The sequence below is a fragment of the Subtercola boreus genome (assembly GCF_003399645.1).
GTDB classification, from domain to species: Bacteria; Actinomycetota; Actinomycetes; order Actinomycetales; family Microbacteriaceae; genus Subtercola; species Subtercola boreus_A.
The window spans coordinates 338,844-422,745 of the sequence record NZ_NBXD01000002.1 but is presented as its reverse complement, the minus strand read 5'-3'; the positions used below and the strand labels follow the sequence as shown (position 1 = coordinate 422,745).

Sequence of the window (83,902 nt, the reverse complement as noted above, 5' to 3'; positions counted from 1 at the left end):
GACGGGTAATCGGTCAACCGTTCGAGCACCATCCGAGTCGAACGCTCCCGAACCTCCGCAGGGTATTTGTTTGACATAACCGAATCCTTTCAAAAAAAGAAAACGGCACGAAACCCGGGACGGTTCAATCTCCTTCCAATGGCGATTTGCATCTTCGTCCGACTCGTCCAAGATCAACCAGAGATGTTTGTTTCGAGCAAGCGCGAATCCTGCTTCGAAGAGAACGTTACTATTCAAATCGCTGATCTCGGCGATGACTAAATCCGCCGCGTCGATTGCCTCGCAAATCGTATCGACCAGAACACGACCCTCGATGGCCAAGTCTTCCCAGGTCTGGGCACTGTCACCGACCTTGCTAAGGCGCCGAGCCGTGTCCCGCATTGTTTCGGCTCGAAGCTTCGGGTTTCCGGGATAGGCAAAAAAGATCGTCGATTTCTCTGCGCGTAGTACGGTCATGGATCGACCCTAGTGAACGCGCACCAATGGCGTCGCTGTCTTGCCACGACGATGAGGGGACGTAGTGAGCATCAGCTGAAACTAAACGGACTTTAGCTCTAATAGTCGCCGTTGCGTCTCATGCACAGCTTGGCTGCATCCCTAGGGTCTAGCAAGATCGAAGCATGTCACCAGATCCCCTCGCTCTGCCCGCCTTCATCATCTCGATCATTGGCCTCGTGATCGCTGTGATTGGCGCCGCTACGGGCGTGGTGGCGCTCGTCTGGCAGATTGTCACGCGGACCCGTGGAGCCCATCGTGTCGTGGTGTCGGTGAACTCTGACATGCAGATGGTTGGGGCCGGAACCGGGAATACCAAGTGCTTGGAGATTCTAGTTCGCAATCGAGGTGCGGCTTCCGTTCAGATTCAACCGTGGGGGATCAGGCTTTCGGATGGCAACAGCTTGGTTGTGATTCCAGGTGACTTTCCGCCCCCGCCCGTACTCCCATACACGCTCGATGCCGGGACGAGCGCATCGTTTTACGCGCGGGCAGAAGCAATTGCTGACGCGGCCGGAGTCAGGAACCTGGCGACAGCTCGGGCTGTCGTCCATCTAGCGACTGGTCAGAAAATCATTGGCAGAAAGGGCGAAATCCGCGTCGGTTGATCACGAGGACACCAATTCGCGGCCAGGGAACCAAGATACATTCGCGAGAGACGAAATCCATCTCAAGACCCACCTAGTGTCTACGAACACGAGCTTGTGTTCTACTACCCGCGGGTCACGTTGGCTCTGTATTGGACTTGTTCTACGCACGGGCTTTCCACGGGGCATCTCGCGAGGAGACATGCGCGAGTTCGGTTGGCCTTGCGGTCGGGGAGGTGTCGGCGCTGCCGGCTCCCGTTATATTTGCGGTCATTGCCAGGCGTATGAGCCATTCCCGGGCAAGGCCAGAACACGTTTGCAAGCGATGTAGAGCTCGGGCGATGTGGGTGCACTTCCATAGATTGGATGCGGCGGCGGGGGCGGCAATGTGAAGACCGGCAGGGTCGACGGCACAAAGCGTCGACACACCGAGAAGACGATAACTGAGCTCTGACCTCGACGAGCGGAGGCCAACCCAGTTGGAGCCTGTCTCCGGCGTTCGGCGCCCACTCCGGCGGTTCGCGCCGAACGGTTCGGCGCCGGCTCGCCGGTGAGTGAAGGCAGCGGCGATCCGATTCCCGCGGGCGCGGCAGCGCCAACGCAGAACTTGCCGAAGAAAGATGATGGACGATAACGCCCAGCGTTACCCTATTTGTGGGCGTCGCCCGATTCACGCGACTCTCGGGTGAGATCTTCGCGCACCTCGTGCTCCACGAGAACGGGGATGTAGTCGCGCAGAGGCGCTTCGGCCAAGGCCTCGTACTCGCTCTGCACAACGTCATCGATGTGTTCTGGGGAGACGTCGGGGAACTTCTCTGCTAGGCGCTCCGCGACTTTGCCGACCGCTTCTTTTTCCTTTTCGGGTTCCATGTTCCCAGTATCGAGCCGTCACGCCTGTCAGCCAAGGGCGTCACGCCCTCCACGCACGCATTGTCCGAGCCGGTTGCGCGGACCTCAGGGGGTCTTGCGCTGCCGAGGCGCTGCCGAGCGGGGCGGGGTCGCGCGAAGGCGGTCGGCCGCCTGGCCGAGGATGCGCGCGAGCTCGCCGACGTCTCGGTCGGAGAGTGCGGCGAAGAGCAACTCGTGAACGGCTTCGATGTGGCCGGGGAAGACTGCGGCGAGCACTGCGCGACCGGCGTCAGCGAGGGCGACGACAGTGCTGCGTTCGTCGTCGGGTGAGGGCGCGCGGGTGACGAGCCCGCGCTGTTCGAGGAGTTGCGCCTGGTAGGTCAGGCCGCTGCGGCTGTAGACCACGCCGTCGGCGAGATCGGTCATGCGCAGCCGGCCGTCGGGAGCGTCGCCCAGGCGGGCAAGCAGCTGGAACTGCACGTAGCTCAGATCGCCGGCGCTGCGCAGCTGTTTCTCGACGGAGTGGCGCACCAGGCTACTCACCTCGGTGAAGGCGAAGTACGCCCCGAGCTGGGCGGGCGTCAGGGATGTGGGCGGCTCGGTCATGAATCCCATCTTACGTGTTGCTTCGAGTTCAAAGCAGTGCTACCTTCTAGCTATTGCTACGAACTCGAAGCATATGACGAAGGGATAGATCATGAAGGCAGTACGTTTCCACGAAGTGGGCGGCCCCGAGGTGCTGAAGTACGAGGAGATCGAGCAGCCGACACCGGCGGCCGGCGAGGTGCGGATCCGCGTTGCGGCGTCGGCGTTCAATGCGGCCGACAACGGGATGCGGGCCGGGTTCCTGCCGATCCCGGTGGTGCTGCCGCACGTGCCTGGCTACGACGTCTCGGGTACCATCGACGCGGTTGGCGAGGGAGTCGACGGGGTCGCGGTGGGCGACGACGTGATCGGCTTCCTGCCGATGGAGCGCGACGGCGGTGCGGCAGAGTACGTGGTCGCCCCGGCGGATTCGTTCGTGAAGGCCCCGACGAGCATCCCGCTCGCCGACGCCGCGGCATTGCCCTCAGTCGCGTTGACCGCGTGGCAGGCGCTCTTCGACGAGGGGCGGCTCGAGGCGGGGCAGCATGTGCTCATCGTGGGGGCGGGCGGCGTCGTGGGCAAGTACGCGATCCAGCTCGCCAAGCGTGCGGGCGTGCACGTCGTGGCGACGGCGAGCCCGCGCAGCATCGACGCGGTGCGCGAGGCGGGTGCCGATGAGATCGTCGACCACACCAGCACCGACCTGCGAAGTACCGTCGGCGAGCAGGTCGACGTTCTGCTCAACCTCGCCCCGATCGATCCGGAGCAGTTCGCCTCGTTCGTGGGGCTCGTTCGCGATGGGGGCGCTGTGGTCAGTACTACCGCGTTCATGGCGACTCCTGGCGACGAAAGCCGTGGTGTGCGCGCTGCGACCGTCTTTGTGCTGCCGAACCGTGAGCGCCTGGCCGAGCTGGTGTCGCTCGTCGACAGCGGTGAGCTCACCGTCGAGGTGACCCGTCGCATCCCGCTCACCGAGCTGCCCGCCCTGCACGCCGAGGCTGCCGCAGGCGGCGTCGCCGGGAAGGTCATCGTTCTGCCTGCCTGAACCCAGGGTGCGGGAGACAACCGGAAGGTCAGGCCCTAGCACCTTTCGAGCCGAGCGCAGGGTCCGACTCCGCCGAGGGCGCCTTGCTGGTCTGCCACGGCCACCGGCCCGTGATCTCCAGTTCGAGCGAGAAGCTCAGGAAGGTGCGGATGAGGATGATCGCCGCGAGCACCGCGACGCTGTCGAGTGTGGGCGTCACCGCCACCGTGCGGATGATGTCTGCCGCGACCAGAAACTCGAGCCCGAGCAGAATCGACCGGCCCAGATACTGCCGGTACGCGCGATACACCGGGCGTTGGCCCCGGATGATCCTGACGAGAACCAGCACGGTCGAGATCGCCGCGCCGCCCACGATGATCGGAGAGAGATTAATGCTTTGAAGGAATTCGAACATCGCCTTTCGCAGCGGCTCATTACGGTCGTGGACCACGAAGACCGACCGAGTATCAACTATTCGTTCGGTCATCATCACCCCTGGTTGATCTATATGTCTCGGTCAAACCACGGCCTGGCGTAGTCGGCTTTTACTGATAGGTGTCCGCAGCGGCGGCCGTGGCCTCGTTCTCAGTGAAGCCATCGAACACGAGCTGGCTTGACAGCCTGGATTGGGAGAAGGCTCCTTGTACGAGATACTCCTTGGCCTTCTTGACGGCCTGCTCCGTCCAATCCGCACGGATATTCGCCAGCGCGCGCTCTGACTCGGACTCGGAAAATCCCTCGGAGACAAGCTGGTTCAGCAGCCCTTCTCTCGAAAGGGCTATGTGCGCGAGGTATTGGCCGGCCTTTTTTGCGGCCTGTTCGTCCCACGCTGCGCCTGCGCTCGCTACGGCAAATTCCGCATCGTCCATTGAGAAGCCTTCCGAAGCCAGCTGATTTAGTAAGCCGCTCCTAGAGAAGGCGGTGTACCGCAGATACTCCCGTGCCTTTGCGAGTGCATTGCGTTGACCTGGTGAGACATCCGACATTGGGGGTGCAACGGTCTCGTCGGCGTCAACTGAGTTAGTCGGAGCGGCCGCGTACGACGCGCCCGCAAAAGCCGGAGGGTTTGGCGGGAGCTCCGGCAGGGGTCCAAGTGCATTTTTCATGAACTCCGGCTGCTTGGTGAGACTCCTAAGGAGGTCTGATAGCCCAGCTTCATCTATCGTCTCGATGCGGAAGCGCGGCACACCGTGCAGGCCAGAAGGAATGTCCTCACTGTTCGCCCCGGGTAGAAGTATGAGTCGCACCTTTTCGATGAAAACCTTCCGATCTGCGGCATAGATGCTGCGGAGCGAGTCAGCTTCAGCCGCGGCGCCAGCTCCTTTGCTGGAATCGCCGCCGCCTTCCCACGCCAGACGCCAGCTATTCGACACCACGATGAGCACGAACTCACACTCATCGACGCGACTCGGGCCCCAGCGAGTCCAATCGACAGGGTCAGTCAAGTAATAGAGATCTACGTCAGCATCGACGCCGTTGCCTCGAAGCGCGGTCGCAAAGTTGAAGACTAATTCCCTACGAGCATCGATCTCTCGCTGCGACCAATCAGGATCGACATGCGCCCAGGAGATGAACGCCGAGGGATGACGTTGTAAGGAGTCGGGCACACTTCATTCTGACTGGTCCGGCGTGAAATACCGAGGCTTCACCAAGAAGCATCGGCCGACGAGGATCCATTACCACCCTTTGCCATTCGGAAGAGAGACCTCCGGGCCCAGCAACCCCAGCTACCGTTTTAAGTCCGCATTCACGCAGGGTTTGAGGGCTACGCCTCGCCCTAGTTAGTCTCGCCCTGCGATGAGAGGGAAGCCATCCCCGCCGATGATTGCACGATAGTTCCGATCACAGCGCATCGACCGGCTGCCGACGACGAACTCAGCCAGAAAGGGGTAGAGCTCCGGATCGGTGGGAGTGTCCACGACCCGGAGGACCCGACAGTCGGTTGCTGTTTAACGCGTTGGCGATGGTCGCGGAGTTCGAGTCCGATCCGGGCGCGCATAAAAGGGGGCATGCGTGTCGCGAAAGAGGGCATGCGCGTCGCGAAAGCGAAGGGACGGCTGAAAGGGAAAAACCCAAGCCGTCTCGTGCGGTGGAGGGACACCTTGTGGCTGAGTACCATTCCGGGGATTACAAAGTCGCTGAACTGTCCGCACGGTTCAGTGTGGGCGCGGCGACGGTGTACCGGGCTGCACACTGGGCGGCGGCGAAGTCGGATGCGGTGACGTCCTGGTGCTTCCCCGCGTTGAGGGATGACCAGGCCCGGGTTGCGGTGGGCCTGGCTGTTGAGCCAATACGTCCACTTTGATAACTAGAGTTGTATCCGTGCAACCGTGGTTGCACTATCACAACTCGAATTGCATACTGGGACCATGGACCTTGAGTTGCCATTCCGTACAATCGCTCCCCCAGTGGAGGCCGAAGCGCTTCGTGTACTAGCCGGAGCGGACACCGAATTTAGCGCTGCGCAAGTCCATCGACTCATAGATTCTGGGTCGCCCTATGGTGTGCGGAAGGCCCTAGCGCGCCTCGCCGAGTCAGGACTTGTTCTGTCGACGATCCACGGCAACTCGACGTTCTGGCGCGGAAACCGCCATCACCTTCTCTGGCCCTCGATCGAGTTGGCTGTAAATGCTCGTCGGGAATTGCTCGACCGCCTTCGAGGCGAATTGGCGATGCACAACGAACTCGCGGCCTACCTCTATGGATCATTCGCGCGGAGATCAGCCGGCCCTGATTCTGACATTGATGTTCTCATCGTGCATCCGGACGACAGCTCGCACGACTCGATCGTGGATTTTGCCCACGACCTCAGCCAACAGATCATGGCATGGACAGGCAACGAGGGACACGTCTACAACGCGACGCGATCGTGGCTCCGTGACGCGATAGAAAAGAACGACCCAGTCGTGATGTCCATTCGACAAGACGCAGTGGCGTTGGTTGGCCCCGAGTTCGAAGAATTACTTCGTGAACTCGACACGGGGAAGTACGCGCGTGCCTAAGCAGCATAGAACGGTGAGTCTGGACAAAGCTGGTGCGCGTTCCCGTTTGAAAGAGGCCCGCCTCTACCTCGCCGCGGCAGAACTTCTCGATTTAGGAAGCGCAGCGGAGAACAAAGTGGCTGGATCGAACGCAATTCTGGCTGGTATCGCTGCGGCCGATGCGATATGCGGGCTTGTCCTGGGCCAGCGCAGTTCCGGCGATGACCACACCCAGGCCATCAGTCTTCTTGAGCAAGCCACGCACCCCTCGACCAAAACGACGACCAGTCTCAAACGACTCCTGACACAAAAAACACCGGTGCAATACGGTGCCGATGCGATCAGTGCTAGCGATGCAGTCGACCTGCTCAGGTGGGCTCGAGACATCGTGGAAGAGGCTGATGCAAAGGATCGATAGATCGCACACGCTTGTTGCGCGCGTTATCTAGGGCGGGAGCAGCTGACCAATTCTTCTGGACGCGCCCTCTCCCCAAGAGAGAAATTGCGCTGCCCTCACCGCACGCCGGGGCGGCCGCGGGCGGCGTCGCCGGGAAGGTCATCGTTCTGCCCGCCTGATGTCGCAACGGGGCCCGATAGTTGCAACGACCAAGCTCCATCGCGGACCACAGTCAGGCCGCAGCACCGCTCGAACCGAGCGCAGGGTCCGACTCCGCCGAGGGTGCCTTCCTGGTCTGCCACGGCCACCGGCCCGTGATCTCCAGTTCGAGCGAGAAGCTCAAGAAGGTGCGGATGAGGATGATCGCCGCGAGCACCGCGACGCTGGCGAGAGTGGGCGTCACCGCCACCGTGCGGATGATGTCTGCCGCGACCAGAAACTCGAGCCCGAGCAGAATCGACCGGCCGAGATACTGCCGGTACGCGCGATAGACAGGCCGTTGGCCCCGGATGATCCTGACGCGAACCAGCACCGTCGAGATCGCCGCGCCACCCACGATGATGAGTACTCCGGCGCCATCGATGAGTGTGCCGGCGAATTCGACGATGTTCTGAAAGTCCATGCCATAAGACAGACAGAACCCCGATCATCCTGCAACCCCTGTCGGAGCGCGCCGCGCGGGTTCACCATGAGACCGCAGCATACGCAACCGAATGAACGTCTCGAAAGGACACCACCATGGATCTCGGCCCCTACACCGGTTACCCCCTCCCCCTGGCGATCCGCGAGGCATACGGCGCCGACACCGCCGGCGAACTCGCCGACCGACTCGGCGTGACCACGCGACCCGGCTCGGACGTCGGACCGGCCGCCGACGCGGCGTACCAGTCACTCCGGCGCGGCGACCAGGCCCCCGCCCGCGCCCTGCTGATCGAAAAGCTCGGCCTCAGCGAGTCTGCCGCCGACGAGGCGTTGGCCAAGCTGCCGAAACTCTGACCCGTGCAGCACGCGGACCCGGTCGACGACGCGCTCTACCGGACGCGACGCGCTGAGCTCGAACGGCACGCTGGGATTCCCCTCATCATGGCCGCGCTGAGGATGCATAGCGGATCCGCCGCTGCCGTGTTGCGGATCCGCCGGGCCTCACTTGCGGATCCGCCGGGACGGATGCTGCGGGTCACTGGTGCTCGGGTAGCACCGGTGACGACCAGCCGGGGTCGCGGTTGAGGTGGGTGGCACGGGCGAGCGATGTCGCGCCGAAGCGATCGCGCACCGCGTCGAGCACCGTGTCGAGCCGCGCCTCGTCGTTCCAGTCGATCGGCAACTCGGGTTGCAGGCTGGCGGAGGGGGCCAGATGCGACAGCGAGATGCCGATCAGGGTGATGCCGCGCTCCGCGATCTCGGGCTGAGCCGCGGCGAGCAGATTGCGGGCGACGCCGAGCAGCACCGATGTGCGATCGGATGCCGATCCCAGGGTGCGCGACCGCGTCGCCTTCGCGAAATCACCGAAGCGAAGCCGCAGCACGACTGAGCGGCACACGCGGCCACCGTCGCGCAGGCGCCCGCCCAGCCGATCGATGAACTGCGTGAGGATGATGTCGAGCTCGTCGGGCGACCGTGGGCGGCTGCCGAGTGCGCGCTGGGAACCGATTGACGACCGGCGGCGCGTGCCGTCGACGGGCCGCGGATCCTGCAGCCGGGCCAGCGCGTGCAGGTGCGCCCCGTTCGCCCGCCCCAGCAGATTCTCGGCGGTGGCGGCTTCGAGCTCGGCGAGCTGTCCGACGGTTCTGATGCCGAGCCGGTGCAGCTTCTCGGCGGTTGCGGCGCCGACGCCCCACAACCGTTCCACCGGGAGCGGGAGGAGGAACGCCTGCTCCCGGTCGGGTTCGACGATGAGCAGCCCGTCGGGCTTGCTGACCGCGCTGGCCACCTTCGCGAGGAACTTGGTGCGAGCGACGCCGACCGAGATCGCGAGCCCGACCTCCCTGAGAACCCGCTCGCGCAGCTGCACCGCGACCTGTTCGGGCGAGCCCGCGATACGCCGCAGGCCGCCGACCTCGAGGAATGCCTCATCGATCGAGAGCCCCTCGACGAGCGGCGTGGTGTCACGGAAGATCGCGAAGACGTCACGACTGGCGGCGGAGTAGGCGTGCATCCGGGGCGGAACGACGACCGCATCAGGGCACAGGTCACGTGCCTGGCGCCCGCCCATCGCCGTGCGCACCCCGCGCGCCTTCGCCTCGTAGCTCGCCGCCAGCACCACTCCGCCGCCGACGATGACGGGTCTGCCGCGCAGTGCCGGCGCATCGCGCTGCTCGACCGAGGCGTAGAAAGCGTCGAGATCGGCATGCAGGATGGTCGCCTCGCCTCGCATCACACCCCCGATCATCCGCTGGGTGGATGATCGCATGCACCGGCGACAGTGGACTCCCGCCCATCACAACCCGGCCGGTCGACGGGCAGGCGGGGCCGCCGTCGTTGCCCGCACCACGAGGCGCGTCGGGAGCTGCAGGTGGATCGGGGCGGGGGTCTCTCCGGAGAGGAGCGCGACGAGCATGTGAGCGGCAGCTGCGCCGATCTTCTGAATCGGTTGACGGATGGTCGTGAGCGCGGGGCTGACCTGCGAGGCCTCGGGGATGTCGTCGAATCCGATCACCGAGAGCTCTTCAGGCACCCGGATGTCGAGTTCGGCGGCGACCTGCACGGTCGCGATGGCCGAGAGGTCGTTGGCCGCGAAGATCGCGGTGGGCCGGTCGGGCAGGGTGAGGAGGGCCATTGCGGGGTCGCGGGCCGTCTCGCGCTGGTACATTCCGACGCGCACGAGGGCCGGGTCGAAGGGGATGCCCGCCTCGGCGAGGGCGCGGCGGTAGCCGCCGTCGCGGAGGTTCGACGACTGGAGGTCGGGGCGGCCGGCGAGGAATCCGATACGGCGGTGGCCGAGTGAGATGAGGTAGCGGGTGGCGCGGAGGGCGCCACCGAAGCTGTCGGATTCGACGGTCGGAAGGTCGGCGTGCCCGGTGTGCGGGTCGATCGCGACCACGGGGATCTCGGTCGAGGTCGCGACGACGGTCGGTGTGACGATGATGGCGCCGTCGATGAGGGTACCGCTGAGCCGCGAGAGCGAGCGTCGCTCCCAGCCGTCTCTGGAGTTCTGCCGGGAACCGCTGTAGGCGAGCAGATCGAAGCCCGACTCGCGGAGCGCGGTACCGACACCCTTCAGGATCTCGGCGCTGAAGGGCTCGAAGTCGGCGACCAGGATGCCGATGACCCCCGTTCGCCGTGACCGCATGCTGCTCGCGACGAGGCTGGATTCGTACCCGAGTGTCTTGACGACATCGAGGATGCGGGCGGCTGTCTCTTCGGAGATGCCGTAGCGGCCGTTGACCGCCTTTGAGACGGTCGAGACCGACACGCCTGCTGCCCGGGCGACGTCGTGGATGGTGGCCCGCCGTGTCATGCAGGCAGCCTAGCGCCCATGGAAAAGGTTTTCGAAAACGTTTGACGATGAATTTGTTGCTTGCGACACTCAATTGCTGCCGGGCACACAGCACAGCGAGACACACAGCACAGCGAGACACACAGCACGACGAACTCCGGCCCGGCGGTCATCCGACTCAACGAAGAGAACAGGTATTCACATGAAGACGAAACGTATCGTCGCCGGCCTCTCGGTGCTCGCTCTCGGGGCCCTCGGCCTCAGCGCGTGCAGCGGCGACAGCGGCGGCTCGGGCTCCGACGGCGGCCCGGTGTCGATGACACTGTGGGAGAACTCGACCACCGGCCCCGGCCAGGAGTTCTGGGACAAGACAGCCGCTGACTTCACAGCGGCGAATCCCGGTGTCACGATCGATGTGCAGGCGATCCAGAACGAAGACCTCGACGGCAAGCTGCAGACAGCGTTGAATTCGGGCGATGCGCCCGACCTCTTCTTTCAGCGCGGCGGCGGCAAGATGGCCGCAATGGTGGCGGCTGGCCAGGTGAAAGACCTGACCGAGGGGCTCTCGGCCGACGCGAAGAAGGAGATTCCGGCGGCGACGTTCGGTGCGACATCCATCGACGACAAGGTCTACGCAATGCCGGTCTCCGTGCTGCCCGGCGGCGTCTTCTACAGCCAGGATCTGTTCACGGCCGCTGGGGTCACGTCGGCACCGACGACGATCGACGAGCTCGAGGCCGCCAATACGAAGTTGAAGGCGACGGGGGTGCAGGCCGTGGCGCTCGGCGGCAAGGACGCCTGGCCGGCCGCGCACTGGTACTTCTTCTTCGCCCTGCGCGAGTGCAGCCCGGAGGTTCTCTCGGGCGCCACGAGTTCGAAGGACTTCAGCGATGACTGCTGGATCCGCGCCGGGCAGGATCTCGAGGACTTCGCCTCGACGCAGCCGTTCAACGACGGATTCCTGTCGACCCCCGCGCAGCAGGGTGCCGGCAGCTCTGCAGGCCTCGTCGCCAACCACCAGGCCGGCATGGAACTGATGGGCGCATGGGATCCCGGGGTCATCGCCTCGCTGACGCCCGACGCCAAGCCGCTTGCCGACCTGTCGTGGTTCCCGTTCCCCGAGATCACCGGCGGCGACGGCGAGCCCGGCTCGATCCTCGGCGGGGTCGACAGCTATTCCTGTTCGGTCGATGCTCCGTCGGCCTGTGTCGATTTTCTGAACTACCTCGCCACCTCGGATGTGCAGAAGGCGTACTACGTGGCGTTCAACGCTCCCCCCGTGAACACCGAGGCGCAGAAGTCGGTGACAGAGCCGTACCTGCAGCAGATCATCTCGACCTACAACGCAGCGCCGTTCGTGTCGCAGTGGCTCGACACGCTCTACGGCCTGAACGTGGGCAACGCCCTGAACGTCGGAGTCGTCGACCTGCTCGCCGGCAAGAGTAGCCCGGAGCAGCTCGTGCAGACGGTCAACGACGCCGCGAAGAAGGCGTAGCGACGATGACGGTTCGAGAGGCCGTGCCGGTGGAGGCCGGCGCGGCCGCCGGGTCGGCGACGGCTGCGGCCGGCACGACTCCGGGCACCCCGCCGGGCAAGACCGGAAGGCCGACCGGCCGGGCGACGGGTGGCCCCAGGCGCCGCCCCTTCAACCGGGCGAGCCGCTGGGAGGTGGCCCTGCTGGTGGGGCCCGCCCTGCTCGTCTTTCTCGCCTTCGTGATGTTCCCCGTGGTGATCGCCGCCTACTACGGCTTCTTCAGCTGGCAGGGGTACGGAACACCGACCGACGTGGTGGGCCTGCGCAACTACCTCACGATCCTCCAGGACCCGACCTTCCAGCAGGCTCTTGCGCACAACGGGACGATTCTCGTTCTGTCTCTCGTCTTCCAGGGGCCGGCCGCGATCGGGCTGGCGCTGCTGCTGAACCGCAAGCTCCGCGGGCAGTCGCTGATCCGGGTGCTGATCTTCGTGCCGTACGTCATCTCCGAGGTGGTGGTCGGAACCGGGTGGAGCCTCATCCTGCAGACCAACGGTGCCTTCAACGGCCTGCTCGAGAACCTCGGGCTCGGGGCTGTTGCCGAGGACTGGCTGTCGAACCCGGATATCGCCATCTGGACGCTGATGGTCATCATCACGTGGAAGTACATCGGCTTCGCCGTCATCCTCTTTCTCGCTGGTCTCCAGGGCATCCCCGAGGAGCTGTCGGAGGCGGCGTCGATCGACGGGGCATCGTTCTGGCAGATCCAGCGCAACATCACGCTGCCGCTGCTCGGGCCGACGCTGCGTATCTGGGCGTTCCTGTCGATCATCGGCTCCCTGCAGCTGTTCGACCTCGTCTACATCATCTGGGGGCAGTACGTCAGCTCGACCGCCGGCACATCGACGATGGCGACCTACATGGTCGCGAACGGGCGGAACGCCGGCAACTACGGCTACGGCAACGCGGTCGCGGTCGTGCTCTTCGTCATCTCGCTGATCATCGCGCTGGTGTACCAGCGCTTCATCCTGCGGCGCGACACCCAGGGCGCCCTGACCGACAAGGGGAACACCGAATGAGTGCCATGAGCACGATCAGCGGGATGGCGCCCGTCACGGCCCCACGTTCATCCACTCGCCTGCGACCGGGCACGCCGATCGCCTACGCGGTCGCGGTGGTCGTGATCATCCTGATGCTCGCGCCTGTCGTGTTCATCATCATCGGCGGGTTCCGCACCAACTCCGAACTGTCGGTCGACCCGGCCGGACTGCCCGCCGTGTGGAACATCTCGAACTACGTCGACGTGCTCACCGGCGGGGTGTTCTGGGGCGAGGTGCTCAACTCCGTGATCGTGGCGCTCGCCACCACGCTGGGTGTCGTCGTGCTCGGGCTGATGGCCAGCTACGTGCTCGCGCGCTACAGCTTCCGCGGGCGAGGCGTGCTGTACGCGCTGTTCGCTGCCGGGCTGATGTTCCCGATGACGGTCGCCATCACGCCGCTCTACATCGTGGTGAAGAACCTCGGCCTGATGAATTCGCTCGGCGGGGTCATCCTGCCCCAGATCGCGTTCGCGCTGCCGACGACCATCATCATCCTGGTGCCCTTTCTGCGGGCGATCCCCGACGAGATCCAGGAGGCGGCATTCATCGACGGATGCAGCCGGCTGGGGTTCTTCTGGCGCATGGTCGTGCCGCTGGCCACGCCGGGAGTGATCACCACCGGCATCCTCGCTTTCATCGCCAGCTGGAACAGCTACCTGCTGCCGCTGTTCATTCTGAACAAGCCGGCCATCTTCACACTGCCGCTCGGGGTGCAGGCGTTCTCATCGCAGTACTCGGTCGACACCGCCAAGGTGCTGGCGTTCACAGCTCTGTCGATGATTCCGGCGCTGCTGTTCTTCGCGTTCTTCGAGCGCCGCATCGTCGGCGGGCTGTCGGGCGCGGTCAAGGGCTGAGCCCCGCGCCGCCCCCCCCACCGCCACCCGACCGACCCCTTCACAGAAATGACAACCATGACCAACCCTCCGCTGCCCCCTGTCTCCGACCGGGTGCGGGCACTGCATGCCGAGATGACCCTCGACGAGAAGATCGCCCAGCTCGTCGGGTACTGGGTCGATCAGGGCGGCGAGGTCGTGGCCCCGATGCAGGGCGAGATGGCGACTTCGAGCGGCTACGACGAGGCGACCGTGAACGGCATCGGCCACCTCACGCGCGTCTACGGCACGCGGCCGGTCGACCCGGTCGAGCGGGCCGCGTGGCTCTGGGCCGAACAGCGGAGGCTGCAGAGCGAGACCCGGCTGGGCATCCCGGCCCTCGTGCACGAGGAGTGCCTGACCGGGCTGGCCGCGTGGAAAGCCGCGACGTTCCCGACGCCGCTCGCCTGGGGCGCGGCGTTCGACCCGCAGCTGGTCGAGGAGATGGGACGGATGATCGGGGGGTCCATGCGCGACCTCGGCATCCACCAGGGGCTGGCACCGGTGCTCGACGTGATCCGCGACCCGCGCTGGGGGCGCGTCGACGAGTGCATCTCGGAGGACCCGTACGTCGTCGGAACCCTCGGCACGGCATACGTACGCGGGCTGCAGAGCGCGGGGGTGCATGCAACGCTCAAGCATTTCGTCGGGTACTCGGCCTCGCGGGCCGGGCGCAACCACGCGCCCGTTCATCTCGGACGACGCGAGCTGGAAGACGTGTTGCTGCCCCCGTTCGAGATGGCGGTGCTCGACGGCGGGGCGCGGTCGGTGATGAACTCCTACGCCGAGATCGACGGGGTGCCGGTGGGCTCGACGCCCGAATACCTCACCGGCATTCTGCGCGACCGGTGGGGGTTCGACGGAGCGGTCGTCTCCGACTACTTCTCGGTTGCGTTCCTGAACCTGATGCACGCGGTTGCTGCCGACCGGGCCGAGGCCGCCGCGCTCGCACTTGCGGCGGGGATCGATGTGGAGCTGCCGACGGGGGATGCGTACCTGGCACTCGGGGAGCGGATCCGGGCGGGCGATACCGGCGGAGAACTCGTGGATGCGGCCGTGCTGCGCGTGCTCTCCCAGAAGGAGGAGCTCGGCCTGCTGGATGCGGATTTCGGGAAGCCCCCGACATCCGTCGACCTCGACAGCCCCGCGCACCGCGGTGTGGCGCGGCGGCTGGCTGAGGAGTCGCTGGTGCTCCTGACGAACGACGGGTCACTGCCCCTGAGGGGCGGCAGCGCGCGCGTCGCGGTCATCGGCCCGAACGCGGACTCCGCCGAGGCGCTGATGGGCTGCTACTCGTTTGTCAATCACGTGCTGGCGCATCATCCCGACACCCCGACCGGGCTGGTGATACCGACGGTTCTGGATGCCGTGCTGAGCGAGTTCGACGGTGCCACCGTCACGTTCGAGCCGGGCTGCGGCGTCGAGGGCGACGACGTTTCGGGCTTCGAACCAGCAGCGCGAGCCGCTCGGCGGGCGGATGTCGCGATCGTCGTCGTCGGCGACCGGGCAGGCCTGTTCGGCCGAGGCACGGTCGGTGAGGGAAATGACGTCGAGAACCTGGAACTGCCCGGCAGGCAGCGACAACTCGTCGAGCGCATCGTCGCCACCGGCACGCCCGTGGTGCTCGTGCTCCTGACCGGTCGCCCGTATGCGATCGACTGGGCGGTGACCGGGCCGTCTGCACCTGCGGCGGTCGTGCAGGCGTTCTTTCCGGGCGAGGAAGGAGGCACGGCGGTGGCCGGACTGCTCTCGGGACGCGTCTCGCCGTCGGGGCACCTCCCGGTCTCGCTGCCGAGGTCGGCGGGGGCCCAACCGTTCAGCTACCTGCACCCGCTCCTCGGCGGGCCGTCGGAGGTGACCAGCGCCGACAGCACCCCGGTGCTGCCCTTCGGGCACGGCCTCTCGTACACGACTTTCGAACGGGATGAGCTCGCTGTCGAAACCCCGGAGGTCGTGGCCGGCGACATGTTCACCGTGACCGTGAGGGTAAAGAACACGGGCACGCGCGCCGGCACTGATCTCATACAGCTCTATGCGCACGATGTCATCGCCAGCGTGACCCGTCCGGTAGCGCAGCTGCTCGGCTACCATCGGGTGTCGCTCGAGGCAGGTGCAGAGGCGGTGGTGCGGTTCACCGTTCCCACGACGAGGCTCGCGTTCACTGACCGCGCCTACACGCGCATCGTCGAACCCGGAGTGGTCGACCTCTGGGTCGGGCCGTCGTGCGATGTGCGCGAGACCGAGACATCGCTCGCGATCACCGGGCCGGTGCATCGGGTGACGATCACCGACGAACGCGCCGTGCGAGCCGCCGTGGTCGTACCGGTGTTCGCGCACCATACCGTCGCGTGAGTGAAGTACCCGAATAACTGAGTTGCGACAACTCCAAATCTTCAGTTGTAGTTTCCAGGTTTCCGTGGTTCTGTTGGAGATAGTTGTAGCCACAACTAAACTGACGTGTCGATCCGGTGTGCGCCGCGAACCCTCACAGAGGAAGCGAAGCCATGAGCACAGCATCACAAGAATTCGATTACATCGTCGTCGGTGCAGGTGTCGCAGGATCCGTGCTCGCCTCGCTACTGAGCGAGTACCCGGATCGCAGCACGCTGCTGTTGGACGCGGGGCAGGAGAACCCGTTGGATATCGGTCGCAGCCAGGGCGCCTTCCTTCTCACCTGGGGCGACACGGAAAAGAACTGGGCCTACCAGACGGTTCCGCAGCCCGGTCTCGCCGGACGGGTGGTCGATGAGCCCCGCGGGCGTGCCGTCGGCGGCTCCAACGTGCTCAACATCGGCGCGTGGCTTCGCGGGCGCCCCGAGGACTACGACGCCTGGGAGCAGGCGGGAGCCACCGGATGGAACGCTGAGGCAGCGCGCAGAGCGTTCCTCGCGATCGAAGCGACAGACCGTGGGCCGGCTGACCTGCGCGGTAGCGACGGGCCGCTGCGACTGAACGACATCGCGACTCCCACCGCGCTCTCGGACACGCTCCTCGACGCGTACGTCGAATATGGTTTCGGGGCGCGCGGCGACTCCGACGGTGCGGTCGCAGACGTCGCCGACCGCTACCAGACGGTCTTCGTCGATGGCGTGCGGCACACCGTCGCCGACGCGTACCTCACCGAGGAGGTCCGCGCACGTGAGAGCCTCACGATCCGCGTCGGCGCCCACGTCAGCCGCGTGATCATCGAAGACGGTCGAGCTGTGGGCGCCGAAGTGCGTCCACGTTCCCCGGCGAGCAAAATGCCGACCAGCGCTCCGGCGTCACCGTGGGCTCCGTGCTCCTGCAGTCCCAAAGCACCGGTACCGTGCGCCTCGCCTCCGCCGACCCCTCCGACAGGCCCGTCATCGACCCCCGTTTCCTCAGCGCGGAAAGCGACCTCACCGGCCTCGTCGAAGCGGTACGCCTGACCCAGCAGTACCTGACCGCACCGCTCCTGCAGCCCTGGGTCGATCAGATGTACCCGACGCAGACGGCGACCGACGCTGAGATCGTCGAGCACATCCGCCAGGACGCGGGAACGACCTTCCACCCGGTCGGGACCGCGAAGATGGGCTCGGACACCGATCCGATGGCCGTGACCGACGCTGAGCTGCGCGTGCGTGGCGTGCTCGGCCTCCGCATCGCCGACGCCTCCGTCATGCCGCAGATCATCCGCGGCCACACCTTGGCGCCCGCGGCGTTCATCGGCCACCGCGCCGCGGACCTCATCGCGACAGGCGAAACGGAGTAAAAGCGACACGAGAGAGGGGCGGGTCGGTCTGTTTGCTTAATACAGCGAAGGCTGTATTAATGGGTTCATGCTCGCACTCAGCACACAGCTCGACGTCATGAACCGGATCGGTCGCGCGATGGCCGATCCGACCCGTTCCCGCATTCTCCTGATGCTGCTCGATCAGCCCGCCTACCCTGCCGGTATCGCCGATGCACTGGGCCTCACCCGGCAGAACGTCTCGAACCACCTGACGTGCCTGCGGGACTGCGGCATCGTTGTCGCCGAACCGGAAGGCCGACAGAACCGGTACGAGATAGCCGACGCGCACCTCGCGAAGGCGTTGAACGACCTCGTCGGAGTAGTGCTCGCTGTCGACGCCGACGCGCCGTGCAACAACCCGGCCTGCTCCGTGCCCGGCTGCTGCGAGGCCGGCCAGTGACCGCCACCGCGAACCCGCTCGTGCAGCGCAAAGCGGTGCTGCAGAGACGCATCCGACTGATCGTCGCGATAACGATCGGCTACAACCTCATCGAAGCCGTCGTAGCGATCGCAGCCGGTACCGCCGCATCATCCGGCGCCCTCATCGGATTCGGACTCGACTCCACGATCGAAGTTCTCTCCGCCGCGGCCGTGGCCTGGCAGTTCACCCGCAAAGACCCCGAGCGGTGGGAGAAGGGAACCCTCCGCGTCATCGCGGTCGCGTTCTTCCTGCTCGCGATCTACGTCAGCGCGAGCGCCGTGCTCACCCTCACCCGGGCGGCCGACGTGCAGCACAGCACCGTCGGCATCGTGCTCACCGCCCTCAGCGTCGTCATCATGCCGTTCCTCTCCCTCACCGAACGGCGCACAGGAGAGGAGCTCGGTTCGGCGACCGCGATCGCCGACTCGAAGCAGACCCTCATCTGCACCTACCTCTCGGCCGCCGTGCTCGTCGGGCTGCTTCTGAACACCCTCTTCGGCTGGTGGTGGGCCGACCCGATCGCCGCCCTCGTGATCGTCGTCTTCGCCGTTCGCGAGGGCATCGAAGCGTGGAAAGGCGACGCCTGCGCGACCTCGGTCGGCATGCTCCTCGACGACGACGATCCACACTGATCGCGGAATCGATCCTCACACGGCAGCAGCGGCGTCGATGCTCTCAGCGCTGGCGATCGCGGTCGTGAGGCGCTGGCGTTCTTTGCGAATCCAGCTGCCGCCGCTGTAGTTGTCCATGAAGGTGTCGGCGAAGTCAGCCGGGTCCGTGCCGATCACCTCGCGGAGAGGGGTGCCGGCCGCGGCGCTCTGCTCGAGCAGGTCAGCCAGGTCGTTCAGCATGGCGATGAGGCTGCTCCCGGTGTCGCTCGGGCCGAGGTTCAGAAGATAGCGCTCGAGCGCCCCCGCAGCCAGCCGGTACCCCTCGGGCAGTTTCTTCACGCGTGCCCTGTACTCGCGGTAGCGCTTCTTGTCGCCGAGATCTCCGGTGACCTTCTCGATCAGGTTGGCCATGACTACTCTCTTTGTTCGTGCGGGTGCTCGATGTGGTGGAGCTGTTCGATCCGTTCGGCGAGAAAGCTCCACGTCGTCCAGAACTCCCCGAGGTACTCGTGACCCGAGGCGTTCAGTGAGTAGACCTTTCGGGGCGGCCCCTTCTCGGAGGGAACCTTGGCGACATCGACGAATCCACGCTGCTCGATCCTGATCAGCAGCGCATAGACGGTTCCCTCGACGATGTCGGAGAATCCCAGGTCACGCAGGCGTGCCGTGATCTCGTATCCATAGGCCGGTTGCGCGGCCACGGTGGCCAGCACGACTCCCTCGAGCGTGCCCTTGAGCATCTCGGTCATCTGCTGCTTGCCCATTCGGACGCCTATCTACTCAATGTCACTGACTACCAGTAAATAGTAACGCCGACTACCGCCAGGTCGCAAGCCCTACTTCACCCCGCGGATCGGCAGCACCAGCACGGCGCCGATCACGGCGGCGATCGCTCCGGCGATGAACAGCGCGGAGTAGTTCGCGGTGAGCGCGGCAGTTGCACCGATGGCGAGGATCGCGGGGGCGATGGCCGGCACCAGAGACGAGGGCAGGGTGTTGGCCAACCCGATCACGCCCATGTCCTTCGCGGGATTGTCGGGGTCGGGCAGCACCTGCGTGACGAGCGCGAGGTCGACGGCGAAGTAGATGCCCTGGCCGACGCCCACGACTCCGATCGCGAGCAGGAAGCTCGGGAACGAGTTGGCATTGGCGGCGATCAGCAGGCCGATGGCGAAGAGCACTGACGAGGCCATGACGAAGGGCTTGCGGCGGCCGATCCGGTCGGAGACCCTGCCGGCGATGGCGGCGAAGATGAGTGCTGCGATGGTGAGCACGAGAGTCGAGAGGAACACGGCGCCCGCGACATCCTGCGGGCTGAAGTGCAACACGAAGATGAGGTAGAGGGCCTGGTAGGCCTGAACGGCGGCGACGCCGAAGAACAGCAGGAACCGGCTCCACCAGGCCCAGGCGAAGGCCGGGCTCTTCACGGGGTTGACCCAGAACGTGCTGAAGAACGAGACGACGGTGAACGGAGGGCGCTGCTTGCGGGAGAACTGCCGGTCTTTCAGAACGATGGCGAACAGCAGGATGCCGACCACGCCGACGGCCGCGGGAACCAGGATCATCAGCGAGAGGGTCGGCGAGAACAGCTGGGCGATGAACAGTCCGATGACCGCACCGACAGGCAGTGAGACGCCGACGATGGATGATGCGGGCCCGCGTTTCAGCGGCTCGAACTGGTCGGGAATGACCGAGGTGACCGCCACGGTGGCCGCCGCGAAGCCGACCTGCGTGAAGACACTTCCAACGGTCAGCACGGCCGTGGTGCTCGACGCGAAGGTCACAACGGCGCCGATCGCGATGAGCAGGGCACCGAGCACCAGCAGGGGACGGCGGCGACCGGTGCGTGACGTGATGCGGTCGCTGATGCGCCCGAACAGCGGCAGGGCCACCAGAGAGAAGAGCGCTCCGACCGCCACCGCGATGGAGACGATCGTGCCCGCATTGGCCGGATCGATGACGGTCGCCTTCAGGGAGATCGTCAGCACCGCGGGCACGAGCAGCGCCATCGCCGTTCCGACGGCGGCGAAGCCGAGAAAGAACAGGAACCCTCCGCGAGGGTTGGCAAAGCCGCCGGTCGGAACGCTCTGGGTGTACAGGCCGGGCGAGGCCGCGGCAGTGTCACGGGACACGGGATTGGTCATGGCGGGCACCTTTGCATCGCGACCGATCGGGTGTGATCGGTTCTGCCACAAGTAATATCACAAATAGTTATAACCGTTTATTCTTTTTATGGATGATGCGGATCGACCCGGCTGGGAGACAATGAAGCCATGGCCACCCGAACATCCCTCACGCGGGCAGAAGTGCTCGTCGAACAGGTCGAGGCCGACATCCGTGAGCGCGGGCTGAAACCCGACGACTGGATCACCAACAAAGAGGAGTTGCGCGTCGGGTCGGGCATGGCCCGGGCCACCGTCAACGAGGCCGTGCGTCTGCTGCAGGACCGAGGGATGGTCGTGCCGAAGCCGGGCCCGGGCGGCGGCCTGTTCGTGGCCTCGCAGCATCCGATCGTGCGCCTCGGCCGCACCCTGCTGAGGGTGGAGGATTCGCCCTCCTCGATTGCGGACGCCATCGAGATGCGCGAGGAGCTCGAGGGCCTGGTGATGGCGCAGGCCGCTGCGAGCCGCACCGATGCCGACGTGGACGACCTGCGGATGCTCGGGCAGTCGATCGTGGATTCGACGGGTGACGCCGAGCTGTTCATCCACCGCAACTGGGCCCTTCATCGCCGTATCGCCGCCATCGGCCGGAACCAGGTGCTGAAGAGCACCTACCTCGGCCTGCTCGAATATGTCGACTCCAGCTCGGTCGCGGCGAGCCGTGAAGACACCACCGACGACGAGTCGTACTTCGCGCACCGCATCGCGCTGCACCTCGATCTCATCGACGCGGTCGCGTCGGGCGACGAGGCCACGGCTCGTGAGGCGGCGGCGCGGCACTCGCATCGCCGCTGACGCACCGGGCGGCGGCGAACGCGCAACAGACCTCGGCAACGGGCGGCGCCCTCGGTTGACATCCGTCGCCAGTCCGCCTATCGTTCCAAATGGTTATACCTAATTCAGCCCATAGCGCGACCAGAGGCCGGCAGAGCAGCCGGAGATCGGATCCCCATGAGATTCATCAGCATCGATATCGGCGGCACCCCGTGGGTCGCCCGCCTCGACGACGATGGCCTACTGCCGATCGCGACCGTCACCGAGTTCTGGGGCGACGCAGCCGGCTGGATGAAGCGGGCCGAGACCGCGACCGGCGACGCCCTCTCTCACGGCGAGTGTCAGGAGATCCCGTTCGTCCCCGCGTCGGCACGGGTCTTCTGCATCGGGCTCAACTACCGGGCCCATGCCGCAGAGGGCGGCTTCACCCCACCCGAGTACCCCACGATCTTCGGCCGCTGGACCGCCTCGCTCTCGGTGAGCGGCGTCGCCGTTCCGCTGCCGCTCGGCGAAAAGGGCCTCGACTGGGAGGCCGAGGTCGCGGCCTACGTCGGCACGAACGTCTTCGACGCCGACGAGGCGGAGGCCGCGGCATCCGTCTTCGGCTATTCGACCTTCAACGACCTCACCGCCCGTCGCGCCCAGAAGCTCACCGCCCAGTGGACCCTCGGCAAGAACGCCGACAAGAGCGGACCCGCCGGCCCGCTGGTGACGGCCGACGAGGTGGGCAGCCTCGAAGACGGCCTGCAGGTGCGCACCCGTGTCAACGGAACAGAGGTTCAGAACGGCAACACGCGCGACCTGATCTTCTCCATTCCGAACATCATCTCCCTGATCAGCAGCACCCTCACCCTGCACCCGGGCGACGTCATCGTCAGCGGCACGCCCGAGGGCGTCGGCTACGTGCGCACCCCGCCGTGGTACCTCGGCGAGGGCGACACCGTCGAGGTGGAGATCGAGCGTCTCGGCACCCTGGTCACCCCGATCGGTGGGCCGTCAGCCCGCGAGGGCGCGTGATGAACACACCACTCCCGGAACCACCGGAGGAGCCGGCCGGACCGGCCGAGCTGGCCTCGCTCCCCGACCGCGTGCCCGTGCTGGTGGCCGGCGGCGGGCCGAGCGGACTGTTCCTGGCGCTCGAACTCGCGCACCGCGGCATCGGGTCGCTCGTCATCGAACCGCGAGTGGATGTCGACCCGCACCGGCCGCGGGCGAAGACGACGAACGCCCGTACGATGACCCACCTGCGCCGCCTCGGGCTCGCGGAGGACCTCCGGGCGGCGGCCGCGCTCGACGCCCGGTACTCGGAGGATGTGATCTTCTGTTCGAGCCTGACCGGGTTCGAGGTGAAGCGGTTCCGTCACGCCTTCCAGCTCCACCGTGACCGGTTCGAGCTGCAGCCGGAGGCCGGCCAACAGGTTCCGCAACCCGTCGTCGAGACGGTGCTGCGGGCGGCGGCCCGGCGCTCCGACCTCGTCACGCTCTGCACCGGCCTCAGCGTGACTTCGGTCGAAGGCCACACGGTGACCGTCTCCGACTCCGAGGGCGGCACCCGGCGGGTGCACGCCGATTTCGTTGTCGGAGCGGATGGCGGCGCCTCCGTCGTTCGCAAGAGCCTCGGTATCGCGATGCAGGGCGGCTCCGCGAACCGCTCCAACCTGAATGTGCTGTTCCGCTCGACGCAACTCGCCCAGGCGGTCACGCTCGATCCCGCCGTGCAGTACTGGGTGATGTCCCCGGATGCCTCGGGCATCATCGGTCGCGCAGATCTCGCCGACAGGTGGTGGGCGATCGTGCAGGGTGTCGACATCGAGCGGAACGACCTCGACCCGGCGGCACTCATTCGGGCGATGGCGGGAGCCGACATCGACGTCGAGGTCGTCGCGACCGACCCCTGGACCGCCCGTATGCTTCTCGCCGACAGCTACGGCCGCGACGGTGTCTACCTGATCGGCGACGCCGCACACCTGAACCCGCCGTGGGGTGGCCACGGCTTCAACACCTGCATCGGTGACGCCGCCAACCTGGGCTGGAAGCTGGCTGCGACCCTCGACGGTTGGGGCGGCGAAGCACTGCTCGACAGCTACGAGCTCGAACGCCGGCCGGTCGCCGAGCGCACGATCCGGGATGCCGCCACCAACGGCCGCGCTCTCGCCAACGACTTCGCTGACACCCTCCTCGGCAGCGACAGCACAGAGGGCGAGACGCTTCGCGCCCGGGCCTCCGACGCCCTGGAGGTCAAACGGAGCGAGTTCAGCTCGCTCGGGCTGGTGCTCGGGTATTCCTACGCCGAGTCGCCGCTCGTCGCGGCCGATGCCGAGCCGGAACCACCCCAGAGCCCGATCGTGTACGTGCCGTCGGCCCGGCCCGGGATGCTGCTCCCCCACGCCTGGCTCGCCGACGGCTCGTCTCTCTACGACCTGCTCGACGACCGAGGGTTCACGCTGCTCGTCGCCGCCGGGGCGGAGATCGGCAACGGCCTCGGGGGCAGCAACCGGCACGACATCCCCGTTCACACCGTCGCGCTCGACGAACCCACCCTCTTCGCCCGCTGGGGCGCCCCCGCCGTTCTCGTTCGGCCCGACCAGCACGTCGCCTGGCGCGGATCGAGCGCTTCGGATGCCGCCACCGCACTCGACCTCGCCGCAGGCTGGGCGCACTCACTCCAGGAGGCCACTCCGTGACCAGCTCGAACTTTCGCGACTATCTCTATTCCCCCGACGATGCGAGGGTCGCCTCCCTCCGCGGCCTGGATGCGCGCGCGTACGCCGAACAGGCGAAGACCGACAGCTTCGCCGGGCCCATGATCGAGGGCTGGGCGAAGCTCTACCCCGAGCCCTATGTCGGGCTCACCACCGACGGAGAGGTTCAGCCCGGGCTGTTCGACCTCCGCGAGGAGAGCGCACCCGTTCGCGAGATGACGGCCGCGGCATCCTCTCTGCTCGCTGCCCTGCCCGCCGAGCAGACGGCACGCCTCCGCTACCCGCTCGACGCGCACGAGTGGCGCACCTGGGCGAACCCGGAGTTCATGCAGCACGATACCGGGCTGCGGCTCGACGAGCTCGCCGACGAGACGGTCGACGCCATCCTCGCCATCGTCGAAGCGACCCTGAGCCCCGAGGGGTACCGGTTGGTGCGCGACCTGATGTACATCAACGGGTACCTCGGGGCGGCCGTGGAGCTGCCGGCGCTGATGAACGAGCGGAGCTACAACTTCGCGCTCTACGGCGAACCGAGCCGAACCGAACCGTGGGGCTGGCAGCTGTTCGGGCACCACGTCGCGCTGAACGCCGTCGTCATCGGCGGCCAGCTCGTGCTGTCACCCGTCTTTCTCGGGGCAGAGCCGAGTGTCGTCGACGATGGGCCGCGCGCCGGCCTCCGGGTGTTCGACGACCGCATCCACACGGCCCGCGAGCTGATGCGCACCCTCGAACCGTCAGTGCGGCAGCGTGTCATCAGCTACGCCCAGCTGGTGGATCCCGCGATGCCGCCCGGGCGCATCCATGCCGGCGACGAGCGTCACCTCGGCGGGTGCTTCCGCGACAACGCCGTTGTGCCGTACGAGGGCGTGCGGGTCACCGAGTTCGGCGAGCGCGGAAAACAGCTCGTGCTGGAGCTGGCACGACAGTTCTTCGCCTTTCTGCCGGCCGGGCCGGCCGCGGCGAAACTCGCGCACATCGAAGCCCACTTCGACGAGACCCGGTTCTCCTGGATCGGCGGACACGAGGGCGCAGAGCCGTTCTACTTCCGCATCCAGAGCCCCGTCACGATGCTCGAACTCGACCACCACACCGGCGTGTTCCTCTCGAATGACGAACCCGGCGACTTCCACATCCACACGGTCATCCGCACCCCGAATGCGAACGACTACGGTCGCGTTCTCGTCGAACGCGCGACCGGCCGAAAGCTGGTCGCATGAGCGTCGAGACCCTGCTCTCCGAGGCCGGTGCCGCACCCATCGGCCCGCTCGCCGGCCTGCTGGTCGTCGACCTGAGCCGCGCCCTCGCCGGCCCGCACGCCGCGATGATGCTCGGTGACCTCGGCGCCCGTGTGATCAAACTCGAGACGCCGGGCACCGGTGACGACACCCGCGGCTGGGGACCACCCTTCGTCGGGCCCGACGACGATCGCCAGGCCACCTACTTTCTCAGCTGCAACCGCAACAAAGAATCGGTCGCCGTCGACCTCAAAAGCGACGACGGCCGGATGCTGCTGACCGCCCTGATCGAACGCGCCGACGTCGTGGTCGAGAACTTCCGCACCGGCGTGATGGAACGGCTCGGCTTCTCGACGCACCGCCTCGCCGAGCTGAACCCGCGGCTCGTGCTGCTGTCGATCACCGGGTTCGGGCACGATGGGCCCGAGGGCTGCCGTGCGGGCTACGACCAGATCGTGCAGGGCGAGGCGGGCCTGATGTCGCTGACCGGGTCGTCGCCGGAGGACCCCCAGCGCGTGGGGGTTCCGATCGCCGACCTGCTGGCGGGCATCCACGGTGCCACCGGCGTGATCGCCGCACTCTACGAACGCGAGTCGACGGGCCGCGGGCAGGTCGTGCGCACCTCGCTGCTCGCCTCGATCGTCGGCGTGCACGCCTTCCAGGGCACGCGAACCACTGTCGCGGGCGAGGTGCCCGTGGCGCAGGGCAACCACCACCCCTCCATAGCACCCTACGGACTCTTCCGGTGCGAAGGTGGCGCCGTGCAGATCAGCGTCGGAAGCGAGAGCCTCTGGCAGAAGTTCTGCACCCGGTTCGGCCTCGATCCGGCGGCCCCGGGCTTCGGCACCAACGCCGAACGGGTCGCGAACCGCGCCGCGACGATCGAGCTGGTCGAGCGCGTCTTCGCCGCGTACGCTCCGGATGATCTCCTCGCCCTGCTCGCCGAGGCCGGTATCCCCGCGGGAACCGTGCGCACGCTCGACGAGGTGTACGCCTGGCCGCAGGTGCGCACCCAGAACCTCATCGCGACCGTCTCGCATCCTGTGCTGGGCCGCATCGACCTGCCCGGTTCGCCGCTGCGCTTCTTCGACGCGAGCGGCGAGCGCGAGGTCGAGACCACCCGGATGTCGCACAGCACCCCCCCGACGCTCGACCAGCACGCCGTCTCCGTGCGCGCCTGGCTCGGCGAAACCGTGGGCGACGTGGTGCCGACCCCATGACCACCGCAGCCAACACCGCCACCCACCTGGGTGCCCGGGCGCTCATCGACCTGATCACCGACGACGGTACCTTCGCCTCGTGGGACGAGCCCGTCGTCGACGTGCATCCGGATGCCGCATATGCCGACGCGCTCTCGCGCGCCGCTGCCCGGAGCGGAGCCGACGAGTCGGTTCTCACCGGCGAGGGCCTGATCCGGGGCCGACGGGTGGCCGTGATCGTCTGCGAGTTCTCTTTTTTGGCCGGATCGATCGGGGTCGCTGCAGCCGAGCGGCTCGTCGAGGCGATCGAGCGCGCCACGCGGGAGCGCATCCCGATCCTCGCCGGGCCCGCCTCGGGTGGAACACGCATGCAGGAGGGAACGGTCGCGTTTCTCTCGATGGTGAAGATCTCGGCGGCGGTCGCAGCGCATCGCGCGGCCGGACTGCCCTACCTCGTGTACCTCCGGCATCCGACGACCGGTGGCGTGATGGCGTCATGGGCGTCGCTCGGGCACGTCACCGTGGCGGAGCCCGGTGCGCTCGTCGGCTTCCTCGGCCCGCGGGTGTACGAGGCACTCTACGGTGACGAGTTCCCGGAGGGAGTGCAGACGTCGGAGAACATGTTCCGCCACGGGCTCGTCGATGCCGTGGTGGCACCCGAGCGCCTGCCCGGCCTGATCGACCGGGCGCTGTCGGTGCTGCTCGGCGGGGCGGGTGGCGGCGGCGGCGCGGGTGGCGCAGCTGGCACGCCCGGGGCGGGTCGCACGCCGAGCGCGGGCGGCGCAGCCGGCGCTCCCGGCGCGGGCACGACCCCGCCCGCCGGGCCGCCCGCCGAGCTGGAGCGCTTCACCGGCACCCTCGTCTCGGCCTGGGATTCGATCACCCGCTCGCGCCGCGCCACGAGGCCCGGCCTGCGTGCCCTCCTTCGCACCGCCGCCTCCGACGTGCTCCCGCTGAACGGCACCGGGCAGGGCGAGAGCGACCCGGGCCTCCTCCTCGCCCTCGCCCGTTTCGGCAGCCAGCCCTGCATCGTGCTCGGCCACGACCGGCTCCCTCGCCGAAGCGGTGCACCCCTCGGCCCGGCAGCGCTTCGGGAGGCCCGCCGTGGCATCCGCCTCTCGCACGAGCTCGGCATCCCCCTCGTCACGGTCATCGACACCCCCGGTGCCGCCCTCTCGAAGGCCGCCGAGGAGGGCGGGCTCGCCGGCGAGATCGCCCGCTGCCTCGCCGAGCTCATCATGCTGCCGAGCCCCACCGTCTCGGTCATCCTCGGCGAGGGAACCGGCGGCGGCGCACTGGCGCTCCTGCCCGCAGACGTCACGCTCTCGGCCCAGCACGGCTGGCTCTCGCCACTGCCGCCCGAGGGTGCGAGCGCCATCCTGTTCCGCGACACCGAGCACGCTGCCGAACTCGCCGAAGCGCAGGGGGTGGCTTCGACCGCACTGCTGAACAACGGCATCGTCGATCACGTCGTGCCCGAGCATCCGGATGCCGCAGACGAGCCCGCCGCGTTCTGCCTGAGGATCGGCGCCGCGGTCGAACACGCCCTCGCCGAGCTCACAGCCGAACGCGCGGAAGACCGCCTGACGGCCAGACTGAAGCGCTACCGAACGATGGGACTGCAATGAAGACAGCGGAATTCGCGCCCGGGCTGAAGGCCGACATCTTCCTGCCCGCGGAGGCGGACGGCTTGCCCACGCCACTCCCCACCATCATCTGGTTGCACGGCGGAGCCTGGCGGGTGGGTGACCGCACCCTCGCCCCCGACCTGCAGCGGTACTTCGCCGATCGCGGCTTCGCCATGGTCAGCGTCGACTACCGGCTGAGCGGCGACGCCGTGTTCCCGGCGCAGCTCGACGACGTGCGCACGGCGATCCGCTGGGTGAAGGAGCACGCCGCCGAGTACGGCTTCGATCCCGACGCGATCGGACTCTGGGGCTCGTCGGCCGGCGGACACCTCGCGGCCCTCGCAGCGGTGACAGCAGACTCGGCGGATGTCGCCACCGCCGTGCACGCGGTCGTCGACGGGTACGGAGCCGCAGACCTACTCGCCCCCGACCAGGACGTTCCGCCGACCGTGGGCCTGCTCGGCGGCCCCGTGCAGGAGCGCCGCGACCTCGCCATCGCGGCGAGCCCGGCCCGGCACGTGACATCCTCGGCCCCGCCGTTCCTCATCCTGCACGGAGGCGCCGATCCGCTCGTCCCCGCCAGCCAGAGCGTGACCCTGTTCGAGGCGCTGGCCGACAAAGACGTGCCCGTCACGCTCTACGTGATCGACGGCTTCGGCCACGGCTTCTTCAACCCGGTCGGGGGCGAGGAGCTGGCCGGCCCGCCGATCGACGCGGGCCACCTCGAGGCCGACCCGCACGCGAGCGCGACAGTGCGGGTGCACCCCACTTCTGCCGGCGATACCGCCAAAACTCCGCCGTCGGCCGCGCCCGCCGCATCCTTCGACCTCATCGAATCCTTCTTCCGCACCCACCTCACCCGCCCCTGACACCCGCCCTGCCCCACCAGGCCCCACCACACCCCGACACCCCGCCAGGCCCCACCACACCCCGACACGAAAGCGACGCCGATGTCCGACACCCCACCCACCCCCGTGGTCGACCGCCTGCCCGGTGAGACCCTCCCCTACCTGATGACCGCCGGCGAGGGTGCGCGCTACGAGATCGACGGACGCCTCATCACCCTCATCGCCCGCCCCGAAGACACCGGGTCCCTGTTCGGCGCCCACTACGTCTCCGGCGGCCGCGGCGCCGAGGCCCCCTTCGCCGTGCACGCCGCCGAGCACCAGACCGTCGTCGTCTTCGACGGCCTCCTGCACTTCTGGCTCGGAGACCAGGCCCGCCTGCTCGCCCCCGGAGACACCGTCTCCATCCCGGCCGGCACCCCGTTCGCCTACCGTTTTCTCAGCAACTACACGCGCATCCTCTTCTACTCCGCGGGCGGAGCCTCGCTCGGGCTCGTGCCCCGCGTGGGCCTGCCGATCGATGCCCACGTGCATCCGGCCCGCCCCGAACATCTGGGGACCGTCGACGAACTGCGTGACGTCGGCGCCGCGTTCGGCATCAGCTACCCCGACCTGCAGAAATCGGATGCCGCCCTGCAGCACGACGAGACCCGCCCGGCCGGCGTCGTGCCCTACTTTCTGAGCTCGGGTGAGGGTGAGCGCACGCGCAACTTCAACCAGCTCAACACCTTCCTCTCGCGCGGCGAGAACACCGGTTCGGACTATTTCGCCATGCACACCACGGGAGCGAAGGCGGGCTACATCCCCCTGCACTTCCACCAGCGGCACACCGAGAACTTCCTCTGCCTCGAGGGCCGTATCCGGCTCCACGTCAACGGACGCGAGCTGCTGCTCACCAAGGGCGACTTCGTGCACGCGCCGGCGGGTACCATCCACTCCTTCTCTCTCGACTCGCACCACACGCAGATGGTCGGCTTTCTCGCGCCCTCCATCTTCGAGAAGTTCTTCGACTACATGAACGAACCGACGACGGATGCGGTCTACCCCGAAGGCGGCGAGTTCTTCTTCCCGGGCGAGGGTTTCGCCAGGGCCCAAGCCGAACTCGACCTCGTCGTCGTCGGTGCACCCCCGACGCGGTCGGCGGCCCTCGATGTCTGACACGCCCGCGACCCTGCCCACTCCGCCCGCCGCCTTCTCGCCAGGCTTCCTCTGGGGCGTCGCCACCGCCGGCCACCAGGTCGAGGGCGACAACACCGCCAGCGACACCTGGTTCCTCGAGCATGTCACGCCGACCATCTTCCGCGACCCGTCGGGCAGTGCCTGCAACAGCTGGGAACTCTGGCAGACCGACCTCGACCTCGCCGCCGACATGGGCCTGAATGCGTTCCGCTTCTCGGTCGAATGGGCCCGCATCGAGCCTGTCGCCGGCACCTTCTCTGAAAGCGCCCTCGCGCACTACGAAGCAGTCGTCGATGGATGTCTCGCCCGAGGCCTCGCGCCGGTCGTCACCTTCAGCCACTTCACCGCGCCCCACTGGTTCGCCTCCCGTGGCGGCTTTCTCGACGCGGAATCGGCCGACCTCTTCGCCCGCTTCTGCGGAGTCATCATGGACCGCTTCGGCGACCGGATCGCCCTCGCCGTGACCTTCAACGAACCCAACCTCTGCCAGATGCTGAGTTGGGCGAACCTGCCCCCGTTCATCGCCGACCTCGAACGGGCGACCCTCGAAGCTGCCGGCCGTGCGGCCGGCGTGCCGCGCTACCGCGTCGGCAATGTCATGCTGCCCGAAGACTTCGCCGACATGACCGAGGGCATGACGCGTGCGCACCTCGCCGCGAAAGCCGCCATTAAGGCCCGGCAGCCCTCCCTGCCGGTCGGACTCTCGATCGCCATCGTCGACGACGTCGCCCTCCCCGGCGGCGAGACCCTCCGCGACCGCAAGCGCGCCGAGGTCTACGACCACTGGCTCGACCTCGCCCAGAGCGACGACTTCATCGGAGTGCAGAACTACGAGCGCCTCACCTACGACGCCTCCGGCGAGGTCGAACTGCCGGCGGGCACTCCCGTCAATGAGCAGGGCACCGCTGTGGAGCCCGACTCCCTCCGCGGCGCCGTCGCGTACGCCTTCGCGAGGAGCGGCGTACCCGTCTTCGTCACGGAGCACCGCATCAGCACCTCCGACGACTCCCTCCGCGCCGGCTTCATCGAACCTTCGCTCGTCGGCCTGGCCACCGCCATGGCCGACGGAGTCCCCGTGCTCGGCTACTGCCACTGGTCGCTGATGGACAACTTCGAGTGGATCTTCGGCTACTCCCGCCACCTCGGCCTGCACTCCGTCGACTTCACCACCTTCGAGCGCACCCCCAAGCCGAGCGCCGCCGCCTACGCGTCGGCCGTCGCCGCCCGCGCTCTCGCTGCGGGAGGCCGTCCCGGCGCCTGACGCCGCGCAGCGCTGGCCGGCTCAAGAGACTCTCCGACGCCGCTTCGAGTCGGAGCTCAATTCCTGGGTGAAGGCGGCGCACCCCTGTCGCTCCCGCCGAGCTGAACCATCGCGTCGTAGAGCTGGGTGTCGGTCATCGGCGGCTCGGGTATCGGGTGCGCGGCTTCGGTGCGGTATGCATCGAGCATGAGGTGGAGCTGGCGGCGCCACGCCTCAGGGGCGGCGATCCTGGTGGCGTCGATCATGCGGCCGGTGGACCAGATGAGATTGACGATGTCGGCGAGGGTGATATCGGGGCGCACCCTGCCGGCTGCCTGGGGTTGGCGGGCACGACGAACCACGGCGCCGCTTCGGTCGACGTGCGTTCGAAGACGGTCTGGTAGGCGTCCTGGTACTGGTTCCAGAGCAGGCGGGAGTCGATGTCGCCGGGGTTGTACTTCCAGTACTTGTCGGCGCGCTCGAGGCGGGCGCCGAGACGGGCCTTCTGCTCGTCGGGGCTGATGTTCAGGAACACCTTCACGACCGTGGTGCCCTGCTCGACCAACTCGTGCTCGAAGTCGTTGATCGTGCCGTAGCGGCCGTCCACCTCTTCGAGGCTGGCGAGCCCCAGGACCTTCACCGCGAGCACGTCTTCGTAGTGCGAGCGGTCGAAGACGCCGATCTTGCCGGGCTCGGGAACCCGTTTGCGGATGCGCCAGAGAAAATCGTGGCTGAGCTCCAGTTTGGTGGGCCTTTTGAAGGAGGCGTGCGTGACGCCCTGCGGGTCGACCGATCCGACGACGTGGCGAACGATGCCGCCCTTGCCCGAGGAGTCCATGCCCTGCAGCACGAGCAGCAGGGAGCGGTGCTGGTCTCCGTCGCGGTCGAAGAGGCTGGAGGCGAAGAGCTTCTCCTGCAGGGTGTCGACCGCGCCGGCCGCGATTGCCAGCTCGCGTTCGCCGTCGGACTTCTTACCGTCGAACCCCGGCGTCTCGTCGGGGTCGGTCTCGCTGAGGCGGAATCCGGCGCCCACCCGCAGCAGCGGGGCGGGGTCTTCGCTCCAACCGCTGCCCGCCTCGCCCACTCTGCTCGACCCGTGCGACTTCTTCGTGGCCACGATGCCCACCTTCCTCTGCCTGGCTGACTACTCCTCCCCACCCTAGGCCGCACGCCTCGAATCGAGCGGTGCGGGGGCGGGCGGGTCAGCGCGGGAGGGGAACCTCGAGGAGTGCCGGTCCGGTGAGGGGGGCGGTCAGGGCCCGGTCGAGTTCGACGCGGGTGCTCACCCGGGAATAGGACCACCCGTACGCCTTGGCCAGGGCCTCGAGATCGACCGTCTGCGGCGTCAGCATGACGCGATCGAACGCGGCTCGGTCGGCGGTGGCGGCGACCTCGAGCGTGTCGAAGATAGTTCCACCGCCGTCGTTCGCCACGATGAGCTGGATGCGCGGCCGCACCTCCCCGGTTCCGAACAGCAGAGCGCCCGCGTCGTGCAGCAGCGTGAGGTCGCCGAGCAGAACGCGCGTGACGCCGTGTTGCGCCGCTGGCGTGGGGCTTTCGGATGATCGGGGGCGCGCATCCGCGAGGGAGGAAGTGGGGCGGGTCGGCCTGCTGCCGTCCGAGGCGCTGGGCCGACCGGACTGGCTGGCGAGGGCGATGCCGGTGGCCGTGGCGATGGTGCCGTCGATGCCGGCGAGGCCGCGGTTGGCGTGAACGCGGATCTTCTTCCCGGGCACCGCGCGGTCGAGGTCGCGGATGAGCCTCGATGCGCCGAGGATGAGCCGGTCGTGCGGCCAGGTGGCCTGCCAGACGGCGAGCGAGAGAGTGCGGCGGGTGATCGGCGCCTTCAGGGCCGCGGTCTCGGCGAGACGGTAGGCACGGCGTTCGGCAATCTCGGGCGAGTTCGCGAGCTCGATGTCGGGCGCTGCCACCGGGTCGTCGCCGGCCTGGGCGTCGGTGACGGCGCGGCTCGCTAGCGCCCAGTCGCGCAGCCAGCCGCGCTCACTCGCGCCGCCGTCGACAGACCCGGCCGCCGGCGGGGGCACGACCTCGGCGGCGGTCACAAACGTCTGAACCCGGTGCCCGGGGTTGAAGACGTCGGGCACTTCCACGCCGGGGGGCACGCTGGCGGCCGACGGTGACACCACGACGACCTCGACGTCGTCGCGCAGGGCGAGGGCCGTGACCTCGCGGGAGAGTGTCGGGTGACCGAACACGACGGCACGCTCGACTCTGCCCCCGAGGTCGGCGTCGGCGAGCAGCTCGCGGTAGGCGACAACCAGGTTGCGGCCGAAACGCGCACCGCTCGACGGTTCGGCGATCAGCGGCCAGCCGCCCCGGTGCGCGAGCTCCTCGGCCGCGGGCCCGGCATGGTTCCCTGCGATGACGACGGTACGCGGGCCGCGATCGAGGAGGAACGCCGGCTGCGCGGGCGGGGTGTCACGAACCGCGCTGACCCCGGGCATCCACTCGCCTGAGGCGAGCAGCGCCGCGACGTCCGGAACCGCACCGGAGAGGGGCTCTCGAAACTGCAGGTTGACGTGCACGGGTCCGGGGGTTCCGAGGTGCTCCCCGAGGGCCGCCGCGTAGGCGTCGCGCGCGACCTGCACGGCCAGCCCGGCCTCACCCGGCAGGCCTGCGGGGGCGGGGACGTCGATGGCCCGGCGTGTGAAGCGGCCGAAGATGCCCGGCTGGTGGGTGGTCTGGTTGCCGGCCGTTCCGCGCATGGCGGCGGGGCGGTCGGCCGTCACGATCAGCATCGGCACACGGCTGTGGTACGCCTCGAGCACGGCGGGAAGCAGGTTCGCGACCGCGGTTCCGGAGGTCGTGACGACGATGGCCGGGATTCCCGTCTCAGCGGCGATGCCGAGCGCCGTGAAGCCGGCGACACGTTCGTCGAGGCGAACCCGGAGATCGAGCACCCCGGCCCGGTCGAATTCAGCCAGGGTGAGCGCGAGGGCCTGCGAGCGCGAACCGGGCGTGAGCACGGCATCCGTCACACCGAGGCCGACGAAGGCGCGCAGGATGGCGAAGGAGAAATCGGCGGCCGGACCGGGGGCCGCGCTCACCGCTCGGTTCTGCCGTTGTCAGTTCGTTTGTTGTCAGGGTCCTCGTCGATCTCGGCGAGCTGGCGTTCGAGCTCACGCAGCTGCTCGTCGGAGATGGGGTCGGGCTTCAGATTGCCGAGGAACTCGGGGTCGTCGTCGGGGCCGATCGTGCGGTAGACCGTCTCGCGACCGGAGCGCTTGCGACCCCGCCCGATGAGGAACCACAGCACGCCGCCGAGCACCGGGAAGAGCAGCACGATGAAGACCCAGGCGAGCTTCGGCAGACCACGGACGCGCGCCCGTGAGAACAGCAGGCAGTCCACGAGTGCGTATACATAGAAAGCCGCCGCGAGTGCGGCCACACCAACCAGGAGACGTGCCATAGACAAACCATACGCCCTGAAAATGAGCGTTTCCCCTCTCTTGCCGAAGTGCTCTCGGAGGGGTTCGCAGGCAGCGGTCAGATCGCGTCGCCTAAACTGAAAGCGTGAAAACTGGACGTACGTGGGTGTTCTACACGCTGATCCGCCTCGGCATCTTCGCCGTGGCGCTGGCGGTGCTGCTGCTCACGCAGATGACCCCGTGGATCGCTGCCGTGCTCGCTGCCGTCATCTCGCTCTGCGCGTCGTACATCTTCTTGCGCGCACCGCGGGAAGAGCTGGCGACCGGGCTCTACCAGGCCCGTCACGGCGGGGGTACGGTCTCGAAGCGCGCGCCCGAGAGGGCCGGCTCTGACGAGGCGAACGAAGATGCCGTCGTCGATGGCGTGGTGCCCACCGACGGCGCTTCGTCAGACGCGATCGCAGAGAACCCGGCGCCGGCGCCCGGTGACGCGCCCGCCCGCTAGAACGCGAACGCGGCCGCCAGCCCCACTCCGAACAGCAGCCCCGTGAGGCTCGTGAGTTTCAACGCCAGAATCAGTTCCGGCGCCGTCTTCGCCGTCAGTACGATCAGCGACGCAGGCAGCGCCAGCAGCAGCGTGAAGAACACCAGCGGTGCGAGCGGGAACAGCAGCGCGAAGAAGAACAGCACCGCGTAGGCGAGCACCAGGAAGACGACGAACACGATACGTGAGGCCCGGTTGCCGAGCAGCACCGCCAGAGTGCGCTTCTTCGCGACCCTGTCCTGTTCGATGTCGCGGATGTTGTTGACCATGAGCACCGCACAGGCGATGAGGCCGGCGGCCACACTCGCCCAGACACTCTCGAAGTTGAACGACCCCGAGGCGATGTAGGTCGTGCCGACCGTCGCGACCACGCCGAAGAAGAGGAAGACGAACACCTCGCCCAGCCCGTAGTAGCCATAGGGCCGCTTACCGCCGGTGTAGAAGTAGGCGGCGGCGATGGCGAGGGCGCCCGGGATGAGCAGCCAGTAGTGCCCGGTCAGAATGACGATCGCGATGCCGGCGAGGGCGCCCAGACCGAAGAACGCGAGCGCCACGGCGAGCACCCGCTTCGGGTTGGCGACACCCGATCCGGTCAACCGGGGCGGCCCCACCCGGAACTCGTCGGTGCCGCGCACGCCGTCGGAGTAGTCGTTCGAATAGTTCACCCCGATCTGCAGGAACAGCGCAACCGCGAGGCTCAGCAGCACGAGGCCCCAGTCGAGCGAACCGGGCCCGCCCACGATCAGCGACGCTGCACCGGCGCCCAGGGCGACCGGCGCGATGGCGAGGGGCAGGGTGCGGATGCGTGCTCCCGCGATCCACATCGCCGGGATCGGCTTCACAAGCCGGTTGGGAGCCGAGTGCTGCTTCTTGCCGGCCGGGTGCCCGGACCTCTTACGTTTCGTTTGCGCCACCAGAAGATTCTAGTGATCGACCTGTCACCCGGCTGGAAGTTGCTGCGGTTCGCCGGATGGTTCTGCGGCGAGCGTTCGGGCAACGCTGAGCCGGTCGGGCTTGCCCGAGCTGAGCGTCGGGATGCGCCCGATCCGCACAATGCGCGACGGCGCTGCGGCGCGCCCGACGGCCTCGGTGACTGCGGACCGTAGCCGTTCGAGAGCACCGTCACCGAACGCCTCGGCGGTGACGACGACGGACGTCTGCCCCCACTGGGCGCTCGGCTGCGGCACGACGATGGACGACTGAAAGCCCGGCAGCGCCTGAACGGCCCGTTCGACACGATCGAGAGCGACTTTGATTCCGCCCGAGATGATGACGTTGTCCATCCGACCGGTCACCGTGACGGTCACGACGCCGTCGACCGTGCGCACGTCACCACTGTCGGCCGTGCGGTACCAGCGGTGACCTGCATCGGTGGCGAACTTGCGCTCGGTCAGCTCGGGGTCATCGAGGTACCCCTCGGCCAGCATCGGCCCCGAGAGCTCGATCTCTCCCCCGGTGACGCGGGCCTCGGCCCTGCCGATCGGATGCCCGTCGTACACACAACCGCCGGCCGTCTCGCTCGACCCGTAGGTTCGCATCACGTTCAGTCCGATGTCGGTGGCGCGGGTGAACAGCGCGGCCGGTACGGCCTGGCCACCGATCAGCAGGGCATCGAGTCGCCGCAGCGAGTCCCGCACGCCCTCGTCGCTCTCGGCGGCATCGACCAGCCTGGCGAGTTGCGCCGGCACGATCGACGAGAACTTCAGTGGCGCCTCGATGCTGTCGACGAGACCGGCGAAGGTTCGCGCGCTGAAGTGGCCGGGCGGCATCAGCACCGGCGACGTTCCGGCGGCGATCGAGCGCACCAGAACCTGCACGCCCGCGATGTAGTGGGCCGGCAGGGCGAGCAGCCACTGCCCGCTGCCGCCCAGGGCCGTTTCGGTGGCGGCGGCACTGGCCAGCAGCGCGTTCGCGCTGAGGGCGACGCGCTTCGGCACGCCCGAGCTGCCGGAGGTCTCGATGACGAGGGCGACGTTCTTCGCGACCTCGGCGGGCACCGGATGCTCGGCGGCGGCCAGGGCGGGGGCACCCGGTGCGCCGGCGACACCGGACGCATGCCGTGCTCGCACAACCGGTGGCTCCTCGAGCGGCAGGATGGCCGGCCCGACACCGTTCAGCGCCGCACGGAGCCGAGCGCTGACCCCGCCGACGTCTGCCGCGCCCAGCACCTCGAGTCGTCTCGTCATTCATCCACCCTAGAGGCCACCCCTGACCCAGCACATCCCCACGCAGCAGGCGGTTCGCGTTCGCCGCGCACCCGCCGCACGGGCCACAATGGGGCATGACCCAAATGCTCCGCCCTCTGCCGACGCTGACAGAACTGCTCGAGAACGCGAGCGTCGTCTCGCTGCCGCTCACCACACGGTTCCGCGGAGTGGATGTTCGGGAGGCCGTCATCATCCGCGGGCCCGAGGGGGCCACCGAGTTCTCGCCCTTCGTGGAGTACGGCGACGAGGAGGCCGCCGCCTGGCTCGCGGCAGCGATCGACTTCGGCTGGGCGCCAGCCCCCCCGCGGCTGCGCGACAGCATCCCGGTGAACGCTACCCTGCCGGCCGTGGGTGAGAGCGAGGTGGAGGCCGTGCTCGACCGCTACCAGGGCTGCCGCACGATCAAGATCAAGGTCGCCGAACGGGGCCAGACGCTCGACGACGACCTGGCACGCGTGCACCGGGCGAGGCAGCTGCTCGGATCGGAGGGCCGCATCCGACTCGATGCCAACGGCGGCTGGAACGTCGACGAGGCCGAGCACGCCATCCACGCCCTGGCCGAGTTCGACCTCGAATATGTCGAACAGCCGTGCGCGAGCGTCGACGACCTCTGGGAGATCAGGCAGCGCGTGAAGTACATGGGCATCCCTGTCGCGGCCGATGAGAGCGTACGCAAAGCGGATGATCCCCTCGACGTTGCTCGCCGCGGGGCCGCCGACGTGTTGGTCGTCAAGGCGCAACCTCTGGGGGGAATCCACTCGGCCCTCGACATCGTGAACCGGGCCGGTCTGCCGGTCGTGGTCTCGTCGGCCCTCGAGACATCGATCGGAATCGCGATGGGCGCCCACCTCGCCGCGTGCATTCCCGAACTGGAATACGACTGCGGCCTGGCGACGGCGGCTCTGCTCACCACCGATGTGACGGCCGACCCGCTGGTGCCCACAGGCGGCCGTATCCCCGTTCTCCGCCCCGAACTCGATGAGGCCCTCGTGCGGCAGAACGGTGCCGCCCCTGACCGCGACGAGTGGTGGCGCGAGCGTCTCGGCCGCGTCTATGCGGTGCTGGAAGGCTGGTCGCAGTCGACCGGCCGGCACGCGGCCCCCGCCGCCGCGGCCCCCGCCGCCGCCGAGTGAGTGGCGGAACGGACACGATTACGGCCATCCGCCGACCCATGCGGGGAGGACCGCCGGATACGTGTCCGTTCGACGAGCGCCACTCGCAGCGCAAGGCGCGAGCGCGGCGGCCTACAGGCCGGAGTAGGAGTGCAGGCCGTGGAAGAAGACATTCACGATGCCGAAGTTGAAGAGCACGGCGGCGAAGCCGATGATCGCCAGCACGGCCGAGCGCGATCCGCGCCAGCCGCGGGTGGCCCGGGCGTGGATGTAACCGGCGTAGATGACCCAGATGATGAAGGTCCAGACCTCTTTGGTGTCCCAGCCCCAGTAACGGCCCCAGGCGCGCTCGGCCCAGACCGCGCCGGCGATGAGCGTGAAGGTCCAGAAGACGAAGCCGACGATGTTGACGCGGTAGGCGAGGTTCTCGAGACGCTTCGAGTCGGGCAGTGACGCGAGGAACTTCAGCTTCAGGAACTTCGCACCGGTCGTGATCGACTCGCGCCGATACTGCAGCAGCTGGATACCCGACAGGGCGAAACCCAGGGCGAAGAAGGCCGTGCCGAGACTCGCGACGAAGACGTGGATGACCAGCCAGGCCGACTGCAGCGCCGGCGGCAACGGGGCGACGCCCACATAGTAGTTGACGGTCGAGATGCCGAGCAGAATCAGCACCAGCCCGGTGATGAACGTGCCGAGGAAGCGCAGATCGACCCGCGTGATGACGATCAGGAACACTCCCACGATGAGCACCGTGCCGGTCATCGAGAACTCGTACATGTTGGCCCACGGCACGCGTGAGGCGGCAATGCCGCGCAGCACGTCGGCGGTGAGCTCGAGCAGGAACCCGATCAGCGTGAACCCCACGCCCAACCGCAGGCTCAGCGAGCGCTTGGCGCCGGAGGTCGAGCCGGCCGAAGCCCCCGTGACGGCGTCGCCGTCGGTTGCGGATGTCGCGGCCACCCCGCCGCGCGAACCGGAGCCCGAGGCCACCGTCGTCGACCCACCGGCACGCGCCCCGACCGTCTCGAGCACGCGCTCCCGCGTCGTGACCGACCCGTCGACGGCGACCTGGTTGCCTGCGCCGACCTGGGCCGAACGGCGTGCGAGGTCGAGCGCGAAGGCGATGAAGGCAGCGGCGTACACCGCCATGGCCGCGTAGAGGAAGAAGACGGAGTACTCGTCGATGGTTAGGGGCACAGTGACAGCCTAAGCGTTAGATTCCGGGGTTGACCGGTCGCTGAGCAACTTCGCATGCCGGTCTGCGATCTCAGCCACCGCGGGCACCAGTCGGGGGTCTTCCCCGCGCGCCAGACCGGCGTATTCGAGGGTCACGGTACCGTCTGCCCGTTCGGTCGCCTTCACCCACACCCGCCGCCGCGGAATGAAGAGCGAGATCAGCAGTCCGAGCAGCGCGAGGCTCGCGAACAGCAGCACGAAGCCCTGCGTCGGGTCGTGGTGGATGTCGAGCGAGGCGTACCGCGCCACGTTGTCGAAACTGATGGTGCCGAGCCCGTTCGGCAGCTGTGCGGTGTCGCCCGGTTTCAACTCGATCGACTTCACCCCGGTCGTTCCGCCGGTGAGCTGGGTCAGGGTGTCGGTGTCGAGGGAGTAGACGGAGGTCGGTTTGCCGCCGTTCAGTCCGAGGTCGCCGTCGTAGACGTTCAGCGTCAGGACGGGGTAGTCGTCGTCGGGGTAGGTCGAGTAGAAGGCCCCGGTGGTCGAGACGGCCTGAGTCGGGTAGAAGAACCCGATCATGCCCAACTGGTCAGCGAGACCATCCGGAATCTTGACGACACCGACGCTCGTGAGCGAGGCATCCTGTGGCAGGAAGGGCACCGAGTCGGTGAAGACGACCGTGCCACTCGGGTCTTTCACCGTGATGGTGGGTGCGTACCCATTCCCCAGCAGGTACACGTCGGTACCACCGATGCGCAGCGGCGAGTTCACTTTGATGTCGGACTGCTGGTCACTCTGCCCACGCTCCTGGGTGGTGACCTGGGCGTCGTAGTCGAGGGGCTGGCCGAACGCTCCGTCGGCCTTGGTCTCGTACGTCGCAGTGAACTTATCGAGCTTCATCGAGTAGGGCGTGAGAGAACTCTCACTGAAGAAGCGTCCCGGGTTGAACGAGTCGAAGGCGCTGAGAGTGTTGACGAACGTCTGTCCGTTCTCGACGAGCACGCGCTGGCCGCTGAAGCCGTAGCCCCCGCCGACACCGACGGTGATCAGGATGCCCACCAGCGCTGCATGGAAGACGAGGTTGCCCGTCTCCCGTGCGTAGCCGCGTTCTGCCGAGACCGAGGTGACCTCACTGCCGTTGGCGCCGGGAGCCGTGAAGACGACCGCCCGATAGCCCTGCTTGCGGAGCAGCGCCCGGGCCGACTCGATGGCGGCGGCGCCGTTCGTGCCGGGCTCGGCCGTGCGCTTCTGGAACCCCGCCAGCCTCGACAGGCGTGCCGGCGTGCGCGGCGGCTTCGCCCGCAGGGCATCGAAGTGGTGCTTCGCCCGCGGGATGACGCAGCCCACCAGCGAGATGAAGAGAAGCAGGTAGATGCTCGAGAACCACACCGACGTGTAGACGTCGAAGGCCTGGATCTTGTCGAGCACGGGAGCGAGGTCGGGGTTGTCGACGAAGTACTGCGTGACGCCGTTGGGGTCGGCGGCGCGCTGCGGCACGAGCGAACCCGGCACGGCGGCGAGCGCGAGCAGCAGAAGGAGGAAGAGCGCGGTGCGCATGCTGGTGAGCTGGCGCCAGAACCAGCGCAGCCAGCCGACGACGCCGAGGCGCGGCTGGGCGATGTCGCCGCCGGATCCGTCGCCGGCGCCGTCGCCGGGCGCGACGCCCGCGCGTGAAGCTGCGGGGTCGGGTGAGTCGTAGTGGTCAGATGGCCGGGACAAAACCGGTGATCACCGCCTGCAATTGGTAGGTCCACGCGGTCCAGAGACCGCTGACCATGAGGATGCCGATGAGCACAAGACCTGCGCCCCCGAGAATGTTGATCAGGCGAATATGCCGCTTGAGGAATTTGATGGTGTGGGTCACCCAGTTGAGGCCGAGCGCCACCAGAAGGAACGGAACGCCGAGCCCGAAGCAGTAGAACAGCCCGAGCAGGGCGCCACTCCAGGCCGATCCGCCGGTGAGACTGAGTGCCTGGATGGCGCCGAGGGTCGGACCGATGCAGGGAGTCCAGCCGAGACCGAAGACGATGCCGAGAATGGGAGCGCCGGCGAGGCCTGTCGCGGGTCGCCACGATGTCTTGAGGGTGCGCTGCAGAAAGGAGAACTGGCCGATGAAGACCAGACCGAGCAGAATGACGACGACACCCAGCACCCGGGTGATGATCTCGCCCCAGACCAGCAGCCACACACCGAGCGCGCCGAAGAGAGTGGATGCCGCGACGAAGACGAGCGAGAAGCCCAGCACGAAGAGACTGATACCCAGCAACACGCGGCGGCGGTTGCTGCGGGCGCTCGGATCGCTCAGCCCACCGACGTACGCGAGGTACCCGGGAACGAGCGGGAGCACACAGGGTGACGCGAAGGAGACGAGACCGGCGAGCATGGCGATGGGGATCGCGACGATGAGCTGGCCGTTCAGCACCGCATCGGCGAACGGGTTGACCACGCGCTAGCCCGTCTCGGCGACAGTGCTGGAGATGAGGGTGTCGAGGATGCTCGGGGCCGTCGCCTGGCCCAGGATGCGCGCGGCGACCCTGCCCTGTTTGTCGATCACCAGCGTGGTCGGCACGGCATTGGGTGCGACGACTCCACTCATCGCCAGCTGCACGGCACCGTCGGTGTCGATGACCGAGGGATAGGTGATGCCGAAGGAGGTTCCGAAGGCGACAGCGGTGGCGGCCTGGTCACGCACGTTGACCCCGAGGAACGAGGCGCCGTTGCCGGTGTACTTCGCATTGAGGGTCTCGAGTGCCGGAGCCTCGGCGCGGCAGGGGGCACAGCCCGCGTACCAGAAGTTGAGCACGAGCACCTGGCCCAGGTACTGCGTCGAGTCGACGCTCGCACCCGTCTCGGTGGTGCCGGTGAAAGGTACCGCGGCAGTGCGATCGGCCAGCGGAATCTCGGTCACCGTACCGTCGCCCGCGATGTACTGCTTGCTGTCACCGCTTCGATACTGGGCCGCGAGCGGATCGCTCGTGCATCCGGCGAGCAGCCCGAGCGCCAGCACCGAAACAGCCACGAGCAGCCCGGCGCGACGCGGAGAGGAGATAGGCGGCACCGAGCTCACACCGCCCCGTCGTCGACGGCCGACGCGAGGAGTTCGCTCGCCGGGTCTTCGTAACCGACCTCGACGAAACGCGCGCCACGCCGTTCGAACGTCGTGATGCTCGAGAGGTTGCAGCGGCGCTTGCGGGGATCGTGCCAGAGGTGCTGCCCGGTGATCTCGAGATGGGTCGACCAGATCGGCAGCTGGTGGCTGACCATGATGACATCGCCATCATCGACCGAGTCGTATGCATCGTTCATGGCCGCGATCATCCGCGAGGTAATGCTGGTGTAGGCCTCACCCCAGCTCGGCTGGAAGGGGTTGCGCACCCACGGCCAGTTCTTCGGATTGCGAAGCGCCCTGTTGCGCATGGCCGGGCTCATGCCCTCGAACCTGTTCGTCGGCTCGATGATGCGTGGCTCGGTCTGGATGGGCAGAGCGAAGGCCGCCTCGATCGGTGCCGCCGACTCCTGGGCGCGCTGGAGGGGCGAGGCGAACAGCGCCGAAACGGGCCGGTCGCGTGCGACGAGCTCGTCGGCGGCGGACTGCGCGATGGCCCGCCCGAGCTCGGAGAGCCCGAAGCCGGGCAGGCGGCCGTACAGCACGTGCTCGGGGTTGAAGACCTCGCCGTGACGCACGAGATGAAGTTGGCTAGCTACCACGACAGACAGTTTACGGAGCGTAGAACTCGCAAAGCTGCCCGCCACCTGAACGCCCCTCCAAAGCAGTAGCGCGACTACAATGAAATCCAAGCTAAATGAGATTGTGCTGAACAGTTGTCGGTGGAAGCATTGACCTCAGAAAGGTTCACTCATGGCACTCATCATCGTTCTCTCCGTCTTCGCACTCCTCGCTCTCGCGGGCATCGTGGCCGCCATCCTGCAGACCGTCACCGATGGTTACGGCCAGGTCGCCACGCGCTCGTACTACCGCCGCCTCCCGTAGGCCCTCGTCAGCCTCGCTCCCTCCGAGGGTAGACGGGCGGAAGGCATAGGATTGGTGCCCGTGACTGAACGCGTACTCATCAAAGACCTTTCCGCCCTGGCCGACGGCCCCGTGAGCGTAGCCGGGTGGGTCGAAGTCGTGCGCGACCAGAAGAAGGTGCAGTTCGTCGTTCTGCGCGACGAGACCGGTGCCGTTCAGCTTGTCAACCCGCGCTCCTCCGACGCCGACGGCGTCGTGATCGCCGACGAGCCTGCCACCACGATCTCGGCACTCACCCAGGGTTCGTTCGTCACGGTGACGGGCGAGCTCAAGCACGACGAGCGCGTCAAGCTCGGCGGTATCGAGATCAAGCTCAGCTCGCTCACCGTGGCCTCCCTGGCCATTGCCGAGACGCCGATCGCTGCCGACAGTGGCCTCGACAAGCGGATGGACTGGCGCTTCCTCGACCTGCGGGTTCCGAAGAACGCGCTCATCTTCCGCATCCAGACGACGCTCGAACACGCTTTTCGCACGTACTGGATCGATCGCGACTATGTGGAGATCCACACTCCGAAGCTGATGGCGAGCCCGTCGGAGTCGAACGCAGAACTCTTCAAGCTCGACTACTTCGACACGACCGCATACCTCGCACAGAGCCCACAGTTCTTCAAGCAGATGGCGCAGTCTGCCGGGTTCGGCAAGATCTTCGACATCGGCCCGGTCTTTCGCGCCGACCCGTCGTTCACGTCGAGGCACGCCACGGAGTACACCGGCGTGGACGCGGAGATCAGCTGGATCGACGGCCATGAAGATGTCATGGCGATGCAGGAGGAGCTGCTCGTGGCGGGCTTCTCCGCCGTGGCCGAGAAGCACGGCGCAGAGATCAAGGAGCTGTTCGGCGTCGACATCGTCGTACCGAGCACCCCGTTCCCCCGCATTCCCCTGCTCGACGCGAAGGAGATCGTCGCCTCGAGAGGTCACGTCGTCGATCGCAACGACGACGACATGGATCCGGAGGGCGAGCGCCAGATCGCGGCCTACGTCGAGGAGACGTTCGGGCACCAGTTCGTCTTCCTGACCGACTACCCCACGAGCATCCGGCCTTTCTACCACATGCACTCCGACGAGAACCCGGCCCTCACGAAGAGCTACGACCTCATCTTTCGTGGTACCGAGATCACCACAGGCGCCCAGCGTGAGCACCGGGTCGATATTCTCGAGGCGCAGGCGGTGGAGAAGGGTCTCGACCCGCGGGAGCTCGATTATTATCTCGACTTCTTCCGTTACGGAGTGCCGCCACACGGTGGATTCGGGATGGGGCTCGCTCGCGTTCTGATGCTGATGCTGCACCAGGGCAACCTGCGGGAGGTCACCTATCTCTTCCGCGGCCCCACCCGCCTCACGCCCTAGGTTCACCGCCCGCCCGCTAGCCCGCCCGTCAGTCAACCGGCCAGCGCGGCCCGGAGCCTCACTCTGCAGCGCCGCGCGCGGGGTCAGTCGAGGGGCGACCACCCGTCGGCGGTGACGCGAACACTCGAGAGGTAGCGGAGCCCCACGGTCGAGGCGGCCAGCTTCAGCACGTCGCGTACCGCGCGCAGCTGCGTCTCGTCGACCACGGACCCCTCGCTCTGTGCGCCGGGCACGGCGCCCTTCGCGCCCGCGTCGAGATCGAGCGCGCCGGAGGAGACGTCATCGGGCCCCCGTGGGCCGACGTTGGTCGACAGACCGTCGGCGAGGGCCAGCGCGAACGCCGTGCCGCCGCGGTAGAGCACCTCGTGCAGCGCACCCGCGACGAGTGCTCTGGTATCGGTTCCCGCGAGCGGCACCACCACGCGAAGCCTCAACTCGCTGTCGGCGACGATTACGAACACCGTCGCGCATGCGCCCGCACCTGAGCCGGGCGAGCGGGCGGCCGCGAAGGTGCGTACCGCTGTGACCACGTCGACCGGGTGGGCGAGCACCGCGCCCGGGGGCGGGTCGTTGGCCCGGCGCCACAGTTCGGCCACCGCCACCACGCGACCGGCCGTCGCCACGCCGACACCCATCAGGGCGCGAAGCTCGCCGACCGTCATGGTCATGAGTTCGGTGACGCCGCCGGCCTGGGCAAGCAGTGACCGGGCACTGTCGAGCACGTTGACCCCGGGCATCCCCGAGCCCAGCACGAGCGCGACGAGCTCGGAGTCGCTGAGCCCACCGGGGCCCAGCCGTTCGAGCCGCTCGCGGGGCCGGTCTTCGGGCGCGACGGTCCAGAGTGATGCGCGGGACGTTGTCATGCGGCCCACGCTAAGCGCCCCTCGCCGCCGAGAGGGAGTCCCCGCGGAATCTGTGGATAACTCGCCGACCGGCCGGCGGTGGAGAACGAGGCTTCGCCGTCCACCCACGGGCAGCCCGAGACCGTCGAGGGCCCGGGTGCCGGGCTGCGGAGACGGCTGCAGGCAGAAGCGGTGCGCTAGACCTCGAAGTCGATCGCCGCGCGCCCCGAGAAGAGCGGCTTGATCGACGTCGACACGCGTACGTGGTCGGGGTTCGCCTGGTACCGGTCGAGCGCAGCCTGGTCGTCGTAGTCGGCGATCAGCGCAACGTGGGCGTTGCCCGCCGTCTGCTCGACATCGTGCACGACTTCGAGCGAGAGCACCTCCGGCACGAGGCCCACGAGGGAGGTCAGCTGCGAGGCGACGAAGTCGGCGTGCTCGCGGCGCTCCTCGGGCGAGGTGGCCGCGAGGGTGAAGGTGACGATGTGGCGGATCATGAGACTCCCAGCAGTGCGGCGGTGAGACGGTCAGGGTCGACTCGCCAGAACGTGTGGACCCTGCCGTTGATGAGCACGACGGGAATGTCTTCGACGTGTTCGTCGTAGAGCGCCTGGTCGTCGAAGATCGAGACCTCGGTCACGACGACCTCGGGGGCTCCATCGCGAGCACCGAGCGCCCCGACAACATCGGCGATGACGGTGCGTGCGTCATCGCAGAGGTGACAGCCGGGCTTCGAGACGAGCGTGAGTTCGGCGCGGGACACCTCATCACTCTAGCGCGGCACCCCCGCAGTCGGCCCGGGTAGGGTGGCGCCATGCCAGCCCCCGAGCACGAGCCCGAGCACCGCCCGGTCATCGCCTTCTTCGACATCGACAACACGCTGGTGCGCGGCGCGACAGTCTATTTCGTCGGCTTCGGGGCCTGGCGGCTGCACCTGCTGACGGTTCGGGATGTCGCCGCCTTCGCCTGGCAGCAGGCGCGCTTCATCGCGGTTGGCGAGAACATGCGGCACACCGAGAGCACGCGGGATCGTACCCTCGCGATGCTCGCCGGCCACACCGAGGATGAACTGCGCCGACTCGGCGAAGACGTCTACGACCGGCAGATCGAGGCTCGACTGCGCGCCGACGTGGTGGCGGAGGCCCGTCAGCACCTCGAACGCGGCCACCAGGTGTGGCTCGTCTCGGCGACGGGCGACATCGTGGCGCAGGTCATCGCCCGGCGGCTCGGGGCCACCGGCGCGCTCGGCACGCTGTTCGAGGCCGTCGATGGGGTCTTCACGGGGCGTCTGAGCGGCGAGATGCTGCACGGCACCGAGAAGAGCACGGCTGCACGCAGGCTCGCCGACGATCTCGGGGCCGACCTCGGAGACTGCTGGGCCTATTCCGACTCCGCCAACGACCTGCCGCTGCTCAGGTCGGTCGGTCATCCGGTCGCCGTCAACCCCGACAAGAGGTTGTCAAGCGTCGCCACCGCCGAGGGCTGGAGTGTGATGACCGACAAAAAGCGCCAGACCCGAAGGGCCTGACGCTGATTGAACACGGACGCTGACCGGAGATCGGTGATCGCCCGGAAGAAGATCTACTTCTTGTTGCGTCGCTGGTGGCGCGTCTTGCGAAGCAGTTTGCGGTGCTTCTTCTTCGCCATGCGCTTACGACGCTTCTTAATTACGGAACCCATTGATACCTCACAAGATTTGGGTTTGATCGTGCCGGCAGGAAATCACGTGCCTGGCTCGACCGAGAAGGAAATTTTGCCTCGGAGCAGTCTAGCGCACTAGAGCGCTTGCCCGTTCTCCTGCAGCCCCGACGCGGGCCGACCGAGCACCTCGGCCACCGCCGTCTCGGGCACGCGGAAGGATCGACCGAATCGAATCGCGGGCAGCTCCCCCGAGTGCACCATGCGGTACACCGTCATCTTCGAGACGCGCATCATGTCGGCCACCTCGGCCACCGTGAGAAAACGCACGTCAGCCAGATCGTTCGGCATCGTACGCCTCTCGTTTCGGTGTGGAGATGGATGTTGTCTGAGTGAACTCTAGGGGCTGGTGTGAACGACTGTCCACCCGCCTGAACGACCGAGGGGCCGGCCCGCACCCGTCACGGATGCGACCCGGCCCCAGGCGTCAGCCGGTGTTACTCGTCGCTGCTGTTCGCGTGGCCGAGCTTGCGCTGGCGACGAACGATCAGGGCGGCGATACCGGCGAGCAGCAGGATGCCCGCCAGACCCAGCGGCAGGATGGTGCTGAGTCCCGTGCTGGCCAGAGAGTCACCGGGCGTGCCCGACCCATCACCGGGGGGCGGTGTGGGCGAGCTGCTCGAACCCGGCGTCGTGGGGGTCGGCGTGGGAACCGGCGGCACCGCGGTGGCGGTGGGCGTCGGCGAACCGGTCGGGGTCGGGGTCGGTGCAGCCTCGGTGGTCACTCCCACGAAGGTCGACACCCCCGAGTCGCGGTACGACACCAGTCCGAGGTAGCTCGAGGAGTAGTCGAGCCCCGCCCACGATGCCGTGAAGCTCACCGGCTCGCCCTGGGTACCGGCGATGGTCGCGGGTGCCGTGAAGTCACCCTCGCCCGTCGCAGGCTCCACGTAGTACGCCTTCAGGTCCATCGCACCGTTCGCCTGGCCCGCGGGAAGGGCGAACACGTCGGCACGCACGGCATAGTTACCGGCCTCCGGCGCCAGGATGTCGATCCGCTCGTCGGCAGCACCCGTCGCCGACGTGTAGGTCGCGACGACCTCCCCGTCTGCGTCGAGCTGGTCGACGAACAGGTCGAGGTCGGCGCCCTCCTCGGCGGTCGCGATCGAGGTCAGGTCGAACCGCGCCTCGCTCACACCCTCGGGAATGGTGACGGCGAACTCGGCCGTCTCCTTGAGCGGCGTGACCGCCGAGTGTCCGTCCAGCGGGATGCTCGGGTCCTGGTTGTCGGCTGTGAGCAGGTTGCCCTTGGCCAGACCTTCGACCGTGAGCGGGATGTCGCCGCCGGAGCCGGGGATCACCGAGATGTCGACCGAGCCGGTGGTTCCGGTGCCGTCGACCTCGAACGGAGCAGCGATGGGCACGGGCTGCAGCGCGATGGGGCTGCGCACCTCGATGTCACCGTTCGACCAGGTCATGTATCCGGTCGTGTACTCGTTCAGCGGAGCATCCGTTCGCGTGAACTGCACCGTGTAGCTCTTCGACTCGCCCGCGGCAGAGAAGTCGAGCGTCGACGGGGTCACGACGGTGTCGATGCCGGGAATCGAGACGGGGGCGACCGTGAAGCTGCCCGCCGCGGTCGCGGTCACCGTACGGGTGACGGTCTGTGTGCCGGTCAGCGAACCGATGGCGATGGAGGCGAGGTTGAGGTCGCTGGCATCGATCGGGTTCACGCCGACGTCGTAGCCGATGCCCTGGATGTAGGCCAGCCAGTCAGGAACGTCGTTGAGGTAGAGCAGCCCGGCGTCGAGGTACTTCGTCGGAACGACGTTGCCGGCGCCCTGTCCGAAGACGTCTTCGACGGGAGCGCCCGTGTTGTCGACGGTGTCGGTCGCGGTGGTCATCAGGGCCGACTTGATCTCCGAGACGGAGGCGTTCGGGTGGATGCCCAGGTAGAGCGCCGCGAGACCGGTGACGTGGGGCGCCGCCATCGAGGTTCCCGAGAGGAACTCCCATGTCGGGTCTTCACCTGCCGCGTTCGCACCGGCGGCGAGAATAGCCACACCGGGGGCTGACACGTCGGGCTTCAGGATGTCGCTGCCATCGGCCTCGACGGGCCCGTGGCTCGAGAATCCGGCCAGAACGGGCACGGCGGGCGAGGGCCCGGCGGTGTTGCCCTTGCTGAAGGTGACGGTCGCGCCGGGCTCAGCCGCGTACGCATACGTCGCATCCCATGCCGCAGCGTCGAGGTGCACGGTGGGTACGGAGTGCTCATCGAGATCGATGGAACTGGGGGTCTTGTTGACCAGCAGCATGCCGATTCCGCCGGCCCGCTTGACCTCGGCAGACTTCGCTGTGCGGTCGTAGACACCGCGCTGGCAGAAGACGATCTTTCCGTCGACCTTCGCGGGGTCGAGCGAATCGGGTGCGCAGAGCAGGGCATCGGCGACGGAGGCGCTGGCGAGCTTCACCAGGTCGGCGCGAACGAGGTCGCCCTCGAGTGCCGGCTTGTCGCCGGTCTGCACCGTGATCGATCCACCGGCGAACTTCGTACCGTCACCGAGGGTGGCGGTCGCTTCGTAGCTGGGGATGGTCGAGGCGGCCACGGTGGTGTACCACGGCGAGGCGTTGTCGAGCGTCGAGGCACCGGGGCCCGAGTTGCCGGCCGAAGCCGAGACGAAGATACCCGCCGAGGCAGCACCGAGGAAGGCCTGGTCGGTGAGCGACACCGTGGTCTGCGCTGAGCTTCCCCCGATGGAGAAGTTCAGTACGTCGACGCCGTCGAGCACGGCCTGGTCGATGGCGGCGAGCATGTCGGCCGTCGAGCATCCGTCGTCGTCGGTCGCGACGGGGTCGGGGCCAGACCAGCAGACCTTGTAGGCCGCGATCTTCGCCGCCGGGGCAACACCGCTGATGTTGCCGAAGCTGTCGCCACCGATGGTGGCGTCGGTCGCGTTGTTGCCGCCCGCGGTGCTCGCGGTGTGCGAGCCGTGGCCGTCACCGTCGCGCGGCGAGACGTACTCGCCCGTCGCCACGGTGCCGATGTTGTCGGCGCCGAAGCCGTCGACGAAGTACCGCGCGCCGACGATCTTGGTGGAGCAGTCACTGGCCGTGAACTGCTGGCCCGTCACGCAGGCACCGTAGAAGGTTCCACCGTCGGCCTTGTCGAAACGGATGGTGGTGTCAGGATGCTCGGGGTCGACCTCGGAGGTGAGGTAGGGCGCATCGCCCGCCGTCGTTCCGAGTGCGGCCCCGGCGAATGAGGGGTTCTCCGGAGCGATACCGGTGTCGAGATCGCCGATCACGATGCCCTTGCCGGCTTCTGAGACGCCACCGTTCTGGGCCCAGACTCCGGTCGCACCGTCGAGGCCGAGGTAGGTGGTCGAGGGCTCCGCCGCGGTGATGTGCTTGATCTCGTCGGGGGTGACCTGCGCGACGTCTCTGCTCGACGTGAGGGCCGAGGCCTGCTCCGGGGTGAGGTTCGCGCTGAATGCGTTGAGGGCGAGGGTGTAGGAGTAGCCGATGGAGACGCCGGCGCTGTCAGCGACTTCGCGCTGGCGGGTGGCCAGGAAGTTGCTGTAGCTCGTCACGGGCGCCGAGCGCGCGTTCATCTGGTCACCCTCGGCGGGCTTCGTTGCAGCGAAGCTGCCGATACCGCCCGAGTAGGTGGAGACCGCCGGGTTGGTCATCGTGACGATGTACCGGCCCGCAGTGAAATCGGTGGCCGGCTTCGACAGGCCACCGGGCAGCGGGGCCAGCCCTAGGCCGGTGCCGGTGGAGACGGCAGACCCGGCGGACGGGGGTGCGAACGCAGCAGCACTGCCGGCGGCACCCGAGACGGCGAGCACGATCGCAGCTGCCGCGGCGATCGTTGCGCTTCTTCTGGAACGGGGAAAGGGGAAGGGCAAGGAAGAACGTCGCCGGAGACTACTCACGCAGGAACCTCTATCTGTGAACGGACAGCGTTCGGGCATGGATCCGGCCCGAACTCGTTCGACCACCCTAAGCAGTTCGAGGGCCCTACAGGAGGTGCCTATGTTTCAGTTGTGTTAACTGTGAGAGTTCGCACAGAAAAATTGCGCTCACAGCACCTACTCAGCGTATTTGGCGCGCGAACGGTCGTTATGTGCGCCTAATCGCTGCTGCGTGAAATGTTCGGAAAGCGCCGGGTGACATCTTCGAAAATCGAGCGCGCTCGACCTGTTGCCGTCGCGACCGACTGGCCCACCCGTTCGCCCACCAGCGAGGCCTGCGACTTCGCGTGCTCCGAAAGGCCCGCCCGTTCGCCCTCGACGCCGGAGCCAGCCTCGTCGTCGAGCTCGTCGAAGTCCGCGCTGAGAAAGGGAATGACAAAATCCTCCACCTCTTCGAGAGGCGATGCGTCGAGAGCGTAGTAGCGGTGTTGGCCGACCTCCCTGACACTCACGAGGCCCGCATCGCGCAGGACCCGCAGATGCTTCGAGACCGTGGGCTGGCTGAGTTCGAGCTGGGAAACCAGCTCGGAGACGCTGATCTCCCCGAGGGGGCGATGGGCCGCATCCGTCGCCGTCGCACCCGCGAGAACACCCGACCCGGCCTCACTGTCGTCGCGGTCGGCACCCACATAGCGTTCCAGCAACAGCGAGAGCACGTGGCGGCGCGTGGGGTCAGCGATCACGGAGAAGATGTCGGCCATGGCTACAGGGTAGTGGCCCGGCCGCGGTTGTGGCAGCGCAGAACGGGTGTCAAGCTGGTGCTCCCCGCGGGCGCCGGGTTCGTCACCGCTCGCGCCCCTGAGCGAGTCGGAGGTGTGCGTGAGCCAGGGCACTCCGATCAGGCAACCCCGCTATGGAATGCGCACCAGCACCCGGCGCTTCCGCGACGCGGTCGAGGACTTCTCGGGCCGGTCGCCATCGCGGTTCGCCGTACTCGTCTTCGTCGTTCTCATCGTTCTGTTCACCTTCCTGCTCTCGTTGCCGTTCGCCAGCGCGACCGGGCGCCCCACCGGACTCGCCGACTCCCTCTTCACCGCCGTCAGCGTGATCTGCGTGACTGGGCTCTCGACCGTCGACATGGCGACACACTGGTCGTTCTTCGGCGAGCTCATCATCTACACCGGGGTGCAGATCGGTGCTCTCGGGGTGCTGACCCTGGCCTCCATTCTCGGGCTCGTCGTGTCCAGGCGGTTGGGCCTTCGCTCCCGGCTGCTCGCGGCGGGCGAGGCGGATCCGTCACGCACACACTCCGGCGTCGCCGGTGCGAGCCAGGCGGTGCGGCTCGGTGAGGTGGGCGGGCTGCTCGCCACGGTGGCGGTCAGCGCGCTGGTGATCGAGCTCGGGCTCGCCGCCCTGCTGTTCCCCCGGATGCTCATCGGCGGCATCCCGCCCGGCAGCGCCGCCCTGCAGAGCCTGTACTACTCGGCGATGGCGTTCACCAACACGGGGTTCACGCCCAACGCCGAGGGTCTGGCACCCTACGCCTCGGACTACTACTTCCTGACCATCCTGATGGTGGGAGTGTTCCTCGGCAGCATCGGCTTTCCCGTGATCCATGCGTTCTCGCGGGCGCTCCGAACGCCCGGCCGCAACCAGTGGTCGCTTCACGTCAAGCTCACCCTCGTGACCTCGGTCATTCTGCTCGCCGCCGGAGCCGTCCTGTTCTTCGCGCTGGAGTTCGCGAACCCGGCCACCTTCGGGCCGATGAACGGCTTCGAGAAGGGCTTCCAGTCCCTCTTCCTCTCGACCATGACCCGGTCGGGCGGGTTCTCCACCATCCCCATCGACCAGCTGAACGGGTCGAGCATGCTCGTGACCGACATGCTGATGTTCATCGGTGGGGGTTCGGCTTCCACCGCCGGTGGCATCAAGGTGACGACGCTCGCCATCCTCTTTCTCGCGGCTTTCGCCGAGGCCCGCGGCAACGACCAGGTGCAGGCCTTCCGTCGGCGCATCCCGGTCGACATCCTGCGGCTCGCGGTGAGCGTGGTGCTGTGGGGGGCGAGCACCATCGTGATCTCGGCCATCGTCATCCTGCAGATCTCGAAGGCCCCTCTCGATCTCGTGCTCTTCGACGTGGTGTCGGCGTTCGGCACTTCAGGCCTGTCGACCGGACTCACGGCCGAGCTGCCGGATGTCGGCGTCTACGTCATGGCGGCCACGATGTTCATGGGCCGGATTGGTACAGTGACGTTCGCTGCCGCGCTGGCCCTCCGCCAGCGTCGCCAGCTGTTCCAGAACCCCGAGGAGAGGCCGATCGTTGGCTAAAGACAGGTCGACCGGAGCACCCGTGCTCGTGATCGGGCTGGGCCGGTTCGGTGCTGCGGCGGCCGACAAGCTCGAGCAGCTCGGGCGGGAGGTGCTCGTCATCGACACCGATGCGACGCTGGTGCAGAAGTGGGCGACCCGCGTGACCCACGTGGTGCAGGCCGACGCCACCGACCTCGATGCCCTGCGGCAGATCGGTGGGCAGGACTTCGACACCGCGATCATGGCCGTCGGCTCCTCGGTCGAGGGCAGCGTGCTGATCACCGCCAATCTCGTCGACCTCGGTGTCACCCAGATCTGGGCCAAGGCGATGTCACGCTCGCACGGCAAGATCCTCGAGCGCATCGGAGCCAACCACGTGCTCTACCCCGAGGCCGAGTCGGGCGACCGCATCGCCCACCTCGTCTCGGGCCAGGTGCTCGACTTCATCGAGTTCGACGACGAGCTGTCGCTGGCGAAGCTCCGGCCGCCGGTGGTGGCTCGTGATGCTCCGCTGGCCGGCCTCACACTGCGGAGCCGCTTCGGCATCACCATCGTCGGGGTGAAATCGCACGGTGCTCCGTTCGTCTACGCCGGCTCCGACACAGTGGTGGGTGAAGGCGACTTCATCGTCGTGTCGGGCACGGCGCCCGACATCGACGCGTTCGCCCGGCTGCCGCGCTGAGGGCGAGCAGCTTAAGCTTGAGCGAGGCGCCACCGGTCGGGGCGACGCGACCAGACGGGGATACCACGTGAGCACAGGCGGCGGCAACAGGGCGATCTTCGCGGCACTCGGCGCCAACCTCGGCATCGCGGTGATCAAGTTCATCGCGTTCGTCTTCTCGGGGTCGTCGTCGATGCTCGCCGAGAGCGTGCACTCGCTCGCCGACTCCGGCAACCAGCTGCTGCTGCTGCTGGGCGGGCGCAAGTCGCGAAAGAGCGCCGACATCGATCACCCGTTCGGCTACGGCCGCGAACGGTACGTGTACGCGTTCGTCGTGTCGATCATCCTGTTCTCGGTGGGTGGCGTCTTCTCGCTGTACGAAGGCATCGAGAAGGTCGCCGAACCGCACCCCATCGAGACCCCGTGGCTACCGATCGTGGTGCTCCTGGCGGCGATGGTTCTGGAGGGCTTCTCGCTGCGCACGGCGATGAAGGAGAGCAACCACACCCGCGGAAAGCAGACGTGGGTGCAGTTCGTGCGTCGCGCGAAGGCGCCCGAGATGCCTGTGGTGCTGCTCGAAGACGTCGCCGCGCTCACCGGGCTTGCGCTCGCATTCGTCGGTATCGTGCTTGCGGTTGTCACGGGCAACGGCGTGTTCGACGGCATCGGAACAATCGGCATCGGCGTGCTGCTCATCCTGGTCGCCGTCGTGCTGGCGATCGAGACGAAGAGCCTGCTGGTCGGCGAAGGTGCGAGCGAGGTCGACACCCGGGCGATCAGGGCATCGATCGAGGTCGACGAGGGGGTCGAGCGCATCATCCACATGAAGACGCTCTACCTCGGGCCGGAGGAGCTGCTGGTGGCGGCGAAGATCGCGCTGCCCGCGTCGGCGAAGCTGGCCGACGTGGCGAACACGATCAACGCGGTCGAGGCGCGCATCCGCGAGGCGGTGCCGATCGCGCGGGTGATCTACCTCGAGCCCGACGTGTACGTGCCGCCGGCCGAACCGGCGATGCCCACCGAGGCGATCGTGATCAAGGCGTCGGACTGAGGCTCGCGAAGACGACGACGTTGTCGAGGTAGTGACCCCAGGAGTCGTCGAACACCCCGCCACAGGTCACGAGGCGCAGCTGGGCGGTGGGAGTGGGCCCGTAGACCTGCCCGGTCGGAAAATCGGCCTTCGCGACCTGGATCGAGCTGTCGACGGCGAAGCGCGTCTCGGTGCCGTCGGAGAGCGTGACTGTGATCACGTCGCCGGCCGTGAGAGACGAGAGCCGGAAGAAGACCGCAGGGCCGACAGAGGAGTCGATGTGCCCGGCGATGACCGCCGGACCGATGCGACCCGGAACGACGCCCTGGCTGTACCAGCCCGCCGAGCCGAAGTCGACGGGCGGGAGGATCGAGCCGGCGGCGTCCCGCGAGAGCGACTCCAGGCCGGAGTCCACTCCGATGGCCGGAATCTGCACCCTCACGGGCGTGGCGGCGCTGACGGGGGTGCTGTCGGTGCCGCCGAGATCGGGGTTCTGGTAGCCGCCGGCCGATCCGCGGGACGCCCCTTCGGCCGTGTCGGTGGCGGCTCCGGTGGCGGCTCCGGATGCCCGGGGCTCGGTGGGTGCGAGCGTGGAGGGTGCGACGGCCGCCCCTCGACCGGCCCCGCCTGCACCGGTTTCGGGCGACGGGGAGGCCGAGCATCCGGTGACGACAGCCGCCGCGACAGCGACGGCCACTGCAGCGCCGAACACTCGCCCGGCGACTGGGCGACTGCGGACTGGGCGACTGCGGAACGCCGCTCGGGTTCGGGTTCGGGCGCGGCGCTCCGCCGGTGCGCTGCCCAACCGGGCGGGCGTCACCGGGTGCGCGTCAGGGTGCCGCGCGGCTCGAGCGGAGGTGCGGCGTGCCGCGGGGAACTGGCACCAGTGCGCGGAACGGCGGTAGTGGAGGCGACAGGCGATCCGTCGCCGCCGGGGTGCGCACCGCCGGGGCGTCCATTGCGGCCGTCGCTGCCCTGCTGGGCGCTGCTGCGGGCGTCGCGGCGGCGGATGAGCAGCACCGCGACCAGGCCGGCCGCCAGGAATGCCCAGCCGGTCACCTCGTCGATTGCGCGGCGTGTGGTGTCGGAGGCAGACGTGGTGGAATCGGCCGCGGTCTCGGTGGGGGTCGCCGTCGTGCCGATGTGCTGCGTGGCGGTTCCGCCCGCCCCGGTCTGGATGCCGCCGGTGGGCAGGTCACCCACGCTCGACGAATCGAGCACCGCCTTCAGAGCCAGCCCGCCCGAGGCGTCGTCGAGCACGAACAGGGTGGACACCGAACCCGCCACCAGGTTCACATCGGCGCTCGAGGTGACCGTCGGACTGGTGAGCGAGAGCTTCCACTGGCCTGCCGGCACATTCGCATAGGTCGTTGCGGTGCCCTCCTTGGCATTGCTCGCGATCGCCGTACCGGTCGATGTCGAGACATTGACCGTCGGCACGATCGTGGAGGCCTGCACCACCCGCACGCGCGACTGCCCGGCGCCCGGTGCCGCGAGATCGTCTTGGAAGACCGCTGTGGCGAGGCTCGCGTTCTTGCCGTATGCGGCGACAGTCTGCGGCTCCCCGGCGACGACCGAGATCGTCGCCGAGATGACGGGCGAGGCGAAGGCGCCCCCGGAAGGCACCATCGCCACGACGTAAGTACCCGCCGGCAGCGCCATGTACGACGAGACCGCGCCGTAACCGATGTCCTTCAGCGAGGTCACGACGGTGCCGCCCGCGAGTGCGGAGAGCTGCACATCCACCGCCGTGGTGTCGGGTGAGAGGTGCGCGAGCCGAACCCAGCCCGTGGTCGACGGCGCCGTCTGCTCGCCGGCCACGAGCGCCGACGGCGCCGCCGAGGTCTCGGCCGCCGAGGCAGCGCTGACGCCGACGCCTCCCACGATGAGTGCCGCTGCCGCGCCGGCGAGGGTGGCGAGGGCGCCCCATCGCGCCCAGCGCGGGGTGTCGAAGTGAGGGGAGAGTGTCATGGCAGGTCCTTTCACAGAAAAACGCGTCGAGGTTCGGGCCGGGGTCGGTCGGGTCATTGCGTGACTCCCGCTGGCAGAAGGTTCTGTGGCTCACCGAAGGGAAAGATCACGAGCGCACCGGTCGCAGTCGGAACGACGCTGGCGCCGTTCAGCGGAGCCGGAAGGCCCGTGAAGTACGAGGTGACGGCTCGCACCACCGCGTCATCGGCTGTGGCCGTGCCACTGCCGCCGTTGCCTCCGACCGAATCGTTGCCGAGCCGGGTGATGAGGATCTGCCGTCGCGGTTGCCCGCCTCCGTCGGCGAGGGCGGGGAAGTCATCGACCGTCAGAGAGGTCGACGAGAGCAGCTGCCCCAGCGCCAGAACCGACCGCACATCGACGGAGCCCGCGGTGAGTTCTGCGGCCGCGTTCGGCGTCAGAGTGAGACCCGGGTTCGCACTCAGTTCCAGGCCCACGGATGCCCGTGCCGCCGACTCCCGGGCCGCGCCCGTCTCGGCACCCGACGCCCCGCCCGTCGGCTGGGGCTGCACGAGCGGCGCGGCAGAGCTGGGCGCGGCGGCGGTCGGCGCGACGGCGGTCGGCGCGACGGCGGTCGGCGCAGCACCCGTCGGCGCAGCACCCGCCGGAGCAGCCCCCGCGGCGGCGGATCCCGGCGCAAGACCGCGATAGGACGACGCGAGAGCAGGTGCCGCGAAGATGAACACCCCCGCGATCGCTACCAGGAACGCGCCCGAGAGCACCTCGATCCAGACTCTCGCCGGGTCGGCGTCGAACGCGTTGTCGACGGCGACCTGAACCACGCCGGCCAGGAGGATGACTGCGAGAGGAAGCCAGACAGCGACGGCCCCGGCGAGCATCCCGGAACCCCCCGGCACGGCGCCAGCCACCAGGCCCACACCGATCAGCCCCAGCGCCAGCACCGCGAACGGCCGCAGTCCCTGCACCGCGAGAGCGACGACCGACGCCGCTGCGCCCAGCACGAGCAGGGCGGGGTCGAGCATCCACCACTGGGCCAGCCCCTGAGCGGCACCCGCGGCCGAGGCAGACCCAGACGCTCCGGTCGGCGCCGACCCGCCGGTCGGAAAGGCCGCGCACAGGGCCAGTGCACCGACGAGAACGGATGCCGAAAGGGCGGCCACGGTCATCCGGAACCACCGGGACCGTCGCGAAATCGTCACCACGGCGCCAGCCAGCAGGAACGGCACGGCGTCGGCCGAGGGCGAGGTGTGCACCACGAGCCCGAGCGGGGAGAGAAGAAAGAGGAGCAGGGCGGTCGCCGCCAGCGGGCGGGGCATGCGCAGCTGATGCGCGAGAACCCAGACGAGCGGGGCGGCTGTCAGAGTGCAGGCGAGGGCGACCGCCGCCCCGCCGAACGTGGACGGATCTGTGCGGTCGGTGAACACGATGAGGGTGACGATGAGACCCAGAACGAAGACAGGCAGCGACCACAGCATCGACGAACGGTGACGGCGGGCGAGGGCTGCGGCAGCGTGCAGCCGGCCGGCTGGCACGATCGAGTCGGGCGTGGCGGGCACCTCAGCGGAGTGTGGCGTTGCAGAAGCGCGCTCGACAACGGTCAACGAGTTCATTGTGAAACTCACTGTCTGCGGGCGGATTCGGAGCCGACCGCGGGGGCCGCGCACAGAAGCGCACGACGGTGTTGCTAGGAACCTCCATTGTCAGCCCGGAGGCCGCGGATGCACCAGTCCCAGCTTTTATCGGGGGCCGGGCTTACCATTCGGCGGTCCGTCGGTTATGGTCGGCGCCGCGGGAAGAACTGTCGCAGCAGTTCCGCGCACTCCTCAGAGCGCACCCCGGTAAAGACCTCGACACGGTGGTTCAGGCGTCGGTCCCGCAACAGGTCGTAGATCGATCCCGCGGCGCCGGCCTTGTCATCCCATGCGCCGAAGACGACGCGCTGCACCCGTGCGGCCAGGATGGCGCCGGCACACATCACGCAGGGTTCGAGGGTGACGACGAGGGTACTGCCCGGCAGCTGCCAGTCACCCGTCCGCGCCGCGGCCTGCCGCAGCGCGACGACTTCGGCGTGGGCGGTGGGATCGTGGTGCAGCTCCCGCTCGTTGTGGCCGCGACCGATCACGACCCCCGAGGCGTCGAGCACGATCGCCCCGACGGGTACATCGCCCGAATCGCGGGTGGCGCGCGCCTCGGCGAGAGCCTCGATCATCCATTCGTCGTGTTGTGCGGAGGCGGGCAGCGGGAGGCCTGGCATGCCGGCCTCCGTTCCGTTCGACGAGTGCCCCGCAGCGGGCGCACCTGTAGATTGAGCCTATGCGAGTACACGTTGCCGACCACCCGCTCATCACGCACAAACTGACCGTGCTGCGCGACAAGACAACTCCGTCGGCCACATTCCGAGCACTCACCGAGGAACTCGTGACGCTGCTCGCCTACGAGGCCACCCGCGGGGTGCGGGTCAACGAGGTCACCATCGAAACGCCCGTGACCACGACGGTCGGCGTGGCGTTGAGCGAACCGCGTCCTCTGGTGGTGCCCATCCTGCGAGCGGGGCTCGGCATGCTCGAGGGCATGGTGAAACTCGTTCCGACCGCCGAGGTCGGCTTTCTCGGCGTGGTTCGCAACGAAGACACCCTCGAGCCGAGCACCTACGCGGAGCGCCTGCCCGACGACCTCTCCGACCGCCAGTGCTTCGTGCTCGACCCGATGCTCGCCACCGGCGGGTCGCTCGGGGCCGCCATCGACTTCCTCTTCGACCGGGGTGCGATCGACGTGACCGCGATCTGCCTGTTGGCCGCCCCCGAGGGTGTGGCGGCGCTGGAGAAGCGCACGGCGGGCCGCGAGGTCACGCTGGTACTCGGTGCGCTCGACCAGCGACTCAACGAGAACGGCTACATCGTGCCCGGCCTGGGTGACGCGGGCGACCGCCTCTACGGACTGGTTTAGCCGCGCTTCTCGTTGTGCATGCCGGGGATTGACGCAAAAGAATTGACAGGGACGCCGATTATCGGCTTTACTCGGGGTATGTATGACAGCGCGCTCACCCCAACCTCCTTCGAGGCTCTGAGGAACGCCGGCATGATGATGCCCGGCCGCGACGCCATGCGTTGTCGAATGTGTGCCTGACGAGACCACCCTCTCGCTGAGTTCAGGTCGCTGATCCCCCGTTCGCATTGGGCGATCACCCTCGAACTCCCGGCCTCCCGCACCCCGGATGCCGTTCCCCGGTTCACGCCGCATCGACTCACTGCACCGCCCTCCCAGCCCTGAGGCTGCCCGCGGTGCGCAGTATCATCATCCAAAGGATCACGACCTTGTCCATCGCACACCTCACCACCCCCCGCACCACCTCGTACACCACCGGCCCCGTCGCGATCGCGTCGGCAGTTGCCGCCCCGGTATCGACCGAGCCGGCAACGACCGAGCCGGCAACGACCGCGTCGACCTCGACCGCCCCGGCCCCGCACATCCGCGCCGTTCCGGCCGGCACAGAGGCGCGCGGCTTCGTTCTTTACGTCGGCGTCGACGAGGAGAAGGCCGAGGCAGACGGAACCTCGCTCGGCTCGATCGTCTCCGAGATCCGGGCGCTCGTCGCCCGGCTCTCCCCGAGCTCCGAGACCTACGCCGCCGTCGCCCTGGCTCCCCGCGGCTCCGGTGGTCGTGATGTCGACGTCGTTCGCCTGGCCCTGCAAGACCCGGCCGCCCTCGCGAAGCACCGCCAGGCGGGAGACCCCGAGGCCGCGACATCCGAGGACCGAGCGCGCGCCGGCGTAGTCATCGACCTCTCGCGCAAGCGCCTGCTGCTCGACAACGAGTCGGCCAACCTGACGTACAAGGAATTCGAGCTGCTGCAGTACCTCGTGCTGCGCGAAGGCCGCACTATCGAGCGCCACGAGCTCATCAGTTCGCTCTGGAGTGCTGGCGACGAAGACCTCGACGACATCCCGAACGAGCGCACCATCGACGTGCACGTGCGACGCCTGCGCGCGAAGCTCGGCGACTACGAGGACATCGTGCGCACCGTGCGTGGTGTCGGGTACCGCTTCGACCGCCACGCCGACGTCTCGGTGCAGCAGAGCAGCACCCCCTCCCCCGACCGCATCTGAGTTGATTTGTGCGCCGCCGCCCTGCGGCGCACTGCCGGGAGAGGTCGCGCCACAGCACGGAGTGCCCGGGGGCCGGGGAAAGCGACGTACACGCCGCCGCTTTCCCCCGACCGCGTGGGGTGCGCCGCCGCCTCTGTGCTGCACCGTGCCGTTATGGGTCTGCTGTGGGTTTGTCCAGCCTCTCGCCGCGAAATCGGTCGGGTCATAGTCTGAAGTCACCGGCCCCAACCGGGCCGGGCGATCAAGGAGGATCAACGTGGCAGACAACAGGGCAGTGGCATACAAGGCTCCGGGCGTCGTCGAAGTCATCGACATCGACTATCCGACGTTCGAGCTGAAGGACGGGCCGGGGGTGAACCCCGAGAACGTCGGTCGCAAGGTTCCGCACGGCGCGATCATCCGAACCGTGGCAACGAACATCTGCGGTTCCGACCAGCACATGGTGCGGGGCCGCACCACCGCACCAGTGAACCTGGTGCTCGGCCACGAAATCACCGGTGAGGTCGTCGAGGTCGGGCCGGGTGTCGAGTTCATCAAGGTGGGCGACATCGTCTCGGTGCCGTTCAACATCTCCTGCGGGCGCTGTCGCAACTGCAAGGAACGCAAGACCGGCATCTGCCTGAACGTCAACCCCGACCGCCCGGGCAGCGCCTACGGTTACGTCGACATGGGTGGATGGGTCGGTGGCCAGGCTGAGTTCGTGCTCGTTCCCTACGCCGACTGGAACCTGCTGAAGTTCCCCGACCGCGATCAGGCCCTGGAGAAGATCCTCGACCTGACCATGCTCTCCGACATCTTTCCCACGGGCTTCCACGGTGCCGTGACGGCGGGCGTCGGCGTCGGCTCGACGGTGTATGTCGCAGGTGCCGGTCCCGTCGGACTGGCGGCCGCGACATCCGCTCTGCTTCTCGGTGCGGCGGCTGTCATCGTCGGCGACATGAATGCTGGGCGTCTCGAGCAGGCCAGGAGCTTCGGATGCGAGACGATCGATCTCAGCCAGGGTGACATCGTCGACCAGATCGAGCAGATCCTCGGTGTGCCCGAGGTCGACTGCGGCGTCGACGCCGTGGGGTTCGAAGCCCGCGGCCAGGGCCATGGTGCCGACGCTGCAGAAGCGCCGGCGACGGTACTCAATTCACTGATGGACGTGACGGCGGCGGGCGGCGCCCTCGGCATTCCCGGGCTCTACGTCACCGGCGACCCGGGCGGAGTCGACGAGGCCGCCCAGAAGGGCTCCCTCAGTCTCAGCCTCGGTACCGGCTGGGCGAAGTCGCTGTCGTTCACCACAGGGCAGTGCCCGGTGATGAAGTACAACCACGGCCTGATGCAGGCGATCCTGCACGATCGCGTGCACATCGCCAAGAACGTCAACGCCAAGGCGATCAGCCTCGACGACGCCCCCCGGGGTTACGCCGAGTTCGATGCCGGCGCGGCCACGAAGTACGTGCTGAACCCGAACGGATACCTCGACGCGGCCTGATCCGGCCGGCCTGACCGCCGAAAGTGTCCTCTGGGCAAACTCTTGGGAAAATAACGTTTTGGTAACTAGCGCTCCGTTACGCAACCGTTATATAGTTCAAGAGCGTTAGTTGTTTGCTGTGGCAGCGAAGCGCGGAATGTGATTGCAGGACACTCTTGGTGCAAGGGAAAGAGCCGGTCGTTAGCCTCTACGACCGGCTCTTGTCTGTTTAAGCGGCCCCGCACCGGGCCCGTGTCGGCGGTGCCGACTAACCTGTTACTCACACGGAGAGGACAGGCATGACTGACGCACAACCGGCGACGAAGGTGTTGCCCATCGCTGCATGGGAGGCCCTGTTCCGGGCCCAGGTGACGGTGATCCGCACGCTCTCGGCCGACTTCCCGTCGCAGACCATCTCGCTCACCGAGTACGACGTGCTCTACACCCTCTCCACCCAGCCCTCCCGCCGCATGCGCATCCGCGACCTGAACGTTCGCACCCTGCTCACCCAACCGAGCGTCTCGCGGCTGGTCGACAGACTCACCGCTCGCGGCATGCTCGAGAAGTCCGTCGACCCGGCCGACGGCCGCGGCACCGTCGTCACGCTCACCGACGAGGGCTACAGCGTCTACCGCACCGCCGCGCGCACCCACGGGCGTTCGATCACCGGCCAGATGACGAAGGCGCTCTCCGACGACGAGCTCGCGCAGTTGAAGGAACTCTGCGACAAGCTGCGCCTCGGCGTGACGGGCGGCACCGGCGGTGCTGCCGACGACTGCGTGGTCGAGACGGCGGGCACCTGATGACGTCGCCCAGCATCGTCTGGTTTCGCGACGACCTGAGGGTGGCCGATCATCCGGCCCTCCACGCCGCCGTCGAGCGCGGCGAACCCATCGCGTGCGTCTACATCTTCGACGAGCAGACCGACTACACAGACACCGACGTCTTCAGCGAGAACTCTCCCGGTATCCGGCCGCTCGGTGGGGCGGCGAAGTGGTGGTTGCACCACTCGCTCGAGGCCCTGGCGGGCGAGTTGGCTGCCCGGGGTCTCACCCTGACGCTCCGTTCCGGCCCCGCGGCCACCGTCATGGCCGACCTCCAGCGCGAGAGCGAGGCCGGCGCCGTGTACTGGAACCGCCGGTACGGCCTTGCCGAGCGCGAGCTCGACACCGCGATCAAAGCTTCACTGAAAGAGCTCGGCGTCGAGGCGAAGAGTTTCCAGGCCAACCTGCTGTTCGAACCGTGGACCGTACAGACCGGCCAGGGCGCTCCGTTCCGGGTCTTCACGCCGTTCTGGCGGGCGTGCCTGTCGACACCTGCCCCGCGGCATCCGCTGCCCGCTCCCGCGGCTGACGACGTCACGGGGTTCGACGGGGCCTCGCTTGCGTCCGACGACCTGGCCGACTGGCAGTTCCTGCCGACGAGGCCCGACTGGGCCGCGGGAATACGCGACACCTGGACCCCCGGGGAGAAGGCTGCGCACGCCGACATGATCTCGTTCGAGAAAGATGGGCTGGGCGACTACCAGAAACAGCGCGACTTTCCGGCTCAGGATGTCACCTCCCGGCTCTCCGCACGCCTCCGCTGGGGCGAGCTGAGCCCGTTCCAGGTCTGGCACGGCGTGCGTGACGCGTCGTCGAAGGAGGGTGCCGCTTCCTTCCTCCGTGAGGTCGGCTGGCGCGAGTTCGCCTACCACCTGCTGTTCCACTGGCCGAGGCTCGGCATCGACAACATGAAGCCGGCCTTCGACTCCTTTCCGTGGAACGATCCCGACCCCGAGGTTCTGGGTCGCTGGCAGCAGGGCCAGACGGGCATCCCGCTCGTCGACGCCGGCATGCGCGAGCTGTGGCAGACGGGCGTGATGCACAACCGCATCCGCATGGTGACGGCATCGTTCCTCATCAAGAACCTGCTGCTCGACTGGCGGCTCGGCGAGGCCTGGTTCTGGGACACACTGGTCGACGCCGACCCGGCCTCCAACACCATGAACTGGCAGTGGGTCGCCGGTTCCGGGGCGGATGCCGCACCGTACTTCCGCGTGTTCAACCCCGAGTTGCAGGCGAAGAAGTTCGACGGGCACGGCGAATACATCAACCAGTACGTGCCCGAGGTGGGAACGCCCGCCTATCCCGAGCCGATCGTCGACCTGGGTGAGTCGCGCAAGCGCGCGCTCGCAGCGTACGAAACGATCAAGGGTCTGTAGGGGCGGGCGGGCCTCAGCCCGCGGAGGGCGGTGCCTGCAGGGTGCTGTCGAGGCTGCGGTTGAGCTCGGACGCCTGCGAGTCGAGCGCCTCGAGCTGGTGGCGCAGATCGTCGTAGCCGGCGATGTCCTTTTGGATGCTGTCGTACCGCGTCTGCAACTCGGCCTGCCGGTCTTCGAGTGCCGACCTCTCGCGGTCGAACTGCTCCTGGGTGTCGAAGCCGCCCGAGTCCGCCCTCCCGTTGAAGTCGGCGACATCGGCACCCAGCGTGTCGCTGTCGGACGTGTAGGTCGCGCTCTCGTGCTCGATCGCGTCACCCGCGGCTGTCAGCTGAACGGCCAGCGCATCCTCCTGCGAGTGCAGCTGGTCGAAGACTGCCTCGAACGAGGTGTTCAGCGCGACCACCTTCGACCGGTCGGCGAAGTACTTCGCGTAGTGCGCCTCGAGCTCCGGGCTGAGGCTCGCCAGCTCCGTGCCGAAGATCGAATGCAACTCATTGTCGCGCTCGCCCGGTTCGGTCGTCGCGTAGCTGGCCATGCGGGCTGCCAGCCCGGGGTCGTCCTTCACCGCTTCGTACTGCGCCTCGAGCTCGCGGTCGATCTCGACCCGGTCGGAGTCACTGAGCCGCGCATAGACCGCGTGCAACATCTCGTGTGCGGCCGTCACGCCGCGGATGCCGCTCAGCCGGGCATCCGACACATTGAAGACGTGGATGCTCGACCCGGTGTAGCAGCCGAGGAGCACGAAATCGTCGCTCGACGAGCCGCAGACCGTCTGAAAGTCGGCTGCATTCTCGACGGTCGGCGAGCTGGCATAGAAGTAGAAGCGGCCCTCGTCGTTCATACCCGAGTCCGCTGCCATGCCCGCGACATCGGCGCTGGGGTCGTACTGCCACACCGCGAGCTGGTCGCCGATGCGCTGGTGCAGAAAACCCCAGCCCACGGCGGCGGTCGGCACACCGATGATGATGACGATCACGGCGATCAGCGCGATGCGCCGGAGAATGACGGATGCCCGGCTTCGCGGTGGCGGAGCATCGCCCTCCGGCATCCACTGTCCGTCTGCACCCTGCCCGCCCTCGAGCGAATCGAAGTCGAAGAGCGTCACGCCACGCCTCCCCACTTCTCGCCTCGCGGCGCTAGATTGATTTTAGATCGCGCCGGCACCATCCCGTCAGTACCACCTTCGTGAAAGGGCTATCGTATGGGCATATTCTCACCGGGCTTCGTCGGGCGGCGGCGAGACGCCAACCCGCTGCTGCCGCCGGGCCAGTACGAGGTCACCAACTTCCCGGTTCTCTCGGCAGGGCCCACACCGAAGGTCACGAAAGACGACTGGGCGCTGTCGATCCGCGCTCAGGACGGCTCGGTGAAGGCGTGGAACTGGGCGACGCTGATGCAGAACCCGATCGACGACATCACGGTCGACCTGCACTGCGTCACCCGGTGGTCGCAGTTCGGCATGGGCTGGCGGGGCGTCTCGCTCGACCATCTGTTCGAGGGCGTCGACACGTCGGCGCAGTTCGCGATGGCGTCCAGCTACGGCGGATACACGACCAACATGCAGACGACCGACCTCGTCGGCAGCAAGGCCTGGATCGCGTTCCAGTTCGACGGCGAAGACCTCGCCCCCGCGCACGGCGGCCCCGCGCGGCTGCTGGTTCCACACCTCTACCTCTGGAAGAGCGCGAAGTGGATCAACCGCATCACGCTGATGGACCACCACGAGCTCGGTTTCTGGGAGCAGTACGGGTACCACGACATCGGTGACCCGTGGAAGGAGGAGCGCTATTCCTGAGTGGCAGGCCGCCCGACTCGTCGCCGCTCACGACGAGACCGCGACGGCTCGCACGCTGGTCTTCGACATCCCGGGCTGGCCCGGGCACCTCGCGGGGCAGCACGTCGACGTGCGCGTCACGGCGCCCGACGGGTACACGGCCTCGCGTGAGTACTCGATCGCGTCGGGCGAGGTGGATGCTCCGCCCCCCGACCTGCCGGCGATGCCCGACTCCGGGGTCAATGTCGAGCTGTCGGTCGAAGAGCTCGACGACGGGGAGGTGTCGCCGTATCTGGTGCGGGGGCTGGAGGTCGGGGACCACCTCGAGGTGCGCGGTCCCGTCGGCGGATACTTCGTCTGGCAGCCGTCGCAGACCGAACCCGTGCAACTCATTGCCGGCGGGTCGGGGGTCGTGCCGCTGATGTCGATGCTGCGCACCCATGCCGCTGCCGGGCATCCGTCGCCAATGCGCCTGCTGTACTCGGTGCGCGGGCCGCAGTTCGCGTTCTACGCCGAGGAATTGCAACGGATCGCGGCGGCATCGGGCGGGGCGGTGACGGTCGACTACGTGTACACGCGAACGGCGCCGGCCGGCGCGGACCGTTCTGTCGGGCGACTGACGCTCGAGGAACTCTCGACGCTCGCCCTGCCCGCCTCAGCCTCGCCCACCACCTACCTCTGCGGCCCCAACAGCTTCGTCGAGAGCGTCTCGCAGTGGTTGCTCGCGCTCGGCCACCCCGCCGAGTGCATCTTCACGGAGCGCTTCGGCGGCGCCTGACCCCCCGCGCGCGCTTGCGTTTTGCGCAAAAGCACCCAACTCCTGCGGTTTGGGTGCTTTTGCGCAAAACGGGCGGGGGTCAGGCCGCGAGATGGGTGTGGAAGAAGGCGTCGATGCGCGCCCAGGCGTCAGCCGCGGCAATGGGTTCGGGCCCGGCGCCGAGGATGGCCTTCATGACCGGGCGCATCCACGCGGGACCCGTGGGGGCGTCATTGAGGAACGAGTGGCCGGCGGTGGGGTACTCCTTCACGTCGCGCGGGATGTCGCGCTTGGCGAGTTCCGCGTCGAGCTTGGCCGCCGCGCCGCGGAGGGAGTTGTCTCGGCCGCCGTAGCTGCCGACGATCGGGCAGGCGCCAGCGAGCGCCGTGTCCATGTCGCTCGGGAGGCGCCCGTAGTTCACCGAAGCGGCGTCGAAGCCCCGGTCGGCGGCCGCGACGAGCGCGAAACCGCCGCCCATGCAGAACCCGAGCACGCCGACCCGGCCGGTGCAGTCCGCGCGGGCGACGAGGGCGGCCCTCGCTGCCTCGACGTCGACCCAGGCGCGGCCCTGTCCGGTCGAGATGGCCTGGAAGGTCGCTCGAAGGCACTTGCGCGCGCCGCCGTCGACGAAGAGGTCGGGCATCAGCACGAGGAAGCCGGCGGCGGCCATCCGCTCGACCTGTCGCCGCATCACCTCGGTGAGGCCGAACGCCTCGTGCACCATGACGACGGCCGGCCACGGGCCCTCCCCTGCGGGAACCGCGAGCACCCCGTGCAACCCGGGGCTCATGCCGGGCAGCGCTTGGCCGGTGAGGTCGATGTCGCTGACGGTGGGCGCATCCGGTGCAGTCATGGGCTGAGCCTACCCGCGCTGCCCGCTACCACCCACAGCCTCCACCGCGTTGCACTTCATTTCAGGTACGTCGTGGTGACGCAGTGTATTCCGCGTCACCAGCCACTACCGCCTGAATTGCGGTGCCTGAAGTATTAGAGGGAGCGGAGCTTCTCGAGCAGGGGCTCGGCGACCGTGTCGAGGAACTCCTGCTGGCGGCGGTCGCCGACCTGCACCAGCGCGACATCGGTGTAGCCGGCCTCCAGGAACGGCCTGACGCTCTCGGCGAGCTCGTCGAGGTCAGGGCCGCAGGCGATGCTGTCTGCCACGTCTTCCGGGCGCACGAACTGGCTGGCCCCGGCGAACCCGGCGGTCGTGGGCAGATCGGCGTTGACCGACCACCCGCCGGCGAACCACCGGAACTGGTCGTACGCGAGCTCGATCGCCTCGTCTTTGTCAGGCCCCCAGCAGATCGGGATCTGGCCGATCGAGCGGGATGCCGGCGCCCCGCTGCCCCGGGCATCGTTCCAGCCGGTGATCAGGTCGGCCTCGGGCTCGGTCGAGATCAGGTGATCGCCCAGAGGAGCGAAGCGCTCGATCGATTTCGGTCCCGAGACCGCCAGCCCGATCGGGACGCCACCCTCCGGCAGGTCCCAGATGCGGGCGGAGTCGACACGAAAGTACTCACCCTCCCACGTCACGAGCTCACCCTTGTGCAGTTCGCGGATGATCTGAACCGCTTCTTCGAGCATGTCCTGCCGGGCATCCACCATCGGCCAGCCCTCGCCGACGACGTGCTCGTTCAGGTTCTCGCCCGCGCCGAGGCCCAGGATGAAGCGACCATCGGACAGTAACTGCAGAGTCGCGGCTTTCTGGGCGACGATCGCGGGGTGATAACGCACAGTCGGGCACGTCACGTAGGTAGCGAGCTCAACCCGCGAGGTCGCCTGTGCGACGGCGCCGAGCATGGTCCAGGCGTAGGAGGCGTGCCCCTGCGACGTCAGCCACGGGGAGTAGTGGTCGCTCGAGACCTCGAAGTCGAACCCCGCGTTCTCGGCGTCGACCGCGTACTTCACCAGCTCCTTCGGGCCGCTCTGCTCGGTCATCAGCGTGTATCCGAAGCGGGTCATGATTCCTCCTGCGTAGTGGTCGTACTGTCCACATTTCGCCCTCATGACGGGAGTGTCAACCCGCCGAACCGCCGCCCCGCTCCGCGAGTACAATCCGCCCGGGCGGGAGCTCAGAACAGTACGGCGCCGTTCTGTTCGAGGGGGATGGATGATCGGAGCACTGCCGGGCCCAGGGCCAGGGTTCCGCTCGTGAGCGGCTCGCACCGCACCCCGCCCCGACCGCGGAGCGCCTGGTGGGCTCCCTCGGCGAGCGTCACGTTCATCCAGGCACACGGGTTCGCGGGACGATGCCCCTGGAATCCGACCGCCCCCTGCCCCGAATCGAGGCTGAATCGCGCCCTCTTCAGCAGGTCGACGTCGATTCCGCGAATCAGGATGTTGCGCCTCGTCGCGTAAGGATCAAGCGGGGCCTCGAGCCCGAGTACACGCTGCACGTGCTCGACCGACTCCAGTGCCATGACCGTGACGGATGCGGTGCGGTGCGCCGCGTGCCCGAAGTGCCGGTCACCGACCACACCCAGGTGCGCCCGCACCTCGATGCGTTCGCGCGACTCGGCCGCGGTGCCCGCCGGCAACCCCCGGGGGCCATCGGTGGGTCGCCCCTCGTACCGGTGCACCGGTGACGCCAGGAGGTGGGCGATCGCGACGTCGTACCGGTAGGCCAACTCGCTCCCGTGCTCGTCACCCGCATCGCCCATCGGACAATCGTAAAACACCCTGACCCGCCACCGTTCTGGCGGGTCAGGGTGCGTTCCAACACTCGCGGCCGCCATCCAAGGGGGGGTGTAGACGACGGCCGCGAGAGCCTAGACCGAGGCGGACGATTCGTCCGCCTCGGTCTGAGGGAAGCGGACTATTCGTCCGCCCCGGTCGTGGGGTGCTCGGTGGAGCGGGGTGATGGCGTGGGCCCGGAGTCGCCGATCGACTCGGCCACACCCGCCGCGTCAGCGCCACCTACCGAGCCAGAGCCACCTGCGGAACCCAGCGCCAGCCTCCGACGCCTGGCCGCTCGGGCACCGAACAGGATCGACCCGCCGACCAGCGCCAGCACTGCCGCACTCACCCCGGCCGCCATGATCGGTGCCTGGCTCATCCCTGTGGACGCGAGGTGACCGCTGCCGGACCCACCGGCGCCGCCCGAGCCGGACCCGCCCGACCCGGAGCCGCCCTGCCCAGAGCCCGTGCTCCCACCGGTACCCGGGGTACCCGTCGCAGGCGGCGCCGGGGTGGTTGTCGCCGTCGGAGTAGCCGGTGCGGTGGGCGGAGCAGCGGCACCCGCCGCGCGCAGGTACGTCTGCGTCTGAATGGGACGAGTGGCGATGTCCGTCAGCGAGGGGGCGCTCGAGGTGAACCCGACGAAGTTTCCGTCACCGGAGAGGGCCGGTGCCAGAGAATCCCGGGTGCCTGCCGCGAGCGCGGTGCCGGCCTGGACGCTGACGATGGTCGTGGTCTTTGTGCGGAGATCGCGCCGATAGACCTGCGACAGTCCACCGCCGGGAACAGCGGTGAGGTCGGAGAGGGACGCGAAGGCTACGGCGTTGCCGTCAGCACTGATTGAAGGCTGGCCCGAAATACCGGTGCCGGCACCAGTGTTCGCCCGGTTGAAGCTGACGAGGGAGTTGGCGTCAAGACTCCGGTCGAAGACAATGACCTGGGTGGCGATACCCGCGCTCTCTGGTATGAGGTCAGCCGCCTTGGACTGGTAGGCGACACGACTGCCGTCGAAGGAAACCGAGGGGCCAGCGGAGATGTTGTGCGCAGCCATCGTCTTGTCGGTACTGGTGAAGCTCAGAAGCTTGGTCGTCGACGTCGAGAGGGTGCGGGTGTAGACCTGAGTACTACCGTTGCCGGGAACAGCTGCCAGATTGCTGGCCGCAGACACGAACGCGACAGTGTTGCCGTCTCCCGAGATCGCGGGCTGGAGTGAATCGTCGTCAGGGAGACGCAACGAGGCGCCGTCCCGGAGACTCACCGCCTGAATGACGGGGTCGGCCACGTTCGGAGCGAGGTAGACCTGCGTGTCGGTCGTGGTGACTCCCACGAGAAGATCTGTGGCCGCAGACTGGAAGGCGACCTTTGAACCGTCGGCGGAGATCGAGGAACTCGTGGAATCGTCGTCGCCGCCAGTGAGCCCCCCAGGAATCAGACTCAACTCACGCGTCGTACCGAGAAGCGTGTCCCGAACGAAGATCTGGTTGTGCACGTTTCGTGGGTCGTCGGAGGGGCCAAGGTTAAGGGCCATGGATGTGAACGATACGTACCGTCCGTCGGCCGAGATCGATGGATCCGTCGAGTCATCGGTCCCCGAATCAACGCCGATGAGGGCGGCGCTAACCAGAGTTGTGGTTCCGGTCAGCAGGTCTCGCTTGTAGACCTGGCTCTTGTCGTGACTTCCGATGCCCACCAGGTTATCGGCGAGGGAGGTGAATGCCACGAACCTTCCGTCACCGGAGACGCTTACCTCATTAGAGATGTTGTTGCCCGCGGTCGACGGCACGAGTGGGGTGACACTCACCATCGCCGTGGTGTCGGGCGCCGGCAGTGCGGCGAACGCCGACCCGGAAGCGAGAAGTCCCGCTGCGCCCAGCGCGAGAGCGGCGACGCCGAGCGCGACGGCCGAGCGGGGGCGGGGGAGAGCAAGGTGGGGCATGGGTTCCTCAGCGGTGAGTCAGGGTCAGACGGAGTGAATACGGGAGGTGAGTAGGTGGGTCGGAAAGCGCGCATTCAGCCGAAGCTGAGTAATACTCGGCAACCATAGCGATGATCCCTCGCCGACGCAACCCGGCGTCACCAAACCGACGGGACCGCCCCCTCCGAATACGTACCGCCGTGCAGCCGAGTGCTCGCACGAGCCCCTCAGCGAAGCTGGTTAGAATACTGGTGACAGACAGGGGTGCAACAGTTGGGTGGTTCGTTCTGAAGATCTTGAGCTACAACCTGCGCCGCCACGCGGCAGTCGCCGAACTGGTCGACATGGTTGAGCAGTACCCCGTCGACGCACTGTGCCTGCAGGAGGGCGACGGTGTTCGCATGCCCGCCGAGATCGGCGACCTGCAGCTCGCTGCGGCGACCTTCAAAAGCGAGCTCGGCCTGGCCATCTACTACCGGCCCGACCGCTTCACGGCTCTCGACTCGCACGCCTTCACACTGCACAAGGCCATGCACGACCGCGTTCTGCTCCCCGGCATCGAGCGTCTGCTCACAACGCGCCTCGTCGACCTGCAGTCGGGCCAGGATGTTCAGCTCGCGTCTTTCCACGCCTCGCCTCTCTCTGCGACGAACCTTCTTCGGCGTCGCCAGATCGCCCAGGCGCACCTGCACCTCACCGAGCTCGCCGGCGACGACGTGCCCACGGTGATGACGGGCGACTTCAACTACCCGCTGTTGCGCAGCAAGCTCATCAAAGAGGTCGAGAAGTCGGGTTACAGCCTGTCGCTCAGCGACGGCCCCACCTACTACTACTCCAAGTCGGTCGCGTACCACTTCGACTTCGCGACGTCGAAGGGCATGGATGTGCAGCTCGTCGAGACGCTGCCGAAGGGCCTCTCCGACCACCGCCCGATTCTCATCACGGCCGAGGTTCTGAACCGCCCGGCCCGCCATGAGGCGGCCGAGACCCAGGATGCCGACACCGACCCGCACAATCCGGTCTTCGACGGCGTCGAGTAAGCACAGACGGCACGACGACACAGGCGGGGATGCACGTGGCTATCCCCGCCTGTGCATGAAGCACGGGCGTGTAACTACACGGGTGGCCCGCTACCTAGGCTCGGCTTCTCCGGCTACGAACGTGCCCGGAGCCGTAGAGAACTGATCCCCCGACAAGCGCCAACATCGCACCACCCAGGCCTGCGGCCAGGATCTGCATCGGCGAGACACCGGTAGATGCCAGCCGACCCCTTGTGGGGCCCGATCCGCCCTGACCGGCCACAACCGCCTCCTGTGTCGCCACGGGTGTGACTGTGCCCCCGGTCGGCGGCATGGGCGCGGTGGCGCTTGGTGTCGGCGTCGGCTCCTCGGCAACGAGAGAACGAACGTACGTTTGGAGAAAGCCCCCGGTCGCGGGAGTGGCGGAGAGGCCTGGTGAATTAGACGTGAAGGCAACGAATCTCGCGTCGGCAGACAGCGACGCATCGAAGCAGTCCTCCAGGCATCCTGATATCGGCAGGCCAGGAAGGGTACTCACCATCCTGGTTGTCGCCGTGACGAGATCACGGAGGAAGACCTGCTCGAAGCCATTGGCGGGAGTGCTGCTCAGGTTTCCCGGTGTGGAAGGAAAGACGACCTTCTGCCCGTCGGCTGAAATCGATGGTTGCTTCGATTCGCCACTCGCGCCGTTGCCGCTGACGAGTGCGGCACTGACGAGTGAGTTCTGCCCTGTCGCTCGGTCGAACAGGAGGATCTGAGTGGCGGACCCGAGCGGCTGGGGAACAAGGTTGCTCGCTTTGGAGGTATAGGCCACTCGCGAGCCGTCAAACGAAACAACCGGTTCACCTGACGCGTTGTCTCCGGCGACAGACGCATTCGATCGGTCGAGCGTCAGAAGTCTGGTCGTAGCGGTGGCCAGACTTCGAGCGTAGATTTGGCCGTTTCCGGCGCCCGAGACACCGGCTAGATCGCTCGAGCCGGACACGAACACCACCGTCGCGCCATCACCGGAAATCGACGGCTGTACCGCCGCTCCGTCCGGGAGCCCGCTGGCTGTACCGTTTCGGGCGCTGACCAGCCTGACCATCGGGTCGACCGCATTGCTCGCCAGGTACACCTGATAGGTCGTTGGGGTCAGACCGTTGACGAGGTTGTTGGCCCCGGATTGGAATGCCACGAGGGAGCCGTCAGCCGAGATCGAGGGCGTATTGGAATTCTCGTTGCCCCCGAGAACCAGACCCGGCGTCAGGCTCAGTTTTCTGGTCAGCCCTCCTGTCGTGTCCCTCACGTAAACCTGCGAGAAGGAGTTGGTGAGGTCGGCCGGAAGCGTGAGGTTGGTTGCTCTCGAGGTGAATGCCACGAATCGCCCATCGGCTGAGATCGACGGGTCTGTCGACGGCTTGTCACCCGAATCTGCGCCGGCAGGCACGACGCTGACCAACTCCGTGGCTCCGGTGAGCAGATCGCGCTTGTAGATCTGTGTTGTTGCGTGATTGCCGACTGAGACCAGGTTGCTCGACGCGGACGAAAAGGCTACATAGCGACCATCCGACGAGAGCGAACTCTGCCCAGCACCCGCGTTGGCCCTTGCAGGCGGAGATGAGGTGTCGACGCTCGTCATCACTGTCTCACCCGCAACAGGTAGAGCCGCGGTGGCTGTTTCGAGCGAGAAGATACCTACCGCGCCGAACGCACCGACAACGGCGACTACCGTGATGGCCCGGAGGAGTCGATGAGAGGTTCGAGACGAATGGGGCATGGGTTCCTCGCAGAAATAGTATGGCTGAGTATTGCTCAGTAACTATAGCCCACACCATGTTGGCCGACGACATATCGCATGAAGCAGGGCCGAACCCGAGAGGCAACAAAAGAAGGGGACGCCCAAAGGCGTCCCCTTCTATCAACCCAGCCTCAGTTGCGCCGCAGGATCTTTCCCGGGTTGAGGTGCTTGCCCGGGTCGACCGCCGTGAACATCCCCTGGATGAGGTCGGCCCCGGCCACGGAGATGTCCTCTTCCGTCCACTGCGAGTGCTCCACACCCACGCTGTGGTGGTGTGAGAGCGTTCCGCCCGAGTCGAGGAAGGCCTGCTGGATGGCCGATTTCACGACGTCGTACTGCGCGATCGGGTCGACCCCGTCGTGGGTGAACGCGAACGTGAAGTACAGGCAGGCTCCCGAGTGCATCGAGTGCGAGAGGTGGCACATGATCCAGCCGCTTTCACCGAGCGAGGCGTAGGCCTTGTTCGCGGCCGCGAAGACGTTGTCGTAGAGCGGCTTGAGGCGCGACCACGGTGCCGCCGTCTCCGACACGTCTGCGGCAGCGCCCCGGTCGAGCAGGAAGTCTCGCAGGTACGGGGTGTCGAACTTCTTCTGGTCGTACAGAGCGCCCGGGCCCTTGCCCAGTGTGATCGCGCCGTGCTTCTTCAGGATGCCGCCGACGATGCCCTTCTGGTAGGACACGTTCGCGGGCGACCCCTCGTAGCCGATGAACGAGAGGCAGACCTCGTCGAGGTTCCAGCCGCGCTTCTGCAGAAAAGCGAAGAGAGCCTTCTGCACCTGGCCGCTGATGCCGTGCGATGCCTTCGACGTGGAGAAGGAGAACGCGGTCTCCCGGGCATCCGAGACCCTCGTGATGGAGGGGGTGGCATCGCTCTTGTTGATGTCGTGCATGGCGGCGAGGCCCGACTCCCAGTCGCGGAAGAGGTAGCCGATGATCTCGCGCTTCTCGGGCAGGCGGTGCACCTGTACGGTCGCCTCGGTGATGACGCCGAGACGTCCCTCACTGCCGAGGATGGCCTCCCGCACGCTCGGCCCGGTGGCCGACGACGGGATGGGCCGAACGACCAGCAGCTTGCCGGGCTGCACGACCCGCAGGCCCTTCGTGATCTCGGCGATGTCGCCGTACTTGTCGCTCTGCATGCCCGAGGAGCGGGTCGCGATCCAGCCGCCGAGGGTCGAGTGGGTGAAGCTGTCGGGCTGGTGCCCCATGGTCCACCCGCGGGCCTGCAGCTGCTCTTCCATGTCGGGCCCGAGCACACCGGCCTGGATGACCGCGAGACCGGAGTACTCGTCGATGTCGAGCACCCGCGACATCCGCCCCATGTCGAGCGAGATGACGGGCCGGGTCTCGGCGGGCATGGGCTCGAGCGAACCGACGATGTTGCTGCCGCCACCGAACGGGATGATGACGGCGTCAGAAGCCACGGCCAGGTCGACGATGCGCTGAACGGCGCTCTCGTCGGCCGGGTAGACCACGACGTCGGGCGTGCGGGGGAAGTCGCTCGCGCGAACACGGATCAGATCCCGGATGCTCTTGCCGTACGTGTGCACGACCCGCTCTTCGTCGTCTTTCGTTGCATACTCGGGGCCGACGATCGTCGTGAGGGCCCCGAACAACTCATCCGGAGCCTGAGAGGCCGGAACGTTCAGCTCGGAGAAGTCGACGGGCGGCACGGATTCGCGCCAGACGTCGATTCCGACGGCATTGACCACGAATGGTGCGAAACCGGGTTTGTCTTCGTGGTGGAAACCCACACCCTCGACGCCCCAGCCCCACCATTTCATGTGCTTGACGTCGGTCATGCGGCTCCTTCACGGGGGTGTTCGTCGGAGTCGCCCGTGGCGGTAGTGCCGGAGGTGGTGCCGATGGTGGGGTGGTTGCGGATGTTCGCGCCGGTGTCGGTGAGGTACAGCGCCAACTCGGCGGCATGCATCCCCCGCACGACCTTCTCGATGCGTTCGTTGAACTCGATGACGGTCTCACCCTCGGCCGCGCGGAGCGGCTCGCCGAAGGAGACGCGCACCGGCGGTCGGCCGGGAACGGGCCAGTTGCGGCCGCGGGGCATCGCCTGTGTCGCGCCGACGAGGGCCATCGGGATGCACGGGATGTTCGCCTTCATGCACAGCGCTGCGGCACCGGCCTTGAACGGGGCGATCGTGCCGTCTTTCGACCGGGTGCCCTCGGGGAAGACCAGGAGCGGAACACCGGCCTTGAGCAGCTTGCCGGTGAAGCCGTTCGACTTGGCGTTCGCGCTGCGGTCGACCGGGAAGGCATTGAAGAACAGAGCCGTCAGGCCCTTTCTCCACCACACGTCGAAGAAGTAGTCGGCGGCGGCGGCCGCTGCCAGGTAGCGCGAGAGGCGGCTCGGCAGAGAGCCGAGAATGAGCGGGGCATCCAGGTGGCTCGAATGGTTCGCCACGACGATGAACGGACCCTTGACCTCTTTGAGAAGGGGCCTGCCCGTGATGTGCACCTTCACCATCGACCAGATGACAGGTTTCAGCAGCAGGCGCTGGGCGACGAAGCGTGCACCTGCCTGGGCCCGCGACGTATATCTGTTGCCGAATTCCACCTGCCCAGCGTACCCACACTCCCTGAGGAACCGAAACGACGGGCGGGCCGGTACGATTTAGTCTTTGCGACTCGACGAGATGCGGCCCGACGCCCAGCGGATTCCGCCCCGGGGCGCGTGCTTGATCACGAACATCAGAAACTTGAACCGACGCGAAGGAACAGACATGACCTTGCCCTTCGCCGCGTCGGCCAGGCACGCCGCGACGAGCTCGTCGACGTCGACCCAGAGGAACTCGGGGATGGACGACTCGCGGATGCCCGCCCGCGAGTGGAACTCTGTGCGAACCCAGCCGGGACACAGGGTCGTCACCCGCACGCCCGAGCCCGCAAGCTCGACGGCCAGCCCCTGGCTGTACGACGCGACCCACGCCTTGACGGCAGAATAGCTGCCCATGGTGATGAACCCGGCGACGCTGGAGACATTGATGATGCTGCCTGTTCCGCGCGTGCGCATCGCGCGCCCGGCGGCCGCGCCCAGCATCAGCACGGCGCGCACCATGACGTCGAGCGCACGCTCGTGCGGCGTCGTGTCTTCGGCGAGCAACGAGGTGTGCACTCCGAACCCCGCGTTGTTCACGAGCAGGCCGACCGGCCGGGTGGCGTCTGACAGCCGCGCGGCGACCCGCACCACATCAGCGCGGTCGGCGAGGTCGGCCGAGATGATCTCGACCTCCACCCCGTACTCTGTGCGGAGCGCCAGGGCGGTCTCGTCGAGTCTGGCCTGGTCTCGGGCGACGATGACCAGATCGTCGCCCCTGTTCGCCAGTGCGCGCGCGAAGGCTGCACCGATTCCCGATGTGCCGCCGGTGACCATTGCCAGAACCATGGCAATCACGATACGGGACCCTGACGAATGACAGACGCACCGTTCTATGAATTCTCACCTTTGCCCGCACCCGATGGAAGGCCCCCCGTGACCGACGACTTCGACATTCGCGAGTACACGCGCACGGCGGCGGGCAGCCATGAGAAGACCCTGCCGCTGGAGGCGTTCGCCGAGCATCCGCTCAGCAACCGGACGCTCATGGCACTGGACTATCTGCGTGACCTCGAAGACTTCACCATGCATCACATGCGCGACGTTCTGGTGACCCCGAGCCACAAGGACGCCCGGCTCACGGCCTTTCTCGCCACCTGGGCGTACGAGAAGTTCTGGATCGCGGATGCCTTCGATCGCATCCTGAACGCCCACCCGGACTTCACGCCCGCGGCCATTCGCAGCCGGCCACGGGTCATCCGTTTCGCACGCGAAGCGATCGACCGCGTCTCGCCGATCGTCACGGCCCTGCGGTCGAACCTGATCGGCGAGGACTTCATCTCCATCCACGTGACGCGGGGCTACATCGACGAATTGGTGAGCCGGGTGACGTACTCCCAGCTCGCCCTGCACGACCCGAACCCGGCGCTCGAGGAGGTTCTGAACGGCTTCCAGCTGCTTCGGGATCGCCACTTGCACTTTTTTGCGGGCGAAAGCCTGAGGAGACTGGAAGAATCGGTGTCGGCTCGCACGCTCACCCGGTCGTCGCTCAAGCGGTCGTGGGCGCCGACGGGCACGCACGAGCAACCGATCCAGGAGACCCGATTGATGATGACGAACCTGTTCAGTGATGCCGAAGGGCACGCCGGCATCGCTCGGATCGACAGCGTCGTCGATTCGCTGCCGGGCCTCCGGGGCCTCGCCGTGATGTCGCGGGCCGCCCGGCGCTACGGCGTGAAGGCCACCGCGTGACCGCGCCCGACACCGCGCCCGACACCGGGGCCGCAGAGCCAGGCGCCCTGTCGGCCTTCTCTCCCCTCGAGAGCCAGCACATCATGCTGACCGGCGCGACAGGCTTCGTGGGACAGGCCATCCTCGAGAAGCTCCTCGCCGACTACCCGACGACCCGCATGACGCTGCTGATCAGGCCGAAGGGTTCGCTCACCGGCCAGGCCCGCCTGAAGAGCCTGCTGCGCAAGCCGGTGTTCTCGAAGTGGCGCGAGCGCGTGGGGCAAGAGGAGGTCGACCGCGCGATGACGGAGCGCATCAGTGTCATCGAGTCGAGCATGGGGTCGGTCGCCGGCCTCCCTGCCGACCTCGATGTGCTGATCCACAGCGCGTCGACCGTCTCGTTCGACCCGCCGATCGACGATGCGTTCAAGACGAACGTCGGTGGTGCGGTCGGCCTCTATGAGGCCCTGCTCGCCACCGGCAGCGATCCGCACGTCGTGCACGTCTCGACGGCCTACGTCGGCGGCGTCAACAAAGGCACGGTCGTTGAGGAGAGCCTGAAGCACTCCATCCAGTGGCGCGACGAGATGGCTGCGGCCCTCTCCGCCCGGGCGACGGTCGAGGCCTCCTCCCGGCGCCCCGAGGTTCTGCGCAAGCTGATCGCCGACGCGAAGCTCGACAACGGCAAGGTCGGCCCGCACGCCGTCGCCATCGCCGCAGAGGTCGGCCGCACCGAGTGGGTCACGAAGCGGCTCGTCGACTACGGCCGCACGCGCGCGCAGAGCGTCGGCTGGGCCGACGTGTACTCGTTCACCAAGTCGATGAGCGAGCGCGTCGCCGAAGAGCTGTGGGCCGGCAACGGCCACCGCCTGTCTGTGGTGCGACCCGCCATCATCGAGAGTGCGCTGAAGCACCCGTTCCCGGGCTGGATCGACGGCTTCAAGGTGGCCGATCCGCTCATCATCGCCTACGGCCGGGGCCTCGTTCCCGAGTTTCCCGGGCTGCCCGACAGCATCCTCGACATCATCCCCGTCGACATCGTGGTGAACGCGACGCTCGCGGTGGCCGCGAACCCACCGGCCGCCTCCGACCCGAAGTACTACCACCTCTCCTCCGGCGGCCGTAACCCGCTGACCTTCCGCGAGATCTACGAGAACGTGCTGAAGTACTTTCGGGCGAATCCGATCCCGGATGACCAGCGGGGCCACATCCGCACGCCCTACTGGGACTTTCCGGGCGCCCGGGCGATCGCCCGGAGCCTCCGCACCGGCGAGCGCACGAACCAGCTGCTGCAGCGCACCCTGCTTCGCCTGCCCTCCACGAAGACCACCCGCACGTTCATGCGGCAGGCCTCGGCCCGCCAGACCGACCTCGAACTGCTGCGCGCGTACAGCGATCTGTACCAGAACTACACGCAGGCCGAGATCATCTACGACGACTCCCGCACGGCGGCTCTGAACGACCAGCTGCCGCCTTCTGCCCGCCAGACGTACGGATTCGATGCCACCGAGATCGACTGGGACGACTACCTGCAGGAGGTGCACTTCCCGGCCGTCACGACGCTGATGCGCACGTTCAGTTCGCGCCCCCGGGCGAAGGTGCAGAAGGAGAAGCCGCTTCCCGTCAACCCGGATGCTGCCGCGATCTTCGACCTCGAGGGCACCGTTCTCGCGTCGAACATCATCGAGCAGTACCTCTGGGTGCGCCTCGCCAGCCTCGACAGGTCGAAGTGGCCGAAGGAGCTGGCGAACCTGTTCAGCTCGCTGCCCCGCTACATCGCGGCCGACCGGCGCGACCGCGGCGAGTTCATCCGCACGTTCTACCGGCGCTATGAGGGCGTCGATGAGCAGGCGCTCCGCGAGCTGATCCACGACACAGTCGGTGACGTGCTGCTGCAGCGCATCCGTCCCGAGGCCGTGCGCCAGATTCGCAAGCACCGCGAGGCGGGCCACAGGACCGTGCTCGTCACCGGAGCGATCGACGTGCTCGTCGAGCCCTTCGTCACGCTTTTCGACGACGTCGTCTCGAGCCACATGCACGCCGACAACGGCATCTGGACGGGCCACCTCTCCAAGCCGCCGCTCGTCGACGAAGCGCGCGCCGCCTGGTTGCGGCTCTATGCCGTGCGGGAGGGCATCGACCTGGCGAAGTCGTACGCCTACGGTGACAGCATCGCCGACCGCGCCTGGCTCGAGCTCGCGGGCAATCCGCAGGCGGTCAACCCCGACGCCGCTCTCTTTCAGCACGCCACGACGAAGCACTGGCGCATCCACCAGTGGAGCGACCACAACCACAGCCGCATCGAGACCATCAGCGAGCTGCTGCGCGGCGACACGACCACCTCACGACCCACGGAAAGCAGCACTCATGAGTAGACCAGGCTTCGTTCTGAGCGTCGATGCCCAGACCCCGCCCCTCGTCGTCTTCCAGGGCGAGAAGGTGCTGCTCGAGCGGCTTCCCTTCGAGACGAGCGTGCTCTACCCGCCCGACGCGCTGCCGGGCATCCCGTCGCTGGATGCGGCCATCGAGCACGCCCTCGATGCGCCCGTCGATTCCGAGCCGCTCGGTGTGCTGTTGGCGCGCGGTTCCCGCGTGACGATCGTGTTCGAAGACCTCTCGCAGCCGATCACGAGCCGTACGGCTCCGGATGTTCGGCAGCGCGTCATCGAACATGTGCTCGAGCGTGCGGCCGCCGCCGGTGTCGACGATGTCGAGCTGATCGCGGCCACCGGCCTCCGGCGCCGGCTCACCGCGCACGACCTGCAGCGGGTGCTCGGCGAGCGGGTCTACGCGTCGTTCGCTCCGGATCATGTGCGCAGCCACGACGCAGAAGACGAAGCCCTCGTGAGCGTCGGTGAACTCGCCGACGGAACCCCGATCGAGGTCAACGGGCGGGTCGCGTCGAGCGACCTCGTGATCTCGGTGCGGCTGGCCACAGCGGTCGGCAACGAAGGGGCGGCAGCGGTCGCGACCAAGCTGATCGGTGCTCGGACGGCCAGGGCCCGTGGTGCCTTCGCCGCACGCGGCGGGGCCGGCACCGACCGGGCCGGTTCGACGGCCCGAGACCCGTTCGACGACCTCGTCGACTCCATCGGCGAGCGTGCCCGCGTGTTCACGGTCGACGTCACCCTCACGCCCGAGCCCACCGGCCCGGCCTCCGCGTTCCTCAGCAAACGCGAGCGGGAGTGGAGCATCACCGACCGCGCCCTCTCCGCCGGGCTGCAGGCCGCCACGCGCATCCTGCCCAAGCGAGCCCGTGTCGGTCTGGCACAGGTCTCCGGGGTCGGCTACGGGGTCACGTCGGTGGTTGCGGGGCGACCAAGCTCCGTGCATCCGCTCACCGAGGCCTTTCTGGCCCAGCAGCAGGTCGGCCAGTTCGACAACCCCGCCGATGTCGCGCTGTTCGGTATTCCGAACCCCGGCTCGATCGGGTCGAGCCTCAACCCGGTGACAGCAGCCGCCCTCGGTCTCGGCCAGATCTTCAACGGCCAGGCCGCCGAACCCGTCGTTCGCGCCGGCGGCACCGCGATCTTCTACCACCCGCTGACCCCGTGGTTCCACCCGCTGTACGACCCCGCCTACATCGACTTCTTCGCAGAGGTGCTGAGCCGGGGCACCGATCCGGCGGCCATCTCGACCGACTTCGAGGAGAAGTTCGCCGCCGACCCGTGGTACCGGCACGTCTACCAGACCAGTTACGCGAACCACGCGCTGCACCCGTTCCACGCCTGGTACTCGGCGGCGCCCGCGATCGAGCACCTCGGCGAGGTCATCTTCGTCGGCGGCGACCATGAATCGACCCGTCGGCTGGGCTTCAAGTCGGCGACGACGCTGACCGACGCCCTCGAGATGGCCTCGGACTCGGTGGGCCTTCATCCGTCGATCACCTATGTTCACGGAGCACCGGTGAGCATCTCCGAGGTGAGCTGATGCCCCGTCTCGCCATGCGGCTCGCGGTCACCCCCTCGGTGCACGGGCTCGAGTACGTCACGGAGGCGAAGGGTCCGTTCATCTTCGTGGCGAACCACCCGAGCGCCCTCGACGAGGCGCTGGTGAGGGATGCTCTGGCCGACGTCGCTCCGCGGCTGGTGTCTGTGGCGGTCGACCCCCGGCGAGGCATCCGGGGCCTTCTCGACCGGGCCCTGAGCCTTCGTTCGGCGACCCGCCTGGCGGCTCTGCTCGCCAGCGGGACAAGCGTTCTGCTCTTCGCCGAGCGCACGCACCC

Annotated in this window: 84 protein-coding genes (1 of these 84 running past the window's edge); 42 read left to right on the top strand and 42 right to left on the bottom strand. The window is 67.5% G+C overall.

Features of this window, described 5'->3' with window-relative positions:
- On the bottom strand, positions 1 to 456 hold a 456-nt coding region (locus B7R24_RS17240; RefSeq protein WP_216363587.1), incomplete at its 3' end, for a hypothetical protein.
- A gap of 164 nt (positions 457 to 620) precedes the next feature.
- Here B7R24_RS17240 and B7R24_RS02060 point away from each other — a divergent pair.
- Positions 621 to 1,103: a hypothetical protein gene (locus tag B7R24_RS02060; protein WP_116420041.1), complete on the top strand. Its 483-nt coding sequence runs from the start codon at positions 621 to 623 to the stop codon at positions 1,101 to 1,103.
- 627 nt (positions 1,104 to 1,730) lie between these two features.
- Here the strand turns inward: B7R24_RS02060 and B7R24_RS17235 are convergent.
- Both B7R24_RS17235 and B7R24_RS02055 read right to left on the bottom strand, forming a co-directional pair.
- Complete coding sequence (locus B7R24_RS17235; RefSeq protein ID WP_147303930.1) at positions 1,731 to 1,952, bottom strand: three-helix bundle dimerization domain-containing protein; 222 nt, start codon at positions 1,950 to 1,952, stop codon at positions 1,731 to 1,733.
- An 84-nt stretch (positions 1,953 to 2,036) separates the two neighbouring features.
- Positions 2,037 to 2,537: a MarR family winged helix-turn-helix transcriptional regulator gene (locus B7R24_RS02055; protein ID WP_116420042.1), complete on the bottom strand. Its 501-nt coding sequence runs from the start codon at positions 2,535 to 2,537 to the stop codon at positions 2,037 to 2,039.
- A gap of 91 nt (positions 2,538 to 2,628) precedes the next feature.
- Between B7R24_RS02055 and B7R24_RS02050 the strand changes: the two genes are divergently transcribed.
- Positions 2,629 to 3,561, top strand: coding sequence for an NADP-dependent oxidoreductase (locus B7R24_RS02050; RefSeq protein WP_116422244.1), 933 nt, complete (start codon positions 2,629 to 2,631; stop codon positions 3,559 to 3,561).
- A gap of 28 nt (positions 3,562 to 3,589) precedes the next feature.
- Here B7R24_RS02050 and B7R24_RS02045 read toward each other — a convergent pair whose 3' ends face one another.
- Both B7R24_RS02045 and B7R24_RS02040 read right to left on the bottom strand, forming a co-directional pair.
- A complete protein-coding gene (locus B7R24_RS02045) occupies positions 3,590 to 3,955 on the bottom strand; it encodes a DUF1622 domain-containing protein (RefSeq protein ID WP_116417274.1) in 366 nt (121 codons plus the stop codon).
- Positions 3,956 to 4,085: 130 nt separating this feature from the next.
- Positions 4,086 to 5,147, bottom strand: coding sequence for an Ltp family lipoprotein (locus tag B7R24_RS02040; RefSeq protein ID WP_116417273.1), 1,062 nt, complete (start codon positions 5,145 to 5,147; stop codon positions 4,086 to 4,088).
- Positions 5,148 to 5,909: 762 nt separating this feature from the next.
- Between B7R24_RS02040 and B7R24_RS02030 the strand changes: the two genes are divergently transcribed.
- Positions 5,910 to 6,542 (top strand): nucleotidyltransferase domain-containing protein, encoded by a 633-nt coding sequence (locus B7R24_RS02030; protein ID WP_116417272.1) that lies wholly within the window; start codon positions 5,910 to 5,912, stop codon positions 6,540 to 6,542.
- Positions 6,543 to 6,555: 13 nt separating this feature from the next.
- Entirely contained in the window at positions 6,556 to 6,939 is a 384-nt protein-coding gene (locus B7R24_RS17230) for a hypothetical protein (protein ID WP_147303929.1), read from the top strand.
- A 211-nt stretch (positions 6,940 to 7,150) separates the two neighbouring features.
- Here B7R24_RS17230 and B7R24_RS02025 read toward each other — a convergent pair whose 3' ends face one another.
- Entirely contained in the window at positions 7,151 to 7,540 is a 390-nt protein-coding gene (locus tag B7R24_RS02025; protein ID WP_116417271.1) for a DUF1622 domain-containing protein, read from the bottom strand.
- A 116-nt stretch (positions 7,541 to 7,656) separates the two neighbouring features.
- Here B7R24_RS02025 and B7R24_RS02020 point away from each other — a divergent pair, with 116 nt between their 5' ends.
- Entirely contained in the window at positions 7,657 to 7,914 is a 258-nt protein-coding gene (locus B7R24_RS02020; protein WP_172582661.1) for a hypothetical protein, read from the top strand.
- Positions 7,915 to 8,095: 181 nt separating this feature from the next.
- On the opposite strand, the gene dinB is transcribed toward B7R24_RS02020, so the two are convergent.
- Both dinB and B7R24_RS02010 read right to left on the bottom strand, forming a co-directional pair.
- Entirely contained in the window at positions 8,096 to 9,292 is a 1,197-nt protein-coding gene (gene dinB, locus B7R24_RS02015; protein WP_116417336.1) for a DNA polymerase IV, read from the bottom strand.
- A gap of 63 nt (positions 9,293 to 9,355) precedes the next feature.
- On the bottom strand, positions 9,356 to 10,375 hold the full coding sequence (locus B7R24_RS02010) for a LacI family DNA-binding transcriptional regulator (RefSeq protein WP_116417269.1): 1,020 nt from the start codon (positions 10,373 to 10,375) through the stop codon (positions 9,356 to 9,358).
- 181 nt (positions 10,376 to 10,556) lie between these two features.
- Between B7R24_RS02010 and B7R24_RS02005 the strand changes: the two genes are divergently transcribed.
- The 8 genes from B7R24_RS02005 to B7R24_RS01970 all read left to right on the top strand — a co-directional run bounded on the left by B7R24_RS02005 (position 10,557) and on the right by B7R24_RS01970 (position 18,607).
- Positions 10,557 to 11,849, top strand: coding sequence for an ABC transporter substrate-binding protein (locus tag B7R24_RS02005; protein ID WP_116417268.1), 1,293 nt, complete (start codon positions 10,557 to 10,559; stop codon positions 11,847 to 11,849).
- A 5-nt stretch (positions 11,850 to 11,854) separates the two neighbouring features.
- Complete coding sequence (locus B7R24_RS02000) at positions 11,855 to 12,907, top strand: carbohydrate ABC transporter permease (protein ID WP_116417267.1); 1,053 nt, start codon at positions 11,855 to 11,857, stop codon at positions 12,905 to 12,907.
- Between the two features lie 23 nt (positions 12,908 to 12,930).
- Positions 12,931 to 13,782 (top strand): carbohydrate ABC transporter permease, encoded by an 852-nt coding sequence (locus B7R24_RS01995; protein WP_253259222.1) that lies wholly within the window; start codon positions 12,931 to 12,933, stop codon positions 13,780 to 13,782.
- 57 nt (positions 13,783 to 13,839) lie between these two features.
- Positions 13,840 to 16,152 (top strand): beta-glucosidase family protein, encoded by a 2,313-nt coding sequence (locus B7R24_RS01990; RefSeq protein ID WP_116417265.1) that lies wholly within the window; start codon positions 13,840 to 13,842, stop codon positions 16,150 to 16,152.
- Positions 16,153 to 16,304: 152 nt separating this feature from the next.
- The gene (locus B7R24_RS01985; RefSeq protein WP_116417264.1) at positions 16,305 to 17,210 is read left to right on the top strand and encodes a GMC family oxidoreductase; all 906 of its coding nucleotides are present in this window, start codon (positions 16,305 to 16,307) and stop codon (positions 17,208 to 17,210) included.
- Complete coding sequence (locus tag B7R24_RS01980) at positions 17,108 to 17,533, top strand: GMC oxidoreductase (protein WP_172582660.1); 426 nt, start codon at positions 17,108 to 17,110, stop codon at positions 17,531 to 17,533. Before B7R24_RS01985 ends, B7R24_RS01980 begins: the two co-directional genes overlap by 103 nt.
- A gap of 67 nt (positions 17,534 to 17,600) precedes the next feature.
- Complete coding sequence (gene cmtR / locus B7R24_RS01975) at positions 17,601 to 17,954, top strand: Cd(II)/Pb(II)-sensing metalloregulatory transcriptional regulator CmtR (RefSeq protein ID WP_116417262.1); 354 nt, start codon at positions 17,601 to 17,603, stop codon at positions 17,952 to 17,954.
- On the top strand, positions 17,951 to 18,607 hold the full coding sequence (locus B7R24_RS01970; protein ID WP_172582659.1) for a cation transporter: 657 nt from the start codon (positions 17,951 to 17,953) through the stop codon (positions 18,605 to 18,607). The genes cmtR and B7R24_RS01970 overlap by 4 nt, the downstream gene beginning before the upstream one ends.
- A 15-nt stretch (positions 18,608 to 18,622) precedes the next feature.
- Here B7R24_RS01970 and B7R24_RS01965 read toward each other — a convergent pair whose 3' ends face one another.
- From B7R24_RS01965 to B7R24_RS01955, 3 genes are all read right to left on the bottom strand, one after another.
- On the bottom strand, positions 18,623 to 18,997 hold the full coding sequence (locus B7R24_RS01965) for a DUF1048 domain-containing protein (protein WP_116417260.1): 375 nt from the start codon (positions 18,995 to 18,997) through the stop codon (positions 18,623 to 18,625).
- Between the two features lie 2 nt (positions 18,998 to 18,999).
- Positions 19,000 to 19,350, bottom strand: a complete 351-nt coding sequence (locus B7R24_RS01960; RefSeq protein WP_116417259.1) for a PadR family transcriptional regulator — start codon at positions 19,348 to 19,350, stop codon at positions 19,000 to 19,002.
- 72 nt (positions 19,351 to 19,422) lie between these two features.
- Positions 19,423 to 20,730, bottom strand: coding sequence for an MFS transporter (locus B7R24_RS01955; protein WP_147303928.1), 1,308 nt, complete (start codon positions 20,728 to 20,730; stop codon positions 19,423 to 19,425).
- Between the two features lie 129 nt (positions 20,731 to 20,859).
- On the opposite strand from B7R24_RS01955, the gene B7R24_RS01950 reads away from it, so the two are divergent.
- From B7R24_RS01950 to B7R24_RS01910, 9 genes are all read left to right on the top strand, one after another.
- Complete coding sequence (locus B7R24_RS01950; RefSeq protein WP_116417257.1) at positions 20,860 to 21,543, top strand: FadR/GntR family transcriptional regulator; 684 nt, start codon at positions 20,860 to 20,862, stop codon at positions 21,541 to 21,543.
- A 156-nt stretch (positions 21,544 to 21,699) separates the two neighbouring features.
- Complete coding sequence (locus B7R24_RS01945) at positions 21,700 to 22,539, top strand: fumarylacetoacetate hydrolase family protein (protein WP_116417256.1); 840 nt, start codon at positions 21,700 to 21,702, stop codon at positions 22,537 to 22,539.
- Positions 22,539 to 24,206: an FAD-dependent monooxygenase gene (locus tag B7R24_RS01940; protein ID WP_116417255.1), complete on the top strand. Its 1,668-nt coding sequence runs from the start codon at positions 22,539 to 22,541 to the stop codon at positions 24,204 to 24,206. Before B7R24_RS01945 ends, B7R24_RS01940 begins: the two co-directional genes overlap by 1 nt.
- Positions 24,203 to 25,441: a DUF3500 domain-containing protein gene (locus tag B7R24_RS01935; protein ID WP_116417254.1), complete on the top strand. Its 1,239-nt coding sequence runs from the start codon at positions 24,203 to 24,205 to the stop codon at positions 25,439 to 25,441. The genes B7R24_RS01940 and B7R24_RS01935 overlap by 4 nt, the downstream gene beginning before the upstream one ends.
- Positions 25,438 to 26,679, top strand: coding sequence for a CaiB/BaiF CoA transferase family protein (locus tag B7R24_RS01930; protein WP_116417253.1), 1,242 nt, complete (start codon positions 25,438 to 25,440; stop codon positions 26,677 to 26,679). The genes B7R24_RS01935 and B7R24_RS01930 overlap by 4 nt, the downstream gene beginning before the upstream one ends.
- Complete coding sequence (locus B7R24_RS01925; RefSeq protein ID WP_116417252.1) at positions 26,676 to 28,286, top strand: carboxyl transferase domain-containing protein; 1,611 nt, start codon at positions 26,676 to 26,678, stop codon at positions 28,284 to 28,286. The genes B7R24_RS01930 and B7R24_RS01925 overlap by 4 nt, the downstream gene beginning before the upstream one ends.
- The gene (locus tag B7R24_RS01920) at positions 28,283 to 29,155 is read left to right on the top strand and encodes an alpha/beta hydrolase (protein ID WP_116417251.1); all 873 of its coding nucleotides are present in this window, start codon (positions 28,283 to 28,285) and stop codon (positions 29,153 to 29,155) included. Before B7R24_RS01925 ends, B7R24_RS01920 begins: the two co-directional genes overlap by 4 nt.
- An 81-nt stretch (positions 29,156 to 29,236) precedes the next feature.
- A complete protein-coding gene (locus B7R24_RS01915) occupies positions 29,237 to 30,289 on the top strand; it encodes a quercetin 2,3-dioxygenase (protein WP_116417250.1) in 1,053 nt (350 codons plus the stop codon).
- Positions 30,282 to 31,571, top strand: coding sequence for a glycoside hydrolase family 1 protein (locus B7R24_RS01910; RefSeq protein WP_116417249.1), 1,290 nt, complete (start codon positions 30,282 to 30,284; stop codon positions 31,569 to 31,571). The genes B7R24_RS01915 and B7R24_RS01910 overlap by 8 nt, the downstream gene beginning before the upstream one ends.
- A gap of 56 nt (positions 31,572 to 31,627) precedes the next feature.
- On the opposite strand, the gene B7R24_RS01905 is transcribed toward B7R24_RS01910, so the two are convergent.
- The 4 genes from B7R24_RS01905 to B7R24_RS01890 form a co-directional block, all read right to left on the bottom strand.
- On the bottom strand, positions 31,628 to 31,816 hold the full coding sequence (locus B7R24_RS01905; protein ID WP_216363586.1) for a hypothetical protein: 189 nt from the start codon (positions 31,814 to 31,816) through the stop codon (positions 31,628 to 31,630).
- Positions 31,813 to 32,670 (bottom strand): PPK2 family polyphosphate kinase, encoded by an 858-nt coding sequence (locus B7R24_RS01900; protein ID WP_437123499.1) that lies wholly within the window; start codon positions 32,668 to 32,670, stop codon positions 31,813 to 31,815. The genes B7R24_RS01905 and B7R24_RS01900 overlap by 4 nt, the downstream gene beginning before the upstream one ends.
- Before the next feature lie 82 nt (positions 32,671 to 32,752).
- Positions 32,753 to 34,618, bottom strand: coding sequence for a 2-succinyl-5-enolpyruvyl-6-hydroxy-3-cyclohexene-1-carboxylic-acid synthase (menD, locus tag B7R24_RS01895; RefSeq protein WP_116417248.1), 1,866 nt, complete (start codon positions 34,616 to 34,618; stop codon positions 32,753 to 32,755).
- Positions 34,615 to 34,980, bottom strand: coding sequence for a PLD nuclease N-terminal domain-containing protein (locus B7R24_RS01890; protein ID WP_116417247.1), 366 nt, complete (start codon positions 34,978 to 34,980; stop codon positions 34,615 to 34,617). Before B7R24_RS01890 ends, menD begins: the two co-directional genes overlap by 4 nt.
- A gap of 104 nt (positions 34,981 to 35,084) precedes the next feature.
- On the opposite strand from B7R24_RS01890, the gene B7R24_RS01885 reads away from it, so the two are divergent.
- Positions 35,085 to 35,444, top strand: coding sequence for a DUF4229 domain-containing protein (locus B7R24_RS01885; RefSeq protein WP_116417246.1), 360 nt, complete (start codon positions 35,085 to 35,087; stop codon positions 35,442 to 35,444).
- On the opposite strand, the gene B7R24_RS01880 is transcribed toward B7R24_RS01885, so the two are convergent.
- Both B7R24_RS01880 and B7R24_RS01875 read right to left on the bottom strand, forming a co-directional pair.
- A complete protein-coding gene (locus B7R24_RS01880; RefSeq protein ID WP_437123496.1) occupies positions 35,441 to 36,397 on the bottom strand; it encodes a 1,4-dihydroxy-2-naphthoate polyprenyltransferase in 957 nt (318 codons plus the stop codon). The genes B7R24_RS01885 and B7R24_RS01880 overlap by 4 nt on opposite strands.
- 24 nt (positions 36,398 to 36,421) lie before the next feature.
- Positions 36,422 to 37,669, bottom strand: coding sequence for an AMP-binding protein (locus tag B7R24_RS01875; RefSeq protein ID WP_116417244.1), 1,248 nt, complete (start codon positions 37,667 to 37,669; stop codon positions 36,422 to 36,424).
- A gap of 95 nt (positions 37,670 to 37,764) precedes the next feature.
- Here B7R24_RS01875 and B7R24_RS01870 point away from each other — a divergent pair, with 95 nt between their 5' ends.
- The gene (locus B7R24_RS01870; protein WP_253259209.1) at positions 37,765 to 38,823 is read left to right on the top strand and encodes an o-succinylbenzoate synthase; all 1,059 of its coding nucleotides are present in this window, start codon (positions 37,765 to 37,767) and stop codon (positions 38,821 to 38,823) included.
- Between the two features lie 111 nt (positions 38,824 to 38,934).
- Here the strand turns inward: B7R24_RS01870 and ccsB are convergent, their stop codons facing one another.
- From ccsB to B7R24_RS01845, 5 genes are read right to left on the bottom strand one after another with little or no spacing between them, the layout of a single operon-like run.
- On the bottom strand, positions 38,935 to 40,002 hold the full coding sequence (ccsB, locus tag B7R24_RS01865) for a c-type cytochrome biogenesis protein CcsB (RefSeq protein ID WP_437123495.1): 1,068 nt from the start codon (positions 40,000 to 40,002) through the stop codon (positions 38,935 to 38,937).
- A 9-nt stretch (positions 40,003 to 40,011) separates the two neighbouring features.
- A complete protein-coding gene (resB, locus tag B7R24_RS01860; protein ID WP_437123494.1) occupies positions 40,012 to 41,700 on the bottom strand; it encodes a cytochrome c biogenesis protein ResB in 1,689 nt (562 codons plus the stop codon).
- Entirely contained in the window at positions 41,684 to 42,427 is a 744-nt protein-coding gene (locus B7R24_RS01855; protein WP_437123493.1) for a cytochrome c biogenesis CcdA family protein, read from the bottom strand. Before B7R24_RS01855 ends, resB begins: the two co-directional genes overlap by 17 nt.
- Before the next feature lie 3 nt (positions 42,428 to 42,430).
- Positions 42,431 to 43,039 carry a TlpA family protein disulfide reductase gene (locus tag B7R24_RS01850; RefSeq protein ID WP_116417331.1) on the bottom strand — a complete coding sequence of 203 codons (609 nt, stop codon included), beginning with the start codon at positions 43,037 to 43,039 and terminating at the stop codon, positions 42,431 to 42,433.
- 5 nt (positions 43,040 to 43,044) lie between these two features.
- Entirely contained in the window at positions 43,045 to 43,689 is a 645-nt protein-coding gene (locus tag B7R24_RS01845) for a histidine phosphatase family protein (RefSeq protein WP_116417242.1), read from the bottom strand.
- A gap of 151 nt (positions 43,690 to 43,840) precedes the next feature.
- On the opposite strand from B7R24_RS01845, the gene B7R24_RS18245 reads away from it, so the two are divergent.
- Together B7R24_RS18245 and aspS are read left to right on the top strand one after the other, a co-directional pair.
- Positions 43,841 to 43,972: a hypothetical protein gene (locus B7R24_RS18245; RefSeq protein WP_301182449.1), complete on the top strand. Its 132-nt coding sequence runs from the start codon at positions 43,841 to 43,843 to the stop codon at positions 43,970 to 43,972.
- A gap of 60 nt (positions 43,973 to 44,032) precedes the next feature.
- Positions 44,033 to 45,361, top strand: a complete 1,329-nt coding sequence (aspS, locus tag B7R24_RS01840; protein WP_116417330.1) for an aspartate--tRNA(Asn) ligase — start codon at positions 44,033 to 44,035, stop codon at positions 45,359 to 45,361.
- Between the two features lie 83 nt (positions 45,362 to 45,444).
- Here aspS and B7R24_RS01835 read toward each other — a convergent pair whose 3' ends face one another.
- The 3 genes from B7R24_RS01835 to B7R24_RS01825 all read right to left on the bottom strand — a co-directional run bounded on the left by B7R24_RS01835 (position 45,445) and on the right by B7R24_RS01825 (position 46,966).
- Entirely contained in the window at positions 45,445 to 46,224 is a 780-nt protein-coding gene (locus tag B7R24_RS01835) for a UPF0758 domain-containing protein (protein WP_116417241.1), read from the bottom strand.
- A 176-nt stretch (positions 46,225 to 46,400) separates the two neighbouring features.
- Positions 46,401 to 46,700 carry a Dabb family protein gene (locus B7R24_RS01830; protein WP_116417240.1) on the bottom strand — a complete coding sequence of 100 codons (300 nt, stop codon included), beginning with the start codon at positions 46,698 to 46,700 and terminating at the stop codon, positions 46,401 to 46,403.
- On the bottom strand, positions 46,697 to 46,966 hold the full coding sequence (locus B7R24_RS01825) for a glutaredoxin family protein (RefSeq protein WP_116417239.1): 270 nt from the start codon (positions 46,964 to 46,966) through the stop codon (positions 46,697 to 46,699). The genes B7R24_RS01830 and B7R24_RS01825 overlap by 4 nt, the downstream gene beginning before the upstream one ends.
- Before the next feature lie 51 nt (positions 46,967 to 47,017).
- Here B7R24_RS01825 and B7R24_RS01820 point away from each other — a divergent pair, with 51 nt between their 5' ends.
- Entirely contained in the window at positions 47,018 to 47,731 is a 714-nt protein-coding gene (locus tag B7R24_RS01820; protein WP_116417238.1) for an HAD family hydrolase, read from the top strand.
- Between the two features lie 53 nt (positions 47,732 to 47,784).
- Here B7R24_RS01820 and B7R24_RS01815 read toward each other — a convergent pair whose 3' ends face one another.
- The 4 genes from B7R24_RS01815 to B7R24_RS01800 form a co-directional block, all read right to left on the bottom strand.
- Entirely contained in the window at positions 47,785 to 47,883 is a 99-nt protein-coding gene (locus B7R24_RS01815; RefSeq protein ID WP_003792170.1) for a 30S ribosomal protein bS22, read from the bottom strand.
- Positions 47,884 to 47,979: 96 nt separating this feature from the next.
- Positions 47,980 to 48,192 (bottom strand): helix-turn-helix domain-containing protein, encoded by a 213-nt coding sequence (locus B7R24_RS01810; RefSeq protein ID WP_116417237.1) that lies wholly within the window; start codon positions 48,190 to 48,192, stop codon positions 47,980 to 47,982.
- A 146-nt stretch (positions 48,193 to 48,338) separates the two neighbouring features.
- Positions 48,339 to 51,776 (bottom strand): S8 family peptidase, encoded by a 3,438-nt coding sequence (locus B7R24_RS01805; RefSeq protein WP_253259207.1) that lies wholly within the window; start codon positions 51,774 to 51,776, stop codon positions 48,339 to 48,341.
- A 197-nt stretch (positions 51,777 to 51,973) separates the two neighbouring features.
- Positions 51,974 to 52,516: an ArsR/SmtB family transcription factor gene (locus tag B7R24_RS01800; protein WP_116417328.1), complete on the bottom strand. Its 543-nt coding sequence runs from the start codon at positions 52,514 to 52,516 to the stop codon at positions 51,974 to 51,976.
- Positions 52,517 to 52,673: 157 nt separating this feature from the next.
- On the opposite strand from B7R24_RS01800, the gene B7R24_RS01795 reads away from it, so the two are divergent.
- The 3 genes from B7R24_RS01795 (at position 52,674) to B7R24_RS01785 (ending at position 55,777) form a co-directional block, all read left to right on the top strand.
- Positions 52,674 to 54,083, top strand: coding sequence for a TrkH family potassium uptake protein (locus B7R24_RS01795; RefSeq protein ID WP_116417236.1), 1,410 nt, complete (start codon positions 52,674 to 52,676; stop codon positions 54,081 to 54,083).
- Entirely contained in the window at positions 54,076 to 54,747 is a 672-nt protein-coding gene (locus tag B7R24_RS01790; protein ID WP_116417235.1) for a potassium channel family protein, read from the top strand. Before B7R24_RS01795 ends, B7R24_RS01790 begins: the two co-directional genes overlap by 8 nt.
- A 67-nt stretch (positions 54,748 to 54,814) precedes the next feature.
- The gene (locus B7R24_RS01785) at positions 54,815 to 55,777 is read left to right on the top strand and encodes a cation diffusion facilitator family transporter (RefSeq protein WP_116417234.1); all 963 of its coding nucleotides are present in this window, start codon (positions 54,815 to 54,817) and stop codon (positions 55,775 to 55,777) included.
- On the opposite strand, the gene B7R24_RS01780 is transcribed toward B7R24_RS01785, so the two are convergent.
- From B7R24_RS01780 to tadA, 4 genes are all read right to left on the bottom strand, one after another.
- Positions 55,761 to 56,468 (bottom strand): class F sortase, encoded by a 708-nt coding sequence (locus tag B7R24_RS01780; RefSeq protein ID WP_216363585.1) that lies wholly within the window; start codon positions 56,466 to 56,468, stop codon positions 55,761 to 55,763. The genes B7R24_RS01785 and B7R24_RS01780 overlap by 17 nt on opposite strands.
- Before the next feature lie 104 nt (positions 56,469 to 56,572).
- Entirely contained in the window at positions 56,573 to 57,727 is a 1,155-nt protein-coding gene (locus B7R24_RS01775; RefSeq protein ID WP_172582658.1) for a DUF4397 domain-containing protein, read from the bottom strand.
- Positions 57,728 to 57,780: 53 nt separating this feature from the next.
- On the bottom strand, positions 57,781 to 59,316 hold the full coding sequence (locus B7R24_RS01770; RefSeq protein WP_116417231.1) for a hypothetical protein: 1,536 nt from the start codon (positions 59,314 to 59,316) through the stop codon (positions 57,781 to 57,783).
- A gap of 164 nt (positions 59,317 to 59,480) precedes the next feature.
- Complete coding sequence (gene tadA, locus B7R24_RS01765) at positions 59,481 to 59,960, bottom strand: tRNA adenosine(34) deaminase TadA (RefSeq protein WP_216363584.1); 480 nt, start codon at positions 59,958 to 59,960, stop codon at positions 59,481 to 59,483.
- A gap of 59 nt (positions 59,961 to 60,019) precedes the next feature.
- Here tadA and upp point away from each other — a divergent pair, with 59 nt between their 5' ends.
- From upp to B7R24_RS01740, 5 genes are all read left to right on the top strand, one after another.
- Positions 60,020 to 60,652, top strand: coding sequence for a uracil phosphoribosyltransferase (upp, locus tag B7R24_RS01760; RefSeq protein WP_116417229.1), 633 nt, complete (start codon positions 60,020 to 60,022; stop codon positions 60,650 to 60,652).
- Positions 60,653 to 61,026: 374 nt separating this feature from the next.
- On the top strand, positions 61,027 to 61,812 hold the full coding sequence (locus tag B7R24_RS01755) for a winged helix-turn-helix domain-containing protein (protein WP_437123498.1): 786 nt from the start codon (positions 61,027 to 61,029) through the stop codon (positions 61,810 to 61,812).
- Between the two features lie 256 nt (positions 61,813 to 62,068).
- Positions 62,069 to 63,292: a formaldehyde dehydrogenase, glutathione-independent gene (gene fdhA, locus B7R24_RS01750; RefSeq protein ID WP_116417228.1), complete on the top strand. Its 1,224-nt coding sequence runs from the start codon at positions 62,069 to 62,071 to the stop codon at positions 63,290 to 63,292.
- Between the two features lie 278 nt (positions 63,293 to 63,570).
- Positions 63,571 to 64,074 carry a MarR family winged helix-turn-helix transcriptional regulator gene (locus B7R24_RS01745; RefSeq protein WP_116417227.1) on the top strand — a complete coding sequence of 168 codons (504 nt, stop codon included), beginning with the start codon at positions 63,571 to 63,573 and terminating at the stop codon, positions 64,072 to 64,074.
- Positions 64,074 to 65,474 carry a cryptochrome/photolyase family protein gene (locus tag B7R24_RS01740; RefSeq protein ID WP_116417226.1) on the top strand — a complete coding sequence of 467 codons (1,401 nt, stop codon included), beginning with the start codon at positions 64,074 to 64,076 and terminating at the stop codon, positions 65,472 to 65,474. Before B7R24_RS01745 ends, B7R24_RS01740 begins: the two co-directional genes overlap by 1 nt.
- 13 nt (positions 65,475 to 65,487) lie before the next feature.
- Here B7R24_RS01740 and B7R24_RS01735 read toward each other — a convergent pair whose 3' ends face one another.
- Complete coding sequence (locus B7R24_RS01735) at positions 65,488 to 66,579, bottom strand: hypothetical protein (RefSeq protein WP_116417225.1); 1,092 nt, start codon at positions 66,577 to 66,579, stop codon at positions 65,488 to 65,490.
- A gap of 96 nt (positions 66,580 to 66,675) precedes the next feature.
- On the opposite strand from B7R24_RS01735, the gene B7R24_RS01730 reads away from it, so the two are divergent.
- Together B7R24_RS01730 and B7R24_RS01725 are read left to right on the top strand one after the other, a co-directional pair.
- The gene (locus B7R24_RS01730) at positions 66,676 to 67,269 is read left to right on the top strand and encodes a molybdopterin-dependent oxidoreductase (RefSeq protein ID WP_116417224.1); all 594 of its coding nucleotides are present in this window, start codon (positions 66,676 to 66,678) and stop codon (positions 67,267 to 67,269) included.
- Positions 67,238 to 68,026: a ferredoxin reductase gene (locus tag B7R24_RS01725; RefSeq protein ID WP_172582657.1), complete on the top strand. Its 789-nt coding sequence runs from the start codon at positions 67,238 to 67,240 to the stop codon at positions 68,024 to 68,026. The genes B7R24_RS01730 and B7R24_RS01725 overlap by 32 nt, the downstream gene beginning before the upstream one ends.
- A gap of 79 nt (positions 68,027 to 68,105) precedes the next feature.
- On the opposite strand, the gene B7R24_RS01720 is transcribed toward B7R24_RS01725, so the two are convergent.
- The 4 genes from B7R24_RS01720 to B7R24_RS01705 all read right to left on the bottom strand — a co-directional run bounded on the left by B7R24_RS01720 (position 68,106) and on the right by B7R24_RS01705 (position 72,617).
- Positions 68,106 to 68,858 (bottom strand): dienelactone hydrolase family protein, encoded by a 753-nt coding sequence (locus B7R24_RS01720; protein ID WP_116417223.1) that lies wholly within the window; start codon positions 68,856 to 68,858, stop codon positions 68,106 to 68,108.
- A 134-nt stretch (positions 68,859 to 68,992) separates the two neighbouring features.
- A complete protein-coding gene (locus B7R24_RS01715) occupies positions 68,993 to 69,967 on the bottom strand; it encodes an LLM class F420-dependent oxidoreductase (RefSeq protein WP_116417222.1) in 975 nt (324 codons plus the stop codon).
- 110 nt (positions 69,968 to 70,077) lie between these two features.
- Complete coding sequence (locus B7R24_RS01710; protein WP_116417221.1) at positions 70,078 to 70,665, bottom strand: MOSC domain-containing protein; 588 nt, start codon at positions 70,663 to 70,665, stop codon at positions 70,078 to 70,080.
- A gap of 155 nt (positions 70,666 to 70,820) precedes the next feature.
- Complete coding sequence (locus B7R24_RS01705; protein ID WP_116417220.1) at positions 70,821 to 72,617, bottom strand: TolB family protein; 1,797 nt, start codon at positions 72,615 to 72,617, stop codon at positions 70,821 to 70,823.
- Positions 72,618 to 72,847: 230 nt separating this feature from the next.
- On the opposite strand from B7R24_RS01705, the gene B7R24_RS01700 reads away from it, so the two are divergent.
- Positions 72,848 to 73,636: an endonuclease/exonuclease/phosphatase family protein gene (locus tag B7R24_RS01700; RefSeq protein ID WP_301182448.1), complete on the top strand. Its 789-nt coding sequence runs from the start codon at positions 72,848 to 72,850 to the stop codon at positions 73,634 to 73,636.
- 94 nt (positions 73,637 to 73,730) lie between these two features.
- On the opposite strand, the gene B7R24_RS01695 is transcribed toward B7R24_RS01700, so the two are convergent.
- The 4 genes from B7R24_RS01695 to B7R24_RS01680 all read right to left on the bottom strand — a co-directional run bounded on the left by B7R24_RS01695 (position 73,731) and on the right by B7R24_RS01680 (position 78,795).
- Positions 73,731 to 75,044, bottom strand: coding sequence for a TolB family protein (locus B7R24_RS01695; protein WP_216364021.1), 1,314 nt, complete (start codon positions 75,042 to 75,044; stop codon positions 73,731 to 73,733).
- 482 nt (positions 75,045 to 75,526) lie between these two features.
- Entirely contained in the window at positions 75,527 to 77,197 is a 1,671-nt protein-coding gene (locus tag B7R24_RS01690) for an FAD-binding oxidoreductase (RefSeq protein ID WP_116417218.1), read from the bottom strand.
- Positions 77,194 to 77,967 (bottom strand): lysophospholipid acyltransferase family protein, encoded by a 774-nt coding sequence (locus tag B7R24_RS01685; protein WP_253259206.1) that lies wholly within the window; start codon positions 77,965 to 77,967, stop codon positions 77,194 to 77,196. The genes B7R24_RS01690 and B7R24_RS01685 overlap by 4 nt, the downstream gene beginning before the upstream one ends.
- Before the next feature lie 57 nt (positions 77,968 to 78,024).
- Complete coding sequence (locus B7R24_RS01680; RefSeq protein WP_116417217.1) at positions 78,025 to 78,795, bottom strand: SDR family NAD(P)-dependent oxidoreductase; 771 nt, start codon at positions 78,793 to 78,795, stop codon at positions 78,025 to 78,027.
- 87 nt (positions 78,796 to 78,882) lie between these two features.
- Between B7R24_RS01680 and B7R24_RS01675 the strand changes: the two genes are divergently transcribed.
- The 4 genes in view from B7R24_RS01675 to B7R24_RS01660 are tightly spaced (each overlapping or abutting the next) and all read left to right on the top strand, a layout consistent with a single transcriptional unit that may run on beyond the window.
- On the top strand, positions 78,883 to 79,698 hold the full coding sequence (locus B7R24_RS01675) for a hypothetical protein (RefSeq protein WP_116417216.1): 816 nt from the start codon (positions 78,883 to 78,885) through the stop codon (positions 79,696 to 79,698).
- Entirely contained in the window at positions 79,695 to 82,052 is a 2,358-nt protein-coding gene (locus B7R24_RS01670) for an HAD-IB family hydrolase (RefSeq protein WP_367302599.1), read from the top strand. The genes B7R24_RS01675 and B7R24_RS01670 overlap by 4 nt, the downstream gene beginning before the upstream one ends.
- A complete protein-coding gene (locus B7R24_RS01665) occupies positions 82,045 to 83,607 on the top strand; it encodes a lactate racemase domain-containing protein (RefSeq protein WP_116417215.1) in 1,563 nt (520 codons plus the stop codon). The genes B7R24_RS01670 and B7R24_RS01665 overlap by 8 nt, the downstream gene beginning before the upstream one ends.
- A protein-coding gene (locus tag B7R24_RS01660) for a lysophospholipid acyltransferase family protein (protein ID WP_116417214.1) crosses the window boundary here: on the top strand, positions 83,607 to 83,902 show its start. It continues 394 nt past the right edge of the window; the window shows 296 of its 690 coding nt (coding positions 1-296); the start codon lies at positions 83,607 to 83,609; the stop codon falls past the right edge of the window. Before B7R24_RS01665 ends, B7R24_RS01660 begins: the two co-directional genes overlap by 1 nt.

Excerpts from the sequence above, each read along its gene's own strand:
- B7R24_RS01930 (WP_116417253.1), top strand. The coding sequence starts at position 25,438 with ATGAGCGTCGAGACCCTGCTCTCCGAGGCCGGTGCCGCACCCATCGGC.
- cmtR (WP_116417262.1), top strand. The coding sequence starts at position 17,601 with ATGCTCGCACTCAGCACACAGCTCGACGTCATGAACCGGATCGGTCGC.
- B7R24_RS01835 (WP_116417241.1), bottom strand. The coding sequence starts at position 46,224 with ATGACAACGTCCCGCGCATCACTCTGGACCGTCGCGCCCGAAGACCGG.
- B7R24_RS01925 (WP_116417252.1), top strand. The coding sequence starts at position 26,676 with ATGACCACCGCAGCCAACACCGCCACCCACCTGGGTGCCCGGGCGCTC.
- B7R24_RS01665 (WP_116417215.1), top strand. The coding sequence starts at position 82,045 with ATGAGTAGACCAGGCTTCGTTCTGAGCGTCGATGCCCAGACCCCGCCC.
- upp (WP_116417229.1), top strand. The coding sequence starts at position 60,020 with ATGCGAGTACACGTTGCCGACCACCCGCTCATCACGCACAAACTGACC.
- B7R24_RS01680 (WP_116417217.1), bottom strand. The coding sequence starts at position 78,795 with ATGGTTCTGGCAATGGTCACCGGCGGCACATCGGGAATCGGTGCAGCC.
- B7R24_RS01720 (WP_116417223.1), bottom strand. The coding sequence starts at position 68,858 with ATGACTGCACCGGATGCGCCCACCGTCAGCGACATCGACCTCACCGGC.
- B7R24_RS02000 (WP_116417267.1), top strand. The coding sequence starts at position 11,855 with ATGACGGTTCGAGAGGCCGTGCCGGTGGAGGCCGGCGCGGCCGCCGGG.
- B7R24_RS01710 (WP_116417221.1), bottom strand. The coding sequence starts at position 70,665 with ATGGGCGATGCGGGTGACGAGCACGGGAGCGAGTTGGCCTACCGGTAC.
- B7R24_RS01910 (WP_116417249.1), top strand. The coding sequence starts at position 30,282 with ATGTCTGACACGCCCGCGACCCTGCCCACTCCGCCCGCCGCCTTCTCG.
- B7R24_RS02060 (WP_116420041.1), top strand. The coding sequence starts at position 621 with ATGTCACCAGATCCCCTCGCTCTGCCCGCCTTCATCATCTCGATCATT.
- B7R24_RS02025 (WP_116417271.1), bottom strand. The coding sequence starts at position 7,540 with ATGGACTTTCAGAACATCGTCGAATTCGCCGGCACACTCATCGATGGC.
- B7R24_RS02020 (WP_172582661.1), top strand. The coding sequence starts at position 7,657 with ATGGATCTCGGCCCCTACACCGGTTACCCCCTCCCCCTGGCGATCCGC.
- B7R24_RS01905 (WP_216363586.1), bottom strand. The coding sequence starts at position 31,816 with ATGATCGACGCCACCAGGATCGCCGCCCCTGAGGCGTGGCGCCGCCAG.
- B7R24_RS01690 (WP_116417218.1), bottom strand. The coding sequence starts at position 77,197 with ATGACCGACGTCAAGCACATGAAATGGTGGGGCTGGGGCGTCGAGGGT.
- B7R24_RS01915 (WP_116417250.1), top strand. The coding sequence starts at position 29,237 with ATGTCCGACACCCCACCCACCCCCGTGGTCGACCGCCTGCCCGGTGAG.
- B7R24_RS18245 (WP_301182449.1), top strand. The coding sequence starts at position 43,841 with ATGGCACTCATCATCGTTCTCTCCGTCTTCGCACTCCTCGCTCTCGCG.
- B7R24_RS01950 (WP_116417257.1), top strand. The coding sequence starts at position 20,860 with ATGGCCACCCGAACATCCCTCACGCGGGCAGAAGTGCTCGTCGAACAG.
- tadA (WP_216363584.1), bottom strand. The coding sequence starts at position 59,960 with ATGCCAGGCCTCCCGCTGCCCGCCTCCGCACAACACGACGAATGGATG.
- B7R24_RS01800 (WP_116417328.1), bottom strand. The coding sequence starts at position 52,516 with ATGGCCGACATCTTCTCCGTGATCGCTGACCCCACGCGCCGCCACGTG.
- B7R24_RS01955 (WP_147303928.1), bottom strand. The coding sequence starts at position 20,730 with ATGACCAATCCCGTGTCCCGTGACACTGCCGCGGCCTCGCCCGGCCTG.
- B7R24_RS01995 (WP_253259222.1), top strand. The coding sequence starts at position 12,931 with ATGGCGCCCGTCACGGCCCCACGTTCATCCACTCGCCTGCGACCGGGC.
- B7R24_RS02045 (WP_116417274.1), bottom strand. The coding sequence starts at position 3,955 with ATGTTCGAATTCCTTCAAAGCATTAATCTCTCTCCGATCATCGTGGGC.
- B7R24_RS17235 (WP_147303930.1), bottom strand. The coding sequence starts at position 1,952 with ATGGAACCCGAAAAGGAAAAAGAAGCGGTCGGCAAAGTCGCGGAGCGC.
- B7R24_RS01990 (WP_116417265.1), top strand. The coding sequence starts at position 13,840 with ATGACCAACCCTCCGCTGCCCCCTGTCTCCGACCGGGTGCGGGCACTG.
- B7R24_RS01875 (WP_116417244.1), bottom strand. The coding sequence starts at position 37,669 with ATGACGAGACGACTCGAGGTGCTGGGCGCGGCAGACGTCGGCGGGGTC.
- B7R24_RS01730 (WP_116417224.1), top strand. The coding sequence starts at position 66,676 with ATGGGCATATTCTCACCGGGCTTCGTCGGGCGGCGGCGAGACGCCAAC.
- B7R24_RS01820 (WP_116417238.1), top strand. The coding sequence starts at position 47,018 with ATGCCAGCCCCCGAGCACGAGCCCGAGCACCGCCCGGTCATCGCCTTC.
- B7R24_RS01960 (WP_116417259.1), bottom strand. The coding sequence starts at position 19,350 with ATGGGCAAGCAGCAGATGACCGAGATGCTCAAGGGCACGCTCGAGGGA.
- B7R24_RS01815 (WP_003792170.1), bottom strand. The coding sequence starts at position 47,883 with ATGGGTTCCGTAATTAAGAAGCGTCGTAAGCGCATGGCGAAGAAGAAG.
- B7R24_RS01745 (WP_116417227.1), top strand. The coding sequence starts at position 63,571 with ATGACTGACGCACAACCGGCGACGAAGGTGTTGCCCATCGCTGCATGG.
- B7R24_RS01740 (WP_116417226.1), top strand. The coding sequence starts at position 64,074 with ATGACGTCGCCCAGCATCGTCTGGTTTCGCGACGACCTGAGGGTGGCC.
- B7R24_RS01705 (WP_116417220.1), bottom strand. The coding sequence starts at position 72,617 with ATGCCCCACCTTGCTCTCCCCCGCCCCCGCTCGGCCGTCGCGCTCGGC.
- B7R24_RS01945 (WP_116417256.1), top strand. The coding sequence starts at position 21,700 with ATGAGATTCATCAGCATCGATATCGGCGGCACCCCGTGGGTCGCCCGC.
- B7R24_RS01775 (WP_172582658.1), bottom strand. The coding sequence starts at position 57,727 with ATGACACTCTCCCCTCACTTCGACACCCCGCGCTGGGCGCGATGGGGC.
- B7R24_RS02030 (WP_116417272.1), top strand. The coding sequence starts at position 5,910 with ATGGACCTTGAGTTGCCATTCCGTACAATCGCTCCCCCAGTGGAGGCC.
- B7R24_RS01870 (WP_253259209.1), top strand. The coding sequence starts at position 37,765 with ATGACCCAAATGCTCCGCCCTCTGCCGACGCTGACAGAACTGCTCGAG.
- B7R24_RS01830 (WP_116417240.1), bottom strand. The coding sequence starts at position 46,700 with ATGATCCGCCACATCGTCACCTTCACCCTCGCGGCCACCTCGCCCGAG.
- B7R24_RS01810 (WP_116417237.1), bottom strand. The coding sequence starts at position 48,192 with ATGCCGAACGATCTGGCTGACGTGCGTTTTCTCACGGTGGCCGAGGTG.
- B7R24_RS01890 (WP_116417247.1), bottom strand. The coding sequence starts at position 34,980 with ATGGCACGTCTCCTGGTTGGTGTGGCCGCACTCGCGGCGGCTTTCTAT.
- B7R24_RS01985 (WP_116417264.1), top strand. The coding sequence starts at position 16,305 with ATGAGCACAGCATCACAAGAATTCGATTACATCGTCGTCGGTGCAGGT.
- B7R24_RS01770 (WP_116417231.1), bottom strand. The coding sequence starts at position 59,316 with ATGAACTCGTTGACCGTTGTCGAGCGCGCTTCTGCAACGCCACACTCC.
- B7R24_RS02055 (WP_116420042.1), bottom strand. The coding sequence starts at position 2,537 with ATGACCGAGCCGCCCACATCCCTGACGCCCGCCCAGCTCGGGGCGTAC.
- B7R24_RS02010 (WP_116417269.1), bottom strand. The coding sequence starts at position 10,375 with ATGACACGGCGGGCCACCATCCACGACGTCGCCCGGGCAGCAGGCGTG.
- B7R24_RS02050 (WP_116422244.1), top strand. The coding sequence starts at position 2,629 with ATGAAGGCAGTACGTTTCCACGAAGTGGGCGGCCCCGAGGTGCTGAAG.
- B7R24_RS01795 (WP_116417236.1), top strand. The coding sequence starts at position 52,674 with ATGCGCACCAGCACCCGGCGCTTCCGCGACGCGGTCGAGGACTTCTCG.
- B7R24_RS02005 (WP_116417268.1), top strand. The coding sequence starts at position 10,557 with ATGAAGACGAAACGTATCGTCGCCGGCCTCTCGGTGCTCGCTCTCGGG.
- B7R24_RS01920 (WP_116417251.1), top strand. The coding sequence starts at position 28,283 with ATGAAGACAGCGGAATTCGCGCCCGGGCTGAAGGCCGACATCTTCCTG.
- B7R24_RS01715 (WP_116417222.1), bottom strand. The coding sequence starts at position 69,967 with ATGACCCGCTTCGGATACACGCTGATGACCGAGCAGAGCGGCCCGAAG.
- B7R24_RS01940 (WP_116417255.1), top strand. The coding sequence starts at position 22,539 with ATGAACACACCACTCCCGGAACCACCGGAGGAGCCGGCCGGACCGGCC.
- B7R24_RS01965 (WP_116417260.1), bottom strand. The coding sequence starts at position 18,997 with ATGGCCAACCTGATCGAGAAGGTCACCGGAGATCTCGGCGACAAGAAG.
- dinB (WP_116417336.1), bottom strand. The coding sequence starts at position 9,292 with ATGCGAGGCGAGGCGACCATCCTGCATGCCGATCTCGACGCTTTCTAC.